This window comes from Blastococcus brunescens (assembly GCF_035320885.1).
Taxonomy (GTDB): domain Bacteria; phylum Actinomycetota; class Actinomycetes; order Mycobacteriales; family Geodermatophilaceae; genus Blastococcus_B; species Blastococcus_B brunescens.
In genome coordinates this window covers 713,288-821,339 of the sequence record NZ_CP141261.1, presented here as the reverse complement: position 1 = coordinate 821,339, position 108,052 = coordinate 713,288, and the positions used below count along the sequence as shown (strand labels likewise).

Annotated in this window: 128 protein-coding genes, 1 tRNA gene and 24 pseudogenes (1 of these 153 only partly in view); 64 read left to right on the top strand and 89 right to left on the bottom strand. The window is 72.5% G+C overall.

Features of this window, described 5'->3' with window-relative positions:
* On the bottom strand, positions 1–231 hold the 5' portion of the coding sequence (locus U6N30_RS05670) for a class I SAM-dependent methyltransferase (protein ID WP_324276488.1). It extends 105 nt beyond the left edge of the window; 231 of the gene's 336 nt are visible here — the first part of the coding sequence; it begins with the start codon at positions 229–231; its stop codon lies beyond the left edge, outside the window.
* Positions 232–303: 72 nt separating this feature from the next.
* On the bottom strand, positions 304–516 hold the full coding sequence (locus U6N30_RS05665) for a hypothetical protein (RefSeq protein ID WP_324276487.1): 213 nt from the start codon (positions 514–516) through the stop codon (positions 304–306).
* Between U6N30_RS05665 and U6N30_RS05660 the strand changes: the two are divergent.
* Positions 515–1,438, top strand: a pseudogene (locus tag U6N30_RS05660) (winged helix DNA-binding domain-containing protein); the annotation flags it as partial. The gene U6N30_RS05665 and the pseudogene U6N30_RS05660 sit on opposite strands and share 2 nt — an antisense overlap.
* A gap of 144 nt (positions 1,439–1,582) precedes the next feature.
* Here the strand turns inward: U6N30_RS05660 and U6N30_RS05655 are convergent.
* The 3 genes and pseudogenes from U6N30_RS05655 to U6N30_RS05645 form a co-directional block, all read right to left on the bottom strand.
* Positions 1,583–1,903, bottom strand: coding sequence for a nitroreductase/quinone reductase family protein (locus tag U6N30_RS05655; RefSeq protein WP_324278177.1), 321 nt, complete (start codon positions 1,901–1,903; stop codon positions 1,583–1,585).
* A gap of 152 nt (positions 1,904–2,055) precedes the next feature.
* A pseudogene (locus U6N30_RS05650) lies at positions 2,056–3,290 on the bottom strand (glutathionylspermidine synthase family protein).
* A gap of 36 nt (positions 3,291–3,326) precedes the next feature.
* Positions 3,327–3,728, bottom strand: coding sequence for a hypothetical protein (locus U6N30_RS05645; RefSeq protein WP_324276486.1), 402 nt, complete (start codon positions 3,726–3,728; stop codon positions 3,327–3,329).
* Positions 3,729–3,855: 127 nt separating this feature from the next.
* Here U6N30_RS05645 and U6N30_RS05640 point away from each other — a divergent pair, with 127 nt between their 5' ends.
* The 7 genes and pseudogenes from U6N30_RS05640 to U6N30_RS05610 all read left to right on the top strand — a co-directional run.
* Entirely contained in the window at positions 3,856–4,296 is a 441-nt protein-coding gene (locus U6N30_RS05640) for an SIMPL domain-containing protein (RefSeq protein WP_324276485.1), read from the top strand.
* Positions 4,293–4,541 (top strand): SIMPL domain-containing protein, encoded by a 249-nt coding sequence (locus U6N30_RS05635; protein ID WP_324276484.1) that lies wholly within the window; start codon positions 4,293–4,295, stop codon positions 4,539–4,541. The genes U6N30_RS05640 and U6N30_RS05635 overlap by 4 nt, the downstream gene beginning before the upstream one ends.
* 25 nt (positions 4,542–4,566) lie before the next feature.
* Positions 4,567–5,487: a KPN_02809 family neutral zinc metallopeptidase gene (gene ypfJ / locus U6N30_RS05630; protein WP_324276483.1), complete on the top strand. Its 921-nt coding sequence runs from the start codon at positions 4,567–4,569 to the stop codon at positions 5,485–5,487.
* A 92-nt stretch (positions 5,488–5,579) separates the two neighbouring features.
* Entirely contained in the window at positions 5,580–6,317 is a 738-nt protein-coding gene (locus tag U6N30_RS05625) for an enoyl-CoA hydratase/isomerase family protein (RefSeq protein WP_324276482.1), read from the top strand.
* A gap of 365 nt (positions 6,318–6,682) precedes the next feature.
* The gene (locus U6N30_RS05620; protein WP_324276481.1) at positions 6,683–7,372 is read left to right on the top strand and encodes a hypothetical protein; all 690 of its coding nucleotides are present in this window, start codon (positions 6,683–6,685) and stop codon (positions 7,370–7,372) included.
* Positions 7,373–7,573: 201 nt separating this feature from the next.
* On the top strand, positions 7,574–7,888 hold the full coding sequence (locus U6N30_RS05615) for a phage holin family protein (RefSeq protein WP_324276480.1): 315 nt from the start codon (positions 7,574–7,576) through the stop codon (positions 7,886–7,888).
* A gap of 23 nt (positions 7,889–7,911) precedes the next feature.
* Positions 7,912–7,995 (top strand): annotated as a pseudogene (locus tag U6N30_RS05610) (DUF3618 domain-containing protein); the annotation flags it as partial.
* Here the strand turns inward: U6N30_RS05610 and U6N30_RS05605 are convergent.
* Positions 7,974–8,249, bottom strand: a complete 276-nt coding sequence (locus U6N30_RS05605) for a hypothetical protein (RefSeq protein WP_324278656.1) — start codon at positions 8,247–8,249, stop codon at positions 7,974–7,976. The pseudogene U6N30_RS05610 and the gene U6N30_RS05605 sit on opposite strands and share 22 nt — an antisense overlap.
* A gap of 42 nt (positions 8,250–8,291) precedes the next feature.
* Here U6N30_RS05605 and U6N30_RS05600 point away from each other — a divergent pair, with 42 nt between their 5' ends.
* The 9 genes from U6N30_RS05600 (at position 8,292) to U6N30_RS05560 (ending at position 14,126) form a co-directional block, all read left to right on the top strand.
* On the top strand, positions 8,292–8,579 hold the full coding sequence (locus U6N30_RS05600) for a hypothetical protein (protein ID WP_324278655.1): 288 nt from the start codon (positions 8,292–8,294) through the stop codon (positions 8,577–8,579).
* A 257-nt stretch (positions 8,580–8,836) separates the two neighbouring features.
* Complete coding sequence (locus U6N30_RS05595) at positions 8,837–9,205, top strand: response regulator transcription factor (protein WP_324276479.1); 369 nt, start codon at positions 8,837–8,839, stop codon at positions 9,203–9,205.
* Positions 9,202–10,518, top strand: a complete 1,317-nt coding sequence (locus U6N30_RS05590; protein ID WP_324276478.1) for a sensor histidine kinase — start codon at positions 9,202–9,204, stop codon at positions 10,516–10,518. Before U6N30_RS05595 ends, U6N30_RS05590 begins: the two co-directional genes overlap by 4 nt.
* A gap of 307 nt (positions 10,519–10,825) precedes the next feature.
* Entirely contained in the window at positions 10,826–11,422 is a 597-nt protein-coding gene (locus U6N30_RS05585) for a TasA family protein (RefSeq protein WP_324276477.1), read from the top strand.
* Between the two features lie 32 nt (positions 11,423–11,454).
* The gene (locus tag U6N30_RS05580; RefSeq protein WP_324276476.1) at positions 11,455–12,084 is read left to right on the top strand and encodes a signal peptidase I; all 630 of its coding nucleotides are present in this window, start codon (positions 11,455–11,457) and stop codon (positions 12,082–12,084) included.
* Positions 12,081–12,683, top strand: a complete 603-nt coding sequence (locus tag U6N30_RS05575) for a hypothetical protein (protein WP_324276475.1) — start codon at positions 12,081–12,083, stop codon at positions 12,681–12,683. Before U6N30_RS05580 ends, U6N30_RS05575 begins: the two co-directional genes overlap by 4 nt.
* On the top strand, positions 12,677–13,354 hold the full coding sequence (locus U6N30_RS05570; protein WP_324276474.1) for a response regulator: 678 nt from the start codon (positions 12,677–12,679) through the stop codon (positions 13,352–13,354). The genes U6N30_RS05575 and U6N30_RS05570 overlap by 7 nt, the downstream gene beginning before the upstream one ends.
* A 45-nt stretch (positions 13,355–13,399) precedes the next feature.
* Positions 13,400–13,915, top strand: a complete 516-nt coding sequence (locus U6N30_RS05565; protein ID WP_324276473.1) for a response regulator — start codon at positions 13,400–13,402, stop codon at positions 13,913–13,915.
* The gene (locus U6N30_RS05560) at positions 13,854–14,126 is read left to right on the top strand and encodes a hypothetical protein (protein WP_324276472.1); all 273 of its coding nucleotides are present in this window, start codon (positions 13,854–13,856) and stop codon (positions 14,124–14,126) included. The genes U6N30_RS05565 and U6N30_RS05560 overlap by 62 nt, the downstream gene beginning before the upstream one ends.
* A 1-nt stretch (position 14,127) precedes the next feature.
* On the opposite strand, the gene U6N30_RS05555 is transcribed toward U6N30_RS05560, so the two are convergent.
* Together U6N30_RS05555 and U6N30_RS05550 are read right to left on the bottom strand one after the other, a co-directional pair.
* Positions 14,128–14,442: a winged helix-turn-helix domain-containing protein gene (locus tag U6N30_RS05555; protein WP_324276471.1), complete on the bottom strand. Its 315-nt coding sequence runs from the start codon at positions 14,440–14,442 to the stop codon at positions 14,128–14,130.
* Complete coding sequence (locus tag U6N30_RS05550; protein ID WP_324276470.1) at positions 14,439–14,837, bottom strand: response regulator transcription factor; 399 nt, start codon at positions 14,835–14,837, stop codon at positions 14,439–14,441. The genes U6N30_RS05555 and U6N30_RS05550 overlap by 4 nt, the downstream gene beginning before the upstream one ends.
* A 299-nt stretch (positions 14,838–15,136) precedes the next feature.
* Here U6N30_RS05550 and U6N30_RS33405 point away from each other — a divergent pair.
* Both U6N30_RS33405 and U6N30_RS05545 read left to right on the top strand, forming a co-directional pair.
* A pseudogene (locus U6N30_RS33405) lies at positions 15,137–15,643 on the top strand (acyltransferase family protein); the annotation flags it as partial.
* Between the two features lie 148 nt (positions 15,644–15,791).
* Positions 15,792–16,394, top strand: a complete 603-nt coding sequence (locus U6N30_RS05545; RefSeq protein ID WP_324276469.1) for an acyltransferase family protein — start codon at positions 15,792–15,794, stop codon at positions 16,392–16,394.
* 206 nt (positions 16,395–16,600) lie between these two features.
* On the opposite strand, the pseudogene U6N30_RS33400 reads toward U6N30_RS05545, so the two are convergent.
* Positions 16,601–17,221: pseudogene (locus tag U6N30_RS33400) on the bottom strand (class I SAM-dependent methyltransferase); the annotation flags it as partial.
* A gap of 83 nt (positions 17,222–17,304) precedes the next feature.
* Positions 17,305–17,696: pseudogene (locus U6N30_RS05535) on the bottom strand (isocitrate lyase/phosphoenolpyruvate mutase family protein); the annotation flags it as partial.
* 142 nt (positions 17,697–17,838) lie between these two features.
* Here U6N30_RS05535 and U6N30_RS33395 point away from each other — a divergent pair.
* Positions 17,839–18,072 (top strand): (2Fe-2S)-binding protein, encoded by a 234-nt coding sequence (locus U6N30_RS33395; protein ID WP_422678035.1) that lies wholly within the window; start codon positions 17,839–17,841, stop codon positions 18,070–18,072.
* The gene (bfr, locus tag U6N30_RS05530) at positions 18,059–18,541 is read left to right on the top strand and encodes a bacterioferritin (RefSeq protein WP_324276468.1); all 483 of its coding nucleotides are present in this window, start codon (positions 18,059–18,061) and stop codon (positions 18,539–18,541) included. Before U6N30_RS33395 ends, bfr begins: the two co-directional genes overlap by 14 nt.
* 73 nt (positions 18,542–18,614) lie before the next feature.
* Here the strand turns inward: bfr and U6N30_RS05525 are convergent, their stop codons facing one another.
* Positions 18,615–18,743, bottom strand: a complete 129-nt coding sequence (locus U6N30_RS05525; RefSeq protein WP_324276467.1) for a hypothetical protein — start codon at positions 18,741–18,743, stop codon at positions 18,615–18,617.
* 29 nt (positions 18,744–18,772) lie between these two features.
* A pseudogene (locus U6N30_RS33390) lies at positions 18,773–19,423 on the bottom strand (ABC transporter substrate-binding protein); the annotation flags it as partial.
* 290 nt (positions 19,424–19,713) lie between these two features.
* Here U6N30_RS33390 and U6N30_RS33385 point away from each other — a divergent pair.
* The 3 genes and pseudogenes from U6N30_RS33385 to U6N30_RS05515 form a co-directional block, all read left to right on the top strand.
* Positions 19,714–20,054 (top strand): annotated as a pseudogene (locus U6N30_RS33385) (siderophore-interacting protein); the annotation flags it as partial.
* Positions 20,055–20,090: 36 nt separating this feature from the next.
* Complete coding sequence (locus U6N30_RS05520; protein ID WP_422678092.1) at positions 20,091–20,540, top strand: siderophore-interacting protein; 450 nt, start codon at positions 20,091–20,093, stop codon at positions 20,538–20,540.
* Entirely contained in the window at positions 20,518–20,649 is a 132-nt protein-coding gene (locus U6N30_RS05515; RefSeq protein ID WP_324276465.1) for an SIP domain-containing protein, read from the top strand. The genes U6N30_RS05520 and U6N30_RS05515 overlap by 23 nt, the downstream gene beginning before the upstream one ends.
* A 118-nt stretch (positions 20,650–20,767) precedes the next feature.
* Here the strand turns inward: U6N30_RS05515 and U6N30_RS05510 are convergent, their stop codons facing one another.
* Positions 20,768–21,319: a MerR family transcriptional regulator gene (locus tag U6N30_RS05510; RefSeq protein WP_324276464.1), complete on the bottom strand. Its 552-nt coding sequence runs from the start codon at positions 21,317–21,319 to the stop codon at positions 20,768–20,770.
* Positions 21,283–21,711, bottom strand: coding sequence for a MerR family transcriptional regulator (locus U6N30_RS05505; protein ID WP_324276463.1), 429 nt, complete (start codon positions 21,709–21,711; stop codon positions 21,283–21,285). Before U6N30_RS05505 ends, U6N30_RS05510 begins: the two co-directional genes overlap by 37 nt.
* A gap of 132 nt (positions 21,712–21,843) precedes the next feature.
* Between U6N30_RS05505 and U6N30_RS05500 the strand changes: the two genes are divergently transcribed.
* The 6 genes from U6N30_RS05500 (at position 21,844) to U6N30_RS05475 (ending at position 26,054) form a co-directional block, all read left to right on the top strand.
* On the top strand, positions 21,844–22,392 hold the full coding sequence (locus tag U6N30_RS05500; RefSeq protein WP_324276462.1) for a hypothetical protein: 549 nt from the start codon (positions 21,844–21,846) through the stop codon (positions 22,390–22,392).
* Positions 22,350–23,687: a hypothetical protein gene (locus U6N30_RS05495; RefSeq protein ID WP_324276461.1), complete on the top strand. Its 1,338-nt coding sequence runs from the start codon at positions 22,350–22,352 to the stop codon at positions 23,685–23,687. The genes U6N30_RS05500 and U6N30_RS05495 overlap by 43 nt, the downstream gene beginning before the upstream one ends.
* 33 nt (positions 23,688–23,720) lie before the next feature.
* On the top strand, positions 23,721–24,170 hold the full coding sequence (locus U6N30_RS05490) for a cupredoxin domain-containing protein (protein ID WP_324276460.1): 450 nt from the start codon (positions 23,721–23,723) through the stop codon (positions 24,168–24,170).
* On the top strand, positions 24,167–24,553 hold the full coding sequence (locus tag U6N30_RS05485) for a hypothetical protein (RefSeq protein ID WP_324276459.1): 387 nt from the start codon (positions 24,167–24,169) through the stop codon (positions 24,551–24,553). Before U6N30_RS05490 ends, U6N30_RS05485 begins: the two co-directional genes overlap by 4 nt.
* A gap of 342 nt (positions 24,554–24,895) precedes the next feature.
* Entirely contained in the window at positions 24,896–25,543 is a 648-nt protein-coding gene (locus tag U6N30_RS05480; RefSeq protein ID WP_324276458.1) for a hypothetical protein, read from the top strand.
* Between the two features lie 145 nt (positions 25,544–25,688).
* Positions 25,689–26,054, top strand: a complete 366-nt coding sequence (locus tag U6N30_RS05475; RefSeq protein WP_324276457.1) for a flagellar FlbD family protein — start codon at positions 25,689–25,691, stop codon at positions 26,052–26,054.
* A 57-nt stretch (positions 26,055–26,111) separates the two neighbouring features.
* Here the strand turns inward: U6N30_RS05475 and U6N30_RS05470 are convergent, their stop codons facing one another.
* Positions 26,112–27,185, bottom strand: a complete 1,074-nt coding sequence (locus U6N30_RS05470) for an IS110 family RNA-guided transposase (RefSeq protein ID WP_324276456.1) — start codon at positions 27,183–27,185, stop codon at positions 26,112–26,114.
* Positions 27,186–27,412: 227 nt separating this feature from the next.
* Entirely contained in the window at positions 27,413–27,976 is a 564-nt protein-coding gene (locus U6N30_RS05465; protein ID WP_324276455.1) for a PASTA domain-containing protein, read from the bottom strand.
* Between the two features lie 72 nt (positions 27,977–28,048).
* Between U6N30_RS05465 and U6N30_RS05460 the strand changes: the two genes are divergently transcribed.
* Positions 28,049–28,318 carry a hypothetical protein gene (locus U6N30_RS05460; RefSeq protein ID WP_324278654.1) on the top strand — a complete coding sequence of 90 codons (270 nt, stop codon included), beginning with the start codon at positions 28,049–28,051 and terminating at the stop codon, positions 28,316–28,318.
* Here U6N30_RS05460 and U6N30_RS05455 read toward each other — a convergent pair.
* A pseudogene (locus U6N30_RS05455) lies at positions 28,216–28,974 on the bottom strand (protein kinase domain-containing protein); the annotation flags it as partial. The gene U6N30_RS05460 and the pseudogene U6N30_RS05455 overlap by 103 nt on opposite strands.
* A gap of 85 nt (positions 28,975–29,059) precedes the next feature.
* Entirely contained in the window at positions 29,060–29,614 is a 555-nt protein-coding gene (locus U6N30_RS05450) for a gluconokinase (protein WP_324276454.1), read from the bottom strand.
* Between the two features lie 103 nt (positions 29,615–29,717).
* Here U6N30_RS05450 and U6N30_RS05445 point away from each other — a divergent pair, with 103 nt between their 5' ends.
* The 3 genes from U6N30_RS05445 to U6N30_RS05435 all read left to right on the top strand — a co-directional run bounded on the left by U6N30_RS05445 (position 29,718) and on the right by U6N30_RS05435 (position 31,444).
* Positions 29,718–30,218 carry a hypothetical protein gene (locus tag U6N30_RS05445; protein ID WP_324276453.1) on the top strand — a complete coding sequence of 167 codons (501 nt, stop codon included), beginning with the start codon at positions 29,718–29,720 and terminating at the stop codon, positions 30,216–30,218.
* Between the two features lie 2 nt (positions 30,219–30,220).
* On the top strand, positions 30,221–30,907 hold the full coding sequence (locus U6N30_RS05440; RefSeq protein WP_324276452.1) for a phosphotransferase: 687 nt from the start codon (positions 30,221–30,223) through the stop codon (positions 30,905–30,907).
* Positions 30,908–31,045: 138 nt separating this feature from the next.
* Positions 31,046–31,444 carry a hypothetical protein gene (locus U6N30_RS05435; protein ID WP_324276451.1) on the top strand — a complete coding sequence of 133 codons (399 nt, stop codon included), beginning with the start codon at positions 31,046–31,048 and terminating at the stop codon, positions 31,442–31,444.
* Between the two features lie 47 nt (positions 31,445–31,491).
* Here U6N30_RS05435 and U6N30_RS05430 read toward each other — a convergent pair whose 3' ends face one another.
* The 3 genes and pseudogenes from U6N30_RS05430 to U6N30_RS05420 all read right to left on the bottom strand — a co-directional run.
* Entirely contained in the window at positions 31,492–32,154 is a 663-nt protein-coding gene (locus U6N30_RS05430; protein WP_324276450.1) for a response regulator transcription factor, read from the bottom strand.
* Positions 32,151–32,276: a hypothetical protein gene (locus U6N30_RS05425; RefSeq protein ID WP_324278653.1), complete on the bottom strand. Its 126-nt coding sequence runs from the start codon at positions 32,274–32,276 to the stop codon at positions 32,151–32,153. The genes U6N30_RS05430 and U6N30_RS05425 overlap by 4 nt, the downstream gene beginning before the upstream one ends.
* 39 nt (positions 32,277–32,315) lie before the next feature.
* Positions 32,316–33,124, bottom strand: a pseudogene (locus U6N30_RS05420) (sensor histidine kinase); the annotation flags it as partial.
* 493 nt (positions 33,125–33,617) lie between these two features.
* On the opposite strand from U6N30_RS05420, the gene U6N30_RS05415 reads away from it, so the two are divergent.
* Positions 33,618–34,028 (top strand): hypothetical protein, encoded by a 411-nt coding sequence (locus U6N30_RS05415; protein ID WP_324276449.1) that lies wholly within the window; start codon positions 33,618–33,620, stop codon positions 34,026–34,028.
* Positions 34,029–34,110: 82 nt separating this feature from the next.
* Here U6N30_RS05415 and U6N30_RS05410 read toward each other — a convergent pair whose 3' ends face one another.
* Together U6N30_RS05410 and U6N30_RS05405 are read right to left on the bottom strand one after the other, a co-directional pair.
* Positions 34,111–34,731 carry a TasA family protein gene (locus U6N30_RS05410; RefSeq protein ID WP_324276448.1) on the bottom strand — a complete coding sequence of 207 codons (621 nt, stop codon included), beginning with the start codon at positions 34,729–34,731 and terminating at the stop codon, positions 34,111–34,113.
* A gap of 79 nt (positions 34,732–34,810) precedes the next feature.
* Positions 34,811–34,945 carry a hypothetical protein gene (locus tag U6N30_RS05405; RefSeq protein ID WP_324276447.1) on the bottom strand — a complete coding sequence of 45 codons (135 nt, stop codon included), beginning with the start codon at positions 34,943–34,945 and terminating at the stop codon, positions 34,811–34,813.
* 28 nt (positions 34,946–34,973) lie between these two features.
* Here U6N30_RS05405 and U6N30_RS05400 point away from each other — a divergent pair, with 28 nt between their 5' ends.
* Positions 34,974–35,219, top strand: coding sequence for a hypothetical protein (locus U6N30_RS05400; protein ID WP_324276446.1), 246 nt, complete (start codon positions 34,974–34,976; stop codon positions 35,217–35,219).
* Positions 35,220–35,339: 120 nt separating this feature from the next.
* Here the strand turns inward: U6N30_RS05400 and argB are convergent.
* The 7 genes and pseudogenes from argB to U6N30_RS05355 form a co-directional block, all read right to left on the bottom strand.
* A pseudogene (gene argB / locus U6N30_RS33380) lies at positions 35,340–37,462 on the bottom strand (acetylglutamate kinase).
* Between the two features lie 161 nt (positions 37,463–37,623).
* On the bottom strand, positions 37,624–38,781 hold the full coding sequence (argJ, locus tag U6N30_RS05380) for a bifunctional glutamate N-acetyltransferase/amino-acid acetyltransferase ArgJ (protein ID WP_324276445.1): 1,158 nt from the start codon (positions 38,779–38,781) through the stop codon (positions 37,624–37,626).
* Positions 38,782–38,813: 32 nt separating this feature from the next.
* Complete coding sequence (gene argC, locus U6N30_RS05375; RefSeq protein WP_324276444.1) at positions 38,814–39,839, bottom strand: N-acetyl-gamma-glutamyl-phosphate reductase; 1,026 nt, start codon at positions 39,837–39,839, stop codon at positions 38,814–38,816.
* 278 nt (positions 39,840–40,117) lie between these two features.
* On the bottom strand, positions 40,118–40,363 hold the full coding sequence (locus tag U6N30_RS05370; RefSeq protein ID WP_324276443.1) for a hypothetical protein: 246 nt from the start codon (positions 40,361–40,363) through the stop codon (positions 40,118–40,120).
* Positions 40,360–40,947 (bottom strand): M1 family aminopeptidase, encoded by a 588-nt coding sequence (locus U6N30_RS05365; RefSeq protein WP_324276442.1) that lies wholly within the window; start codon positions 40,945–40,947, stop codon positions 40,360–40,362. Before U6N30_RS05365 ends, U6N30_RS05370 begins: the two co-directional genes overlap by 4 nt.
* Positions 40,944–41,093 (bottom strand): hypothetical protein, encoded by a 150-nt coding sequence (locus U6N30_RS05360; RefSeq protein WP_324276441.1) that lies wholly within the window; start codon positions 41,091–41,093, stop codon positions 40,944–40,946. Before U6N30_RS05360 ends, U6N30_RS05365 begins: the two co-directional genes overlap by 4 nt.
* An 11-nt stretch (positions 41,094–41,104) precedes the next feature.
* Positions 41,105–41,533, bottom strand: coding sequence for a hypothetical protein (locus U6N30_RS05355; protein ID WP_324276440.1), 429 nt, complete (start codon positions 41,531–41,533; stop codon positions 41,105–41,107).
* Positions 41,534–41,826: 293 nt separating this feature from the next.
* Between U6N30_RS05355 and U6N30_RS05350 the strand changes: the two genes are divergently transcribed.
* Positions 41,827–42,399: a hypothetical protein gene (locus tag U6N30_RS05350; RefSeq protein WP_324276439.1), complete on the top strand. Its 573-nt coding sequence runs from the start codon at positions 41,827–41,829 to the stop codon at positions 42,397–42,399.
* Between the two features lie 103 nt (positions 42,400–42,502).
* Positions 42,503–42,985 carry a hypothetical protein gene (locus tag U6N30_RS05345; RefSeq protein ID WP_324276438.1) on the top strand — a complete coding sequence of 161 codons (483 nt, stop codon included), beginning with the start codon at positions 42,503–42,505 and terminating at the stop codon, positions 42,983–42,985.
* 58 nt (positions 42,986–43,043) lie between these two features.
* Here U6N30_RS05345 and U6N30_RS05340 read toward each other — a convergent pair whose 3' ends face one another.
* From U6N30_RS05340 to U6N30_RS33370, 3 genes and pseudogenes are all read right to left on the bottom strand, one after another.
* Complete coding sequence (locus U6N30_RS05340) at positions 43,044–43,334, bottom strand: hypothetical protein (protein WP_324276437.1); 291 nt, start codon at positions 43,332–43,334, stop codon at positions 43,044–43,046.
* Complete coding sequence (locus U6N30_RS33375; RefSeq protein WP_422678034.1) at positions 43,303–43,752, bottom strand: BPL-N domain-containing protein; 450 nt, start codon at positions 43,750–43,752, stop codon at positions 43,303–43,305. Before U6N30_RS33375 ends, U6N30_RS05340 begins: the two co-directional genes overlap by 32 nt.
* 539 nt (positions 43,753–44,291) lie before the next feature.
* Positions 44,292–45,029: pseudogene (locus U6N30_RS33370) on the bottom strand (heparan-alpha-glucosaminide N-acetyltransferase domain-containing protein); the annotation flags it as partial.
* A 542-nt stretch (positions 45,030–45,571) separates the two neighbouring features.
* Between U6N30_RS33370 and U6N30_RS05330 the strand changes: the two are divergent.
* The gene (locus U6N30_RS05330) at positions 45,572–45,943 is read left to right on the top strand and encodes a hypothetical protein (protein ID WP_324276435.1); all 372 of its coding nucleotides are present in this window, start codon (positions 45,572–45,574) and stop codon (positions 45,941–45,943) included.
* On the opposite strand, the gene U6N30_RS05325 is transcribed toward U6N30_RS05330, so the two are convergent.
* Together U6N30_RS05325 and U6N30_RS05320 are read right to left on the bottom strand one after the other, a co-directional pair.
* Positions 45,906–46,514 (bottom strand): hypothetical protein, encoded by a 609-nt coding sequence (locus tag U6N30_RS05325; protein WP_324276434.1) that lies wholly within the window; start codon positions 46,512–46,514, stop codon positions 45,906–45,908. The two genes, U6N30_RS05330 and U6N30_RS05325, sit on opposite strands and share 38 nt — an antisense overlap.
* Positions 46,418–49,120, bottom strand: a complete 2,703-nt coding sequence (locus U6N30_RS05320) for an amino acid adenylation domain-containing protein (protein ID WP_324276433.1) — start codon at positions 49,118–49,120, stop codon at positions 46,418–46,420. Before U6N30_RS05320 ends, U6N30_RS05325 begins: the two co-directional genes overlap by 97 nt.
* 672 nt (positions 49,121–49,792) lie before the next feature.
* Between U6N30_RS05320 and U6N30_RS05315 the strand changes: the two genes are divergently transcribed.
* The 3 genes from U6N30_RS05315 to U6N30_RS05305 all read left to right on the top strand — a co-directional run bounded on the left by U6N30_RS05315 (position 49,793) and on the right by U6N30_RS05305 (position 51,095).
* Positions 49,793–50,212 carry a 4'-phosphopantetheinyl transferase family protein gene (locus tag U6N30_RS05315; RefSeq protein ID WP_324276432.1) on the top strand — a complete coding sequence of 140 codons (420 nt, stop codon included), beginning with the start codon at positions 49,793–49,795 and terminating at the stop codon, positions 50,210–50,212.
* A gap of 371 nt (positions 50,213–50,583) precedes the next feature.
* A complete protein-coding gene (locus tag U6N30_RS05310) occupies positions 50,584–50,874 on the top strand; it encodes a TPM domain-containing protein (protein ID WP_324276431.1) in 291 nt (96 codons plus the stop codon).
* A complete protein-coding gene (locus U6N30_RS05305) occupies positions 50,871–51,095 on the top strand; it encodes a hypothetical protein (RefSeq protein ID WP_324276430.1) in 225 nt (74 codons plus the stop codon). The genes U6N30_RS05310 and U6N30_RS05305 overlap by 4 nt, the downstream gene beginning before the upstream one ends.
* Positions 51,096–51,608: 513 nt before the next feature.
* On the opposite strand, the pseudogene U6N30_RS33365 reads toward U6N30_RS05305, so the two are convergent.
* The 3 genes and pseudogenes from U6N30_RS33365 to U6N30_RS05290 all read right to left on the bottom strand — a co-directional run.
* Positions 51,609–51,797 (bottom strand): annotated as a pseudogene (locus U6N30_RS33365) (transposase); the annotation flags it as partial.
* Between the two features lie 155 nt (positions 51,798–51,952).
* Entirely contained in the window at positions 51,953–53,239 is a 1,287-nt protein-coding gene (locus U6N30_RS05295; RefSeq protein ID WP_324276428.1) for an alpha-hydroxy acid oxidase, read from the bottom strand.
* Between the two features lie 4 nt (positions 53,240–53,243).
* Positions 53,244–54,323 carry a mandelate racemase/muconate lactonizing enzyme family protein gene (locus tag U6N30_RS05290; protein WP_324276427.1) on the bottom strand — a complete coding sequence of 360 codons (1,080 nt, stop codon included), beginning with the start codon at positions 54,321–54,323 and terminating at the stop codon, positions 53,244–53,246.
* 425 nt (positions 54,324–54,748) lie between these two features.
* On the opposite strand from U6N30_RS05290, the pseudogene U6N30_RS05285 reads away from it, so the two are divergent.
* Positions 54,749–55,395: pseudogene (locus U6N30_RS05285) on the top strand (IclR family transcriptional regulator); the annotation flags it as partial.
* On the opposite strand, the gene U6N30_RS05280 reads toward U6N30_RS05285, so the two are convergent.
* The 12 genes and pseudogenes from U6N30_RS05280 to U6N30_RS33360 form a co-directional block, all read right to left on the bottom strand.
* Positions 55,293–56,789, bottom strand: a complete 1,497-nt coding sequence (locus tag U6N30_RS05280; protein ID WP_422678091.1) for a thiamine pyrophosphate-binding protein — start codon at positions 56,787–56,789, stop codon at positions 55,293–55,295. The pseudogene U6N30_RS05285 and the gene U6N30_RS05280 sit on opposite strands and share 103 nt — an antisense overlap.
* Positions 56,790–56,827: 38 nt before the next feature.
* A complete protein-coding gene (locus U6N30_RS05275; RefSeq protein ID WP_324276424.1) occupies positions 56,828–57,247 on the bottom strand; it encodes a thiamine pyrophosphate-binding protein in 420 nt (139 codons plus the stop codon).
* A gap of 304 nt (positions 57,248–57,551) precedes the next feature.
* Positions 57,552–58,960: pseudogene (locus tag U6N30_RS05270) on the bottom strand (tripartite tricarboxylate transporter permease).
* Between the two features lie 251 nt (positions 58,961–59,211).
* Positions 59,212–59,559, bottom strand: coding sequence for a hypothetical protein (locus U6N30_RS05265; RefSeq protein WP_324276423.1), 348 nt, complete (start codon positions 59,557–59,559; stop codon positions 59,212–59,214).
* A 47-nt stretch (positions 59,560–59,606) separates the two neighbouring features.
* A complete protein-coding gene (locus U6N30_RS05260) occupies positions 59,607–59,978 on the bottom strand; it encodes a type 2 periplasmic-binding domain-containing protein (protein WP_324276422.1) in 372 nt (123 codons plus the stop codon).
* Between the two features lie 7 nt (positions 59,979–59,985).
* Positions 59,986–60,561 (bottom strand): type 2 periplasmic-binding domain-containing protein, encoded by a 576-nt coding sequence (locus U6N30_RS05255; protein WP_324276421.1) that lies wholly within the window; start codon positions 60,559–60,561, stop codon positions 59,986–59,988.
* Between the two features lie 739 nt (positions 60,562–61,300).
* Positions 61,301–61,663 carry an FAD-dependent monooxygenase gene (locus tag U6N30_RS05250; RefSeq protein WP_324278175.1) on the bottom strand — a complete coding sequence of 121 codons (363 nt, stop codon included), beginning with the start codon at positions 61,661–61,663 and terminating at the stop codon, positions 61,301–61,303.
* Positions 61,664–61,793: 130 nt separating this feature from the next.
* Positions 61,794–61,866 (bottom strand) — tRNA-Ala (locus U6N30_RS05245).
* A gap of 103 nt (positions 61,867–61,969) precedes the next feature.
* Positions 61,970–62,383, bottom strand: coding sequence for a VOC family protein (locus tag U6N30_RS05240; RefSeq protein ID WP_324276420.1), 414 nt, complete (start codon positions 62,381–62,383; stop codon positions 61,970–61,972).
* A 20-nt stretch (positions 62,384–62,403) separates the two neighbouring features.
* The gene (locus tag U6N30_RS05235) at positions 62,404–62,586 is read right to left on the bottom strand and encodes a helix-turn-helix domain-containing protein (RefSeq protein ID WP_324276419.1); all 183 of its coding nucleotides are present in this window, start codon (positions 62,584–62,586) and stop codon (positions 62,404–62,406) included.
* Complete coding sequence (locus U6N30_RS05230; protein ID WP_324276418.1) at positions 62,583–62,783, bottom strand: AraC family transcriptional regulator; 201 nt, start codon at positions 62,781–62,783, stop codon at positions 62,583–62,585. Before U6N30_RS05230 ends, U6N30_RS05235 begins: the two co-directional genes overlap by 4 nt.
* Positions 62,784–62,812: 29 nt before the next feature.
* Complete coding sequence (locus U6N30_RS33360) at positions 62,813–63,463, bottom strand: M23 family metallopeptidase (protein ID WP_422678033.1); 651 nt, start codon at positions 63,461–63,463, stop codon at positions 62,813–62,815.
* Between the two features lie 684 nt (positions 63,464–64,147).
* Here U6N30_RS33360 and U6N30_RS05220 point away from each other — a divergent pair.
* A complete protein-coding gene (locus U6N30_RS05220; protein WP_324276417.1) occupies positions 64,148–65,257 on the top strand; it encodes a CDP-glycerol glycerophosphotransferase family protein in 1,110 nt (369 codons plus the stop codon).
* A gap of 110 nt (positions 65,258–65,367) precedes the next feature.
* Positions 65,368–65,637: a hypothetical protein gene (locus tag U6N30_RS05215; RefSeq protein ID WP_324276416.1), complete on the top strand. Its 270-nt coding sequence runs from the start codon at positions 65,368–65,370 to the stop codon at positions 65,635–65,637.
* A 448-nt stretch (positions 65,638–66,085) separates the two neighbouring features.
* Here the strand turns inward: U6N30_RS05215 and U6N30_RS05210 are convergent, their stop codons facing one another.
* The 8 genes from U6N30_RS05210 to U6N30_RS05175 are packed head-to-tail and all read right to left on the bottom strand — an operon-like array spanning position 66,086 to position 71,081.
* Positions 66,086–67,159, bottom strand: coding sequence for a hypothetical protein (locus U6N30_RS05210; RefSeq protein WP_324276415.1), 1,074 nt, complete (start codon positions 67,157–67,159; stop codon positions 66,086–66,088).
* The gene (locus tag U6N30_RS05205) at positions 67,156–67,848 is read right to left on the bottom strand and encodes an SCO family protein (RefSeq protein WP_324276414.1); all 693 of its coding nucleotides are present in this window, start codon (positions 67,846–67,848) and stop codon (positions 67,156–67,158) included. The genes U6N30_RS05210 and U6N30_RS05205 overlap by 4 nt, the downstream gene beginning before the upstream one ends.
* Positions 67,845–68,609, bottom strand: a complete 765-nt coding sequence (locus U6N30_RS05200) for a YcnI family protein (RefSeq protein ID WP_324276413.1) — start codon at positions 68,607–68,609, stop codon at positions 67,845–67,847. Before U6N30_RS05200 ends, U6N30_RS05205 begins: the two co-directional genes overlap by 4 nt.
* Before the next feature lie 40 nt (positions 68,610–68,649).
* Positions 68,650–69,417 (bottom strand): FixH family protein, encoded by a 768-nt coding sequence (locus U6N30_RS05195; RefSeq protein ID WP_324276412.1) that lies wholly within the window; start codon positions 69,415–69,417, stop codon positions 68,650–68,652.
* The gene (locus U6N30_RS05190; protein ID WP_324276411.1) at positions 69,411–70,022 is read right to left on the bottom strand and encodes a hypothetical protein; all 612 of its coding nucleotides are present in this window, start codon (positions 70,020–70,022) and stop codon (positions 69,411–69,413) included. Before U6N30_RS05190 ends, U6N30_RS05195 begins: the two co-directional genes overlap by 7 nt.
* The gene (locus U6N30_RS05185; protein WP_324276410.1) at positions 70,001–70,444 is read right to left on the bottom strand and encodes a copper resistance CopC family protein; all 444 of its coding nucleotides are present in this window, start codon (positions 70,442–70,444) and stop codon (positions 70,001–70,003) included. The genes U6N30_RS05190 and U6N30_RS05185 overlap by 22 nt, the downstream gene beginning before the upstream one ends.
* The gene (locus U6N30_RS05180) at positions 70,441–70,803 is read right to left on the bottom strand and encodes a hypothetical protein (RefSeq protein ID WP_324276409.1); all 363 of its coding nucleotides are present in this window, start codon (positions 70,801–70,803) and stop codon (positions 70,441–70,443) included. The genes U6N30_RS05185 and U6N30_RS05180 overlap by 4 nt, the downstream gene beginning before the upstream one ends.
* Positions 70,758–71,081 carry a zf-HC2 domain-containing protein gene (locus tag U6N30_RS05175; protein ID WP_479690575.1) on the bottom strand — a complete coding sequence of 108 codons (324 nt, stop codon included), beginning with the start codon at positions 71,079–71,081 and terminating at the stop codon, positions 70,758–70,760. The genes U6N30_RS05180 and U6N30_RS05175 overlap by 46 nt, the downstream gene beginning before the upstream one ends.
* A gap of 95 nt (positions 71,082–71,176) precedes the next feature.
* Between U6N30_RS05175 and U6N30_RS05170 the strand changes: the two genes are divergently transcribed.
* The 6 genes and pseudogenes from U6N30_RS05170 to U6N30_RS05140 all read left to right on the top strand — a co-directional run bounded on the left by U6N30_RS05170 (position 71,177) and on the right by U6N30_RS05140 (position 76,155).
* Positions 71,177–71,740: a sigma-70 family RNA polymerase sigma factor gene (locus tag U6N30_RS05170; protein ID WP_324276407.1), complete on the top strand. Its 564-nt coding sequence runs from the start codon at positions 71,177–71,179 to the stop codon at positions 71,738–71,740.
* 106 nt (positions 71,741–71,846) lie between these two features.
* The gene (locus U6N30_RS05165; RefSeq protein ID WP_324276406.1) at positions 71,847–72,464 is read left to right on the top strand and encodes a DUF47 domain-containing protein; all 618 of its coding nucleotides are present in this window, start codon (positions 71,847–71,849) and stop codon (positions 72,462–72,464) included.
* A gap of 32 nt (positions 72,465–72,496) precedes the next feature.
* Positions 72,497–73,497 (top strand): annotated as a pseudogene (locus U6N30_RS33355) (inorganic phosphate transporter).
* Between the two features lie 3 nt (positions 73,498–73,500).
* On the top strand, positions 73,501–74,520 hold the full coding sequence (locus U6N30_RS05150) for an MFS transporter (protein ID WP_324276403.1): 1,020 nt from the start codon (positions 73,501–73,503) through the stop codon (positions 74,518–74,520).
* The gene (locus U6N30_RS05145) at positions 74,517–74,912 is read left to right on the top strand and encodes an MFS transporter (RefSeq protein WP_324276402.1); all 396 of its coding nucleotides are present in this window, start codon (positions 74,517–74,519) and stop codon (positions 74,910–74,912) included. The genes U6N30_RS05150 and U6N30_RS05145 overlap by 4 nt, the downstream gene beginning before the upstream one ends.
* A gap of 238 nt (positions 74,913–75,150) precedes the next feature.
* Positions 75,151–76,155 (top strand): sulfite exporter TauE/SafE family protein, encoded by a 1,005-nt coding sequence (locus tag U6N30_RS05140; protein WP_324276401.1) that lies wholly within the window; start codon positions 75,151–75,153, stop codon positions 76,153–76,155.
* Positions 76,156–76,248: 93 nt separating this feature from the next.
* On the opposite strand, the gene U6N30_RS05135 is transcribed toward U6N30_RS05140, so the two are convergent.
* The 7 genes from U6N30_RS05135 to U6N30_RS35270 all read right to left on the bottom strand — a co-directional run bounded on the left by U6N30_RS05135 (position 76,249) and on the right by U6N30_RS35270 (position 80,066).
* The gene (locus U6N30_RS05135; RefSeq protein ID WP_324276400.1) at positions 76,249–76,668 is read right to left on the bottom strand and encodes a hypothetical protein; all 420 of its coding nucleotides are present in this window, start codon (positions 76,666–76,668) and stop codon (positions 76,249–76,251) included.
* A complete protein-coding gene (locus tag U6N30_RS05130) occupies positions 76,602–76,829 on the bottom strand; it encodes a hypothetical protein (protein WP_324276399.1) in 228 nt (75 codons plus the stop codon). Before U6N30_RS05130 ends, U6N30_RS05135 begins: the two co-directional genes overlap by 67 nt.
* Positions 76,826–77,227, bottom strand: a complete 402-nt coding sequence (locus U6N30_RS05125; RefSeq protein ID WP_324278174.1) for an NAD-dependent epimerase/dehydratase family protein — start codon at positions 77,225–77,227, stop codon at positions 76,826–76,828. The genes U6N30_RS05130 and U6N30_RS05125 overlap by 4 nt, the downstream gene beginning before the upstream one ends.
* A 142-nt stretch (positions 77,228–77,369) precedes the next feature.
* Entirely contained in the window at positions 77,370–77,834 is a 465-nt protein-coding gene (locus U6N30_RS05120) for a DUF5994 family protein (RefSeq protein WP_324276398.1), read from the bottom strand.
* A gap of 329 nt (positions 77,835–78,163) precedes the next feature.
* Complete coding sequence (locus U6N30_RS35280; protein ID WP_479690613.1) at positions 78,164–79,312, bottom strand: EF-Tu/IF-2/RF-3 family GTPase; 1,149 nt, start codon at positions 79,310–79,312, stop codon at positions 78,164–78,166.
* Positions 79,294–79,914: a GTP-binding protein gene (locus tag U6N30_RS35275; RefSeq protein WP_479690612.1), complete on the bottom strand. Its 621-nt coding sequence runs from the start codon at positions 79,912–79,914 to the stop codon at positions 79,294–79,296. Before U6N30_RS35275 ends, U6N30_RS35280 begins: the two co-directional genes overlap by 19 nt.
* Positions 79,914–80,066, bottom strand: coding sequence for a GTP-binding protein (locus U6N30_RS35270; protein ID WP_479690574.1), 153 nt, complete (start codon positions 80,064–80,066; stop codon positions 79,914–79,916). Before U6N30_RS35270 ends, U6N30_RS35275 begins: the two co-directional genes overlap by 1 nt.
* A 592-nt stretch (positions 80,067–80,658) precedes the next feature.
* Here U6N30_RS35270 and U6N30_RS33350 point away from each other — a divergent pair.
* Complete coding sequence (locus U6N30_RS33350; RefSeq protein WP_422678032.1) at positions 80,659–83,316, top strand: L-dopachrome tautomerase-related protein; 2,658 nt, start codon at positions 80,659–80,661, stop codon at positions 83,314–83,316.
* Positions 83,317–83,464: 148 nt separating this feature from the next.
* Here the strand turns inward: U6N30_RS33350 and U6N30_RS05095 are convergent, their stop codons facing one another.
* Positions 83,465–84,028: a YceI family protein gene (locus U6N30_RS05095; protein WP_324276397.1), complete on the bottom strand. Its 564-nt coding sequence runs from the start codon at positions 84,026–84,028 to the stop codon at positions 83,465–83,467.
* An 88-nt stretch (positions 84,029–84,116) separates the two neighbouring features.
* Here U6N30_RS05095 and U6N30_RS05090 point away from each other — a divergent pair, with 88 nt between their 5' ends.
* Positions 84,117–84,626: a MarR family winged helix-turn-helix transcriptional regulator gene (locus U6N30_RS05090; protein ID WP_324276396.1), complete on the top strand. Its 510-nt coding sequence runs from the start codon at positions 84,117–84,119 to the stop codon at positions 84,624–84,626.
* Positions 84,627–84,656: 30 nt separating this feature from the next.
* On the opposite strand, the gene U6N30_RS05085 is transcribed toward U6N30_RS05090, so the two are convergent.
* The 11 genes and pseudogenes from U6N30_RS05085 to U6N30_RS05035 all read right to left on the bottom strand — a co-directional run bounded on the left by U6N30_RS05085 (position 84,657) and on the right by U6N30_RS05035 (position 91,445).
* A complete protein-coding gene (locus U6N30_RS05085) occupies positions 84,657–85,070 on the bottom strand; it encodes a molybdopterin cofactor-binding domain-containing protein (protein WP_324276395.1) in 414 nt (137 codons plus the stop codon).
* Positions 85,001–85,582, bottom strand: coding sequence for a molybdopterin cofactor-binding domain-containing protein (locus U6N30_RS05080; RefSeq protein WP_324278171.1), 582 nt, complete (start codon positions 85,580–85,582; stop codon positions 85,001–85,003). The genes U6N30_RS05085 and U6N30_RS05080 overlap by 70 nt, the downstream gene beginning before the upstream one ends.
* A 111-nt stretch (positions 85,583–85,693) precedes the next feature.
* Positions 85,694–86,763 (bottom strand): annotated as a pseudogene (locus U6N30_RS05075) (xanthine dehydrogenase family protein molybdopterin-binding subunit); the annotation flags it as partial.
* Positions 86,764–86,776: 13 nt separating this feature from the next.
* Complete coding sequence (locus tag U6N30_RS05070; protein WP_324276394.1) at positions 86,777–87,763, bottom strand: FAD binding domain-containing protein; 987 nt, start codon at positions 87,761–87,763, stop codon at positions 86,777–86,779.
* Positions 87,760–88,284, bottom strand: coding sequence for a 2Fe-2S iron-sulfur cluster-binding protein (locus U6N30_RS05065; RefSeq protein WP_324276393.1), 525 nt, complete (start codon positions 88,282–88,284; stop codon positions 87,760–87,762). The genes U6N30_RS05070 and U6N30_RS05065 overlap by 4 nt, the downstream gene beginning before the upstream one ends.
* Positions 88,285–88,537: 253 nt before the next feature.
* Positions 88,538–89,188: pseudogene (locus tag U6N30_RS33345) on the bottom strand (enoyl-CoA hydratase-related protein); the annotation flags it as partial.
* A gap of 53 nt (positions 89,189–89,241) precedes the next feature.
* Entirely contained in the window at positions 89,242–89,664 is a 423-nt protein-coding gene (locus tag U6N30_RS05055; RefSeq protein ID WP_324278170.1) for an acyl-CoA dehydrogenase family protein, read from the bottom strand.
* Positions 89,664–89,828: a hypothetical protein gene (locus U6N30_RS05050; protein WP_324276391.1), complete on the bottom strand. Its 165-nt coding sequence runs from the start codon at positions 89,826–89,828 to the stop codon at positions 89,664–89,666. The genes U6N30_RS05055 and U6N30_RS05050 overlap by 1 nt, the downstream gene beginning before the upstream one ends.
* Positions 89,804–90,232: an acyl-CoA dehydrogenase family protein gene (locus U6N30_RS05045; protein WP_324276390.1), complete on the bottom strand. Its 429-nt coding sequence runs from the start codon at positions 90,230–90,232 to the stop codon at positions 89,804–89,806. Before U6N30_RS05045 ends, U6N30_RS05050 begins: the two co-directional genes overlap by 25 nt.
* Positions 90,229–90,846 carry an acyl-CoA dehydrogenase family protein gene (locus U6N30_RS05040; RefSeq protein WP_324276389.1) on the bottom strand — a complete coding sequence of 206 codons (618 nt, stop codon included), beginning with the start codon at positions 90,844–90,846 and terminating at the stop codon, positions 90,229–90,231. The genes U6N30_RS05045 and U6N30_RS05040 overlap by 4 nt, the downstream gene beginning before the upstream one ends.
* Positions 90,843–91,445, bottom strand: a complete 603-nt coding sequence (locus U6N30_RS05035) for an acyl-CoA dehydrogenase family protein (protein WP_324276388.1) — start codon at positions 91,443–91,445, stop codon at positions 90,843–90,845. Before U6N30_RS05035 ends, U6N30_RS05040 begins: the two co-directional genes overlap by 4 nt.
* A gap of 110 nt (positions 91,446–91,555) precedes the next feature.
* Here U6N30_RS05035 and U6N30_RS05030 point away from each other — a divergent pair, with 110 nt between their 5' ends.
* Both U6N30_RS05030 and U6N30_RS05025 read left to right on the top strand, forming a co-directional pair.
* Positions 91,556–92,071, top strand: a complete 516-nt coding sequence (locus tag U6N30_RS05030; RefSeq protein WP_324276387.1) for a TetR/AcrR family transcriptional regulator — start codon at positions 91,556–91,558, stop codon at positions 92,069–92,071.
* A 161-nt stretch (positions 92,072–92,232) separates the two neighbouring features.
* Positions 92,233–93,786: pseudogene (locus tag U6N30_RS05025) on the top strand (AMP-binding protein); the annotation flags it as partial.
* Between the two features lie 135 nt (positions 93,787–93,921).
* Here U6N30_RS05025 and U6N30_RS33340 read toward each other — a convergent pair.
* The 5 genes and pseudogenes from U6N30_RS33340 to U6N30_RS33325 form a co-directional block, all read right to left on the bottom strand.
* The gene (locus U6N30_RS33340) at positions 93,922–94,047 is read right to left on the bottom strand and encodes a LuxR C-terminal-related transcriptional regulator (protein ID WP_422678090.1); all 126 of its coding nucleotides are present in this window, start codon (positions 94,045–94,047) and stop codon (positions 93,922–93,924) included.
* A 94-nt stretch (positions 94,048–94,141) separates the two neighbouring features.
* Complete coding sequence (locus U6N30_RS33335; RefSeq protein ID WP_422678031.1) at positions 94,142–94,459, bottom strand: response regulator; 318 nt, start codon at positions 94,457–94,459, stop codon at positions 94,142–94,144.
* 121 nt (positions 94,460–94,580) lie between these two features.
* Positions 94,581–94,961, bottom strand: coding sequence for a sensor histidine kinase (locus tag U6N30_RS05015; RefSeq protein ID WP_324276386.1), 381 nt, complete (start codon positions 94,959–94,961; stop codon positions 94,581–94,583).
* A gap of 108 nt (positions 94,962–95,069) precedes the next feature.
* Positions 95,070–95,150: pseudogene (locus tag U6N30_RS33330) on the bottom strand (hypothetical protein); the annotation flags it as partial.
* Between the two features lie 161 nt (positions 95,151–95,311).
* A pseudogene (locus U6N30_RS33325) lies at positions 95,312–95,767 on the bottom strand (DUF7134 domain-containing protein); the annotation flags it as partial.
* Between the two features lie 191 nt (positions 95,768–95,958).
* On the opposite strand from U6N30_RS33325, the gene U6N30_RS05005 reads away from it, so the two are divergent.
* Both U6N30_RS05005 and U6N30_RS05000 read left to right on the top strand, forming a co-directional pair.
* Complete coding sequence (locus tag U6N30_RS05005) at positions 95,959–96,597, top strand: hypothetical protein (protein ID WP_324276384.1); 639 nt, start codon at positions 95,959–95,961, stop codon at positions 96,595–96,597.
* A gap of 138 nt (positions 96,598–96,735) precedes the next feature.
* Complete coding sequence (locus U6N30_RS05000; protein ID WP_324276383.1) at positions 96,736–97,434, top strand: hypothetical protein; 699 nt, start codon at positions 96,736–96,738, stop codon at positions 97,432–97,434.
* A 12-nt stretch (positions 97,435–97,446) separates the two neighbouring features.
* Here the strand turns inward: U6N30_RS05000 and U6N30_RS04995 are convergent, their stop codons facing one another.
* Entirely contained in the window at positions 97,447–98,298 is an 852-nt protein-coding gene (locus U6N30_RS04995) for a patatin-like phospholipase family protein (RefSeq protein WP_324276382.1), read from the bottom strand.
* A gap of 89 nt (positions 98,299–98,387) precedes the next feature.
* On the opposite strand from U6N30_RS04995, the gene U6N30_RS04990 reads away from it, so the two are divergent.
* From U6N30_RS04990 to U6N30_RS04980, 3 genes are all read left to right on the top strand, one after another.
* Complete coding sequence (locus U6N30_RS04990) at positions 98,388–100,136, top strand: class I adenylate-forming enzyme family protein (RefSeq protein WP_324276381.1); 1,749 nt, start codon at positions 98,388–98,390, stop codon at positions 100,134–100,136.
* An 88-nt stretch (positions 100,137–100,224) separates the two neighbouring features.
* Positions 100,225–100,512 (top strand): hypothetical protein, encoded by a 288-nt coding sequence (locus U6N30_RS04985; RefSeq protein ID WP_324278652.1) that lies wholly within the window; start codon positions 100,225–100,227, stop codon positions 100,510–100,512.
* Positions 100,410–101,300, top strand: coding sequence for a potassium channel family protein (locus U6N30_RS04980; RefSeq protein ID WP_324278169.1), 891 nt, complete (start codon positions 100,410–100,412; stop codon positions 101,298–101,300). The genes U6N30_RS04985 and U6N30_RS04980 overlap by 103 nt, the downstream gene beginning before the upstream one ends.
* 6 nt (positions 101,301–101,306) lie before the next feature.
* On the opposite strand, the gene U6N30_RS04975 is transcribed toward U6N30_RS04980, so the two are convergent.
* Both U6N30_RS04975 and U6N30_RS04970 read right to left on the bottom strand, forming a co-directional pair.
* The gene (locus U6N30_RS04975) at positions 101,307–101,957 is read right to left on the bottom strand and encodes an adenylate/guanylate cyclase domain-containing protein (RefSeq protein WP_324278168.1); all 651 of its coding nucleotides are present in this window, start codon (positions 101,955–101,957) and stop codon (positions 101,307–101,309) included.
* Positions 101,958–101,983: 26 nt separating this feature from the next.
* Positions 101,984–102,208 (bottom strand): annotated as a pseudogene (locus tag U6N30_RS04970) (HAMP domain-containing protein); the annotation flags it as partial.
* Between U6N30_RS04970 and U6N30_RS33320 the strand changes: the two are divergent.
* The 4 genes and pseudogenes from U6N30_RS33320 (at position 102,099) to U6N30_RS04965 (ending at position 103,771) form a co-directional block, all read left to right on the top strand.
* On the top strand, positions 102,099–102,341 hold the full coding sequence (locus tag U6N30_RS33320; RefSeq protein ID WP_422678030.1) for a hypothetical protein: 243 nt from the start codon (positions 102,099–102,101) through the stop codon (positions 102,339–102,341). The pseudogene U6N30_RS04970 and the gene U6N30_RS33320 sit on opposite strands and share 110 nt — an antisense overlap.
* 12 nt (positions 102,342–102,353) lie before the next feature.
* Entirely contained in the window at positions 102,354–102,617 is a 264-nt protein-coding gene (locus tag U6N30_RS33315; RefSeq protein ID WP_422678029.1) for a hypothetical protein, read from the top strand.
* 21 nt (positions 102,618–102,638) lie between these two features.
* Positions 102,639–103,166, top strand: a pseudogene (locus tag U6N30_RS33310) (helix-turn-helix domain-containing protein); the annotation flags it as partial.
* 38 nt (positions 103,167–103,204) lie between these two features.
* Positions 103,205–103,771, top strand: a complete 567-nt coding sequence (locus U6N30_RS04965; protein ID WP_324276380.1) for an IclR family transcriptional regulator domain-containing protein — start codon at positions 103,205–103,207, stop codon at positions 103,769–103,771.
* Here the strand turns inward: U6N30_RS04965 and U6N30_RS04960 are convergent.
* The 4 genes and pseudogenes from U6N30_RS04960 to U6N30_RS04945 all read right to left on the bottom strand — a co-directional run bounded on the left by U6N30_RS04960 (position 103,739) and on the right by U6N30_RS04945 (position 107,177).
* The gene (locus tag U6N30_RS04960; protein WP_324276379.1) at positions 103,739–104,215 is read right to left on the bottom strand and encodes an SRPBCC family protein; all 477 of its coding nucleotides are present in this window, start codon (positions 104,213–104,215) and stop codon (positions 103,739–103,741) included. The genes U6N30_RS04965 and U6N30_RS04960 overlap by 33 nt on opposite strands.
* Before the next feature lie 67 nt (positions 104,216–104,282).
* Positions 104,283–105,729 (bottom strand): annotated as a pseudogene (gene argG, locus U6N30_RS04955) (argininosuccinate synthase).
* A 306-nt stretch (positions 105,730–106,035) separates the two neighbouring features.
* Positions 106,036–106,479, bottom strand: coding sequence for a CHAT domain-containing protein (locus U6N30_RS04950; RefSeq protein WP_324276378.1), 444 nt, complete (start codon positions 106,477–106,479; stop codon positions 106,036–106,038).
* On the bottom strand, positions 106,476–107,177 hold the full coding sequence (locus U6N30_RS04945; protein WP_324276377.1) for a hypothetical protein: 702 nt from the start codon (positions 107,175–107,177) through the stop codon (positions 106,476–106,478). Before U6N30_RS04945 ends, U6N30_RS04950 begins: the two co-directional genes overlap by 4 nt.
* Positions 107,178–108,052 lie beyond the last annotated feature (875 nt).

The window sequence follows — 108,052 nt, the reverse complement described above, 5'->3', positions numbered from 1 at the left end:
CGCCAGGCCGGCGACGCTGTGCAGGATGGCCGGCTCCTGCGGTCCGCCCACGCCGGCTTCGATGTTCGCCACGTCGTGGCCCAGGACGAGCAGCCGGCCACCGGGCCGCAGCCATCCGACGGCGCGGGTGAGGACGGCGAGGGCGTCGTCCTCGCGCAGGTGCAGGTACGCCACGAGCACGAGGTCCAGGCTCGCCCGGGGAGCGGTCCAGGTGGTGACGTCGTCGGTCACCCAGGTGACCCGTTCGGCTCCCGGGCTGCTGCTCGCCCCGCTGGAGACCGACGGCGGAGAAGTCGACCGCCGTCACCCGCCAGCCGCGTCCGGCCAGCCAGAGCGCGTGCCGGCCCTCCCCGCGGCGAGGTCCACCGCGTCGCCGGGCGGCAGGTCGGCCAACAGCTCGGCGATCAACGCGTTCGGCTCGGCCGACCACTGCTGCCGTTCGGCGTACCGCTCGTCCCAGTCCTCCGCCCGCACGTGCTGGAGTCTGTCGCACCCACCTGCCACGGTGGGGCCCATGACGTCCACGTCCGAGATCGGGCTGCTGCGACTGGCGGCCCTCGGCCTGGTCGGCCCCCGCGAACCGACCGCGGCCGACGCCGTCCGGCGACTCGGCGCACTGCAGGCGCAGGACTATCCCGGCGCGCTCACCTCGGTCGCCCTGCGGACGGCGGGCCGGGTCCGGAAGGACGTCGAGGCCTCACTCGACGCCGGTGAGGTCGTCCGGTCGTGGCCGATGCGCGGGACGTTGCACCTGGTCGCGGCCGAGGACCTGCGCTGGTTCCTCGAGACCGTGGGCGTCCGCGCCCTGACCGGGATCGGCAAGCGATGGCAGAACCTCGAACTCGACGAGCGCCAGGCCGAGTGCGCCCGCGAGCTCGTCGTCCAGTCGCTGACAGGCGGCCGGCGGGCCTCCCGTGCGGAGCTCCTCGCGGTCATGGACGAGGGTGGGGTCGCCGTGACCGGTCAGCGCGGCTACCACCTGCTCTGGTACCTCTCCCAGACCGGGACCCTGTGCCTGGGCCCGACGGACGGCGCCGGTGAGCAGCTGTTCGTGCTGGTCGACGACTGGATCCCCACCCCGAGCCGGCTGCGCCGCGACGAGGCGCTGGCGGAGCTCGTGCTGCGCTTCTTCACCGGGCACGGGCCCGCGACCGTCGCCGACCTCGTGCGCTGGGCGGGGAGCACCGCCCGCGACGTCCGTGCCGGCCTCGCCGAGGTGCGGGACCGGCTCGAGACGGTGACCGTCGACGGGACGGAGTACCTCATGGACCCGGGCACGCCGGAGCGGTTGGCCGCCGCCCGGGCCGAGGCCGAGGGGGTGCTGCTCCTGCCGGGATTCGACGAGTTCGTGCTCGGCTACGGCGACCGCACGGCCGTCGTCCCCGCGGAGTACGCCGAGCGGCTGGTTCCGGGGAGGAACGGCATGTTCCGGTCGACCGTCGTGCACCGCGGGATGGTGGTCGCCGTCTGGCGGTGGGACGGGCGGGGGCGAAGCGCGTCCCCGCCGTCGAGCCCTTCACGGAGCTGCCGGCCGACGTCGCCGACGCCGTTCCCGTGCTGGCCGCTGCCCTGCCCTGACCGCTCAGTCGCGGCGCTCGAAGAGGAACACCGGGATCTCCCGGTCGGTCTTCTCCTGGTAGTCGGCGTAGGACGGGTAGGCGGCCACCGACCGCTCCCACCAGACCGCCCGCTCCTCGCCGGTGATCTCGCGCGCGACGCCGTCCCACGGCTCCGACCCGTCCTGGAGGGTGACCTGGTCGGGGTGCGCCCGGAGGTTGCCGACCCACGCCGGGTCGCTGGGTGCCCCGCCCTGCGAGCCGACCATCGCGTACACCCCGTCGTGCTCGACCCGCATGAGCCCCAGCTTGCGGACCTTCTCGCTCTTCGCCCCGCGCGTGCTCACGATGACGATCGGCAGCCCGGTGTCGCGGAGGGTGTTGGCCTCCCGCCCCCGGTCGCCTCGTAGCGCTCGACCTGGTCGCGGACCCAGCCGGCGGCGCTCGGCTCGTACTCACCCTGCAACGGCATGGCCCGAACCTAGAGCGGCCGGCCCCGTCACGCCCGGGGAGGCGTGTAGTCGACGGTGTGCGGCACGAAGTAGCTGAGGTTGTCGGTGATGAGGCCGTCGCTCTCGCGGATGCCCAGCCCCGCCGGCTCGCCGTCCACCACCCAGGCACCGAGCACCGGATGGTGCGACCCGTCTACGCCCGGGAAGTCCGGCAACGGAGCGAGCTCCTGCACCACGAAGCCCTCGGTCCCGTACCGGCCGGGGAGCTCGGTGGCGACGGTTCCACCGCGGACGATCGCCACGTTCGCCCCTCCCGGCCCCACAGCGGCTTGCGCACGTAGTCCCGCCACGACGACGGCATCTCGTCGGCGAAGTACGAAGGGAGGAGGTACTGCCCCAGCACCGGGTCGCTGCCGAACATCTGCCAGAGGACGGGGAGCAGCGCCTTGGTGCTCCACAGCATCTTGTAGGCCGGCTCCACCCACGTCGTCCCGCCGGGGCGCATCCCGTCGGCGAGGACGGCCGGGCCGAACTCGTCCTCGATCAGCCACTCCCAGGGATAGAGCTTGAAGACGACGTCGAGGTGGCGGCCCTGCGGGTCGTAGAAGCGGCCGTCCCCGTCGTCGAGCACGATGTCCTCGACCACGAGCTCGATCGCCTCGTAGCCGGCCTGGACGACGGTGTCCATCAGGTAGGCGACGGTCATCCGGTCCTCGCCGGACTTCTCCTCGGTGGTCCACGCCAGGTGCACGCGCGGCCGGACGCCGGTGCGCCGCTCCCACTTGAGCAGGTTGCGCTGCCAGGCGGCGACGAGCTTGTCGTGCAGCGCGTTCCACTGGTCGGTGCCCTGCCCCGTGAACAGGTGCCAGTTCCACTGGGTGACGGCGGACTCGACCAGGCCGGTGGGTGTGTCGGCGTTGAACTCCAGCAGCTTCGGCGGTCCCTCGCCGTCGAAGCGCAGGTCGAACCGGCCGTACACGCTCGGCGGCTCGGCCTCCCATGTGCGGCGGATCGGCGGGCGCGCCATCGGCGGGATGCGCATCCGGTCGAAGAGCTCGTTCTCGACGATGTGGTCGCCGGCGGCCACGCACATCTGGAACAGCTGGGAGACGGCGCCCTCGAGCCGCTGGATCTCGGCCATGGAGAAGTCGTAGAACGGACCCTCCCGCCAGTAGCTGCGCACCTCGCCGCCGGGCAGGTCGGTCCGGTTGTAGACCAGCCCCTGGGCCTCGATCTCGGCCTCCCAGCCGGGCCGGACGACCCCGCTCTCGATCCGTCTCATGGCGATGCTCGCTCGCTGTCGTGCCGCGGTCGCACGTCAGCTACCGGCGCCGGTACCGACCCTGTTGCCGACGCCGCTGCCGATCCCGCCGCTCACCCGCTGGCCGGCGCTCACCTTGCCCGTCGCCGGTAGCCCGGCGCGCTGGCGGGCCGCGCTGTCGCCCGGATTGATGCGGGTGCCGCCGGACGGCAGCACGGTCCCGACCGGCAGGCCGGAGCGGAAGCCACCGAGGTAGAGGAAGAACAGCCCGCCGCCGCCCCCGACGCGGTCGTCGTCGCAGAGGTCCTCGTCGACGATCTCGCCGTTCTCGTCGGTGCAGTAGGCGACCTGCTCCTCGTCCTCCCCGCCCCCGGCCGCGCACCCGGCCATGAACCCGGTGGCAGCGGTGGTGAGCACGGTCGTCGTCAAGGCGGCACGGATGCGGTTGGAGACCGCCACGACCACTCCCCTTCATCGGTTGGAACCGACCCTAGGACGTCGCGACGTCCTCGTGCGCACTCCACCCCGCCCGGCGTCCCCGGCGGTCTGTCAGAGTCCCTGGGCCGAGCCGTCCCGGGAGGTCGTCGTGAGCAGCTCCGTCCCGCAGTTCCCCGCCATCGAGGCGGGCAGTCCCCAGGTCGTCGTCCGCGGCGAGGCGGTGCTCCAGGTCGAGCCGGAGCTCGCCGACGTCTGGGTCACCGTCCGTGTCCGCGCCCGCGACCGGCAGACCGCGCTGGAACGCTGCCAGGCGGCGCAGGAGCGGGTGTCGGCCGCCGCCCGGGCGGCCGGCGACGCGGTGGAGAGCGTCGAGACGACAGCCGTCTCGGTGCACCTGGAGATCCGTGACCGGCGCGCGCCGGGTGAGCCGGTCGCCACGGTGTCGACCCGGCTGACCGTCGTCCGGCTCGACGCCGTGGGCGACCTGGTGGTGACCCTCGGACGGCTCGACGACGTCGACGTGTCCGGCCCTCCTGGCGGCTGCGGCCCGACAGCCCCGCCGTGGAACGGGCCCGGCTCGACGCCGTGACCGACGCGGTGCGCCGGGCCCGCCAGTACGCGGCGGCGTTCGGCGGCCGCCTCACCGGACTGCTCGAGGTCAGCGACACGGGGCTCGGCGGCGGTCTCCGAGTCGCGGCCTCCATGGCCTCGATGGCACGGTTCGAGAGCAGCGACCTGCAGCTGGACCTGACCCCACCCCGCCAGGAGGTGCAGGGCGCGGTCGAGGTGCGGTTCGCGATGTCGGCACCGGACAGCGGTCTGTGGAGCACGTGAGTCGTCGAGGAAGGGCCGTCGGAGGATGCGGTATCGCGAAGGCGGGAGCCTCGACACGTCGGCGGTCCAGGACCGCCGCGGGAGCGGGCGCGGGTTCGGCGGAGGCCGCGGTGTCGCCGTCGGGGGCGGCGGGCTCGGCATCGCCGGCCTGGTCGTCTTCGTCCTCATCCAGCTGCTCGGCGGTGGCGGTGGCGAGGCCGGCTCCGCGCTGAGCGGCCTCCAGGGACTCGGCCAGGGCGAGCAGGCCGACAACAGCGCCCTCGAGCAGGCCTGTGACGACAGCGGCGACGCCAACACGTCGGTCGACTGCGCCATGGTCGCCAACATCGAGTCGATCCAGGACTTCTGGGGAACGGCGCTCGGCGCGGACTACGTGCCCACCCAGACCGTCTTCTTCTCCGGTCAGGTGCAGACCAGCTGTGGCGGGGCCACCAGCGGGTCCGGGCCCTTCTACTGCCCGGCCGACCAGGAGGTCTACATCGACCTGAGCTTCTTCGACCAGCTCCAGCAGCAGTTCGGCGCCGAGGGCGGCCTGTTCGTCAACGCCTACGTGGTCGCGCACGAGTACGGCCACCACGTGCAGAACCTGCTGGGTACCAACCGGCTGGTGACCCCGGGCGAGTCCGGCCCGGCCAGCGGCACGGTCCGGCTCGAGCTGCAGGCCGACTGCTACGCCGGCGCGTGGGCCAACCACGCCGAGACGGTCCCGGACGACTCCGGCCGGCCGCTCATCGCCGAGATCACCCAGGACGACATCGACCGCGCGCTGGACGCCGCCGCGCGCATCGGCGACGACTTCATCCAGCAGAACCTGGGCAGCGGCACGGTGGACCAGGACGCGTTCACCCACGGCTCGTCCGAGCAGCGGCAGAAGTGGTTCATGACCGGCTACGAGACGGGCGACCCGCGCCGGTGCGACACGTTCGCCACGGACGACCTCGGCTGAGAAAGGACCCCCGTGCCCCCACCGCTCGCGAGCTCACCTCGGGCCCCTGCACGGAGGCCGCGCTCGCGGTCACCCGGGACGGCCACGTCGCCGTGCTGACGATCGACCGTCCGGAGAAGCGCAACGCCATGACGGCCGCCATGTGGGCGGCGCTGCCCGGGGTCCTCGAGCCCCTGGCCGACGACGCGGGGGTGCGCGTCCTGGTCGTCACCGGGTCCGGGCCGGCTTTCTGCGCCGGGGCCGACATCTCCGACCTGCTGAGCGGCCCCGATCCCGACGACCCCATGGCCGAGGTCCGCCGCGACAACCTCGCCGCCCAAGAGGCCCTCCGCCGATTCCCGAAGCCGACCGTCGCGATGATCCGCGGCCACTGCATCGGTGGAGGTGTGGAGATCGCGGCGTGCTGCGACCTGCGCTTCGCCGATCCCACCGCCGTCTTCGGGGTCACACCCGCGAAGGTCGGCATCGTCTACACGCCGTCGTCGACGAAGGCGCTGATCGACCTGATCGGCCCGTCCATGGCCAAGTACCTGCTCTTCAGCGGCGAGCTCATCGACGCGCCGACGGCACTGCGCGCCGGCCTGGTCGACCGCGTCGTGGAGGCCGAGCACCTGGAGGCGGAGGTAGGCCGCTTCGCGGACGTGCTGGCGAGCCGCTCGGCGCTGACCCAGCGGTCCACGAAGGAGGTCATCGCCGCGCTCGCCTCGGGGGACGACGGCGAGGCGGTCGCCGGACGGTTCTACCGGGAGACGGTCAGGGCAGGAGAGCTGGCGGAGGGCGTGTCGGCGTTCGCCGAGCGCCGACCACCGCGGTTCCGCTGGTCAGGCTGAACAGTCGATCCCGTTTCGATCACCACCGCCGGGGGTACCGGGGTGCTGCGGCGCTCCTCTCCGGAGACCGGGATCGACGCGGCCCACAGCCACGCCGCCGACGGCCTCCCCGCCCGCCCGTGACGCATGGATGCGCCGGGTGGAAGGCCCCGGATCCACGCCATCCTGCCGCTGCGGCAGGTGTCGCGGAACGGCGTGGGGTAGCGCCTATCCGACCACGAACACTGCCGAGGAGGACCGATGACTCACAGCATCGACGCCCCGTTCCCGCCCCCACCACGACGGGGGCCACGACCCCGCCGACGACACCCTCGACCGATCAGTCGAGCACCTCCGGCAAGGCCAAGGAGACCAAGGACGTCGCGATGGGCGAGGCCAAGAACGTCGGCCAGACCGCCCAGCAGGCCGGTAGCCAGGTCGCGTCCGTCGCGACCGACGAGGCCAAGAACGTCGCCCAGGAGACCCAGCGCCAGGCCAAGGACCTCCTCGACCAGGGCCGCACCCAGGTCAAGGACCAGGTCGTCACCCAGCAGCAGAAGGCGGGGCAGAGCCTCAACTCCCTCGCCCAGGAGCTGCGCAGCCTCGCCGACGGCACGAGCGAGGGCGCCCCGGGCCCGGCCCGCGACCTGCTCCAGCAGGCCTCGACCCAGGTCGAGAACTTCGCCTCCATGCTGCAGAACCGCGAGCCGGCACAGCTGCTCGACGACGTCCGCAGCTTCGCCCGCCGCAAGCCCGGTCTCTTCCTGCTGGGCGCCGCTGCCGCCGGGGTGCTCGCCGGTCGGCTGACCAGCGGCGTCAAGGCGGCGCACAGCGACACCGGCTCGGCCGGCGGCTACACCGCCCAGACGAACTACGTCGACCCCGCGCCGACCTACTCCGACTACTCGGCGCCCACCACCGACGCCTACGCCACCACGGGTGCGGCGACGGGTGGCGCTCCGCTGCCGCCGCCGCCGTACGGCACCGTTCCCCCGAGGGCAGCATGGTTCCCCCGGCGAGCCCGGCCGGTTGGGACGACCCGGCCCGGCGCACCGGCGGGGTGGGCTGAGCGATGAGCACCCCTACTCCGGGGCGACCCCGGCGGGGCGACCCGCAGGGCTATGCCGATCCAGATGCGGCCGACCCGAACCCGCAGAACTACGCGGCCGACTACAGCGGCGGGATGGGCACGCCGACCACCGACTCGGGTCACCCCGACGTCGAGGGCGTGTCCGTCGGCCAGCTGATCGGCGAGGTCAGCAGGACCTCCGACGCTGATGCGTCAGGAGCTCGAGCTGGCCAAGGTCGAGCTGAAGGCCGAGGCGAAGAAGGCCGGTACCGGCGCCGGTCTCTTCGGTGTCGCCGGCTTCGCCGGCTACATGGTGGCCCTGTTCCTCTCCCTGGCACTCATGTGGGCGCTGGCGAGTGCGATCCCCACCGGCTGGGCCGGACTGATCGTGGCCGTGCTCTGGGCCATCGTCGGCGCCGTCGCCGGACTGATGGGCAAGAAGAAGTTCCAGCAGGTCAACCCCAAGCCCGAGCGCACCGTGGAGACCCTCCAGCAGGTCCCCGGCGCCCTGAAGCCCAACTGACCCCCGAATCCCGAGGAGTACCGATGACCACCAGTGACCCGGACGTCATCCGGCGGCAGATCGAGGACACCCGACGCGAGCTCAGCTACGACGTCGACGCCCTCAACGAGAAGGTCAACCCGGCTCGCGTCGTCGACCGTCGCGTCACCGCGGCCAAGGGACGCATGAGCACGCTGAAGGAGAAGGTCATGGGTTCGGCCCAGGACACGTCCGCGACCGCCCAGCACCGGGCGTCGAACATGGCCGGCTCCGTGCAGGACTCCGCGTCCAGCGCGGCCGGCACCGTGCAGGACGCGGCGTCGTCCGCGGTCGGCGCGGTCCAGCAGGCACCGGACACGGTGATCCGCCAGACCCAGGGCAACCCCTGGCGGCGGGCCTCATCGCCTTCGGTGTCGGTTGGCTCGTGTCGAGTCTCCTGCCGGCCTCGGAGAAGGAGAAGCAGCTGGCTCAGCAGGCCGAGTCGGCCGTCAAGGAGCACAAGGACACGCTCCTCGAGCCGGCCAAGCAGGCTGCCCAGGACATCGGCGAGCAGCTCAAGCCCGCCGCTCAGGACGCGATGGAGTCGGTGAAGGCGACGGCTCAGGACGCCGCCGCGACCGTCACCGACGAGGGCAAGTCCGCTGCCGCGGACGTGCAGGGCCAGGCCCAGCAGTCCAAGGACAAGGTGCAGAGCCAGGCACCGACGTCCTGACCTGCGGGTCCGTGCGACCCGCCCCAACGCCTGCGCCCCGCCCGGTTCTCCCGGCGGGGCGCAGTGCTGTCCGCCCAATCCCTCACCCCACGGGGTGAGGCCCCGCCACAGCACCCTGCAGGCCCCTGTTCGGAACGCCGAAGTCCTGAGTGACGACGCCGTTCGGCTCCCCGGAGCCACTGACCGACAGGGAGTCACCGTGGGCGAGGCCGTGCCCGTTCTCGTCCCCCGACGGCTCCTGCCCCTCCCCCGCCCGCGTGCTCGTCGCGGACGACGAGGAGGACATCCGCGGCCTCGTCTGCCTGGCCGTCACCAGGTCCGGGTGCACGGTGATGGGCTCGGTCGCCGACGGGGGCGCCGCGCTGGCCGTGGCCCGTGCCGACGTCCCGGACCTGGCCGTCCTCGACGTGTCCATGCCCGGCGCCACCGGCCTCGAGGTCTGCGCCGCGCTGCGGGCCGCCCCGGCCACCGCAGGCATCCGCATCCTGCTGCTGTCGGCAGGCGCCACCTCCGACGACGTCGCGTCCGGGCTGGCTGCCGGAGCGGACGCGTACCTCGCCAAGCCCTTCGGCGTGGCCGCCCTCGTCCACCAGATCCGCGCCCTCACCGCCGGGCAGCCGGCATGACGACCGTCGAACCACGGTCGGCCGTGGCACGGCCGGGACGGATACCGCGGCCCAGGGCCGGCCGCCCGGACGAGCGGGATGCCGAACTGGAACGGCTCCGCGGGGAGAACGCCGCCCTGCGGGCGCAGGTGCAGAGCCGTGCGGACGAGCTGGACGTCGCGACCCGGATGCTCGCCGCCCGCGCCCAGACCATGACCAGCGTCATCGACGCCGTCACCGAGCAGTCGATCATCGGCACCGACCGCGACGGCGTGATCCGCGTCTGGAACCCCGGCGCGGAGAAGATGCTGGGGCTCCCGCGTACCGAGGTCGTCCGCAAGCGGTCGATCGTCGAGTTCCACGTCCCCGACGAGCTCGAGGCGGAAGCAGCGGCGTGCGGCTCGGCGGCGGGGCTGGCCGCACTCGTCCACGCGGCGCAGGAGCACGGCAGCGACGTCCGCGACTGGACCTACGTGGCCGCAGACGGGCAGGAGCGCACGGTCTCGGTCGCCGTCACGCCGCGCAGCGACGACCGTGGTGTGCACGCCGGCTGGAACTTCGTGGGCACCGACATGACCGAAGCCCGCGCCACCGAGCGCATGAAGGACCAGTTCGTCAGCCTGATCAGCCACGAGCTGCGCACCCCGCTGACCTCGATCCTCGGCTACCTCGAGCTGGTCCTCGACGAGGACGGCGAGCCGCTCACCGACGAACAGCGCACGTACCTGACGACGGTCGAGCGCAACGCCGACCGGCTCCTGCGGCTCGTCGGAGACCTGCTCTTCACCGCGCAGGTGGACGCCGGACGCTTCAGCCTCGACCCGCGGGACGTGGAGCTGGCCGGGGTGGTGCGGGCGGCGGAGGAGACCGCCCGGGTCACCGCCGACACAGCGGGCGTCGAGATCGTCGTGGAGCTCCCGGAGCAGGGCGTCGTCGTCCCGGGGGACGCGGTCCGTCTCGGGCAGGCCTGCGACAACCTCGTGTCCAACGCCGTCAAGTTCACGCCGGCGGGTGGCCGCGTCACCCTGTCGGTGCGCAGCGGCTGGGCGGCCCCTGACGGCACGGTCAGCGCCGAGCCGCGTCCGGGTGCCGACCCCGTCGCCCAGCTGGCGGTCACCGACACCGGCATGGGCATCCCCAGCGGAGAGCAGACCAAGCTCTTCACCCGTTTCTTCCGGTCCTCGACGGCCCGGCGCAACGCCGTCCCGGGCGTCGGGCTCGGCCTGGCCATCACCAAGGCCATCACCACCGCGCACGGCGGCACGCTCGACGTCGTGAGCGCCGAGGGCGAGGGCACCACCTTCACCCTCACCCTTCCCCGCGCCACGGCCTGACGCGCCGTGCGGCCCCCGGCCCAGGACGGCGCCCTCGCCCCTGTTGATCAGGGTTCCTGATCAACAGGGGTCCCCTCACGGTCGACCGCGAGGGAGGACCCCATGCGGTGAGGTAGGACGCCGACGGAGGTTCGGCCGCGCCACCGGAAAGCCCCCACGGGCGGGCAGAACCGCCGATTGCGGCTGATTCCCCGATTCCTTGCGGATTCCTTGCGGAACGCTGGCGGGAGCCCTGCGGTACGGGCCTCAGAGTTCTCCTTGTCGCCGGAACGCCGGTCGACGAACCGGACACAGGGAGACACAGGACATGAGCACCAAGACCATCGCCGCCAGCTCCACCGCCCGCAAGGTCGTCGGCTCGCTCGGCGTCATCGGCGCCGCTGCCGCGGTCGCCGGCATGGGCACCTTCGGTACCTTCACCGACAGCACCACGCCGGTCACCAGCACCATCGCGTCGGGCAAGGTCGACATCGACGTCTCCGGCCCGGCCGTGACCGTCCCCGTGAACCGCACCGCGTTCGTCCCGGGCGACTCGGTCACCGGCGTCGTGAACCTCGTGAACAAGGGCACCGCCGAGCTGGGCTCGGTCTCGCTCGTCACGAGCGCCGGCGCCTCGAACCTGCTCGCGACGAACCCGCTCCACGGCCTGCAGCTCACGCTGCAGTCCTGCCCCGTCGCCTGGGCGGCCGACAACACCTGCGCCAGCGGCGCGACCGTGCTGAGCACGGGTGCCGCGGTCGGCACCCGGACGCTGAGCAACCCGGCGTCGCTGGCCGTGAACGGCACCGACTACCTCGCGTTCACCATCTCGCTGCCGGTCGATGCCGGGAACGAGTACCAGGGCCTCAGCAACACGCTGAGCCTGAAGTTCGACGCCACGCAGCGCACCGGCACCGTCCGCTGATCACGGCCTGACGACCACACGGAGATCTCGCCATGACCGCCGTCCTCCCCGTCCGTCGCCCGGGGGCAGCCGCTGCGCTGCCCCCGGCCGAGGACACGCGCTCCACCGCCGGCCCTCACGCCGGCCGGGCCGCCCACGTCCTGGGCCTCGTGGCCCCGTGGCTGATCCGCGGAGTCATGGGCCTGGCCGTCCTGGTGTTCCTCGTCCTGGCCGTCGGTCCGCACCTGCTCGGCTACCGCACCATGACCATGCTGACCGCCAGCATGGCCCCGGAGATCGACCCGGGTGACGTCACCATCGTCACGCCGATCGCGCTCTCGGAGGTCACCGAGGGCATGGTCATCACGTACCACAAGCCCATCGACGACCGCAGCCTCGTGACCCACCGCGTCGTCTCGGTCGAGGCCGGCCCCGACGGCACGGTCCAGGTCCAGACCAAGGGCGACGCGAACCCCGACGTCGACCCGTGGACGGCCACCCTCCAGGGCGACACCGCCTACGAGGTCCGCGCGGTCATCCCCGAGCTCGGCCACCTGATCCAGGCCCTGCGCGCCCCCGTGGTCACGCAGGTGCTGCTCTACGGCGCCCCGGCACTGCTCGCCGGCTGGCTGCTGCTGACCATCTGGCGCCCCACCCGTACGGAAGAGGAGGACCTGGCATGACCGGCATCCGTCGAGTCCTGATCCTGATCGGCCTCACCCTGCTCGTCACGGTCGGCGCCGCCATCCCCGCCTCGGCCACCTTCACCGAGAGCGCGACCGTTCCGCCGGCCTCCATCGCCACCGGCACCGTCGCCGCACCGGGCTGGGTGAGCGTCGACGACTACTGCATCACGAGGACGACGACCACGAAGCGGACCGTCTACACCGACCCGGTGACCGGCGTCCAGACGCAGACCGCCTACAGCTCGACCTGGAGCGAGGCTCGCAACACGTACAACGAGCAGAGCAGCGTCCCGACGACGGTTGCCGGCCCCGGCGCCTACGAGACGACGACGACCACCGTCACCAAGGCGACCGACCTGGTCGTGAACCTCTCGTGGGGAGCCAGCGGGTCCCGGGGCGTCAGCGGCTACGTCGTGTCGGCACACCCGTACGGCGGGGCCGGTACCGCGATGGCGCAGACCCCGGCGACCCAGACCTGGATGGGTGCCCGCGTGACCGCGTACTACCTCGACTACGCAGCGACCCTGTCCGTCACGACCCTGACGAGCTACGGCTGGACGAAGCAGAGCGCTCAGACGGCGAGGCTGTCGTGCTGACCGCCCTGGTCGTCGACGAGGACGCCCTCGCCCGCCGCCGGGTCGCCGGCCTCCTCCGGCTCGGTGGCTGGCAGGTCCGCGAGGCCGCCGACGTCGACACCGCCCACCGCATCACCACCGCCGACGACGTCGACCTGGTCGTCACCGACAGCTCGGTGTCCGGCGAGAACGGTCCGGCGATGCTCCGCCGGATGCGGCACGACGGATCCCGCGCCCGCTTCCTCGTGGTCACCGCCGAGCCGACGGACGAGGTCCGGGCCGACGCGATCACCGCCGGCGCCGTCGCCTGCCTGGCCAAGCCGGTCCAGGCGCGGATCCTCCTCGACTTCCTGCGCAGCCGGACCACGGGGCCGGCTGCGCAGGCCGACCTTCCCGAGCTCCGCGAATGGTCCGACCTGCACGACGACGACGTCGACGCGGAACTGATGGACCGGCTGCACCAGATGTACCGCGAGGCACTGCCGGAGCGGCTCCGCGCCATCGCGACCGGCACGTCGGCGGGGAACGCTCCGGCCGTCGTGTCGGCCGCGCACACCCTGGCCGGCACCAGCGGCCAGTTCGGCCACGCCGAGGTCGCCTCGATCTGCCAGGCCATCGCCGCCGATGCCCGCCGCGGGGTCATGGCCCACGCCCGGGTGGTCGAACTGCAGGAACTCGCCCGGGTCTCCTGACCCACCCGACACCGCACCCACTGACCAGAGACGGAGGACCGGACCTTGTCCCAGCCCGACCCGACCGACGCTCCCGTCGTCCGCACCGCCTTGGTCGTCGACGACTCCGCCGCCGCACGCCACCGCGCCGCCACCCTGCTCCGCCTCGGCGGATGGCAGGTCGTGGAGGCCGTCGGCACCGACGCCGCCCTGCGCATGGCCGCGATCGTCGAGTTCGACCTCGTCGTCACCGAGATGGCGATGCGCAACGGTCACGGCGCGACCCTGATGCGCAAGCTGCGCGAGAACGGCACCCGCGCCCGCCTCCTGGTGACGGCCACCCGCCGCACCCACCAGGTCCGGTCCATGGCCGCCTCTGCCGGCGCGGTCGCCTGCCTGGCCAAGCCGGTGGACCCGCGGCTGTTCGTCGACGTCCTGCGCGGGCTCGCTCCGGTCGTCCGCCGGCCCGCCGAGGCCCCTGCCCCCAGCCCCCACCGGCGCGCAGGGGCGCGCCGAGGAGATGTACGCCAGCGCGCTGCCGCACCGGCTCGCTGCGATCGCGAGCGGCGCGCGCGAGGGTGACGCCGTCACGGTCGCCTACCTCGCCGACCTGCTGGCCGTGGCCAGCGACCGGATGGGCTACACCGAGGTCGCGGTGGTCGCCCACGCCGTCGCGGACGACGCCCGTCGCGGCGTCGTGCCGCAGTTGCGGCTCATGGAGTTGGTGCGCGCCTGCTCGCGCGTCGAGCGCACTCGCTGGCAGCCCGCCGGCCGGGCGACGCTCCCGGTCTGAGTCAGGCGGCGACGAGCCGGTAGCCCACTCCGCGGACCGTCCGGATCTCGGGGCTGCTGAGCCCCGCGGCCACGAGCTTGCGGCGCAGGTTGGACATGTGCGCCTCGACCAGCCGGAGGTTGCCCTCCCAGTCGGTCTGCCACACCTCGCGCAACAGCGTCTCGCGCTGCAGCACCCGGCCCGGCCGGGAGGCCAGGGCGGCGAGCAGGTCGAACTCGGTACGGGTGAGGTCGACGACGGAACCGTCGACGCGGACCTCGCGGGTCTCCTCGTCCACCTCCAGCTCGGCGAGCCGGCGCACCGTCTCCGCGGTCACGGCGGCGGTCTCGACCGGAGCCGGCGCGGTCCGGGGAAGCGCAGCATCGCCTGGACGCGGGCGACGAGTTCGCGCGGGGAGAACGGCTTGGCCATGTACCCGTCGGCACCGACGGCCAGCCCGATGAGCAGGTCGACCTCCTCGGCGCGCGCGGTGAGCATGAGGACGTAGCACTGGGTCTCGGCGCGGATCTGCCGGCACACCTCGGTGCCGTCGGCGTCCGGGAGGCCGAGGTCGAGCACGATCAGATCGGGGGCGTCGCGGCGGACCTCCTCGAGGCACGCGGCCCCGGAGGCGGCCTCGCGGACGTCGAACCCGGCCCGGCGCAGCACCGTGGTGACGAGCTCGCGGATCTCGTCGGTGTCCTCCACGACGAGCACGGACTGTGCGGGCACGACCTCTCCTCCTCGCCGGCGACGGCGGTGCGGAGGCAGGGACCTCCGTTCACCTGACCGGGTGATCGGCAGCCGGGCCCTCCGGCTTGAGCCGAGCACTGCCGACCGCGCGCGACTCACCCGGACGGGGTGGGGTCCGCCGCGCCGGGGCGCCTGCCGGGAACCGTCACCCGGGCCACGGCGGCCGGCCTGCCTGTGAGCCGGGACACACGGCTCGTCACCCACCAGCGCTGATTGCGGAGAGCTCCCCGCCCGTCACGGCTCCACCGGGCGGATTTGGTAACGAACTCATAACGTCGATGTCGATGAGCTCGCCCCCGACCTCCTCCCCGCGAGCCGGCGAGAGCAGCCACACCCGGGGCGCACGGCGGCTGGACCTGGACGTCGTCCGCGGGTTGGCGATCGTCCTCGCGCTGGGCTGGCACTTCAGCGGAGAGACCAGCGGCAACGTGGTGCTCGACGCCCTCACGTGGCCGGGCCGCGCGTTCGGCTGGGCCGGGGTGGACCTCTTCTTCGTGCTCAGCGGGTTCCTCCTCGGCCGGCTCGTCCTGACCGAGCAGGCGCGCACCGGCCGCTTCGACGGGCGGCGCTTCACGGCGCGGCGGCTGCTGAAGCTCTGGCCGGTGCTCTACGTCTTCCTCGCCGTGCAGGCGCTGGCCGGCCCGGAACCGACCGGGTCCTACCTGTGGCAGAACGCGCTGCACGTGCAGAACTACGCAGGCACGTCACTGACGCACCTGTGGTCTCTCGCCGTCGAGGAACACTTCTATCTCGCGCTGGCGGTGCTCTTCCCCGTGTTCGCCCGCCGGCGGGGCTCCCCCGGCTGCTCGCCGCCATCCTGGTCGGCGTCCTCGTGGCCGCCCTGGCGCTGCGGATCTGGGGGCCACCCAGGGCTACAGCGACGTCCGGCTCCAGTGGCGCACCCACTTCCGCGTCGACTCCATCGCCGCCGGCGTGCTGCTGGCCCTGGTCAGCGTGCACTGGCCCGAGCGGTTCGAGCGGTTGCGCCGTCGCCGCTGGGTGCTGCTCGCCGTGCTCGCTGCCGGCGTCGTCCACCTCGTGCTGATCGGCAAGCTGGGCGTGGTCGGGAGCACGGTCGGGTTCACCGTCGCGTACTTGACGGCGTCGGCGCTGCTGCTCCTGCTCTACCGCGCCGCCTGGGTGCCCCGCGCTCGCTGGGTCAGCGTCCCGATGGCCCTGCTCGGCCGGTACTCGTACGGCATCTACATCTGGCACGTGTTCGCGGCCGCGGTCGCCCTCGACCTGCTCTCCGGCGCCGGGCCGGAGCCGTCCTCGGTCACGGGCCAGCTCGTGCGGTACGGCGCGGCGATGGCCGTCGGCATGGCGGCGACCGCCGCCGTGGAGAAGCCGGTGCTGCGACTGCGCGAGCGACTTCTCCCGGCCCGGCGCCCGGTTCCGGGACGGGCCGCCCCGGTGTCGGCCGCCCCGCTGACCGTGCCGATCACCCTCGCCGCGCCGCCGACCGTGCCGATCCCGCTGCCCGTCCGCCGACACGAGCCCACCCCGTCGGCGCAGGCCGCCCCAGCCGTCGCCTGACTCCGCCGGCGCAGCTCCACCGCCACCGACGGCATGGGTGACGTCGATCCGCGGTGCACGGCGGTCGGCAGCAGGCCCCGGTCGCCGGCCAGCCTGGTCACCGCCTCCACGATCGGCACCTCCGCGTCCGGGCCCATCACGGAGAAGGCGACGAACACCCGACCGCTCGGCGCCAGCACACGGTCGACCGCGTCCCACTCCGGCGCCGGCGGCGTCCAGAAGGCCCGGACGTTGAAGGAGACGACGACGTCGAACTGATCCCCGCCCAGATCCGCGTCGCCCAGGGACGCGGCCACGAGCCGTACCCGGCCGGCGTCGATCGCCGCCCTGTTCCGCCGGCCGGCCGCCGCGACCATCGTCGGGGAGCGGTCGACGCCGACGACGTGGCCGGTGGTCGACCGTTCCGCCAGCAGCGACACCAGCACGCCGTGCCCACAGCCGACCTCGAGGATCCGGTCGTCCGGGGCAGGTGCGACGACGTCCGTCGTCCAGGCGAGCCGTTCCGACGCAGGCATGTCCGGCTCAGCTGAGGCCGCGGGTCCCGGCGGGCAGCACGCCCCCGCGACGAGCTCGGCGGTCGCGTCCTGCAGCGCCGTGAGCGCGACCCGCTGGGTGAAGGGACCCGTGGACAGGCGGGCGATACCCATCTCCTGGAGCTCCCGAGCCGGCGGGGTCGCACCCGGGACGGCCATGAGCGACACCGTGCCGCGTCCCAGCCCGTCGACCAGGGCAGCGATCTCCTCCCGGTCGACGACGCCCGGCACGAACACCACCGGTGCACCCGCGTCGAGGAACGCCCGTCCACGGCGGACCGCCTCGGCGACCAGCGCGCTCCGCCCGCGTCCGCGGCGGCGTGGAGGAACGCGTCGGTGCGGGCGTTGAGGACGAAGTCGACACCGGTGTCCCGTCCGGCGCGGAGGACGGCCTCGACGGCGGCGACGGCGTCGTCCAGCGGCGCCATCCGGTCCTCGAGGTTCCCGCCGACGACGCCGGCCCCGATCGCCCGGCGGGCCGTCTCCCCTGCGTCGCCGTAGCCGGCCTCGAAGTCCATCGTCACCGGCAGGTCCACGGCCGCGGTGATGCGACCGACCATGTCGAGGTGCACGTCCAGGGGATGTTCTCGCCGTCCTCGTACCCGAAGGTGGCGGCGATGGCGTGGCTCGCCGTCGCCACGGCCCGGACGCCGTCGGTCGCCGCGACCACGCGGGCGGAGACCACGTCCCAGACGTTGGCCAGCACGAGGATCTCCGGTGCGGTGTGCAGGTCGAGGAGGGTGCGTGCGCGGGCGGTCAGATCGGTCATGGTCGCAACCTAGGACCCCGGTCCGACGATCTGACCAGCACACTTGACGCCGACCAGTCAGGTAAGGCTAACCTGCATCCAGTGCCCAGGGTCGAGCCTCTGGGAGGCAGACCCTGTTCGCGCGACCGGTGAGGCGGCCGTCATGTACGTGTGCCACTGCAACGTGGTGACCGACCGCGACGTCCTCGAGTCCATCGCCAACGGCGCCCGCTGCGTCGCCGACGTGGCTCGGGAGACCGGCGCCGGCCGCACCTGCGGGAACTGCATCAGTTCACTCCGCGATCTCGTGTGTCAGCATTGCCCGGTCCGAGCCGAGCGCCGTACCGAGCAATTCGCGGCAGAACGAGAAGTGGGAGTGGCTGGTGCAGCCCGTTAGCCCCCGTGTGGTCGAACTGCTCAATGACGCGCTCACCTTCGAGCTGACCGTCACCAACACGTACTTCCTGAACGCCCGCATGCTCGACGCCTGGGGCCTCCCCAAGCTCGGCAAGGTCTTCTACGACCTCTCGATCGACGAGATGCGCGACGCCGACGAGCTGATCCAGCGGGTCCTGCTCTTCGACGGACACCCCAACGTGCAGCGTCTGGGCGCGATCCGCGTCGGCGAGACGGCCGAGGAGATGCTCGTCCTGGCCCTCGACGGCGAGAAGGCCGCCGTCGCGCAGTTCAACGCCTCCGCCAAGGAGTGCCACGAGCTCGGGGACCACGGCACGGCCGCCGTCTTCGAGGAGATGGTCCGCGACGAGGAGAAGCACGCCGACTGGTTCGAGGCGCAGCTGGGCGCCATCGAGCGGGTGGGTGCGCCGCAGTACCTGGCCGCGCAGATCGCCACCGAGACGCCCTGACGGGTCCTGCCCGTACGCCACGAGGGCCCTCTCCCGATCCGGGAGAGGGCCCTCGCCGTCGTCATGACCCTGCTCAGCCGGCGAGCAGCTCGCGCAGGGCCTCGAGCTGGAGCGTGGCCGCGCGCAGGCCGATCCCGGTGTAGAAGACGTCGTCCTCGACGGCGAAGGCCCGCCCTCCGCGACGGCGGCAAGCCTCGGCCACAGCGGGCCGGCCACGACAGCCGCCTCACCCGAGTCGTCCGCCCCTCCGTACGACGAGTACAGGACGATCTCCGCGTCCGCCTGGGTGACCTCCTCCGCACTCAGCTCGGCGAACGTGGCGACGTCCTGCGTGGGCAGCTGCAGGTGGTCCAGCCCGATGTCGGCCATGACCGTGCCGATGAAGGACTCCGCGGTGTAGACCCGGATCGCTCCCTCGACGAAGCGCATCGTGCTGACCGTCGTCCCGGCCGGGTCGCCGATGTCCTCCCCGAGCGCGGCAGCATCGGACTCGTAGGCGGCCAGGAGCTCCGCCGCCTCGCTCTCGAGCCCGAGCGCCTCGGCGTCGAGCCGGAAGTTCTCCTTCCAGGTGTCCCCCAGGTCCGCGGCGAACACCGTGGGAGCGATCTGCGACAGCTCCTCGTAGATGTCCTCGTGCCGGACCACGTTCGACAGGATGAGGTCCGGCTGCACGGCCGCGATCGCCTCCAGGTTCGGTTCGGCGATCGTGCCGACCACCTCCACCTCAGCGGCGTCGTCGGCCAGGTAGCTGAGGAAGCCGTCGGAGACGGCCGTGGTCACCGCGCCGACCGGGGTGACGCCGAGGGAGAGGACGGAGTCGAGCTCGCCGGTGTCCAGGACGACGACGCGCTCGGGGCGCTCCGGGATCTCCGTGCTCCCCATGGCGTGCTCGACGGTGCGCGGAAAGGCTGCGTCCGCGGTCGTGGTCGACGCCGGGTCGGCGTCGGCGTCCTCCGTGCCTCCGCAGGCGGGGAGGGACAGGACGGCGACCAGGGCGAGACCGGTCGCTGACAGGGCTGGACGTCTCATCGTTCTCCTCGTGGGTGGGCACGCACACCGGTACGACGTGCCACTGGATCCGTCCGCGACCGTGTGCAAGACTCGGTCGCGAAGCCAGGTGAGGCTAGCCTAAGTAGATTCGGCCTCATCCGCCGGTGACCGGGAGAGGGCACATGACCATCGAGACAGTGCAGGTCCCGGTCTACCGACCGTTCCCGGTCCACGTCTCCCGAGTGCAGCGGCTGAGCCCGAGCTTCCTGCGGGTCACCTTCACCGGTCCGGACATGGCCGACTTCTCGACCAACGGCTACGACCAGCGGATCAAGGTCATGCTGCCGCTCCCCGGCCGCGGCATCGACGACTGCCCGGTCGATCCCGACTGGTACGGCGCGTGGCGCGCCCTTCCCCCGAGCGCCAGATGCCGCTCCGCACCTACACGATCCGCGCGCTGCGACCGGAACGCGGCGAGGTCGACGTCGACTTCGTCCTGCACGGCGCGACCGGTCCGGCCTCGGCATGGGCGGAGACCGCCGGGATCGGCGACGAGGTCGTGCTCATCGCCCCGAACGCCCGCTTCCCCGGCCCGACCGGCGGGTTCGAGTGGCACCCGCCGGCGGACGCATCCTGCCTGCTCATCGCCGGCGACGAGACCGCGGTGCCGGCCATCTGCGCCATCGTCGAGACGCTGCCCGCGGGGCGACGAGCACACGTCCTGCTCGAGGTCCCCACCCCCGCCGACGCGCTGAACGTCGCGGCCCCGTCGGGCGTGCACATCACCTGGCTCCCCGCTGGCCGGACGACGGCACCGCCCCCGCCGCGCGCGGTGCCCTGCTCACGGCAGCCGTCATCGCAACGGTCGACGAACTGGGCGACGACGTCGCCCCCACTCCGGTGGCCGACCTCGACGACGTCGACGTGGACGCCGGCATCCTCTGGGAGGTGCCCGAGGAGGACGCCCTCCCCGCCGCTCCTCCGGCGTGTACGCCTGGCTCGCCGGTGAGGCCGGCGTGGTGAAGGGCCTGCGGCGGCACCTGGTGCAGGAGCGTGGCGTCGACCGTCGCTCGGTGGCCTTCATGGGCTACTGGCGGGACGGCAAGACCTCCGACTGATCGGGCCGGCTGCCAGCACCCCGATCCCGCGCGGTCGCCGACGTCCCGGCGGTCCGACGACGGCTGACGAGCGAGACCGTCAGACCGCTTGCGTTTGACACCTCGACATCGATCGGTGTCACATGGAGGGATGACCGGAGCCGTGGACCTGCTGACGATGGACGGCCTGAGCATCATCGGGACGGTGGGGTTCTTCGTGCCCGCGGCGATCCTCGTCGCCCTCGTCGTCGGGGCCGTCGTGCGCGACCGCAGGATCAGTGCGCGCGAGGACGCCGCCGAGGCCGACCGCGCCGCGATGCAGCGCGAGGAGATCCCTACTCCCCGCCAGCTGACTGAGGACCTCCTCCAGTGCCGCGCCCACCGCAGCGGCCATCTCCGTGCGGAACGCGGCGAGGACGGCCTGCGCCGCCGCCGGCTGGAGCCGGGTGACGGTGTCCCGCACCGCCTCCAGCTGGTCCTTCGGCGCCCCCGCGTCCACGAACGCCTGCCAGCCCGTCCGCACGAACATCTGCACGTAGGTCTGGGCGATCTCCCGGACGTGCTCGTTGACCCGGGCCTGGGTGTCGATGAGCTCCTCGGGCGGGACCCCCAGCCGGACGACCTGCAGCCCCGCCGCCAGCAGCGCCGGGTCCATCACCCGCAGGGCGCCCTCGTCGTCGAGCCGTCGCACCAGCCCGAGCGCGACCAGCCGGTCGACGAGCGCGGAGTCCTCGGGGACGCCGGCTCGGGCGGCCAGCTCCGCCCCGGTGATCGTCTCGGGCTCCGGGGCAGCCAGGGCGCCAGCAGCGCACGGTGCAACGCGAGGGTCGTGGTGCTCGCGTTCGCCGGCGCCGAAGCCAGCGTCCGCTCGATCATGGCCAGCGAGTAGCCCTCGGCGAGCATCTCCCGGACCAGCATCAGCCGGGCCACGTGCTCGCGGCCGTAGTAGCCGGTCCGCCCGACCATGCGAGGCGGCGGGAGCAGCCCGCGGGCGGAGTAGGCGCGGACGTTGCGCACGGTGACGCCGACGCGCGCCGCCAGCTCGTCGACCGTGAGCTCGCGAGTCAGTTCGCCCCCGGGCACGGGGAATCCGCCGGCGTGGTCACGGACACATCCTCGTCATCGTGACCCCACGGTAAACGACTCGTTCTATGTATCAGTTGTCGATGTCACCGTGATGGGTGTTCCATAGCCCACATGGCCTCAGGAGGTTCCGTGCTGCTCGCCGCTGACACACGTCCCGCCGGGGGCGCCGCGATCGGCGAGGTGATCCTGGCAACCGGGATCGGCCTCGGCCTGACCGCGGTGCTGCTCGGGCTGGTGTTCCTGCACCGCACCCGGAGGTCGACCGTCCTCACCCGGGTCGGCGACCGGCTGGGGACGGCGACCGGTGTCCCGGCCTGGGTGGCCCTGCCCACCATCCTCACGACGGTCTCCCTGCTGGTCGCCCTGCTCGGGATGCTCTGGGACATCGCCCTGCACATCGGCGTGGGCCGGGACGAGGGACCGCTGGCCAACCCCGCGCACTTCCTGATCCTGTTCGGTCTCTTCGGCGTCTTCGCCGGTGGTGTCCTCGCGTGCACCATGCCGCTGGAGGAGAAGCCCGGGCCCTCCTCCGTCCGGTTCCTGCGCGGCTGGGACGTCCCGGTCGGCGGCGTCATCCTCACCGCGGCCGGCTTCTACGCGCTGCTCGGCTTCCCCTGGACGACGTCTGGCACCGGATGTTCGGTCAGGACGTCACGCTCTGGGGCCCCACCCATCTGATGCTCATCGGCGGCGCCGGGTTGTCGATCGTCGGGCTGCTGCTCCTGGAGCAGGAGGGCCACGGCGGGCTCTCCACCGACGACGGCGACCGCAAGGTCGGCCAGCGGGCCCGGTTCATCCGGCAGGCGTCGGCGATGGGCGGGCTCCTGCTCGGCATGTCGGTCTTCCAGGGCGAGTACGACTTCGACGTCCCGCAGTTCCGGCTGGTGCTGGAGCCGCTGATGATCGCCGGCGCCGCCGGCATCGCGCTGGTCGCCGCCCGGCTGTTCATGGGCCGCGGCGGCGCGCTGGCCGCCGCCGTGTTCTTCGTGGTCATCCGCGGCGCGATCGCGCTGATCGTCGGGCCGGCGTTCGGCGAGATCGTGCCGAGCTTCCCGCTCTACCTGGGGTCGGCGATCGTCGTCGAACTGCTCGCCCTGTCGATCCCGCTGGCCCGCAGCCCGCTGGTCTTCGGCGCCGTCGCCGGTGTCGGGATCGGCACGGTCGGCCACGCCACCGAATGGGGCTGGACGCAGTTCACCCAGACCTTGTCCTGGCGCAGCGACATCCTCGTCGAGGGCACGCTCATGGCGATCGCGGGGGTGTGGCCGGCGGTCTGCTCGGCGCCCTCCTGGCGTCGGGCCTGCGCCGTCGCCTCCCCGCCCGGCCGTCGCCCGGACCGTCCTGGTCGGCTCCCTCGTCGTGCTCGCCGCCGCCGTCACCAACGGTCTGCTGGCGACCGTGCCCGAGGACCTGGAGGCCACCTTCGGCATCGAGGACGTCCAGGCGGACCCGCGGACGGCGAACGTGACCGTCCAGCTCGACCCGGCCGACTTTGCCGACGAGCCCGCCTGGGTGCAGATCACCTCGTGGCAGGGCGACGGTCTGGTCGTCACCCCGCTCGAGCGGACCGGCGAGGGCGCCTACCGGACGACGGAGCCGGTTCCCTGCACGGCACCTGGAAGACGCTGCTGCGCGTGCACGACGGCCGCGTCCTCACGGCCATGCCGATCTACCTGCCCGCCGACGAGGCGCTCGGCGAGCCGGAGATCCCGGCGGAGGACGGGATGACCCGCGAGGCCATCCCGGAGGTCGACATCCTCCAGCGGGAGCTCAAGGACGCCGAGGGCAGCCTGTGGACCATCTCCAACCTCGTCGTGCTGTTCTGCACCCTGGCACTCATCGGCGTGATCTCGTGGGGCGTCGGGCGGTACTCGCGGCGGGCCGGGGATCGGGAGCCCTTCCCCGACACCCCGGCCGATCCACCGGCCGACGACGAGACCGCCCGTCCGGCCAGCGAGCTCGGCAGCCGCTGACCGCCCGCCCCTCCCAGCCCCGGAGATCCAGTCGTGCTCGTTCGTCCTGCCCTCCTGTCCGCGACCATGTCCGGAGCCGTGCTGGTCGCCGTCCTGACCGGCTGCGCCGGCACCGACGCCGATTCCGACGCCGCCGCGGAGTCCACCTCCGCTGCCTCGCCGAGCAGCACCGCGTCCTCCTCGGCGCCCACCTCCGCACCCGCACCGACGAGTGCGGAGGCGGCGCAGCGGATCGAGGTCACCGTGACCGGTGGCCAGGCGAGCGGGGACACCGGCCGGGTACCCGTCGCGGCCGGGGAGGAGGTCACGCTGGTCATCACCTCCGACGTCGCCGACGAGGCGCACGTGCACGGCTACGACCTGACGGCGCCGCTCACCCCGGGGCAGCCGGCCGAGCTCACCTTCGCCGCCACCATCCCCGGGGTGTTCGAGGTGGAGCTGCACGACGCGGGGACGGTGCTCCTCTCGCTGCAGGTCCAGTGACCGAACTGCCGAGGTCACCGGGGGCGGAGCACCCGACGCCACGGGGACGACGTGCCCCGGCGAGGAGCTCCCGTGACGACTCCGCGCACGGCGTCGGCTCCCGGACCGACCTGCCGATCCCGCTCGGGCTCGCGCTCTACGGGGCCGGTGCCGCGATCCTGATCAGCTTCGTCGTCCTGCTGCTCTTCTGGCGGACGCCGAAGCTGGGCGGCGCCGAGTCCGGCCGGCCTCTTCCCGCAGCGGTCCAGCGGGTCGTCGACAGCCCCGGGGCCCGGACCGCGCTGCAGGTGCTGAGCCTGGCCACCGCCGCGCTCGTGACCGTCGTGGCATTCGCCGGCCCCGGGGAGACGTCGCGGAACCTCGCCCCTGGGTGCTGTACGTGACGTTCTGGGTGGGCCTGGTGCCGGCCAGCCTGCTGCTCGGGGCGGTCTGGCGGGCGGCGAACCCGCTCCGCCTGCTGCACCGGGTCCTCCGCCCGCTCGCCCCCACCCCCACCGGCGCGGCCCGTCTTCCGGCCCTCGGGCTGTGGCCGGCCGCGGCGTTCCTCGTCGTGTTCCTGTGGCTGGAGCTGGTCTACCCCGGCCGGGCCGAGCCGACGACGGTCGCGGTCTTCCTCGTGGGCTACGCCGTCGTCCAGGTCGGGCTGGCGCTCCGGTTCGGCGAGGCGTGGTTCGCCCACGGCGACGGCTTCGAGGTGTACTCGACGCTCGTCGCCCGGCTCTCCCGTGGGGTCGCCGTCCGGACGGTCGGCTGGTGGTGCGCAATCCCTGGCCAACGCGACGGCGACCCCGGCGGTGCCGGGGTTGGCGGCGGTCGTCGTCGTCCTGCTCGGGTCGACGGCGTTCGACGGCCTGTCGCGCACGGTGTTCTGGCAGACCGGCCCGGGCGCCGCGAACGACACCCTGTCCGGGACCGTGGGCCTGGTCGCGTCGATCGCGCTGGTCGCTGCCCTGTACGTGGTCGGCGCCCGGCTGTCGGGACGCCTGGCCGGCCAGCGGGAGGCGGACCAGCCGCGGCGCTACGCGGCCACGGTCATCCCGATCGCGCTCGGCTACACCGTGGCGCACTACTTCAGCCTGCTCGTGCTCGACGGCCAGACGACGTGGATCCTGGCCAGCAACCCGTTCGGGCTGGCCGGTGTCGACCTGTTCGGGACCTACGACAACCGTGTCGACCTCACCGCGGTCGGCTCCGACGCGATCGCCCTCGTCCAGGTGGGTGCCGTGGTGGTGGGACACGTCCTCGGCGTCACGCTGGCCCACGAGCGGGCGCTGCTGTCGGCGCGGCGCGCCCGAGCGTCGGACCAGCTGCCGCTGGTGATCGTGATGGTCCTCTTCACCGTCGGCGGCCTGGGGCTGCTGTTCGGCTTCTGAGGCCATGACCAGCGGATCTCCCCACCGCAGGGGTGAGACTCCCGCGGTTCGGCTTGAGCTGCGCCCCGGCCGGGCCGATGCAGAGGATGCCGCCCGACGGCGCCATCGGGGTCCGCTGCCCCGCCCGAGCGGAAGGACCGCTCCCGTGATCGCTGTCACCTGCCGCAACGGCGAGTACTACAACGTCGACCCGACGCACGTCGAGCGGGTCGAGACCGACCCCGACACGGTCCTCCACCTGGTCGACGGCACCAAGTACGTCGTCCGGGAGAGCTTCGACGAGGTGCTCCGCATGATCCGGGATCACCACTCCGCACTGACGGTCGTGAAGAAGCGGCTGGCGGGTGGCACCGCGGAGATCGCCGACCAGGCAGAGGCGGTTCGCACCTCCCCGCTGTTCGTCGAGCGCCGGCAGTACAGCCGCGACGGCGACTCCGAGCGCTCGGCCGCCGACCGGCGTCCGGTGGCCGACCCGGACGACGTCGAGCCCCTGGGCCTCGACCGGGACTGACCCGCCCGGCAGGAGGACGCCGGTCGGGTGCCATCGACGGGATGCTCCTATGGACTGTCAAGCGGCCAGACCAAGATCGTTGGCGTGTGGGTTGGTCGGTAGGGCGGCGTAGATCTCTCGAGCGATGTAGCGCTTGAGGCAGCGGATGATCTCGGTCTTGCTCAGCCCTTGTCTGGTGCGGCGTTCGACGTAGAGGCGGGTGCGCGGGTCGTAGCGCAGCCGGCAGAGGACGACGGTGTGCAGAGCATGGTTGGCCGCCCGGTCACCGCCGCGGTTGAGTCGGTGTCGGTGGGTGCGGCCGCTACTTGCCGGGATCGGGGCGACTCCGCACAGGTGAGCGAAGGACGACTCGCAGCGCAACCGGTCGGCGTTGTCCCCGGCGGTGGTCAGCAGCTGCCCGGCGACATCGATCCCGACGCCCTGCAGGGCCAGCAGGTCAGGCGCGGCGGCGGTGACCAGGACGCGCAGGTCAGCGTCGGCGTCGGCGATCTCCTCGCTGAGCTGCCGGTGACGGCGGGCCAGGCGGCGAAGCGCTGTCTTGACCGCCTGCTCAGGATCGACCAGGTCACTGCCTGGGCGCAGGGCTGCACACGTGGTGACCAGGACGGTAGGGCTCAGGTGCCGCAGCTGCTCGCGCAGCCCGGCGGGGCCGGTGAGCAGCAGCGCCCGTAGTTGGTTCATCGCCTGGGTGCGGGCCTTGACCGCGCTGCGCCGGGCGACCCGCAGGGCCCGGATGGCCTCGACCTGACCATCGCGCTGCTTGGGGACCCCTGTGGCGGCACCGGACAGCGCCGCCCGGGCCGCGGCGTAGGCATCCAGCGGGTCGGACTTGCCGTGCGCGCGGCGGGCCTTGCGGTCGGGCCGGTCGACCTCGACCACCCTGATCGCCTGGGTGTGCAGGTGCCGGGCGAGCGCTGCACCGTAGGCGCCGGTGCCCTCCACCCCGACCCGCTCCAGCTCGCCGTGGCCCCGCAACCAGCCGGTCAACTCGCGATAGCCCGCTGGTGTGGTCGGGAACTCGCGGTCCCCGAGCTGGCGGCCCACCGAGTCGATCACCGCCGCGTGATGGGTCTGCCCGTGGGTGTCGACGCCGCCCGTGACAGGGCCGCCGATTCTCGTCATGCTGGTCATGGCCGTCCTCGTCGCTCGCACCGATGGGATGGCACGCGCCGGCCGGGCGAGGCGGACAAGACAGTGGCGGGGCCTCTCGCACAGGCTCCTATGAGGTCACAGCCGCCCGTCCGGTCGCGTGCGTGTGGCATCACCGGTCAGGCCGACGAATCCAGTTCAGGACAGCAGAGCGCGTCGGTCAGTCGGAGGGTCAGACCCCGCCGGTGATGCCACGTCCATCCTCACTGTCAGTCGTCGTCCTCGCCCTCGCCGTCACTGTCGCCCCGGCGCTCGTCGCCGTCGCCCCGGCCCTCGTCGCCGTCGCCCCGGCCCCTGTCGCCGTCCCCGTTGCCACGGCCCCTGTCGCCGTCCCCGTTGCCGTCGCCGCGGCCCCGTCGCCGTCCCCGTCGCCCTGCTGCTCGGGGGTGCAGGAGGAGCGGGGGTGCGGGAGGAGCGGGAGGAGGCTGGACGGCGTAGCTCACGGTGACCACCGTGCCGGGCTGCAGGTCGCCCGTGGGGCTCACCTCGGTGACCTGGTCCGCGGGGACCTCGCCGGTCTCGACCGGCACCGCCAGCACCTGCAGGTCCTGGGCCTCCAGTTCCGCCCGCACCTCGCCCACCGGTCGCCCCACCAGGTCCTCGGCGACGACCGCGACCACCGCCGGCGGCGCTGTCGTGCTGGAGGTCTCCGCGGCCGGCGACTCTTCACCGCTCCCTGCCGGTGATCCCAGCTGGAGCAGGGCCACGACGACCGCCACGACGACGACGGCGCCGAGTGCTCCCAGGAGCAGTGGCCACCGCACGCGGGACACCCGCCGGCCGTCCGGGACGCCCGGGGCTCCGCCGGCGCCCGGGTCGACGCGGCGACCACCGGCAGGACGGCGGTGCCGTGCGGTCCGGCGGCGCCGTGGGACGCGGGGATGGCGATGGGGGCGGTCGAGCGGCCGTCGGCGGCACGGTCGGCCGCCGAGCGCAACGCCGCGCCGTCGGGGAACCGCACCGTCGGATCCTTGGCCATCGCGCGTTCGACGAGCGCCCGGACGGCCGGTGGCACGTCCGGCGGCAGCGGCTTCGGCTGGTCCCGGATCTGCATGAGTGCGACCTGCACGGGGCTCTCCCCGTCGAACGCCCGCCGGCCGGCGAGGCATTCGTAGGCCACCGCGCCCAGCGCGTAGACGTCGCTGGCGGGTGTCGCCTTCCCGCCCTCGGCCTGCTCCGGGGAGAGGTAGTGCGCGGTGCCGATGACCTGTCCGGTGCCGGTGAGCGGCACGCTGGACGCCGACCAGGCGATCCCGAAGTCGGTGATCTTGACGACCCCGTCGGTGCGGACGAGGACGTTCCCCGGCTTGACGTCGCGGTGGACGACACCGCCCGCGTGGGCGGCGGCCAGCGCGGCGGAGGCCTGCCGGACGACGTCCAGCGTGCGCGCGGCGTCCAGCCGCCCTTCCCGCTCCAGCAGCGCCGAGAGCGTCTCCCCTCGACGAGCTCCATCACGAGGTAGGCGAGGTTCTCGCCGTCCTCCTGCAGCTCGCCGTAGTCGAAGACGGAGGCGATGTTGGGATGGTGCAGGGCCGCCGTGTGCTGCGCCTCCGCACGGAAGCGGGCGCGGAAGGTGGCGTCCCCGGTGAACTCGCTCCGGAGGACCTTCACGGCCACGGGTCGCTCGAGCAGGGTGTCGCGAGCCCGCCACACCCGGCCCATCCCGCCGCTGGCCAGCGGGACGAGGAGCTCGTACCGGTCGCCGAGCAGGCGGCTGCGCGGCTCCACACGTCCCCCTCCGTCGGCATGCCCCGGCCGGACCCGATCCCATCAGGTTGCCAGCCGCTCGCCGTGCAACCGCGTGCGGGCGCGTACAGGGCCCGAACGGGTGAGGGCCGGGACCGCCGAGGGCGGGCCTACCCGGGCGGATCTCCCGCCCCGAGGTCCCGCTCGACCCTGAGCACGGAGAGCACCTCGTCGACGACGGCATCCGGCGCGCCCGCACCGGAGATGCTCGTCCCCGGCTCGTCCTCCTGGAGCGGCTGCAACGTGGCCAGCTGGCTCTCCACCAGGGACGACGGCATGAAGTGACCGGTGCGGTTCTCCACCCGCTCCCGCAACAGCTCGGCGTCGACGGTGACGTGCGCGAACCAGACCGAGGGATGCCCGTCGCGCAGCAGGTCCCGGTAGCTGCGCTTGAGCGCCGAGCAGGTGACGACGACCGACGTCCCGGCCGCTTCGTGCTCGCCGATCCAGGCGGCCAGCGTGCGCAGCCAGGGCCACCGGTCGTCGTCGTCGAGCGGCTGCCCGCTGCGCATCTTCTCGACGTTGGCCTCCGGGTGGAACTCGTCGCCCTCGGCGAACTTCCAGCCCAGCCGCTCGACGAGGCCGAGGGCGACGGTCGACTTCCCCGACCCCGACACCCCCATGACGACGACGGACGTGGGCGCCACCTGCGCGTTCGGCTCCATGGGCCGACCGTAGGCCCCCGGGCCAGGGAGGCACGCCGGTGCATGAGAGCGGCCTCATCGACATCTCATCCCACCCGTCGCCCGGGCAGAGCATCGTGCTGAGGTGACCTCGTCCTCGCATCTCTCCGCCGACCTGGCCGAACACTGGCCGCCGTCGATCCGGCTCCTGCTCGGCGAGTCCGCCTCCCAGCTGTGGTCGGCAGTGCTGGCACCGCTCGGCGGCAGCCTGCGGGGTCTGCGCGCGACAAACGTCTCCCTGCAACCCGACGGCGCCTCGACCGTGCAGTTCTCCGCCGTCGTCACGTGGTCCGACGGGCGGGAGACCCGGGAGTCGCTGGCCGCGACCACCGGGGCGCGGATCCCGGACGGCGCCGCGGTCCTCGAGGGCGGATCGGGGAGGAGACCGTCCGGGTCGGTCTCTGGCGGTGGCCGCTGGACCCGGCGCTCCCCGGGCTGGCGTGGGGCGCCTCCGCGCTCGCGGTCGGCGACCGGCTGGTCGAGCTCGGGCTGGCATCCGGCACGCCGCGGCTGCGGCTCCGCTCGTACCGCCCCGGCCGGCGGGCAGTCGTCGAGGCGCAGTACCCCGACGGACCGCGGTACCTGAAGGTGGTCCGGCCGTCGGCCGTCGACCAGCTCGTCGCGCGGCACGAGGTGCTTGCCGGCCCGGTGCCGGCGCCACCCGTCCTGGCGGCCACGGCCGACGGCGTCGTCGTCCTCCCCGGGCTGCCCGGCACGCCGCTGCGCGCTCTCCTGTCCGGCGGCGCCGGCCGGCTCCCGCACGCCGACGAGCTGGAACGGGTGCTCGACGCACTCCCCGACGCGGTGGCCACCCTGTCGCGCCAGGGACGCCGGGCGCCCGCCGACGGTCTCGCCCGGGCGGGCACCTACGCCGCTGTCCTCGGCCTGGTGCTGCCGGCGCTCCGCCCGCGGCTGGACGCCCTCACCTCGACGCTCGACGCCGCCGACGCCGGGGCGCACGACCCGGTGCCCGTCCACGGCGACTTCTACGAGTCCCAGCTGCTCGTGGACGACGGCGCGGTCGTCGGGCTGCTCGACGTCGACACGGCCGGGTGCGGTTCCCGGATCGACGACTGGGCCAACCTGCTGGCTCACCTCGCCGTCCTGGAGCAGGTGCTCCCCGGCCCGGCACCTCCGTGCGCTACCGCCGGGAGATCGAGGCCGCCGTCCTCCGCCGGTGGCCGGCCGCGCAGGTGCGGCCACGGGTGTCCGCGGTGCTCCTCGGGCTGGCCACCGGCCCCTTCCGGGTCCAGCAGCAGGGCTGGCCGGCGCTGACGTCGGCCCGGCTGGCACTCGCCGAGGAGTGGGCCGCTCCCGCGTGAGAGGGCCCTCACCGAACTCTCCCCGGGGTCTCACACGGGGCGGGCAACCTCAGAACTGACGGAGCACGACACCACGACGAGAGGAACCGCCATGACCCACCGCCCCGCCACCTGGAAGATCGTCACGTTCGGCGCCGCCCTCACCGGGCTGGGCGTCGCCGGCGCCGGTCTCGCCGCCGCCGACGACGACCGCGGCGGGTCGCTGCCAGCCGGCGTGAGCGTCGCCGCGGCCGCCGCCGACGGTTCCGCACAGAGCGCCGACGACTCCCCGACGCCGTTACCACCGATGCCGCGCCGGTGGACGCCTCGCCGGAGTCCGCCGACTCCCCACCGAGAGCGTCAGCGACAGCCCCGACGTCGCCGCCGGGGCGCCTGCCGACGCCTCGCCGGAGTCCGCCGACTCGCCCGCCGAGAGCGCCTGGGACTCCCCGCCGACGCCAGCCCCGACACCGCCAGCCCCGACAGCGGGAGCGCCGACAGCCCGTCCTGATCCACGCCCTCACGGCCCCCGGCACCTGTGCCGGGGCCGTCGCGCGCTCAGGCCTCCAGCAGCCGGTAGCCCATGCCGCGCACCGTCTCGATGCGCTCGGCGCCGAGTTTCTTGCGCAGGTACCGGACGTACACGTCGACGACGTTGGAGCCGGGGTCGAAGTCGTAGCCCCACACGTGGCTGAGCAGCTGCTCGCGGGCGAGGACTTGGCCGGGGTGCCGGAGGAAGGTCTCGGCCAGGGCGAACTCGCGGGCGGAGAGGTCGACGGTCCGGCCCTCGACCTGGGCCCGCCGGGTCCGGAGGTCCAGGGACAGGTCACCGCAGCGGAGCACCGTGACCTCGGTCTGGCGGTTGCCGACCAGCCGCAGGCGGACCCGGGCCAGCAGCTCCTCGAACCGGAACGGCTTGGGCATGTAGTCGTCGGCGCCACCCTCGAGCCCGGCGACGGTGTCCTGGACGCTGTCGCGGGCGGTCAGCACGATCACCGGGATGGTGCAGCGCTCGGCGCGCAGCGACCGGAGCACCTCGAAGCCGTCCATCCCCGGCAGCCCGATGTCGAGCACCATCAGGTCGAACTCGCCGCTGAGCGCCGCCGCGCGCGCCGTGCGCCCGTCCCCGGCCACCCCGGTGGTGAAGCCGTGCGCCTTGAGGCCCTTCTCGATGAACGACGCGATCCGCGGCTCGTCCTCGGCGATCAGCACGCGGCTCACGGCCGGCCTCCTCGGGGTGCGGTGGTGGTCGAATCCAGTTCCGGGGTGGCGGAATCGTCGTCCACGGTGTCGGTGGCCGCCTCCTCGGGAGGCGCGACGTGCGCGGGGAGGACCACGGTCACCGTCGTGCCGCGGCCCGGCACGCTGTCGAGCACCGCCGCCCCACCGTGCGCCTGGGCGATCGCCTGCACGATCGACAGCCCGAGCCCGGCGCCGTCCGAGCGCCGTGCCCCGCGGCGCCGCGGGCGAACCGCTCGAAGACCCGGGCCTGGTCCTCCGCCGCGACGCCGGGGCCGGTGTCCGACACCCAGAACCGCAGCTCTCCACCGCTCAGCTGGCTGCCGAGGGAGATCCGGTCGCCGGCGACGGTGTAGCGGACGGCGTTGTCGGCGAGGGCGACCAGCGCCTGCGTCACGCGCTGCGGGTCGAGCAGCGCGTCCATCCGCGCGCTGGTCTCGAGCACCCACTCCCGGTCGCCGAGCGGCCGGATCTTGTCGAAGACCTCCGCGGTGAGAGCCTCGACGTCGACGGGCTGCGGTCGCACGAACCGAGGTTGCTCCGCCTTCGCCAGGAGCAGGAGGTCGGACACGATGCGGTTCATCCGGTCCAGCTCGTCGTCCACGAGCGCCACCGTGTCCCGGACGTCGACCTGGTCGGTCGGGTCCAGGACCTCCAGGTGCCCGCGGACGATGGTGATCGGCGTCCTGAGCTCGTGCCCGGCGTCGTCGAGGAAGCGGCGCTGTGCGGCCGCCCCGGCCTCGAGCCGGTCGAGCATCGCGTTCACCGACACCGCCAGGTCGGTGAGCTCGTCGTCGGGGCGTCCGTCGACGGGGATGCGGCCGGACAGGTCCTGCTCCGTGATGCCCTGCGCCGTCGCGGCCACGTCGCGCACGGGACGGAGCACCCGGCCCGCCACCACCCACGCACCGGCGGCGGCGAGCAGCACCGTCCCGCTCCCCACGCCCAGCATCAGCCGCGCGGTGTGGTGGGCGGACTCCCGCTCCTGGTCGGCGAAGTAGGCCACGACCGCCACCGCGGACCTCGGATCCCCGGCCAGGGTCACCGGCACGGCGAGGTACCGCACCTCGCCTGCCCCGCTGTCGTAGCTGCCGCGGGCGGTGTCCTCGACGCCGCCGACCAGGCGCGTGAACGCGGCGTCCTCGCTGAGCAGCACGGGGGCCTCGATCCGGCTCTGGAACCGGTAGGCGCCCTCGACGTACCCGAGGAACTTCTCGTTCGGCCGGGCGAGGTTGTAGGTGATCACCGTCTCGAGGACGTCCTCGACGGTGGCGAACGGCTCCCCGGTCCGCGGATCGTTCCCCGACTCCACGATCTGCCGGAACTCGAAGACCTCCGCGTCGAGGGTCACGTCCATCCGCTCATCGGTCTCGCGGAGGAGCAGCCGCCAGGTGACGAAGGTGAGGATGGCGAGGGCGACCAGCACCAGGAGCAGGACCCAGCCGATGATCCGGGTCCGCGCCGCCCGCACCATCCACCGCCGGCGGGGAGCGCGCCCGGCCTCAGTCGTCGTCGTCATCACCGTCATCACCGTCATCAACGTCGTCGCCGTCGTCGTCGTCCCCGTCGTCGTCGGGCAGCGGGGGCGGGGGACGACGTCCGTGGGCGACGGCTCGGGCGTGGGGGTCGGCAGCGGCGCGGTGGGCAGAGGCGAGGTGGGTGCGGGTGCGGGCGACGGGACGGCCGGGGTGCTGATCCGGATGGGGTCCGGCAGCGGCTGCTGCCGGCTCGCCGTCGGCCCCAGCGCGAGCCACCCGACGACGACCGCCGCGAGGACGAGCCCCCGAGGGCGACGAGCAGGATCGGGCGGGGGCGCACCCCGGCAGCATCCTCGCCGACGCCGGGCACCGAGATGAGAGCCGGATGAGAAGGGCCTCATCCGCGACGGGCCGCAGGCCTCCCTGATCCAGGGGCGCCCTGCGGACTCGGGGCCGTGGGTCAGCCGGCGGCGCCGGCGCGCTGCACGGCGGTGAACCGGAAGGCCAGGTCGCTGATCTTGTCGGTGTGCGTCTGGCCGGCCGTGTCGGGGAAGGCGATCGTCGCCAGCAGGTGCTCGACACCGCCGGGCGCGTGGGTGGCGGTGCCGGTCAGCACGGCCTGGGTGACGATCGGGCCGGTGTAGAAGGGCGTGACCTCGCCGCCGCAGGCGTAGTCGCTGCCGGCCACGGTCCAGGCCGTGGAGCACGACTCGAGGGTCAGCTGCAGGCCGTGGACCGGGTCGCTGTCCAGCACGCTGGACCTGGTCGCCCAGGACGAGAAGGTGAGCGACTCCCAGGCGACGTCCCCGTCGTTCCGGACGTCGAAGGGGGTGGCGGTGGAGTCGCCCGGCAGCAGCCCGCCCGGGGTCATCTGGACCGTCCGGTAATTGGCCGCCGGCGAGAGGTTGATGGAGACCGTGCCCGCGGCCACGTCGGCGTTCACCGGAGTGGTGCTGTCGGTGAACGAACCGAAGGTGCCCAGGCCTGCGACGGCACCCGCGGCGGCGAGGACGCCCACGGAGGCGACGGCCTTGGTGATCGTGGAACGACGGGCCGACGAGCCGTCGGTGCGGATCGACACGGGAACCTCCCTGCTGCGAGCCGGGCGAGGTCTCGTCCGGCGACAGGGACGACCCTGCCGGGCCACCCGCACGGTCTCCTCAGCCCTTCCGCAACGAAACCGCAAGGAATCCGTCAGACATCGACCCCTTCAGCTCGCCGGCGCCCGTGCCGATGGAGGAAAGAAGAACACGTTCGTCCGGATCGGGGGCAGTACCAGTGATCATCAGCAGCAAGGCGTCCCTGCACGCCGGGGACCTCGCGGTGGCCGCTGAGGTTTCCGACGTGCTCATGCGCCGCGGGGAACTCCAGCACCCGCCCATCTCCCTGGCGGTGTCCGACGCCGTCGCCCTCGGCATCGCCGGCCTCTTCCGCAGCGACAGCGATTCCGGTCGGGTGATGCAGCGCTTCTACCGGAGCGGAACCGCCGACAGCGACGAGCTCATCGAGGCGGCGCGCGTGGAGCAGGTCTTCGCCTCCCCGAGGGGCACGCCGCGCTCTACTGCCTGATCGGCTGGGTGAAGAGCCGCCTCCAGCAGGACCAGATGGTCTGACCCGCAGACGAGAGCAGGGCGCCCCTCCGGTGGAGGAACGCCCTGCTCTGCGGGGTAGCCGACAGAGGCGCCCCGCTCATCGAGACGCGTCCTCCAGCGCCGCATCGAGAGCGGCGGGCAGGGCGGCGGCGAAGGCGTCGACCTGAGCATCGGTGACCACGAGAGATGGCGCCAGGCGCAGCACGCCGGAGGCCACGGCGTTGGTGAGGAAGCCCGCGGCGCGCAATCGTGCCTCCAGGGCAGGGGCGACGTCGGCGGTGAGGACGACGCCGAGCAGCGCACCCCTACCGCGGACCCCGCTGATCCCCTGGTGACCGAGGCCCTCGATGCCGGCGGTGAACCGGAGCTCGAGTTCCTTCGCCCGTTCCAGCAGCCCCTCGTCGCGGATCGTGTCGAGGACGGCGAGCGCGGCCGCCGCGGCGATCGGGTTGCCGCCGAAGGTGGAGCCGTGGCTGCCCGCGCCCATCAGGTCGGCGGCCTCGCCGAAGGCCAGCATCGCGCCCAGCGGCAGACCACCGCCGATCGACTTCGCCAGCGTGATCACGTCGGGAGCGACGCCGTCGGCCTGGTGGGCGAACCAGTGCCCCGTGCGCCCGGTGCCGGTCTGCACCTCGTCCACACCGAACAGCGCCCGCGCGGTCCGCGCGGTCGCCTGGGCGGCGGCGAGGTAGCCCGTCGGTGCGGGGAGCACCCCGCCCTCCCCAGCATCGGCTCCAGCAGCACCATCGCCGTCCGCTCCCCGACCGCGGCGGCCAGTGCGGCAGGGTCGCCGTACGGGACGTGGGACACCCCGCCGGGCAGCGGGGCGAACGCGTCGGCCTTGCCCGGCTGCCCGGTCAGCGCCAGCGCACCCATGGTGCGGCCGTGGAAAGAGCCGTCGGCCGTGACCACCCCGGTCCGACCGGTCAGCCGGGACAGTTTGAACGCGGCCTCGTTGGCCTCCGCACCGGAGTTGCAGAAGAACACCCGCCCTGGCCGCCCGGCCAGCTCCAGCAGCCGCTCGGCCAGCGTCACCCCGGCTCGTGCATCGCCAGGTTCGACACGTGCCCCAGCCGCGCCGCTTGGGTGCTGATCGCCTCGACCACCCGCGGATGGGCATGGCCCAGGATCGTGGTGGCGATGCCACCCAGCAGGTCGACGTACTCCCGCCCGTCGACGTCCCACACCGTCGCCCCCACGCCACGTGCGAGCGCCACCGGAGGGGTCCGGTAGTTGTTCATCATCACAGCCGACCAGCGGAGGGCCAGCTCCGCGGTCTGCGGACCGGTCACCGCGGGGGTCCTCGTTGCCGACCGGCGCCGGACGGTCGGCGTCGACGGCGGGCAGGACCATCGTCCCGGTGCCCTCGGTGGTGAACGTCTCCAGCAGCAGGGCGTGCGGCAGCCGGCCGTCGATCACGGTCGCCCGGGACACCCCGCCATCGACCGCCTCCAGGCAGGCGGCCATCTTGGGGAGCATTCCGGAGTGCAGGGTCGGCAGGACCTCGGCCAGCTCACGGGTGTCGATCTTCTGGACCAGCGACGCACGGTCGGGCCAGTCGGCGTAGAGGCCTTCGACGTCGGTGAGGACGACGAGCTTCACCGCGCCCAGGGCCACGGCGAGGGCCGCCGCCGCGGTGTCGGCGTTGAGGTTGTGCACCTCTCCGCTGGGATCGGAGGCGACCGTGGACACCACGGGGATCCGGCCGGCCTGGATGAGTGCCTCGACCGTCGTCGGGTCCACGTCGACCACCTCACCGACCAGGCCCACGTCGACCTTCTCGCCGTTCACCACCGCAGAGGTGCGCTGGGCGGTGAACAGGCCACCGTCCTCCCCGGAGAGCCCGACGGCGAAATGGCCGTGCTGGTTGATCAGGCCGACGATGTCGGGCCCGACCTGACCGGTCAGCACCATCCGGACGACCTCGATGCTCTCCTCGGTCGTCACCCGCAGGCCGCCGCGGAACTCGCTGTCGATGCCGAGCCGGCCGAGCATCTGGCTGATCTGCGGGCCACCGCCGTGCACGACGACCGGGAGGATGCCGCAGGTCCGCAGGAACACCATGTCCTCGGCGAAGGCCCGGCGGCACTCGTCGTCGACCATCGCGTGGCCGCCGTACTTGATCACGATGACCCGGCCGTGGAACTCCTTGAGCCACGGCAGCGCCCCGGTGAGCACGGAGGCCCTGAGCTGGTCGCCCTCGGGGTCGTGGGTGCGCATCACGCGGCTGCTGCCGATCCGGCGGGGCGTGGCGCGGGGCGGCGCCTCGTCGACCCACCGGTCGAGTGCCACCTCCTCGACCAGCCCGCGGGGTCCGCGGACGTCGGGCGGCGTGGGGTCCTGGGACGCAGTGGTGGTGCGTGCGGGTGCGTGATCGATGCTCATGTGGAATAGGCCGAGTTCTCGTGGACGTAGGTGATGGACAGGTCGTTGGTCCAGATGGTGGCCTCGTCGGTGCCGGCCTTGAGGTCGACGTCGATGGTGATCGCCCGGCCGGTGAGGTCGACGCCCTCGCGCGGGTCGCCGATCGCGCCGCCCCGGCAGACGGTGACCCCGTTGATCGTGACGTCGACCTGGTCGGCCTCGAACGCGGCGTCGGTGGTCCCGATCGCGGCCAGCACCCGGCCCCAGTTGGGGTCGTTGCCGAACAGCGCCGTCTTGAGCAGGTTGTTACGCGCGCAGGCCCGGCCGGCGGTGAGCGCGTCCGCCACGCCGGCGGCGTTGCGGACGGTGATCGCGATGTCCTTGGTCGAACCCTCCGCGTCGGCCAGCAGCTGCATCGCCAGATCGGTCGCCGCGGCGGTCAGGGCCTCGGTGAACTCCTCGACGCTGGGCGCGACCCCGCTGGCACCGCTGGCCATCACCAGCACCGTGTCGTTGGTCGACAGGCAGCCGTCGGAGTCGACCCGCTCAAAGCTGACGCTGGTCGCCTGCTTCAGCGCCGTCGACAGGACCGCCGGGTCGACCACCGCGTCGGTGGTGAGCACGACCAGCATCGTGGCCAGCGACGGGGCGAGCATGCCCGCGCCCTTGGCCATCCCGCCGACCGACCAGCCCTCCCGCTGCTGGACGGTCGTCTTCGGCACGCTGTCGGTGGTCATGATCGCCCGGGCGGCGTCCGGCCCGCCGTCCTCGGACAGGGCCTTCACCGCATCGGTGACCCCGGCGGTCAGCTTGTCCATCGGCAGCCGCATGCCGATCAGGCCGGTGCTGGCCACGGCGACGTCGATCGCGCCCATGCCGAGCTCGGCCGCGGCCTGCTCGGCGGTGGCATGGGTGTCGGCGAAGCCCTCCGGCCCGGTGCACGCGTTGGCGCCGCCGGAGTTCAGCACGACGGCCCGCGCCCGCCCGTCGACCAGCACCTGCCGGCTCCACAGCACCGGCGCCGCCGGGAAACGGTTGGTGGTGAACACGGCCGCGGCCGCGTCATCGGGCCCGTGATTGACCACGACGGCGACGTCGGGGTCGCCGGAGGACTTCAGCCCGGCGGCGACGCCGGCAGCGGAGAAGCCCTCGGTGCGGTGACTGTCACTGGGCATCCTCTGGTGCGAAGAGGGTCATGGCGCTACTCCTACGAGGGGAAGACCGGTGGTCTCGGGCAGGCCCAGGGCGAGGTTGGCGCACTGCAGCGCCGCTCCCCGGTGCCCTTGGTCAGGTTGTCGACGGCGGCCACGACCACCAGCCGGCCGGCGTCCGGGTCCACCGCGACCTGCAGCGCGACGGTGTTGGCGCCCAGCACCTGCGCGGTGGTGGGCCACTGACCCTCCGGCAGCAGGTGCACGAACGGCTCGTCGGCGTAGGCCTTCGCGTACGCCGCCCGGGCGGCGTCGGCGTCCACGCCCGGCAGCAGCCTCGCCGAGCAGGTGGCCAGGATGCCCCGGCTCATCGGCACCAGCGTCGGCGTGAAGCTCACGCCCACCGGCGCGCCCGCCGCCTGCGACAGGTTCTGGATCATCTCCGGTGTGTGCCGGTGCACCCCACCCACGCCGTAGACGCTCACGTTGCCCATGACCTCGCTGCCCAGCAGGTGCGGCTTGGCCGACTTGCCCGCGCCGGAGGTGCCGGACGCCGCGACCACCACCACCTCGGACTCCACCAGCCCGGCCGCCAGGGCCGGGGCCATCGCCAGAGTCACCGACGTCGGATAGCAGCCCGGCACGGCGATCCGCCGGGCACCGGCCAGCTGCTCCCGCTGCCCGGGCAGCTCCGGCAGCCCGTACGGCCACGAGCCCGCATGCACGCCGCCGTACCAGCGCGCCCACGCCTCGGGATCGTTCAGCCGGTGGTCCGCGCCGCAATCGATGACCAGCGTGTCCGCAGGCAGCTGCGCGGCGATCGCCGCGGACTCCCCGTGCGGCAGCGCCAGCACCACCACGTCGTAACCGGCCAGATCCGCCGCGCCGCTCGGCGCGACCTCCAGGTCGGCGAAGGGCAGCAGATGCGGCTGCAGCTCACCCAGCCGCCGGCCGGCGCTCGCATTGGCGTGCACCCCGCCCAGGCGGAGGTTCGGATGCCCGGCCAGCAGCCGGCACACCTCCCCGCCCGCATACCCGGTGGCGCCGGTGACCCCGACCGTCCACGTCTGCCCTGTACTCACACTGAGTCACAGTACTCGGGTGTGTGCAACCAATTTCGCACGACGGACGTGCGGCTTTCGCGCCCCATCTCACTGGCCGACCACACCCAGAACCGCCAGGATTCCCGTGTTTTAGGGAGCGTCCGCCTCTGGTGGGCGGCTTTTCTACGCACTCCATGAACCGTCAACAGCCTGAGTGCGACACGCCGTGTCGATTACTCAGAGCGATGCCCCGGTCTCCACCCGGCGCGGAGAACGCAGGCAAACTCACTCTTTCGTGCGCCGGACGAGCCGGACGCTCAGGACAACGCGCCGACCTCACGGAGCACCTCCAGGACCTCCGGCAGGTCAGCGAACGCCTCCTCGACGTCGTCGGGGGTGGCGATCGAGTAGGCGTTGGCCGCCATGTAGTCGGCCAGTGCGGCGTCGAACTCCTCGCGACCGGCTCGGTCGCGGGCCTCCGCGAGCGCGGCGCCGCCGAACGTGTAGACGGTGTCGTAGTACACGCTGTTGGAGCGTCGGAACTCCGTCGCCCAGTACGTCATCGACCCACCCACCGGCGGGGGTCCTCGAGGGACGGGTGCGCGAAGGGCTGGTCGTCGCCGTCGGCCACCGACTGGGCGAACGTCGCGAACGACTCGTCCAGCCACGGGTGCTGGCCCTGGTCGTTGCCCACCAAGCCGTAGAACCACATGTGCGCGAGCTCGTGCGTCACCAGTCCACGACGCTCTCCTGGATCCACGTCGCCGAACTGGATCGCGCCGGGGAACTCTATGCCGCTGGTCTGGCTGGAGAGCACCACGACCCACAGGTCGTCGTAGGGGAAGGGGCCGAGCAGGTCGACGAGGTCGGCGGTGGACTCCGCGATCTGGTCCAGCCACTCCTCCGCGTAGGCCTCGCCCACCTCCTGGTCGAACCCCACGTGCAGGCGGACGCCGTCGATCGTCCGCTCGACCACGCCGAGATTCCCCACCGCGACGGCCACGTCGCGCACCGCCGGGGCGGTGAAGCGGTGCACGGTGGTCCCGTCCAGCCCTTCCTCCGCGCCGACCGCCTCGCCGGTGCCGAGGACCTCGTAGCCGGACGGCGCGACGACCTCCAGCGAGTCCAGCAGGAAGTCCTCGCTCACCGCTGTCTCGCCGTTGACCGGGACGGCGGGACCGCGCTCCCAGCCGCGGCCGCGCTCCCACGCCAGCAGGGGAAGGCCGTGGCGAACCAGGCGACCTCCGCGTCGGAGGAGGTCCCGACCCGCTCGTTCACCTCCTCGCCGAGCACCAGGTCGAACGTCAGCTCGGCGGTGACGGTCTCCCCGCCGACAGGCAGTCGGTCAGCGGGACCTCGACCAGAGTGCCGGCGGGTGCGTCCTCGGGAGCGCCGGCCCGGATGTCGAGGAAGGCCTCGTCCCGGCCGTCGACCTGGACCTCCGACACCGTCAGGGAGCTGCCGGCGCGCGAGGTGGCCGGCTTGTTCGGCCAGGACCGGAAGACCAGCTCGCAGGTATCGAGATCAGGAGTGAACTCGACGACCTCGCGACCGGCCACCGAGCCGAGATCCGGAGCCACCTCGAAGCGCAGGTCCACCACCGGGCGGTCGGGCCACGGCTCGGCAGCGTCGATCTCCGCCCTGTCGATCCCCGCCCTGTCGGGCTCCGGCTGCGCGTCCGGGGTCGCGGAGGTGCACCCGCTCACCAGCACTGCCGCACACGCCAGAGCCACCGTGGACGACCGTCGACCTCTGCGCATCCCTGTCCTCGCGAGCCGGACGACCGGGAGAGTCCGACCGTGACTGCCCCTTCTGACGTGCGCCGACGTCCCCGCGTTCCCCTCGTGGCCAGACATGGGCCAGCTCTCATCGGCAGGCGTGCCGGTGACCGTGGGACTGGTGAGCACGGATGGGACAACTGTGACTGGTCGTTACCTGGCAGATGCGCAGAGCATGTGTCAGCCTCGACGAGTCACAGCGCAATCACAGTCCGTCGCCACGGCGAGCGGGCCTCGGAGGATCACTCGTGCGCAGTTCCCTTTCCACCGCCGGCCGTCGGGCTGGCGTGTTCGCGGCCGCGGCTCTCGTCACCCTGACGACCGCCGCCTGCGGGCCCGCCGATCTCGGCATCGGTGCAGCCGGCCAGACCGAACCGACCAGCCGCACCGAGTCCGGCCGGCCGTCCTCGATCGGCGACGCGGCCACCGCTTCGAGCAGCGCTGTCCCCACCCCGGTGCCGACCCCCACGACGCCGGCCCCGACCGAGGCCGAGACTCCGGTCGAGGGCGAGACTCCGGTCGAGGGCGAGACCACCGAGCCGCAGGCCGGGGACGGAAACGAGCCGGCGACGGCAGCCGGTCCTGCCGAGGTGGCGCCCGAGGCGCCGCAGGAAGCCCCGCCGCGGAGCCGGGGCAACGGAAGCACGACTCCGGCCGGCCGGCGCCCGCAGCCGCACCGGCCGCCGGCGGTCCCTCCAGCGGCGGGTCGGGTGGGGCGTTCACCGACCAGCCGCGCCAGACCTTCACCGCCGGCAACGGCCACACCGGCAAGTACCTGCTCTACGCGGGCGGCATCGACCCCGCCAAGCCCGTCGGGCTGATCGTCTACCTCGACGGCACCGGCGAGTACGGCGTGAACAACCCGAGCTCCTCGTACGCGCTGGGGGCTCGTCCGGGCTGGTCGCCACCGGTAAGGCCCGCAACATGATCACCCTCGCCGTGGAGAGCCCCAACCAGTCCTGCGAGTGCTGGCACACCGGTGACACCAGCGGCTACGCCGACTTCCTCGCCGCACTCATCGAGCAGCAGCTCGGCACGTACCCCGTCGGCGAGGTCTGGCTCTCCGGCTTCTCCTCCGGCGCGCAGGAGATCACCCGCTTCCTGGTGCCGCGGCACCCGGAGCTGATGCGCCTGGGTGGCGGCTGGGTCGTGTTCGGCGGCGGTGGCCCACCGGCCGGCAGCTCGTCCGCCGTGACCGCCGCGAGCATGGCCGGGGTCCGCGGCCACTGGTTCACCGGCACCGCCGACACCGCCGTCCCGCTGACCGCCTCCTGGGGCGCGCAGGCCGGGGAGCGCTTCTACGCCGGCCGCGGCGTCGTCACGTCGGGCGATTACCCGTCCGGTGTCGGCCACGCGCTGGACGGCCGGCTGGGCCCGACCGTCGGGCGGCTGATCGACCAATCCTGAGACGACGGAGCCTGACCACGAGGGGAGGCGCTCCTCGCGGGGCGCCTCCCTCGTCGGTTCAGCCGGCGCGGCCGGCCTGCATCACCCGGTCGACCAGGTCCTGGGTCAGGTCGGCACGGACGTCGGCGGGCACCGGCAGGCCGGAGTCGCTGTACCAGTCGGGTGAGGCCTCGGGGTGCGGCCCCACGACGCCGACCGCACCGCGGCCGAACGGCGCCACGACCGCGGCGGGCAGCCCGTTGTCGTAGGTCGCCAGCACCTCCGCCGGGCCCCGGTCCGGCGCCAGGTCGAACCAGGGTCCGTCCTGGAAGTACATCTCACGGCGGCGGCCGTTCCAGGTCAGCGTCACCAGGCTGTCGCCGTCGTGGTCCGGCCGGGCGCCGGGTGAGGAGATGAAGCGGTCGGTGTCCCCGGGAGGAGCCCGAAGCCGGGGGTCTCCCCGCCAGGTAGCCGCCCAGGCAGAAGCCGAGGTAGCCGCCGCCGGACCGGACGAACTCCCGGATGGCGTCGCCCGAACGCTTCATCTTCCGGTGCGCCCGCCGCAGCTCGCCGCCGCCGGGCTGGGCGTACAGCCGGGCGCCGGCGAGCACGTCGGGTTCCAGGGAGAGCGCCTCCCGGGGTCCGACGAAGCGGACCTCGAGTCCCCACCGGCTGCGCTGCAGTGCGGCCGCGACGGCCTCCGCACAGCCCGGGGTCGACGCCGGACCGCGGTAGACCAGCGCCAGGTCACGACCACCGGGCCGGTTCGTGTCAGGCCCGGGGAGCACCGGCCCCTCCGAAGCTCCTGTCGCCGACTGCACCCCGCGGCGAACCGCACCGGTCGACCGGGCGACGATCTCCTCCAGCGGCCCACGCGCGTAGAAACGGCTCCACACCAACGCGAACGTGACGACGATCGCGAGATGGAGGAGCAGCCCCGGGCGTTTCCCGGAAGCACGCTCAGCATCAGCAGGTGCAGGGAGTACAGCGTGAGCGTCATGCTCCCCGCGGCGGCCAGCGGCCGCAGGAACGTGGTGGTCGTGCGGCCGACGAGGATCGCGCAGCCGAGGACGACCAGCGAGAGGCCGATGGTGAAGGCCAGGTCCAGCGGCGTGGTGGAGTGCGGCGCCAGGGTCGCCAGCCACCAGCCGGTGTCGGTCGGCGTCGTCCCGGCCCACCCGACCGACAGGATCCCGGCCAGCTCACCCGAGGACATGGTTGCCCGGAGCTCGGTACGGCCGCCGACGATATCGAGCAGGACCCACGAGATGATCTGCGCGGCCACGATCAGCCCGGCACCGGTCAGGACGATGAGCGAGACCGTGCGTCGCGACGTCAGCAGCGCGCGCCCGACGGCCAGACCGGCGCAGAGATAGGCCATCCAGGGCAGGGCCGGGTACACGCCGGTCAGCGCCAGCTCCCGCAGCACCTGGCCCGGGTCGCTGAACAGGGCGCCGAAGGTCAGGTTCGGCACGGTGCTCGGCACCTCCATGCCGGCCCGCAGCACGTGGCTGAGGATCGGCATGCCCACGGCGATCGTCGCGGCCAGCGCAACGAGCGCCCGGATGGAGAGGCCGAGCAGCGGGACGGCGAACACGAAGAGCAGGGCGTAGTAGGGCAGGATCACCGAGGCGAAGTCGGCGGGCACCACGGAGCCGAGCAGCAGGCCGACCGCACCGATGATCAGTGCCCGGACCACGAGTGCGGCCGCGTACCCCGGCCAGGTCCGGGCGGTCGGTCGCTGCCGACGGCCGGTGGCGAACGCGACGCCCACGCCGGCCAGGAGCGCGAACAGCGCCGCCGACTTGCCCGCGGCCAGCGTCCACGCCAGCGAGGTGTTGCCCTCGTCGTCGACGGCGTTGATGGTGTGCACGGCCATCATGCCGAACAGCGCGATCCCGCGGGCGGCGTCGATGCCCACCAGGCGCGAGCTCTTCCGCTGCACCGGGGTGGTGCTGGACGGCGTGCCCGAGACGTCCCCGGCCTGCGCGGGCGCGCAGGCGTGGGCCAGGGACGCGACGTCCGCCGGGGCACCGCCGGGCGCCGCCGGCGTGCCGGCGGTCATCGCCGGCCCGCCGCGGTCGCACCGGACGAGACGCGGCGCCGGTCGCGCGCCGGGGGCGCCGTCGGCGCCCGACCGACCTTCTGGGCCGGGATGCCGCACCAGGTGGTCTCCTCGGCAGCATCTCGCCCTTCATCGCCAGGGACAGAGCGGCCAGCGTGGCGTCCTCCTCGACGACGGAGCCGTACAGGACGACGGCCTTGTCGCCGACGGTGGCGCGGTCGCGGAGCACGACGTGGTCCATCTTCATGACGCGGTCCTCGAACAGGTGGGTCTGCAACGAGGCGTTCGCGCCCACCGAGGCGTCGTTCCCGATGGTCACGAGGTCGAACTCGGTGACGTAGGTCGTGTCGATCAGCGTCCGGCGGCCGACCCGGGCGCCGAACAGCCGCAGTGCCGGGCCGAGCAGCGGCGTGCCGGTGAGGAACGTGAGCAGGGCCGGGACCGCCGCCGCCTCGTAGATGCCGGTGACGAACTCGGTCCGGCGGACGAAGCCGCTCCACAGGGGCCGCACCCGCGGCCGGTACCGGCCGACGACGGCCCACTTGAGGGCCGCCACCAGGAACACCACCAGCACGCTGGAGGTCAGCGCGACCAGAGGGGCGAGCAGCACCGTGGCCACCGTGCTCCAGGACAGCGCGATCGAGGCGAGCCCGTACAGGGTGGCGAACGTCGCCACCGCCAGCAGGGAACTCGGCAGCACGATGCGGAGGGCCTCGATCGCGTACCGGGCACGGACCTGCCGCTTCGACGGCTCGTACGTGTCGGCCTCGGTGAACTCCTCGAACACCTCCCGGCGGGGCAGGAAGAACGGCGGCGAGCCGAGCCAAGACGTGCCGGGCTCGGTGCCGGCGGTCGGGGGCACGGAGCGGACGCCGATCAGCGAGCCCTCCCCAGGTGCGAGCCCGAGGGGATGAGAGCCGCGTTCCCGACGAAGGCCCGCGCGCCGACCACGGTCCGCCGGAAGGCGACATGGCCGTTGGCGTAGGTCGCACTGCCCACGCTGGCCATGTCCGCGACGAAGCTGCCTTCGCCGAGGGTGAGCAGGTCGGGGTCGATGTTGGAGATCGTGGAGACCTCGGCGCCCTTGCCCACCTTGGTGCCCAGCGCCCGCAGCCACATCGGCGTGTAGAGCGTCGAGTACATCGTGTTGTTGAACAGGAGGCTCTGCTCGAGCAGCTTGTCCCCGAGCCACTTCTCCACGCCCAGCTGCGACCGCAGATGGTGCATGCCCTCCGGGGTCGCCGGCAGCACGAGGCGGCGGGCACCCAGGATGAGGGCGCAGGAGACGACCACGAAGACCGGTCCGGTCAGCGCGGTGACCAGGAGCCCGGCCGCCGTCCCGTAGGTGAGCAGCGTCCACCACACGACCGCCACGATCGGCAGCAGGATCAGGAACGGCAGCAGCTCGAGCAGCAGGATGCCGCCGGCGAAGCCGGCCAGCAGGGAGCTGGACCAGGTGCGCGGAGCGTCCGAGCAGGCGGCCATGAGCTCGACGACCGGGTCGACGGCCTCGGGCGCCGACTGCGCCGGCGACCCGGCCCAGGACTCCCCGCGGGAACGGTCCGTCCCGACGTGAGCAGCGAGGAGTCGCCGAGGATGGCGTTCTCGCCGACCTCGGAGCCGCACTCCAGCACGCTCTCGGACCCGATGACCGCACCGGCACCGATGGTGACGGGGGCGATGGTCAGCACGCCCTCGGCGACGCGGTGGGCGTGCAGCTGGGTGCCGTAGCCGATCGTCGCGCCCCGGCCCACCCGCAGGAGCGAGGGGAGGGAGACGTCCGCCGTCCCGATGTGGACCTCGTCGTCGATCTGCGCACCGGCCAGCCGCAGGTACGTCACCGCCCACGGCGACCCGCTGAGCACGGTGAGCGGCGAGATGGACATCAGCTTCTGCAGGGTCCACACGCGCAGGTGCATACCGCCCCAGAGCGGGTGCTCCCCGGCGCGCAGGCCGCGCGCCAGCAGACGCGCACCGACGACCGGGACGACCCAGCGGCCGAGCAGGTAGACCGACGGCAGCGCGACCGCGAGCTGGAGGATCAGCGCGACGGAGGGCTGCCCGTCGTTGAGCCCGTACAGGATCCCGACCGGGAACAGGAAGAGCAGGATGATGGCGTACAGGACCGACACCTGCGCCGTCCCGAACGCGACCACCCGCTCGCGGGACGGCGGCTCGGGACGGGGCTCGCGCGGCTCGAGGACGACGGTGTCGTCCGCCTGGGCGCCGGCGCCGTCCTCGAGGAAGGTCGCGAGGTCACGGACCGTGGGGTGCTTGTAGAAGTCCAGGATGGACAGCCCCGAGCCGAGCTCGCTCTCGCGCATCGCGGACACGACGTTCGCCGCGACCAGGGAGTGGCCGCCCAGCGCCTCGAAGAAGTTGGCCTCCACGGACACCGCGCCGGCCGGCAGCTGGAGCGTCTCCTCCCACAGGCCGGCGATCCAGGCCTCGGCCGTGGTCGACGGGGGCTCGAAGTCCCGGTTCCCGCGGATGAGGCGGGGGCGGGTGGGGGCCGGGAGCCGGCCCCGGTCGGCCTTGCCGCTGGGCAGCATCGGGATCGACGTGACCACGTCCAGGAAGGACGGGACCATGTAGGGCGGCATCTGCGCCACCGCCTGCTCGTGCAGCTCGGCGATGAGCGCGTCGGCCGCGCCGGCGGCGAGGGCCTCCGGGCGCATCTCGCCGGCCGGGCCGTCGCCCCGGAGGATGACGTAGCCGGCGAGGTCGCCGCCGGTGTCGGTGGCCAGCAGGGTGACGACGGCGCCGGTCACCTGGGGGTGCTCGAGCAGCACGCTCTCGATCTCCTGCAGGTCCACGCGGTGGCCGCGGACCTTGACCTCGCTGTCGGCGCGGCCGAGGTACTCCAGCTCGCCGTCGGGGAGGAACCGGCCGAGGTCACCGGTGCGGTAGATGCGCTCGCCCGGGATGCCCCGCGGGTCGGCGATGAAGCGGTCGGCGGTCAGGTCGGGCCGGTTCACGTAGCCGCGCGCCACACCCGGGCCGCCGACGCAGATCTCGCCCACGTTCCCCGGGGCGACCGGCTGGCGGTCCTCGTCGAGGAGGGTGACCCGGTACGTGGGCAACGGGCGACCGATGGTGACCGGCTTGCCCGGCCGCAGCTCGGCCATCGTGCAGGTCACGGTCGTCTCGGTGGGCCCGTACGTGTTGAGGATGCGGCGGTTCGGGGCGGCCCAGCGGTCGACGAGCTCACGCGGGCAGGCCTCGCCTCCGACGTTCACCGTGGTGATGAGCGGAAGGATGCGGTCGAGGGTCGCCAGCACCGTCGGGACGCAGTAGATCATCGTGATCTCGTTGTCCTCGAGGAAGTCGGCCAGTCCCGAGCCGACCCGGCGGCCGTCCGTGGGCCCGGCGACGAGCGTCGCGCCGACCGCCCAGGTGGGCCAGATCTCCTCGATGGAGAAGTCGAAGGCGATCGTCATGCCCTGGTAGACGCGGTCGGAGGGCTCGACCCCGTACAGGGACGGCACGATGCCGATGAAGTTGCAGATGCTCGACTGGCTGATCTCGACGCCCTTGGGGCGACCGCTCGAACCCGACGTGTAGATGATGTAGCAGACCGGGTCACCGTCGAACTGGATCCCGGGTCGGGCGCTGGACTGGACGGCGAGCTCGCCGCCGAGCTCGTCGAGGTACAGGCTCTCGCAGGGCAGCTCGGCACACGACGCCGCGAACGACGTGTTGGTCACCAGCAGGCTCAGCGCGGAGTCCTGGGCGATGTACTCCAGCCGGTCCGCGGGCGCCTCGGGGTCGATCGGGACGAACGTCGCCTCGGTCTTCGTGACCGCCAGCAGCGTGACGTAGGTGTCCACCGAACGGTGCAGCAGGATCCCCACCCGGACGCCGGCGCGCGCGCCCCGGGCCATCAGCAGGTTCGCCAGCCGGTTCGCGCGCTGGTCGAGGTCCGCGTAGGACAGCCGTTCGCCCGCGCACTCGACCGCGGTGGCCGACGGCCGCTCGTCGCAGGTGCGCTCGAAGAACCGGCTCAGCCGGGTGGAGTCCGAGCGCTGGCCGGTGAGCTCGGCCACGAAGTTGTCATGCAGCCGGTAGGACGTGGTGCTGTTGTCGCGCATCTCGTACGCGGAAGTAGTGGCGGTCGCGGACTTCTGCTCGATGTCTCCCCGAAAGTCGAGAAGAGGTCCCGGTCGTCGCTATGCGTTGTCATCCATACACTCTCTGCAGCCTTCTATTCTCCGAACTACCCGAGGTTAGGCATGGATTCAGAAGTCCTGCATGAAGCTTTCGCATCGCCCTGGGCAACCGGATGTGAACGGCCCACACGATGAATTGGGAAGTTATCGTCACGCAAAATGAGCAACACATTTCATCGAGTGACGGCATTACGAGGAAATGTCCGGCAACTACATATCGTTACGCTTTACTCACGCAGAGGACGCATCGATGTGGCCCTGAGACACCGGCAGACCCCGCTCGGTCACGGAGGTTTAGCGCTGAATGAATTGTGAATCACCCGATGGTGCACCGCTGATTCTGGTCGCCCACCCCGCGGACGTGCTGTGTGCCGGGGACGAGCACCTCCTGACCTCCCGCGAACGGGGGCGCGCCGACGCCCTGCCTCCCGGAGACGACCGCGACGCGCACGTCGCGGCACACCTGCTGGTTCGACACTGCGCCGCTGCGCTGACCGGTCGCCCGGCACACGAACTGACCCTCGTGCAGCAGTGCGGGAGTGCGGCTCGACCGAGCACGGCAAGCCATCGATCGAGGGGCTGCCAGGCCTGCACGTGAGCCTCGCGCACACCCGTGGTGCCGTGGCGGCGGGCGCGGACCGGCAGCCGATCGGTGTCGACGTCGAGCGGTCGCCGGTGGGGGATCTCGACCCGGCCCTCCTGAGCCTCACCCTCACGCCCGCCGAGACGACCCGGCTCCGATCGGCGGACGACCCGCCGGCCGCCTTTCTCCGCTCCTGGGTGCGCAAGGAGTGCCTGGTGAAGGTCGGCGCGGTCACCCTGGACGAACTGTCGCGGGTAGAACTCGACCCCACGACGGAGCACGCCGCAGAGGGGGCGCACGCGTGGCCGGTTCGGTCCCCTGCACCTGCTCGACTGGTTCGACCCCGCGCTGGGCGTCGGCGTCGCGGCCGCCGCCGCCCGGCCGCCCGTCGTCGGCTCGTCCGAGATCTGGGCCCACCCCGCACGACGTGACGACGGCCGTCCACCCATCCGGGAAAGCGCCACTCCGCGAAGGTCCGTCGTGCGCTCTCACGAGGGAGCGCGATCACCGTTCCCGGAAGATGAGAGGGTCCACATGGCTGTCGGTGTCGACGATGGCTCCCGCGATGGCGGACAGAGGTGCCGACGAGGGTGGATGCCCTCCGGAACTGCCCGACCGCGTAGCCCGATGGGGCGATCACCGGCCGTCGTCGCGCATCCCTGCGTATCGTCCGCTCCCGTATGAGCCCATCCCAGTTTCTCTCCAGAGGAGGTCCAGTCGTGCGCAGGCCCGTGATCGTCCTCGGTGCCATGGCCCTCGTGCTGTCCGGTGCCGGGGCGGCGGCGGCCGCTCCCCGCTGGAGGTGACCAACCAGATCACCGACCCGGCCGTCCTTCTCGGAGACGGGATACCGGCGGCTCGGGAGGCCGTGGCGGAGCTGGCGGCGGAGGACGGCCTCGATCTGTACGCCGTCTTCGTCTCCTCGTTCGACAACACGAACCCCGGCGAGTGGGCGCGGGACACCGCGCGGATGTCGGACCTGGACGAGAACGACCTCCTGCTCGCCGTCGCGGTGGGCGGGACGACCTACGAGTACGGCTACTGGGTCAACGAGGAGTTCCCCTCTCCGAGGTGGACCTCGAGCGCGCGATGACCGCCGAGGTGGAGCCCCGGCTCACCGCCGGCGACCGGTCCGGTGCGGTGGTGGCGCTGACCTCGCAGCTTCGGGACCTCGTGGAGATCGAGGAAGAGGCAGCGCAACAGGCGGCCCCATGGTCGGCCCGCACCACTATCCTCATCGTCGGCGGCGTCGCGGTCGTCCTCCTCGCCGCCCACCTGCTCTCCCGTCGGAGGTCCTCGGCAACCGCGGCCTGACAGGCTGACCACGCTCACGGCGTCCGTGGCCGGACCTGACAGGGACTCCACACGTCGATCACGGGGAAGGGCAGGCGCTCCGTCCACGCTTTCCGGCATGACGTCCTCGAGTGTGATCGCCCGTGAGCCGACGCCCGTCAGCACAGCAGCCCCGCAGCCGCCGTCGCACGGCGCCGGCGACCGGTCCTCCGTCGTCCCGGCGCCCACGGCCCGCTCGTCCGCCGGCTCGGGAGGCGTGGGGGACATGAGCCTCGCCGCGCCGCACGACCCCGCGCTCTGCGCGGGGCGGGGTGCTCACGGCACCACCCGAGCGAGCACCACATGCGGACCTGGCCGAAGGTGTGGCGGGCCCTCTACGGCTACTCCGACCGGATGTGCCCGCACGGCGTGGGACACCCCGATCCGGACGACGTCGTCCATCACCAGGCGCTGGGCGGGGTCAGCGCCGCCCACGCATGCGACGGGTGCTGCATCTCCCCCTCGCCCACGGCGCCTGAGTTCTCCCCGAGGGTCTTCGCGGGTGCGGTTGCGCTGCGTCGTGCGGCTCTCGGAGCGCTCGTGCGGCTCCGCGCCGATCTGCACGGCGCCTCCGCGTCGAACAACGCCTGCGGCATCGTGAGCAGCAGACGGCGCATCACCTCGCCGCCATCCGCGCTGCGCAGTGCGTCGACCATCTCGAGCAGGGCAGAAATCCAGGGCCATCGTGTGAGTTCTCTTCTGGGAGTTCCTCGCCGGGCTGCTCACAGAAACTCACGGGGTGGCCCCTCGACCTCGGTGACCGACACGATCAACGAGGCGAGGAGCCCGATCTACCCACTCCATGGGACTCACCCACGCCGCATGGACAACCTGCCCGTTCATGACAGCCAGGTGCCGTCGGGTGGCGCAGGAGGTGAGGGCCCACGTCGGCCACCGAACCAACCCCCAGGAGGGCCAGGGTGCGGGTGAAACCCTGCTGGAAGAGGTCGTACACCCGCTGTACGCCGCGCTCCCCCGGCCATGAGTCCGTAGAGGTACGGGCGGCCGATCATGACCGCGTCCGCCCCTAGCGCAACAGCCGCCGCGACGTCAGTACCGGACCGGACTCCGCCGTCCAGGTAGATCTCGGCGTCTCGCTGCAGTGCGGATCGCATGTCCGGCAGGACGTCCAGTGGTGCCACCGCCCGGTCGAGCTGCCGGCCCCCGTGGTTGGAGACCACGATGGCATCGACTCCGCGGTCGACGATGTCCCTGGCGCCCTCCACGCTCAGGACGCCCTTCACGACGATCCGCCCGCGCCACGTCTGGCGGAGCCAGTCCAGGTCGCGAGAGGTGACGCTCGGGTCGAGGATCCGGTCCGTCAACTCCATGAACTGCCCCGCACCACCCTCGAGGGCAGCGAACTTCAGCGGATCACGGGTCAGCACGTTGATCCACCAGTGGGGATGGCGCGCGATCCCCGCGAAGGACCGGGCGTTGAGACTGGGCGGGAGCGTCATCCCGCTCCTCAGGTCCCGGAGCCTCGCGCCGGCGACCGGCACGTCCACCGTCAGGACCAGGGTGGTGTACCCGGCGTCCTCAGCACGGGCCATGAGCTCCTGCGACGCCGATCGGTCGCGCCACATGTACAACTGGAACCAGCGGTCCGATCCGGGCGCCGCGGCCGCCACGTCCTCCGGAGACGTCGTGCCCATCGTCGAGATGGCGTACGGGACCCCGACCCGCTCCGCCACGCGGGCGACCGCGATCTCGCCCTCGTGGTGCATCATCCGGGTGAACCCCGTCGGCGCGAAGATCAGCGGCATCGCCGCCGGCTTCCCCAGGATTCGCACGCTCGGGTCGACCGAACTGACGTCCCGCAAGACCTGGGGCACGAACTCGACCCGGCCGAAGGCGTCCACGTTCCGGCGGTCAGCGCTCTCGGTCTCCGCCGCTCCGTCCACGTAGTCGAAGACGGACGCCGGGGTGCGTCGGCGAGCGATCCGTCGAAGGTCCTCGACGTCGTGCGCCGCGGCAAGTCGTCGCGCCGTCGCATCGAGCTCCGGAGGACCGGAGAAGACCATCGGGGCGATCTCGCCCCAGCGCGGCAGACGGCGCTTGATCCGCCGCCGCGGCTGCTGCGCACCGGCCGCGTCGCCAGCACCGGCTGTCGGCACCACGGTCATGTCCTCAGGCAATTCGGTACCGGTCCCAGGTGTTGTCCGTGAACCGCAGTCCGTGGCCCGGCCCGTCGGGGACGACCAGCTCACCGCCCTTGACCTGGAGCGGTTCCTCGACGTAGGCGTCGATCCACGGGAAGTACTCGACGTACGACGTGGTGCGCGGCAGAGCCGCCGCCACGTGAACGTGGAACTCGCTGAACACGTGGGGCGCGAAGGCCCGCCCGTGCGCCGCCGCAAGATGACCGATGCGCATGATCTCCGTGATGCCGCCGACCATGCACACGTTGGGCTGGAGGACATCCAGCGCTCCGGCGTTGAGGTAGGACACGAACTCGGGGATCCCACAGAGGTGCTCCCCTGCTGCGATCGGCATGGGCAGCGCCTGGGCCAGCCGGACGTGGGCCTCGACGTCGTCGCTTCTGACCGGCTCCTCGAACCAGTAGATCCCGAAGTCGGCGAGGCGCCGGCCCAGCCACAGTGCGGTCGCCACGTCCAGCCGCTCGTTGGCGTCACACATGATCTTGACGTCGTCGCCCAGTTCCGCGCGGAGCCGGGCGACGCGCTTGACGTCATTGGCAGGAGACAGACCGACCCGGATCTTCACGGCATCGAAGCCCTGTTCGACATAACCGGCGGACAGCTCGACCAGTTCGTCGAGGCTGAGGGTCGGAGAGCCCTTCCCCGACCCGTACGCCGGAACGCTGGAGACGACCTGTCCGAGTTCCCTGGCCAGGGAGTGACCATTGCTCCGTGACTTCAGGTCCCAGAGCGCGATGTCGATGGCCGCGATGCCGAACGAGCTGATGCCGTACCCGAGGCGGTGCGTGACCGCTCGGAGGTCGTGCCAGACCTTGCTGACGTCCAGGGCCGATTGTCCGACGACCCTCGGGATCAGGAAGTCATCCAACAACGCCTTGACGCTCGATCCGGCGGGGTAGTCCGCGCACCATGTGAAGCCGAGCCCGGTCTCCCCTGTGTCCGAGTGCAGGGTGACGCCCACGATCTCGTGGTGGGCGTCTTCGGTGTCGCGGCTCTCGCGCACGAACGGGAGGCGGAGGATCCAGGTCTCGCCACTGACGACATTCATGGAGGGAACAGCCTTTCAAAGCGTGTCGAAGAATGGACTTCGGGGATGGTCCGCGGGAATGCGCGGGAGCCGGCATCAGCGACCGGAGCAGCGGCCACGGTCGGCGGCGGGACCGTTCCGATGGACAGGTGGCGCGAATCGCGCGGGCTGATGCGCCGAGGGCTGCGCCGCGGGCGATTTCCACGCTGACCCGGCTCGACTGATCGAACTTCGACTCGTCCGCCGGTTGCGGGTGGCTGTCGAGCAGAACTCGTCACCCCTGGACAACAGCCGTCCGACCGCCGTGGGGGACGAGAAGCTTCGAACCACGCTCACTCCTTTGTGCCACAATGCGGAACGGTTTGCTATGGTGTGGCACGGAGCCTGCGTGATGCGGGCCACTACTGTCAAGGCGTGATCCGCCGTTTCTTTCGGAGTGATGTGTTATGACGGCCGTGTCGACGGCTCTCCGGGTCCTGGAGCACGTGGCCGTGCACCAGCCCATCGGCGTGAGCGACCTGGCGCGTGCCCTGGAACTCCCCAAGAGCACCGTTCAGCGGACGCTGAAGGAGCTTTCCGACGCGCACTGGGTCGAGCAGGAGAGCGACGGGTCGAGGCGTTGGGTGCAGACGGTGAAGCTGCTCAACCTCGCCCGCGAGGACGGCGGGCGCAGCATCCGCGCCAGGGCCCTGCCGGTCATGCGCAGCCTTCTGCGCCAGGTGGACGAGAACATCCACCTCGCGTTGCGGAGCGGGTCCACCGCCGCTCTCATCGAGAAGCTCGAGAGCAGCAGATCCGTCCGCCCGGTCGACCCCTCGGGGTGTCCTATCCCCTCCACGTGTCCTCCACCGGGAAGGCCATGCTCGCGTGGGCGTCGGCGGACGACATCGACTTCTACCTCTCCACGGCACACCGAAACGTTCCGCCCAACACCCCGCTCATCGACCCTGCTCAGCTCGCCGACGAGCTCCAGGAGATCCGGGCCTGCGGCTACGCCCTGAATCGAGGCGACCTGAGACCGGAGATCCGCGCCGCTGCCGCGCCCTTCTTCGTCACCGGCCCGCATCCCATCGCCGCCATCAGCGTCGCCCTGCCCACCCACCGGATCTCGGTCGACGAGCTGCCGGCCCTCGGCGAGCTGGTGGCCCGGACGGTCAACCCGACGACGTCGCCCTCCGGCTCCGAGGCGGTGTAGCCACCCGCCGTTCTCGGGAGGGCCGGCGCCGCCAGGTCACCGTCGCCCGGGGGCCGATCCGCCGACGACTCACTCGTGCTCGGCGAAGCTGTGCGCGAGCACCCAGGACGGGAACTTCGCGATCTTGGCGTCGATGACGATGGGGCGGGTCTTCGGCCCTCGAGCCAGTCGCGCAGCGGCTCGAGGTCCTCGACCGAGCGCACGACGATGCCCTCGCAGCCGAATCCGCGGGCGATCGCGGCGAGATCGGTGTCGGGGAAGACGACGGTCTCCAGCCGATCGGTCTCGTGCACGAAGTGGTGGACCTCGGCGCTGTAGGCGTTGTCGTCGTAGACCACCACGACGAGCGGCAGGCTCAGCCGCACCGCCGTGTCGAGTTCTACGAGGGACATCATGAAGCCACCGTCGCCGATGCCCGCGACAACGACCCGCCCCGGCGTCGCGACGGCCGAGCCGACCGCGCTGGCCAGAGCGAGACCGATGGACTGGAACGCGAGCGGGAGGCAGTAGCCGCGGTTGTCGGGCACCCGCAGGTGCATCGCCGGGTACGCGTTGAAGTTCCCGCCGTCCGGGACGACGACGCGGTCCATCGGCACGAGAGCATCGATGGCGTTCGTCAGCGCCCGCGGGTCGATCCGGCCGCTGCCCGGCTGCGCCGGGTCCACCGGCTCCGAGCGGTCGTCGAACTCCTGATCGCTCCAGTTGAGCGAGGCCGCCACCTTCTCGGCGACGTCGTCGGTGCGGTAGCCGACCCTGCGGGCCGTCCCGCGTTCCTCCAGCAGGTCGGCGACCGCCTTCGCCGTCAGGGCCGAGTCGCCGAGCACTTCGAGGTCGACGGGGTAGTGGAAGCCGAACGCGGCGGGCGTGTCGTCGACCTGGGCGACCGTGGGGTTCCGCAGGAACGTGCCGTCACGCGTCGTCCAGCGGTTGAGCGCGGCGCCGAACGCGACGAGGACGTCCGCCCCGGAGATGAGCTCGGCTGCGCCGTCGGTGGAGAAGCCACCCATCACGTCGAGATGCCACGGGTCGTCGTGGAAGAGGCCGCGCCCGACGGCGCTCGTGGTCAACAGCGCGCCGGTCAGCTCGGCCAGGCGGCGGATCTCCGGTACCGCGCCCGCAGCTCCCCGCCCACCGACGATGACCGGCCGCTCGGCACGCTCCAGCAGATCGGCGAGCTGCGCCACCGCGCTGGGCGCAGCCGCCGGCAGCGCCGGCACCGACGGCGGCTCCAGGCGCTCCAGTTCGGCAAGCTGACGCGCACCCACCTCGGCCCGCTGGAAATCGAGCGGCATGGAGAAGACGACGGTTCGCCGCTGGGTGACGGCGATCGTCACGGCCCGCGCGATGTCGCGCACCGCGGTCTCCGGTGAGTGGATCCGCTCCGCGACGGCTCCCATGCCGGAGACGACACGGTCCTGATCAATCCAGAAGTTGCTGCCGTAGTCACCCCCGGGGTATCGCCGGCGACCACGAGGACAGGCGTGCGGGACTTCGCGGCCTCGCCGATGCCGGTGAGCGCGTTCGAGAGCCCGCAGCCCTGGTGCACGCTCAGGACGGCCAGGCGCCCCGTAGCGCGCGCGTGGGCGTCCGCCATGCACGCCGCCCCCATCTCGTGACGCGCCGAGACGAATGGAACGCCCTCGTCGATCATCGCGCCGGTGGTGCGGAAGTTCCCGCTCCCGACGATCCCGAAGATCTGCGCCGCTCCCATGCGTGCGATCGCCCGGCCGATGGCCTCGTCAACCTTCATGCTCACCTTCCGTCAGTCCAATCTTCGCTGTCTCCGCGACCTCTCGTGCCGCAGCGCTCAGTCGTTCGCGTTCGGCGTCGTCGCCGGGCCGGTGCCCCCGCAGCCACCGCGCAACCGTCTGCGTCTTCGGGGCAGACGGGTGAAAGACACCCACGGTGCTCTACCACGTCGCGGGACCGCCCTCGAACGCAAGCCGCTGAGCCCGGTCGGGCCCGAACGCTGGTCGTTCACCGTGATCCGGGTTGCGACGCCGCTGGCCATGAATCCCAGCGCGCCCGCCGCGCGATGGTGGTCACGGCGCTCATCAATCGGAGACCTCGGCCGGGATCGGGGTCTTGCGCGAGCCCCGCGCTCTCCTCACTACGACCGGCACGAGGACGAGGAGCAGGCCCAGGCCCAGGATCAGGAGCGCGACCGGCCGGTCGGCGAATATCGCGAACGAGCCCTCTCCGATGGCGAGCGATCGGCGCAGCTCCGCTTCGAGCATTCCGCCCAGGACCAGGCCGAGCACGAGAGGCGCGACGGGGTAGCCCTGGTGCTTCATGAACAGCCCGAAGACGGCCAAGCCGAGCGCGAGCCATGCATCGAACGTCAGCCCCGAGACGGCGTACGCCGCAACGACCGAGACAGCACACACCACCGGATAGAGATAGGCGTAGCGAATGCGCAGCAGCGAGGCGAAGACCGGCGCGAGCGGCAGGTTCAGCAGGAGCAGCAGCACGTTACCGATGTAGAAGGAGGCGATCAGACCCCACACGAGGTCCGGCTGCTGCTCGAAGAGCAAGGGCCCTGGACGGATGTCGAAGAGGATGAAGGCGCCCAGGAGAATCGCGGTCGTCGCCGAACCCGGGATGCCCATCGTGAGGGTCGGGATGAACGCGCCGTTGACAGCGGCGTTGTTCGCCGCCTCCGGCCCCGCGACGCCACGGATGTCGCCGCGACCGAACATCGACTTGTCCTTCGCGACGCGCCGCTCGACGTCGTAGGCGAAGAACGAGGCGAGTGTGGGGCCGGCGCCCGGCAGAACTCCGATGACGAAACCGAGGAGACCGCCGCGCGTGATGCTGCCCCGCACGCGCCGCAGTTCTTTGCGGGTCAGCAGCATGTCCTGGAAGCGCGTCCGGATCGGCTGCACCGCCCCGCTCGCACCCTGCGCCGCCAGCTCCGCCAGGGCAACGATGCCGACGACCACCGCCACGAGACTCACCCCCGAGTACAGCTCGGAGAAGTCGTAGATGTACCGAAGCGTGTTCGTCTGGGTGTCGATCCCGACCATCGCGATCAACGCGCCCACGACCGCCATGAGAATCCCCTTGAGCGGGTTCCTGCCGACGATCCCGCCCACGGTGAGCAACCCGAGCACCATGAGCGCGAACATCTCGGGTGGTCCGAAATTCAGCGCCATCGCCGCGAAGGCGGGCGCCAGCACGCTCATCAGCACGATCGTGAGCGTTCCCGCCAAGAACGACGCGACCGCAGCGATCGCCAGCGCCTTGCCGGCCTCCCCTTCAGGGCCATCTGATAGCCGTCGATCACCGTGACCAGCGAAGCACCGTCACCGGGTGTGCTGATCAGCACCGCACTGATCGTCGCGCCGTACTCGGTCCCGTAGTAGATGCCGGCGAGCATGATGAGCGCCGTGACCGGGTCGAGCGTGAGGGTCAGCGGGAGCATGACCGCCACGCCGGACGCCGAGCCGAGGCCCGGCAGCATCCCGATGAACGTGCCGAGGACCACGCCGAGGAGGCAGAACAGCACATTCTCGAGCTGGAGTGCGACGGAGAACCCACCGAGGATGCCCTGCAGCACATCCACGTCAGAGTCCGATCAGACTGCGCGGGAAGTTCACGTCGAGCAGCAGCCCGAACACGAGCCACAGCAGTACCGCTGTGATCCCCCGATCAGCAGGACGCGAGAGGGCGGGAGCCGTTCGATGAGGAACGCGATCGCCATGACGGCGAGAGTCAGCCCCGCCACCATGCCGACGACCCCGCGAGGGCCAGGCCGACGCCGAGAAGAGCGATGACCGCGAGCGCGCGGAGCAGGTCGCGGCCCGGATGCTCGGGCTTCGTCACCGCCACCGGGCCGGCGGCTCGATCGGCACGGGCACGCGTGAAGCCACGTACCTCGCCGACGAGCAGCACGCCGGCGCCGACCACCAGCATCACGCCCAGCCCGGCCGGTACGGCGCCCGGGCCGATCGGCGTTCCTTCGGCGGTGACGCCGAAGCCGAAGGCGGTCAAGGCGAAGTACGCGCCGACGAGCATGAGGAACACGAGGAAGCCCATGCCGACGGCGTGCTGGAACGCCACGCCCGCTGGAGCAGCCTCCTCCGCCTCTCCCTGAGAGACCGCGTCAGTCATTCGCCGGCCAGGGTCTCGACAGACTCGCTGATGTACGTGTCCAGCTCATCACCCGTGATGAGCTGCGGGGTCAGCGCGTTCTCCTCGATGTAGGCGGCGTACCCGTCGGACTCGGACCACTGCGTCAGCACGTCGACCCAGTACTGCTCCTGCGCCTCGGAGAGGTCCGGTGCGCCGAAGAAGAGGCGGACCTGCGTGACGAACGGCTCCTCGGCGCCGAGGTCGCTGGCGAGCGGGACGTCGGCGAGCGCCTCGTGCAGGGCGGGCTTGTTGCCGGTGCTCAGCAACACGTCGATCTCACCGGCCTCGACCTGCGGAAGGAACTCCGTCGGCTCCAGCACCGCGAGGTCGATGTCACCTGCGATCACCCTCGGATCACATCGCCACCCCCTCGTAGACCACCGGCTGGAAGGTGATCCCGAAGGCGTCGGCGACCTGGTCGGCGACAACTGTGTCGCCGGCGCCGCTGCCGACCTGCCCGACCGTCACGCCGCCGGCCTTGGCTGCCTCGATCATGTCCTCGGCAGACTCGAACGCCCCCGCCTGCGAGACCAGGTAGGACACGTCCTCGGCGACGATCGCCAGCTGCGTGAAGTCCTCCCACGTGTAGCCCAGGTCCTGCTCGATCGGACGCACGATCATGTTCGAGGTGTTGCCGACGCCGATGATCTCGCCGAGGCCCGGTTCCTCCTTGAGCAGGAGCACACCGGCAACCGTGTCGTAGTTCTCGACGACCGCCGTCACGCCCGACATCTCTTCGTAGGCGGCCGCGAACTCGCGACCGAGGATGTCACTGCCACCACCGGGCTGAGCACCGACAGCGACCTCGACGTCGCCGTCGGGCTGCCACTCGCCGTTCGCTGATTCCGTGCTACTGCCTTCCTCCCCGCCGCACCCCGCCAGAGCGACGGCGCCCGTCACCAGCACCACTGCGATACCACGCTTGCGCATAGTTCCTCCTCAGTTCTCGGGTACGAGCCAGAACTTCGCGACCGCTTCGTCGCGCAACGAGTCCCAGATCGGGCTTGTCTGTCAGCTGCACTTCACCGACCACCGGCACGGGCCGCCCGGGGTGAAGCCTTTGCGAACTCCCAGTGTCGGAGGTGGTACCCCACCGTTCATGGATGGCGAGGGCCGTAGTCGCCAATCGGCTGCGGCGGCGGGCAACCACGCCGACGTCAGCCTTCGGTGACACCAGGACGTTCGACACAGCCGGCGGCCTGTTGTTGCTGCCGCTCGTCCGAGCCTCGTGAACGTCCCGGTACATCAACTCCGCCACTTTCTGTGCCACACTGCGGAACAGCTTGCTAACCTGTGGCACGGAGCTTGCGTGATGCAGGCCACTACTGTCAAGGCGTGGTCCGCCGTTTCTTTAGGGCTGTCGTGCGTCGGCGGCCCGGCGGGATCTAGAGGAACGCGGTCGTGCCCCCACTCATCGGCGTGAGAGACCTGGCGCCGCCGCGCAAGACTCGTGGGCGCGGTGCAACAGGCGCTGACGGAGCTCTGGGACGCGGACCGCGTCGGGCAGGAAAAGACGGGTCGAGGCGTTGGACCAGCCGGTGCAGGCCGCTCGGCCACGCTCAGGCGGACGGAAGGCGCGGCACCCGCGCCACGGTCTCACCAGTCATGCGCACACCGCCACGCTGCACCCCTGGCGCATCCGCACGCCCGTCACAGGTCCCGGACGGATTCAGCGCCGGCGGGCTCGTCGCCCCCAGCTCCAACTTCTCGCTGGCGTGGCCGCGGGATCAGCTCGTTCCGACATCGCGTCGTCACTCCCGCCCACGCCGCCCTGGCACGACGCGGCGCTACTTCCCTGCACCCCGTTGGGGCCGCCCGCCGGTGGAGGGCCGGCGCCGGGGCCCTCGAAGGGCAGGTCCCGGTGCGTAGCGAACTGGCTGCGGGCGCCGTCGGCCCCGATCACGTACTTCGACCGGATGGTGTACTCCGCGCCGCTGAGCCGGTCGCGGACGCTGGTGGTGGCGCCCTCGTCGTCCTGCACGTGACCGAGGCACTCGGTGTCGAACCGCACGCGGGCGCCCTCGGCCGCGATGCGGCACAGCGCATGGGCGACGCACTGTGGGACTGACCTGGCACCACCACATGGAGGCCAGTGGCCACCACGCCGGCACCAGATACGACTCAGGCCGCTCCCCGGAAGGGGAACGGCCTGGTCATCGGGGTGGAGCTGAGGGGACTCGAACCCCTGACCCCCACACTGCCAGTGTGGTGCGCTACCAGCTGCGCCACAGCCCCGTGCCCGGCTCGACCTGGTGTCCGAGCCGGGGGCAACTGTACAGGGCCGGGACGGCGCGACCGCGTAGGGGTGCGGTCGCGCCGCGGTCGCCGAGCTGCCTGCTCAGCCCTCCTTGAGCTGGGCGATCCGGACGTGGTTGCCGAACGGGTCGCGGAGGCCGAAGTCGATGCCGTAGTCGCGGTCCTCGGGCTCCTCGGTGAGCTCGACGCCCTTGGCCTTGAGCTCGGCATGGGTCTTGTAGGCGTCCTCGCAGGCGAAGAAGAGGTGCCCACCGGCGGCCCCCTTCGTCATCAGGGCGCGCACCTCGGCCGCGGTCTCCTCGCTCATCGCGGGCGGACCGGGCCGCTCCAGCAGGATCTTGCGCTCCGGGTCGCCGGGGACGCGGAGCGTCAGCCACCTCATGAAGCCGAGGTCGGCGTCGGTGTCGACCTCCAGACCCAGCTTGCCGACGTAGAAGTCGAGCGCCTGGTCCTGGTCGAGGACGTAGATACCGGAGATGTTCAGTCGGGTCAGCATGGGCGCAACGCTAGGAGCGCTCACTCTCCCGGCGCTTCTCCGAAACTGCTCGGTCGCAGCCAGGCCATCGCGAAGCACGACGGCACCGGGGGCAACGGTCCCCGACGGCGGTAGGCACTCGGCGGCTCCCCCACGATGTCGCGGAAGACCCGGCTGAACGTGCCGAGGCTGCTGAAGCCGACGTCCATGCAGATGTCGGTCACACTCCGCTCCCCGAGCGCAGCAGGAACATGGCCCGCTCCACCCGCCGCCGCTGCAGGTAGCGGTTGGGCGTCTCGCCGAACGTGGTGCGGAACGTCCGGATGAAGTGGGCCTCGGAGACGTGCGCGATGCGGGCGAGGGTCGGCACGTCCAGCGGCTCGGCGTACCGGCGGTCCATGGCGTCGCGGGCCCGCAGCATCCGCCGGTTCGAGTCCTCCGAGGCCCCGCTCACGGCCGGATCAGATCACGCCGCCGGCGCACGGGGTCAGACGTCGACGCCGCGCTCGGCCAGCCAGGTGACGGGATTGATCCGGGGGCCGTCCTCGCCACCCTCGTGCACCTCGAAGTGCAGGTGGGGGCCGGTCGACTGACCGCGGTTGCCGAGGAGCGCGATGGTCTGACCGGCGTCCACGTACTCCCCGGCTCGACCAGGATGGAGTCCATGTGGCCGTAGACGGTGACGTCGCCGTTCTCGTGCAGGATGTACACGGCCAGCCCGAAGCCACTGGCGGCGCCGGCCCGCAGCACGACGCCGTCACCTGCCGCGTATTCCGGGGTGCGCATCGGGGCCGCGAGGTCGATGCCGTAGTGGAAGGTGCCCCAGCGGCTGCCGTAGCCGCTGGTGAGCCGGGCGCCGTTCACCGGCAGGACGAACTTGGGCCGGGCGGCCTCCCGCGCGGCGGCCTCGGCCTCGGCGCGGGCGGCCCGGGAGGCGGCGACCTCCTGCAGCCGCGCCTGCGCCTCCGCGACGGTGACCGACGCCTGCGGCTTGACCTCCAGGTCCTCGTCGCTGCTCAGCAGCGCCTGCTGCGCGGCCAGCACCGAGGTGGGCTCCGCGGACGCCGCCGGGGCACCGTGGAGTCCCAGGACCGCGGCCACCACCCCACCGGTCAGGAGAGCACCGAGGAGCAGGGCCGGCCGGCGGGTGGTTCCCGTGGCCTGGCGGGTGTGCCGCGACCGTCCGGAGCGGGCAGGGGGCGAACCGTCGTCAGGAGGTCGGTGGAGCTCTCCTGGCCGAAACGTGCGTGCATGCACCTGCCCGATCGTCTGTGCGCGAGAAGCCGAAGGGGAGTTCGGCTGCTCGTCATCCAAACACTCCGTGACCCTCCCGTGACCAGGCGTACGGCGCGTCATCCAGGACACGCCGAGCGACCTGCCTCACACGTCCCACGAGTCCCACCGCGAAGTTCCATCGTTGTCATTCGCAACCCGAGGCCGCAGGAGTCGTTCCCAGTCATGGAGCCGGCTGTGGACCTCGCCACAGCCCGGCGCTCGGGTACACCCGAGCGGGTGGCGTGGACGTTTTCCGACCCGGCCGGCAGGGCATGGTGGACCTCCGGGCGTGAAAGGTCCCGCGCCGCTCCCGCGCCTAACGATTGAGCGTCCGTGGAGCGATCGGGAGCTCGAACCATTGCGCGGCAGGCTGCCGCACCCGTGTACTGCTGCTCAGGGTCGGACCGCCACCGGGACGGCCGCAACCAGCCGTGCCCGGACGACACCGAGAGAGCGTGATGCGTTGACCCGAGCTGCAGCCGGCGACTCCTGTCCAGAAGGTCTGCCGAGGTGAAGGCGGTCTACTTCACCTACCGGGGCCTCTACGCCGACAATCCACGCGCCATCTACCGGGCTCTGCGCAGCCGCGGACCGGCCGACCTGACCCACACCTGGCTGTGCACGGAGAAGACCCGCGCCGCCTTCCCGCCCGGGGTGGACACCGTCCTCTACGGCTCGTCCGAGGCGGCCGACGCCTTGGCGACCGCTGACATCGTGGTCGCCAACGACTGCATGTCGATGCACTGGGAGAAGCGCCCCGGGGCGACGTACCTGCAGACGTGGCACGGCACCCCGCTCAAGCGGATCCACCACGACGCCCCCGTGCGCCCGGGGTGGCTCGACAAGCCGGACCGCGACGTCGCCCGCTGGGACGCCCTGCTCTCGCCGAACGCCGCGAGCACCGACCGGCTCCGGCACGCATTCCGCTACGGCGGCCCGATCCACGAGACCGGGTACCCGCGCAACGACGTGCTGATGAGTCCGGACCGGGACGACGTCCGTCGGCGGGTCCGCGGGCAACTGGGCCTCTCGGACGACACGACGGCCGTCCTCTACGCCCCGACCTGGCGCGACGACCTCGTCTTCGACTCGGCCGGCGCACGGGACTTCGAGGTCCCGGTCGACCTCGACGCCTTCGCCGACCGGCTGGGCGGGGACCACGTCCTCCTCCTGCGTCTGCACAGCATGGTGTCCGGCCGGATCACCGTCCCGCCCGGCGCGCCGGTCATCGACGTGTCCGACGTCCCGGAGCCCGCGGAGCTGTACCTGGCGGCCGATGTACTGGTGACCGACTACTCCTCGGCCATGTTCGACTTTGCCGTGACGGGCAAGCCCATGGTCTTCTACACCTACGACCTCGAGCACTACCGCGACGACCTGCGGGGCTTCTACTTCGATCTCACCGACGTGGCCCCCGGGCCGATCGTGCGCAGCAGCGAGGAACTGCTGGAGGCGATCGCCGACAGCGACGTCGCCGCCCCCGGCTTCGCAGACCGGTACGCCCGATTCCGGGACACCTTCTGCTCGCTCGAGGACGGGCACGCGACCGATCGTGTGCTCGACCTGCTCCTCCCACCGTCCGGCCGGCCCGGCCGACGATCGACCAGTGAAAGGGGATGAACGTGCGGACCACCGACCGAGCCCTGACGAGCTCTCCGCGAGATCTGGCCCGCACTGCGGCGCCACGGCGACTCCATTCCCCTGTCCAGGCCGTGATCCTGGCTGCCGGCATGGGCACCCGCCTCGGGCGGTCGACGCCCAAGCCGCTCACCCGGCTCCGCGACGGGCGAACCATCCAGCGGCGACAGCTGGACGCGCTGCGCGAGGCGTTCGGGGCCGGCACGGACATCACCGTCGTCGTCGGCTTCGGCAGCGACCTCGTGATGGCCGCCTCCCCGACGTGCGCTTCGCCTACAACCCGCACTACGCCACCACCAACACCTCGAAGAGCCTCCTGCGTGGGCTGGCCACCAGCCGGGAGGGCGGCGTTCTCTGGATGAACGGCGACGTGGTGTTCGACCCGACCGTCCTGGACCACGTGCTCGGCGCGGTCCGTGCCGACGAGAGCTTCATCTGCGTCGACACCGCGACGGTCGCCGAGGAGGAGATCAAGTACACCCTGGACGACGAGGGGTGCATCCGGGAGCTCTCCAAGACCGTCATCGGTGGGCTCGGCGAGGCCGTGGGCATCAACTACGTCTCCAGCGACGACAAGCCCGCCCTGATCGAGCACCTGGTCGCCTGCGCCGACCAGGACTACTTCGAGCGGGCGATCGAGACGGCCATCCAGTGTGGTGACGTGCGGTTCCGCCCCTGGACATCTCTGCCTTCTCCGCCGTCGAGGTGGACTTCGAGCAGGACCTGGAACGCGCCAATTCGCTGTTCTGGGACGCCCCCGCACTCCGACCCATGGCGGCCGAGGCGGGGTGACCGCCCGGCCGGTCCCGGTCAGCCGACCGGGACCGGCCGGTCCGGCGCGGGCCCGTCGAGCGGGGCGGCCTCGCGGAAGCGGCGCACGGCCGCGATGCCGCCGCCGACGGATCCGGCGCCGAGCGCTACCAGCAGCGCCACGGCCACGCGGGCGGCCACCTGCGGTCCGTCGGTCAGCACGTTCGCCGACCACAGGACGTCGACGTCGGGCAGGCCCTGCACGAGCATCAGCCAGCCCAGCACGACGGCCAGCAGCCCGGTCATCGCTCCCCGGCCGCGGCGGGACGCCCGGAAGCCGAGGCAGGCCACCAGAGCGGCGGTCAGCGCCGGCAGGAGCGCCGAGACGACGGCGCCCGCGTGCGAGGAGATGCTGGCCGGAGGCTCGGGGGTGGCCGCGGCGTGCCAGACCGCCGCCGCCGCACCGACGAGCAGCAGGACACCGAGCGGCCGTGGCGTCCGGGCCAGCAGCCCCGCGACGAGCGGCAGCAGGAGCAGCGCCAGGTGGGCCGGCCACACCAGCCAGGGGGACGGCGGCGGGCTCCAGGTGAGCAGTCCGGTCACCTCCACCGGGGTGTCGCCGTGGACCATCGGCACCGTCCACTCGAAGACGGTGTGCGAGCTGTCCGGGTCGGCGGCGACCGCGGGCGGCAGCACGTCCTCGCTCATCCAGTGCGTCCGGTGGTCGTGCCAGACGTAGTGCGGCTCGGTCGAGACCTGCACCCAGTCGGGCTCGGCCCCGCGCTCGGCGTGATCGGGCAGGTCGACCTGCGCGTACCGGTCGAGGTTGATGTAGGTGGCCGGGCTGTTGGCGTTGCGCCACACGCCGTCCGGCCCGATGCGGAGGTACGGGTCGTCGTCGTAGCCCGGGACGGTCACCTCGGTGCCGGTCTCGTTGACCAGCTCCAGCTCGTCCCCGAACTGCAGGACGCGGACGCTCAGACCGGGGATCTCCGGGGTCGTCGCCAGCACCCGCGCGTCGAAGTCGCTGCCGGCCGCGTCGCCACCCACGTGCGCCGCGGCGGGCCCGGTCACTGCGAGGGCGGCCAGCACGCCGAGCACGACCACCAGGAGCCGCGCCACCGGCCGGGTCACGTGTCCTCCGCGACCCGACGCAGGTCCGCAGCGATGTCCCGGGACGTGTTGCCGGCGTCGAAGGCCACCTGTGCCTCGTCGTCGGCTCCGTACAGCAGCAGCAACGACGAGTGCAGGCGGCCCTGGTCCTCGGCCAGCGGCACGCCGGTGGACAGCTGCGCCTGGTCGATCGTCTCCTGGTCACCGGTCAGCCCGACGAAGTCCACGGGAAGATCGGCGTCGAAGCGGCCGAGGTACTCGCCGAGGACCTCGGGGGTGTCGGTCGCCGGATCGGTGGTGACGAAGACCATCTGCAGGTCCTCGACCAGCGCCGCGTCCAGCCCGCGCAGGGCGACCGCCACGTCGGCCATCGTCGTCGGGCAGATGTCCGGGCACTCCGTGTAGCCGAAGAACAGCAGGGTCGGCCGGCCCGCGGTCTGGGCCCGGAAGTCGAACGGCGCCCCCGTGGTGTCGGTGAGGGTGAACGACGGCCGGCGGTAGGGCTCGGCGAGGTCCAGCCCGGCGAACCGGTCCTCCGGCCCCTCGACCGCGGCGGGGGCCCCCGAGTGGTCGTGACCGCCGTCGGCCCCGTCGTCCGGCGTCCCCTCGGCGCCGCAGCCGGTCAGGACCACGAGCAGGGAGAGGAGCAGGGCGACCAGGGGTGCGACCGCCGGCGTCGGACGCTGGCGGCCGCCGACGGCGGAACTCACGCCGACACGGTACGTCGGTTCGCCCGCCAGCCGAGGACGACGCCGCCGAGGCCGGCGAGCAGGGCCAGGATCGAGAGGAACAGCGCCAGTCCGGCCGGCTCGTTCTCCGCCTCGCCGTGGGCGTGGCCGGCCTCCTCCGCGCCCGGGGTGGCGGTGGCCGCGCCGTCGGCGGTGTCGGCGGGGTCAGCGGCGAGGTCGAGCACCGGGGCGGGGCGCTCGGGCTCCGCACCGTCGACCGACGGCTCGATCCAGGCCGCTTCGCTGCCGTCGCTGTAGAGCTGCACCGCCGGGAACGACAGCTGCTCGGCGTCCGGGAAGGGACCGCCGGAGAGGGCGAACTCCTGGAACTCGCCGGGGGCGATCCCGCTGCCGGCCTCGGCGCGGAACTCGACCACCGAGACGTAGGAGCTGATCTCCTGCCCGTGGTTGTCCAGCGGCTCGTCGAGGTCGGAGGTGGTCAGCGTGGCCGTCCAGCCGGGCACCGGCTGGGTGCGCAGGGAGGCGAGGGCCGCCTCCTCCGGGATCTGGATGCGCAGGCCAATGGTGCTGGCCGTGTCGCTCTCGTTCGGCACCCGGAAGACCAGCTTGCCGTAGCCGCCCGGGGTGGCGTCCTCGCTCGCAACGGTCACGTGCGCCGACGCGGTGCCCGCGACGACGACCGACGCGACGAGCGCCGCCAGGACGGCCGCCAGCAGGACGAGAGGACGGGCGAGGTAGCGGGGCAGGGCTGTGGAACTCGACGGCATGGCATTCGACGACATGGAACTCCTCTGGATCGGGGTGGGAAGTCGCTGGTAGGAGTCAGCGGACGGGGAAATCGGTGCGGGCGGTGGTGGCGGTGAACTCGTCGAGGCGGACGCTGACGGCGAGCGTCCAGGTGCCGGCTCCGGGGATGGCCATCCCGTCGCTCACGTAGTGGCCGGGCCCCGCGGCCGCCAGCTCGACGTCGATCGGGCCGATGTCCTGCGTCGGCTCGGTCAGGCTCACCGTGATCCCGGCCGGCTGGGTGAGCCGGCCGGTGTCGTCGAAGAGGTAGACGTGCAGCGTGTTGGCGCCCGGGCGCGCCGGGTCGACGGACAGCTGGACGCTGCCGGACGGACCGCTCGCGCCCTGGAGGGGCAGCAGGACGTCGACCGGCTGGGCGACGGCGGAGCGGGCGGGCGGGGTGCCGACGAGGACGGCGGTGAGCGCGAGGACGACGGCGGCGACCGCGACCTCCACGAGCACCGACCGGCGCAGGGCCGGCACGTGCTCGGTCGCTGCCTCCGACTGCAACCGGCCGCGCAGCCCCGCGGCACGCGCGGTCTCGTCGGCGGCGGTGGGATCGAGGGCCCCGGGAGGGCCGGAGGCGCCAGCGGCGAAGGCGTGCGCCGTCAGCGTGCGGCGTCCGCCCGGCCGGGGGCGACGCACACCGAGACGCTGCTGGACCCAGACCCGGGAGACCCCGGCCGCCGCGAGGATCACCAGGACGAGCCCGATCTTGGCGACGAGCACCCAGCCGTAGGTGGTGGCGAACAGGGCCGTCGGCGACTCCACCTCGCGCACGGCCTGGACCGTGCCGGTCACCACCAGCGCGGCGACGGCGCCGAACGCGATCCGCGACCAGGGGTGAGCACCCCGGCCAGGTCCGTCGCCGGGGTACCCGGCCGCAGCACCACCACCAGCAGCGCGGCCAGACCGCCCAGCCAGACGGCCATCGCCGCCCCGTGCACCGCCGCCACGGGCACGGCGAGGCCGGGCCACGGTCCGGCGACCGGGTGCCCGATGGCCGCGGTGCTCACCACGACCCCGACCGCCAGCGCGCCGGCTGCCACGGTGCGCGCGACCGTCGGCGGCGAGCCCGCGCGCCAGACGGGCCGGAGGACCAGCGCCAGGCCCACGGCGAAGAATGCCCGGGCGAGCAGCGTCCAGCCGGCCACGGAGGACGCGGTGGCCGACAGGAGTGACCGGTCGAGGACCGACCCGAGCCCGGTGGCCGCCGCGTAGGGCCCCTGCAGCAGGAAGGTCAGGAGGGCCGAGACCGCGACGGCGCCCGCACCCCACGTGGCCAGCCGCCGCAGGCGCGACGATCCCCAGCCACCGGGCCAGCAGAGCAGGGCCAGCACCGGGACGCCCACCGCGAGGGCCAGACCCGCGAAGCCCAGCCAGCGGCTCACCGGGAGCGCGGCGGCCACGACCGGGTCGGTGGTGTCCTCCCCGCTCCTCCGGCGGCCGACACCAGCTCCCCGTCGCCGACGACGAAGGAGTACGCCCCGGAGATGGGGTGCGAGTCGGCCGACACGACCCGGTAGGTGACGAGGTACCCGTCGTCGGGCAGGTCCGCCCGGAGCGGGATGGTCAGCACCCGGCCGTCCACGGCTGCGGCGCCGGTGTCCACCCGCTCGCCGTCGGCGCCCAGGACCCGGGCGTACCCGGCGCCCAGCGACACGCCCTCGCTGAATTCCAGCGTCACCTCGGAGGGAACGGCGTCCAGGCGCGCTCCCTCACCCGGATCGGTGGAGACCAGGGTGGCGTGCGCGGCCGCCGGGGCGGCCGTGGCCACGCTCCCGAGCCAGACGGCGACGAGAGCGACGAGCAGGAACCAGGAACGCCTCACGCGGGCACCCGCCGGCCGGCGAAGGCGCCGACGGCACGGCGGCGCCGCGCCCGCCAGGCCACGGAGCACACCAGGACCGTCCCGGCCAGCAGCAGGTGGGCGACCGCCCGCTCGGCGTGCACGTGCCCGGCCGCGAGGTCGACCAGGGTCACCGGCAGGAGCAGCGCGGCGAAGGACCCGAGGAACGGCAGTGCGCCCGCGGCCAGTCGCGGTCCCGCCGCGACCGCCAGGAACGCGGCCGCCAGCGCCAGGTTCCACGCCCCCGTCTCCCGCGCCATGTGCACAGGTGCGCTCATGGCGCCTGCCCCCGTCGTCAGCACCGGCCAGGCGAGGACCGCCTGGGCGACCCCGACGGCCACGAGCGCCAGGCGCAGTGCGGAGTCCGCGAGACCGGCACGGGCGGCGGCGGCCGCCCCGGCAGCTCGCGGGGCAGGGCGCCGAGCACCGCCGCGGTGAGGTCGGGCACCGCGGGCGCGGACGCCAGCCGCGCGCGGCGGGTCACGCGCGCTGCCTCGCCCGCCCACTCCGCGCAGCCGGCGCAGGCGGCGAGGTGGTCGTCGAGCACGGGGACGGGCATCTCGAGGTCCTCCCCGTCGAGACGCGCGGAGACTGCCTCGCGGAACTGAGCACACGGCATGGTTCATTAGTCGTCGGCGGAACCCCTACGGTTCCCGACCGGGTGACATTTCTCCGGCGGACATCGGCGACGGCGACACGGGACGAAGACGGGGCATGGACGAGCTGGAGCGCACCGCGGTCGACGCCGCCGCCGGCGACCCGCTGGCCGCCGCGGCGCTCGTGCGGGCCACCCAGTCCGACGTCTGGCGGCTGTGCGCCGCCCTCGGCGACGGGCAGAGCGCCGACGACCTCACCCAGGAGACCTACCTGCGGGCCTTCGGCTCGCTCCACCGGTTCCAGCACCGCTCCTCGGTGCGGACCTGGCTGCTCTCCATCGCCCGCCGGGTCTGTGCCGACGCCGTCCGCTCGCGCCGTCGCCGTCGGCTCACGCTGGTCCGGGACGACGCGGATCTGGAGACGCTCGCCCGCGCGCCCGGGAGCGACCCGGTGGCCGACGGCGTGGCGGTTGGCGACCTGCTCCACCGCCTCGACCGGGACCGCCGCGAAGCGTTCGTGCTCACCCAGCTGCTGGGCCTGTCCTACGCCGAGGCCGCGGACGTGGCCGGCTGCCCCGTCGGAACCATCCGTTCCCGGGTCGCGCGGGCGCGCGCCGACCTCGTCGACTCGCTCGGCAACGTGCACGCGGACGACGCCGACGGCGACGCGGCTCACGCCTGAGACGTTCGCCCCCGCCCGGCCCCGGACCGCCGCCTATGCTGCCGGACGGCCGTGCGCCGTCCCGTGGACGACGCCGTCCGCTTCCCTCCCGATTCGGAGCCGACGCGTGCCCTTCAGTCTCACCCCCAAGGACTCGAGCTTCTACCCGCTGTTCACCGCCTCGGCGGAGAACCTGGTGGCGGCGACGGACGTCCTGAGCGAGTTCATCCACGACCACGCTCGCCGGGCCGAGCTCGCCGACCGGCTGCGCGACCTCGAGCACACGGGTGACCAGTCGACGCACGCGATCTTCCGGCAGCTCAACACCAGCTTCGTCACCCCGTTCGACCGGGAGGACATCTACCGGCTCGCCAGCAACCTGGACGACGTCATGGACTTCGTCGAGGCCGCCGCCGACCTGGTCGTCCTGACCGGCCTGGGCACCCTGCCGGCCGAGATGAGCCAGCAGGTCGCGCTGCTCCAGCGCGCAGCACAGACGACGGCCGAGGCCATGCCGCGGCTGCGGTCGCTGAAGGGCCTCTCCGACTACTGGATCGAGGTCAACAGCATCGAGAACGAGGCGGACAAGCTCTACCGCCGACTGCTGTCGCGGCTGTACAGCGGCGAGTTCGACGCGCTGGAGATCCTCAAGCTCAAGGAGGTCGCCGACCAGTTGGAGGAGGCGGCCGACGCGTTCGAGCACGTCGCCAACGTGGTCGAGACCATCAGCGTCAAGGAGTCCTGACCCCTTGGACCACTGCTGATGGATGTCTGCTGATGGATCCGGCCTTCATCGGTCTGGTCGTCATCGTCCTGGTCGCGCTGGCGTTCGACTACACCAACGGCTTCCACGACGCCGCCAACGCGATCGCGGTCGCGGTCTCCACCAAGGCGCTCACCCCACGGGTGGCGCTCGCGCTGGCGGCGGTGATGAACCTGGTCGGGGCGCTGATCTCGACCGAGGTCGCCAAGACGGTCGGCGCGGGGATCATCGACCCACCCGAGGGCAACAACGGGCTCGAGATCGTGTTCGCGGCCCTCATCGGGGCGATCACCTGGAACATGATCACCTGGTGGTACGGCATCCCGTCGTCGTCCTCCCACGCCCTGATCGGCGGCCTGGTGGGCGCGGCGCTGGCCGCGGCGCACTCGGTTCAGTGGATGGGGTCTTCGAGAAGGTCATCGTCCCGATGATCGTCTCGCCCCTCGTCGGCTTCGGCCTCGGTTACCTGTTCATGCTGGTCCTGCTCTGGACGTTCCGGCGGGCGCACATCAGCAAGGCCAACCGCAACTTCCGGTACGCGCAGATCGTCAGCTCGGCGACCATGGCCCTGGGCCACGGCATGCAGGACGCGCAGAAGACGATGGGCATCATCACGCTGGCCCTGTTCACCGCCGGGGAGATCGACACCTTCGAGGTGCCCTTCTGGGTCGTGCTGGCCGCCGCCTTCGCGATCAGCGCCGGCACCTACGCCGGTGGCTTCCGCATCATGAGGACCATGGGCCGGCGGATCATCCAGCTGACGCCGACCGGCGGGTTCGCCGCGCAGACGGTGGCGTCGAGCGTCATGGTCACCACCGCCACCGTGTTCGCCGTCCCGGTGTCGACGACGCACATCACGACCACCTCGATCATGGGCGTGGGATCGACGCGGCGGCTGTCGGCCGTACGCTGGGGCGTGGCCGGCAACATCGTCGTCGCCTGGGTGGTCACCCTGCCCGCGGCCGCCGCGGTCGCCGCGGTCGCGTTCTTCCTCACCGACCTCGCCGTCGGCTGACCCATGACCGGGGGCCGGAGCGGGGCGCCGATCGCCCTGGGCACGGCCCCCGGCCGCTGGGTGGTGGTCGTCACCGTCCTGGCCTCGGGCATGGCCTTCCTCGACGCCACCGCGGTCCAGGTCGCGCTGCCGGCCATCGGGGCCGAGTTCGACGCCTCGCTGTCCGGGCTGCAGTGGACGGTCACCGGCTACACGCTGACCCTGGCGGCGCTGATCCTGCTCGGCGGCTCCCTGGGCGACCGCTACGGACGACGCCGCGTCTTCCTGGTCGGCGTCGTGTGGTTCGCCATCGCCTCCCTGATCTGCGGACTGGCACAGAGCACCGGTCAGCTGGTGGCCGCACGGGCGCTGCAGGGCATCGGCGGGGCGCTGCTCACCCCGGGGAGCCTGGCGCTCATCCAGTCGTCGTTCCGGCCCGGTGACCGGGCGCGGGCCATCGGCCTGTGGTCGGCGCTCAGCGGTATCGCGGGGCTGATCGGCCCCTTCCTCGGCGGCGTGCTCGTCGACTCGGTGAGCTGGCGCCTGGTCTTCCTGATCAACGTGCCCGTCGCCGTCCTGATCGTCCTCGTGGCCGGCCGGCACGTGCCCGAGAGCCGCGACCCCGGGCACCACGGGCGGTTCGACTACCCCGGAGCGACCCTGGGCGCCCTCGCCCTGGGCGGGCTGACGTACGCCCTCATCGCCGCCGGCGAGGACCCGGCGCGGCCCGACGTCCTGACCTCGGCCGCCGTGGGGATCGCCACGGGTGTCGCCTTCGTCGTCCGCGAGCGGTGGGCCGCCGAACCGATGCTGCCGCCACGGCTGTTCCGCGACCGCCAGTTCACCGGCGCCAACCTGGCCACCCTGGCCGTGTACGGCGCGCTGGGCGGCAGCGGCCTCTTCCTCGTGCTGCAGCTGCAGACCGTGCTCGGCTACGAGGCGACCGGCGCCGGAGCGGCGATGCTGCCCTCGATCGCGCTCATCACGCTGCTCGCCCCCGGTTCGGCGCCTTGGCGCAGCGGATCGGGCCCCGGTGGCCGATGACGGCCGGGCCGCTGATCGTCGCCGTCGGCACGCTCCTGCTCGCCGGCGTCGACGGCAGCGGCCCCTACGTGATCGAGGTGCTGCCGGGGTCGCTCCTGCAGGGGCTGGGCATGGCGGTGGTGGTCGCTCCCTTGACCGCCACCGTTCTCGCCGCCGCGCCGGACGCCCTGACCGGCATCGCCAGCGGGGTCAACAACGCGGTGGCGCGGGCCGCGCAGCTCCTCGCCGTCGCCGCGTTGCCGGTCGCCGTCGGTCTCGGCGGCGCCGACTACGCCGATCCGGGCGCCTTCACCGACGGCTACCGCCTGGCGATGCTCGCCTGCGCGGCGCTCTTCGCGCTCGGGGGCGCGCTGTCCTGGGCGACGATCCGCAACGACGTCCTCAGATCCTGACGTCGATCGGGTGAGAAGCCCTTGACATGTAAGTTCATCAACCTGGTAGACATACGGCCGTGAACAGGCCGACTTCGCTGCTCCTCGTGAGCCGATGCCACGTCGACCTGCTGCGCGTCTGTGCCGCCGCCTGTCCGGGCCGCCCTCCTCGCCGCGCCACCACGGCGCGCCTCATCCCTTCCACCGCCGGGCGCCACCCGATCGCTGCCCGCGGACCTGTGAGACTCGGAGACACCCGGTGAAGACCCTCGTCCTACTGGCCCTCGTCGGCCTGGGCGCCCAACTGGTGGACGGCAGCCTCGGCATGGCCTACGGCGTCACGTCGACCACCCTGCTGCTGGCCATCGGCACCAACCCGGCCCTGGCCTCGGCCACCATCCACCTCGCCGAGATCGGCACGACGCTCGCGTCCGGGGTCGCGCACTGGAAGTTCGGCAACGTCGACTGGAAGGTCGTCGCGAAGATCGGCGTGCCGGGCGCGCTCGGCGCCTTCGCCGGGGCGACGTTCCTCTCCTCCCTCTCCACCGAGCTCGCCGCCCCCGTGATGTCCCTGATCCTGCTCACCCTGGGCGCCTACATCCTGGTGCGCTTCACCCTGCGCGGGATCGACCGGCGCAACCTCGGCAAGCCGATGCGCTCGCGCTTCCTCGGCCCGCTGGGGCTGGTCGCCGGGTTCGTCGACGCCACCGGCGGCGGCGGGTGGGGTCCGGTCGGCACGCCGGCCATCCTCGCCAGCGGCCGCATGGAGCCGCGCAAGGTGATCGGCTCGATCGACACCTCGGAGTTCCTCGTCGCGCTGGCCGCGAGCCTCGGGTTCCTCGTGGCGCTCGGCTCGCAGGGCATCAACTTCTCCTGGGTCGCCGTCCTCCTCGTCGGTGGCCTCATCGCGGCACCGATCGCCGCCTGGCTGGTGCGGCACATCCCGCCGCGGCTCCTCGGCTCGCTCGTCGGCGGCATGATCCTGCTCACCAACGCCCGCACCCTGCTCAGGAGTGACTGGATCGACGCCGCGGACGGCACCCGTTCCCTCGTCTACGCGGCGCTCTGCCTGATCTGGGCGGCGGCAGTCGCGTGGTCGGTGCTCGAGTACCGCAAGGACCGGGCCGCGGAGTCCGCCGACGCCGTGGCTGCCGAGGCGGCCCGCAACGCGGAGGCGGCCGAGCGCAACGTCGTCGCGGACCTCCGGGACGAGGCCGTCGTCGGAACGCAGGCCCCCGGCCGGCCCAGCGCCCCGACCGCCTGACCCTCCCAGCGTGATCAGGTTCCCTGATCGTTCGAGGTCCTCCCTCGCGGTCGACCGTGCGGGAGGACCCTTGATGATCAGGGACCCTGATCATCAAGGGCCCAGGAGCGTGGCCTCCAGATCAGCGGGGAGCCCGGGCCGGGGCAGGCCGTTCGGGGAGTCGAACGGCCGCCGGTCGGTCTGCTGCCACGCCCAGGTGTCCCGGACCGTCTCGACCAGGGGACGGACGGGCAGCCCCAGTTCCCGCGCCCGGCTCGTGTCGACGTCCCACGCGGTGCGCGCGTCCGCGGCCGGCAGCCACAGGGGCAGGTGGATCCACGGCTCGACCCCGGCAGCGAGCAGGTCCTCCTCCGGCACCGGCACCCACTCGGCATCGCCGCCGGTGACCTCGCGGCAGGTCCCGAGCAGTTCCCCGAGCGTCGTCATGCCCGTCGGCCCCGTGGCGTTCACCGCCCCCGAGCGGCCCTGCTCCGCCATCTCGACCAGCCAGCCGGCCAGGTCACGGGCGTCCACGACGGCGATCGGCTGGTCCACCCCTCCGCCGGGACGACGACCCGCCCGCCGCGGGCGATCCGGTCCAGCCACCAGCCGAGCCGGTACACGTAGTCGTACGGGCCGAGGATCAGCCCGGCGCGCACGGTCAGGAAGTCCTCGCCGACCGCCGCACCGATCACCCGCTCCGCGAAGGCCTTGTTCGGCCCGTACTCGTCGTCGTCGGACTCCCACGTCGGCTCGTCGTCCTCGGGGCCGAGGGGCCGGGTGGCCAGCTGCGGTAGGCGTTGAGGCTGCTCACGAAGGCGTAGCCGTGCGCGCCACCGAGGGCAGCGGCGGCGTTGCGGGCCGCGGCCCGGGTCCGGCACGACGTGTCGACGACGAGCTCGGGCGACCATCCGCGCAGCGCCACCGGCAGGGCGCCGGGGTCGTCCCGGTCGCCGTGCAGCGCGTGGGCACCGGTGGGTGGCTCGCCCGAGAGGCCGCGGGTGAAGGTGGCGACGTCGTGCCCGCGCTCGAGGGCCGCCGTCGCCACGTGCCGGCCGAGGAAGCGGGTGCCACCGAGCACGAGGAGCCGCATCACCGCAGTCCAGCCGACCCGCTCCCCGCCGTCCAGCCGGTTCGCGGCGGGCGTAAGCGCGGTGACAGCGGCGGTCCGGGCGTCCTACCTCGCCGTTCTGGGTCCTACCTCGGCGTCGACCGTGAGGTAGGACCCGGAACGATCAGGTCACCTGATCGTTCCGGGGGTGCGGCGCTTCACACCGCGCGGCGGTACTCCGGGACCTGAGGAAGCGGGGTGGAACGTGCGGCGGCCAGCACCATCTGCGGCGAGCGCGGCAGGCCGCGGCGCGTGCAGAGCCGGAGCGCACGGGCGCCGGTGAGGACGTCGGTCTCCGGCGGCACGACCAGCAGGTCTGCGCGACGGGTGCCCCGGCCCAGGTCAGGCAGACGACGCCGGCGTCCATGCTCCGGAACCCGCCGGTGCGCACGATGCGGCCCTGCACCTCCACCTTGCGCGCCACCGGCGACCAGGCATCGAGTGCGTAGGTGAACCGCTCGACCCGCAGGCCGCGCCGGTCCAGCTCGGCGATCAGCTCGGGCAGCTCGACGGCGAGATCGCGGCCCCGCGGGAACCAGGCCCCGTCGAAGGCCGACGCCCCGTCACCGGCGTTGTCCCGCAGACTCACCCGGACATCTATCCCGCCCCGGAACCCTGCATCCGGAACCGTTCGGGTGATCGTCGCCATCAGCGCTCGGCCGCCTCTCGTCGCTCGCCGTGGATCCGCGGCACACGAACCCATCGGCAACGTACGTCCAGGTCAGGGCGTGTCCCGGTCAGGCGGAGACGGGCGGGTCGGCGCCCTCCGGCCCGTCGTCACGACCCGTGCGCGCCCGGCCACACGAGCGCGGCGGGCCCCGATGAACCACCCCCGACGGCACTCTGCCGCTGAGTGCAGATGCACTCAGCGGCAGAGCGTCGCGCCGACACCGGGCGGGGCATCCCGGGACGGGTGGCTCAGGTGGGCTTGGGCTTGCGGTTCTTGGCCTTGCCGCGCTCGGTCTGGTCCAGCACCACCTTGCGGATGCGCACGGTGGCCGGGGTGACCTCGACGCACTCGTCCTCGGCGCAGAACTCCAGCGCCTGCTCCAGGTTCAGGATGCGCGGCGGGATCAGCCGCTCCAGCTCCTCGGAGGTGGACTTGCGCATGTTGGTGAGCTTCTTCTCCTTGGTGATGTTCACGTCCATGTCGTCCGGACGGGAGTTCTCACCGACGATCATGCCCTCGTACACCTCGGTCCCGGGCTGCACCATCATCGAGCCGCGCTCCTGGAGCGAGAACATCGAGTACGTCGTCGCCACGCCCTGGCGGTCGGCGACCAGTGAGCCGGTCGGCCGGGCGCGCATGTCGCCCAGCCACGGCTCGTAACCCTCGAGGTTGTGGTTGAGGACGCCGGTGCCGCGGGTCTCGGTCAGGAACTCGGTGCGGAACCCGATCAGGCCACGGGACGGGACGATGTACTCCATCCGCGCCCAGCCGGTGTCGTGGTGCACCAGGTTCTCCAGACGGGCCCGCCGGACGGCCAGGGCCTGGGTCAGGGTGCCCACGTACTCGCCGGGGACGTCGATGGTGACCCGCTCGACCGGCTCGTGCAGCTTGCCGTCGACTTCCTTGGTCACCACGGTCGGGCGGCCCACGGTGAGCTCGAACTCCTCGCGGCGCAGCTGCTCGACCAGGATCGCCAGCGCCAGCTCGCCGCGGCCCTGCATCTCCCAGGTGTCGGGACGGTCGGTGGGCAGCATGCGCACCGACACGTTGCCGACCAGCTCCTGGTCGAGGCGGTTCTTGATCAGGCGGGCGGTGAGCTTCTTGCCCGACTTGCCGGCCAGCGGCGCCGTGTTGATGCCGATGGTGATCGAGATCGACGGCTCGTCGACGGTGAGCGGCGGCAGCGGGCGCGGGTCGTTCGGGTCGGCGAGGGTGTCGCCGATCATGATGTCCTCGATGCCGGCTATGGCGACGAGCTCACCCGGACCGGCACTGTCGGCCGGAGTCCGGGTCAGGCCCTCGGTCACGAGCAGCTCGGTGATCTTGACGTTCTTGATCGTGCCGTCGACCTTGCACCAGGCGACCTGCTGGCCGTTCTTCATCGTGCCGGAGTGGATGCGCAGCAGGGCCAGGCGTCCGAGGTAGGGCGAGGCGTCGAGGTTGGTGACCTGCGCGCGCAGCGCTCCTCGGCGTCGTAGACCGGCGCCGGGATCGTGTCGAGCAGCGTCTTCACCAGCGGCCCGAGGTCGGGGCTGTCGGGCGAGGTGCCGTTCTCCGGGCGCGTCAGCGAGGCCTGCCCGGTCTTGCCGTTGCTGTAGACGATCGGGAAGTCGAGGTTGCGATCAACGGCATCAGCGTCCATACCGTTGTCGTCCAGCAGCTCCATGAACAGCTCGTAGGTCTCGTCGACGACCTCGGCGATGCGGGCGTCGGAACGGTCGGTCTTGTTGACCACGAGGATGACCGGCAGCTTCTTCGCCAGCGCCTTGCGCAGCACGAAGCGGGTCTGCGGGAGCGGGCCCTCGGAGGAGTCGACGAGCAGGACGACGCCGTCGACCATCGACAGGCCGCGCTCGACCTCGCCACCGAAGTCGGCGTGACCGGGGGTGTCGACGATGTTGACGACGACGGGGTTGCCGTTCTCGTCGGCGAGGTGGATTGCGGTGTTCTTGGCGAGGATGGTGATCCCGCGCTCGCGCTCGAGGTCCATCGAGTCCATCACGCGGTCCTGCGTGGAGTCGTTGTCCGTCCCTCGCCCTTGGCGCGCCCGAGGGCACCGGCCTGGCGGAGGAGGGCGTCGACCAGGGTGGTCTTGCCGTGGTCGACGTGGGCGATGATCGCCACGTTGCGCAGGTCGTCGCGGGTGGGCATGCGGAAGGGCACCTCAGGGGGATTCGGGGACGCCGCTGCGTCGGCGCGCGGCATCTCGTGTAACGGCCGCCGGCCCGGCGACCTTCCCATGGTAGTCGCTCAGCCGGCGCGGTCCCCGCCTGCGCGGTATCTGCCACCAGGAACGTCACCCCTGCGGTCGACAGGGTGACCAGACTCACGGCCAGCCAGGCCGGCATCCCGAGGCCGATCGCCAGCACGTGGGCCAGGACGAAGGCGCCGACGTAGAGAGCAGCGAGCGCCACCGCGGTCGCTGCGCCCCGCCGCCGCAGCCACAGGACGCCGGCGGCCAGGCCGGCGGCGGCGAAGACGGCACCGCCCAGCGCCCGGATCCCGGTGCCCTGCGCGATACCGAAGCCGGCGGCCAGTCCGATGGCCACGAGGACGGCGGAGGGGAACCGGGTGCGGACGAGCGTGGCTGTCGACATGCCGACCAGTCTCCTCGTCGACGGACCGGGCCACCGGGGCGGTCCGGCGGATCGGTTGCACCGCGCACCGCCGGGTAGGAGCCGATCGATCGTGCTCCGGTCGAGAGCCCGGCCGGCGCACGACGGGATTCGAAAGGAGCTCCCGCGTGCCTCTGTCCTACGAGACCCTGCCCGGTGACATCGACCACCTGATCGCCGACGACCACGCGATCGTCGAGCGCCAGTTCCAGCACCTGGAGGCCGGCCGCGGCAACCGCCGCGTCCTCGTCGACCAGATCTCCCTCGAGCTCGCGCTGCACGCCTTCGCCGAGGAGACCGTCCTCTACCCGATCTGGACCGAGATCGGGATGACCGACGAGCACGACGACGCCGAGCACGAGCACCAGGAGATCAAGGAGCTGCTGGTCACGCTGGGCCGCACGGAGCCGCGCGAAGCCGAGTTCGAGCAGGCGCTGACGGAGCTCATCCGGGTCGTCCGCCACCACGTCCACGACGAGGAGGACGAGGAGCTGCCCGAGTTCCGGCAGAAGGCCGGACCGGCGCGGATGGCGCAGCTGGGCAAGGAGTTCCTCGCCGCCAAGCGCCAGGCGCCGACCCGGCCGCACCCGCACGCGCCGGACGAGGGGCTCGCCGAGCGGATCGCCGGCTGGCTGGCCAAGCCGCTGGACCAGGTGCGCGACCTGCTGTCCGGGAAGCAGAAGGAGGCGGCCACGGACGCGTCCGGGCTGCTCGACCCGCAGGCGCAGGCCATCGTCGACGCCCACTCCTCGCTGGGCCCGCTGCCGTTCGAGATCCTCACGCCCGAGCAGGCCCGCAAGCAGCCCGGCCCGAGGGCCGCGGTCGAGAAGGTCATGGCCGAGCGCGGCATCGAGGGGCCCGAACCGGTCGGCTCGGTGGAGGACGTCGAGATCCCCGATGGCGCCGGCGGCGTCCAGCGGCTGCGCGTCTACACGCCGGCCGGCGCCGGCACGGCTCCGCTGCCGGTGATCGTGTGGATCCACGGCGGCGGCTGGGTGCTGTTCGACATCGACGACCACTACGACGCGTCGTGCCGGGGCCTGACCAACAAGACCGGCGCGATCGTCGTCACCCCGGACTACCGACGGGCGCCCGAGGCGGTGTTCCCGGCGTCCCACGACGACGTGCTGACCGCGTACCACTACGTGCTCCAGAACGCCGCGTCGTTCGGCGGGGACGCCTCGCGGGTGGCGATCGGCGGCGAGTCGGTCGGCGGCACCATGGCCGCCGCCACCTGCCTCCAGCTGGCGGCCAACGGCCAGCCGGTCCCGGCGGCCCAGGTGTGCGTGTATCCCCTGACGACGGGCGAGCAGTTCGGCGAGTCGATGGCCGACGCCGCCGACGGCCGGCCGCTCAACCGGGCGCTGCTGAGCTGGATGGCGATGCACGCCTTGGAGGAAGCCGGACGCCGCCGAGGACCCGCGGATCGACCTGCTCGGCTGGACGACGGAGCAGCGGGCGAGCATGCCTCCCACGCTGGTCATCACCGACGAGCGCGACGTGCTGCGCAGCCAGGGCCAGCAGTTCGCGCAGGATCTCGAGGCGGCGGGGGTGCCCACCACGCACGAGTACCACGCGGGCGTCATGCACGAGTTCTTCGGCGCCGCTGCGGTGCTGGACAAGGCGGAGCAGGCGCAGCAGCAGGCCGCCGACCACTTCACCCGCGCCTTCGGGACGGTGCGGGCATGACCGACCTGGCGCGCGAGGAGCCGATCGGCGAGCTCGAACTCGTGCACTCCTTCACCGGCCCCATGCCGACCGGCGTGAGCGTGTCGCACACCGGCCGGGTGTTCGTGAACTTCCCGCAGTGGGGCGACGACCCGCCGGCCACCGTGGTGGAGCTCCGCGACGGGAAGGAGGTGCCGTTCCCCGACGAGGCGTGGAACTCGCCCTCGGGCAAGGACGACGCCGGTTCCTTCGTCTCGGTGCAGAGCATCGTCGTCGACCCCGCGGACCGGCTGTGGGTGCTCGACACGGGCAGCCCGCTGTTCGAGCCGACCGTGCCGGGCGGGCCGAAGCTGGTGCGGGTCGATCTCGACACCGACTCCGTGGCGCAGGTGATCGCGTTCGACCCGTCGGTCGCCCTGGAGACGACGTACCTCAACGACGTGCGGTTCGACCTGCGGCGCGGCGAGGCCGGGGTCGCCTACATCACCGACTCCTCCGACCAGGGGCCCAACGGCATCATCGTCGTGGACCTGGCGACCGGGGAGGCGTGGCGCCGGTTGCACGACCACCCGTCCACGAAGGCGCTCCAGCCACCCGACCTGCGCATGGTCGTGGAGGGCCGGGAGTTCCTGGAGCGCGACGAGGACGGCGGCACGTCGCCGGTGACGATGGGCGCCGACGGCATCGCCATCTCCTCCGACGGTGCCCGGCTGTTCTACTGCCCGCTGGCCTCACGGCGCTGGTACAGCGTGGCCACCGAGGCCCTGGCCGACCGGTCGGTCAGCGACGACGACGTGGCCGCCACGGTCGTCGACGAAGGTGACAAGGGGTCGGCCGGCGACGGGATGGAGACCGACGACGCCGGCCGGCTGTACGTGACCGACGGCGAGCACGACGCGATCCACCGCCGGCTCCCGGACGGCTCCTGGGAGACCGTGCTGCACGACGACCGGCTGCTGTGGCCGGACACGATGTCCGTGGCGGCGGACGGGAACCTCTACGTGACGGCCAACCAGCTGTACCGGCAGGCCAAGTACCAGGGCGGGGAGGACCTGCGCCGCAAGCCCTACGCCCTGTTCCGCACCCCGATCGACGCCGGCCCGGTCCGGCTGCGCTGAGAAGCCGCCCTACGCGCGAGGGCCCCGGGAGCGAACTCCCGGGGCCCTGCCTGGTGATCAGGTCTCCTGGTCACCAGGGGTCCTCCCTCACGACCGGTGGTGAGGGAGGACCCCGAACGATCAGGTCACCTGATCACGACGTTCGTGCTCAGGCGGTGCGGAGCACGGCCTCGATCTCGAGCTCGACGCTGATCTTGTCGCCGACGACCACGCCGCCGCCGTCCATCGGCATGTCGATGTCGACGCCGTAGGCCTTGCGGGAGATCTCGGTCTTGGCGGAGAAGCCGGCGCGCGTGCCGCCGTAGGCGTCGGGGCCGAAACCGTTGAGCTCGAGCTCCAGGGTGACGGGCAAGGTGGCGCCCTTGATGGTCAGGTCGCCCTCGACCGTCCAGTCGGCACCGTCGGTGCGGACGGAGGTGGAGCGGAACGTCATCTCGGTGTGGTTGCCCACGTCGAAGAAGTCAGCGGAGCGGATGTGCGCATCGCGCTGCTCCTGACGGGTGTCGATCGAGTCCATGTTCACCGTGGCGACGACGGTCGACTCGGCGGGGTCGGCGGCGGTGATGATCTCGCCGGAGAACTCGCGGAAGTAGCCACGGACCTTGCTGACCATCATGTGCCGGACGGAGAAGCCGACGGTCGAGTGGCTGGCGTCGATGTCCCAGGTGCCGACGACGTAGCCGGGGATCTGGGTGGTGGTGGCGCTGGTCATGATGTCCTCCAAGATTGTTGAGCCTTTGACCTTCTGCTCGACCGTAGCGTAGTTGAAGGCGCAACTATTCCGCTAGTACGCTGTGCACATGACCGTGCACGTGTCGTCCGCAGCGCCGGGCGCGTCCGACGAGGACCCCATGGGCGATGTCCGCTGGCTCGACGTCGACGAGCAGCGCGCCTGGCGCGCCTGGCTCTACAGCAGCCTGCTCCTCCAGGACCGGCTCGACCGCGACCTGACCCACGAGACCGGCATCTCGCACGCCTACTACGAGATCCTCGTCCAGCTGTCCGAGACCGAGGGCCGGATGCTGCGCATGAGCCAACTCGCCGATCGCTGCCTGTCCTCCCGCAGCCGCCTGTCGCACGCGGTCTCCCGGCTGGAGGAGCGGGGCTGGGTCCGCCGCCAGGTCTGCCCCGACGACGGCCGCGGCCAGCTCGCCGTCCTCACCGACGAGGGTTTCGCCGCGCTCGAGGCCGCGGCGCCCATCCACGTCGAGAGCGTGCGCACCCACCTGTTCGACCAGCTCAGCCCGCAGCAGGTGGAGAACATGCGCGACCTCGGCGAGACCCTCCTCCGCCACCTCGACCGGCCCTGAGGCGGTGGGACGTCCGACGCGGCCGTCCCCTCATGCCAGGCCGAGCGCCCGGAAGTACTTGTCCGGGGTGATCGGCAGGTCGCGGATGCGCAGCCCCGTCGCGTGCCAGTAGGCGTTCGCGACGGCGGCCGCGGCGCCGGTGATCCCGATCTCGCCGATCCCCTTGAGCCCGATCGGGTTGGCCAGCTGGTCGTCGACCTCGAGCCAGGAGATGTCGATCTCGCCGATGTCGGCGTTGGTCGCCACGTGGTACCCGGCCAGGTCGTGGTTGACGTAGTGCCCGTAGCGCGCGTCGATCACCGACTCCTCGTGCAGGGCCATCGAGACGCCCATGCAGAAGCCCCCGAGCAGCTGGGACCGGGCGGTCTTGGCGTTCACGATCGTCCCGGCGTCGTAGACGCTGGCCGCGCGAGGCACGCGCACCTCTCCGGTGTCGCGGTCCACCCGCACCTCGACGAAGTGCGCCCCGTAGGCGTGCAGGGAGTGCGTCTTCGCCGCGGGTGACTCCCCGGCAGCTCTCCCTCGACCGTCACGCCGTCGGCCGGCAGCTGCCCTCCGTACTGCTCGTCCAGCCGGGTCCGCAGGTCGCGGGCGGTGAACACGATCGCCGTCCCCCACGAGGCCAGCCCGGTCGACCCGCCCGCCCCGCCGGCGAACGGCAGCCGGCTGTCGCCGATCCGCAGCTCGACGGAGCCGAGGTCGGTGCGCAGGGCGTCGGCCGCGATCTGGGTGAGCGCCGTCCACGCGCCCGTGCCGATGTCGGAGCCGTCGATCTCGACGGTGTACCGCCCGGAGCCGTCGACCGAGATCCGGCACTGCGCCTTGCGGCGGCGGGTCGGGTAGGTCGCCGAGGCCACGCCGGTGCCGATCAACCAGCGGCCGTCGGTCCGGATCCCGGGGGTCAGGTCGCGGCCGGACCAGCCGAACCGCTCGGCCCCGGTGCGCAGGCACTCCACGAGGTGGCGGGTTGACCACGGCACGTCCCGCTCGGGGTCACGCTCGGGCTCGTTGCGGATGCGCAGCTCGACCGGGTCCAGCCCCAGGGAGACGGCGAGCTCGTCCATCGCCGACTCGAGCGCGAACATGCCCGGCGTCTCCCCGGCGCGCGCATGATCGTCGGCGGCGGGACGTCGAGCCGCGCCAGCCGGTGCGTCGTCCGCCGGTGCGGGGCGGCGTAGAGCACCCGGGTGGGGGTGGCCGTCTGCTCGGCGAACTCGCTGATCCGCGAGGTGTGCTCCACGACCTCGTGGCTGATCGCCGACAGCCGGCCTTCCGGGTCCGCCCCCAGCCGCAGCCGCTGGATGGTCGGCGTCCGGTGGCCGACGAGGGAGAACATCTGCTGCCGGGTCAGCTCGAACACCACGGTGCGGCCCACGACCCGGGCGGCCATCGCGGCGAGCATCTGGTTGGGATGGGTGAACGCCTTCGATCCGAACGCCCCACCGACGTAGGGCGAGATGACCCGCACCTGCCCGGCGTCGATGCCGAAGCCCGTCACCAGGTCCTTGACGATGGTGTGCGGCCCCTGGTTCGCGTCCCAGAGCGTCAGCGAGTCGCCGTCCCAGCGCGCCATCGAGGTGTGCATCTCGATGGGATTGTTGTGCTGGGTCGGCGTCTCGTAGGTGGCGTCGATCGTCACAGCCGCCGCGGCCAGGGCGCCGTCGACGTCCCCGATGACCGAGTCCGTCGCGAACCCGGCCATGAGCTGGTCCGGCGCGTACAGGTCGCTGCGATCGGCGCTCAACGTGACGTCCGGCGGCTCCGCCGCGTACTCCACGACGACGGCACCCACGGCGGCCCTGGCGATCTCCGACGTCTCCGCGACGACGGCGGCGACCACCTGCCCCTGGTAGTGCACGTCGAGGGACTGCAGGACCGGCAGGTCGGACGTCAGCCCGTCCCCCAGCCTCGGTGCGTTCTCCGGCGTGAGGACGGCGATCACGCCGGTCATGCCCTCGGCGGCGGTGGCGTCCAGCCGGCTGATCCGGCCGCGGTTGACTGTGCTCTGGACGGCGGCCAGGTGGGTGATGGGCTCGTCCGGGTCGTGCTCGTAGGCGTAGGGCGCGGTGCCGCGCACCTTCGCGGGGCCGTCGATCCGGTCGATGCCCGCGCCGACGAGGCGGTCCACGGTCGTCATCGCGGCACCTCCGTCAGGTCCAGCAGGGTTCGGACGACGAGGTTGCGGGCCAGCGGGACCTTGAAGCCGTTGTCCGCCAGCGGCGTGGCTCCCTCGAGCTCCGACTCCGCCGCACGCGCGAACGACGCCTCGGTCGCCGGCAGGCCGCGCAGCACGTACTCCGCGGTGGTGGCCCGCCAGGGCTTGTGCGCCACTCCCCGAGAGCCAGACGGACGTCCTGGACGACGCCGTCCTCGACGCGGAGCGCCGCCGCGATGCTCACCAGGGCGAAGGCGAAGGAGGCCCGGTCGCGCACCTTGCGGTAGCGCGAGGGCATGGCCAGTCCGGGCAGGTCGATCGCGGTGATCAGCTCGCCGTGCCGCAGCGTGGTGTCCCGCGACGGGTCGTCGCCGGGCAGCCGGTGCAGGTCCGCGATCGGGACGGCGCGCTCGCCGTCGGGCCCGAGCACCCGGACGACGGCGTCCAGCGCGAGCATCGCGACCGCCATGTCGGAGGGGTGGGTGGCGACGCAGGTCGCCGCATCCTCGGGGCCGGCGATCGTCTGCCCGAGGATCGCGTGGTTGCGGTGCACACCCTCCAGTGCGGCGCAGCCGCTGCCGGGCGACCGCTTGTTGCACGGCCTGGTGACGTCGGTGAAGTAGCTGCACCGGGTCCGCTGGAGGAGGTTGCCGCCGGTGGTGGCCCGGTTGCGCAGCTGCCCGGAGGCACCGGCGAGCAGGGCCTGGGCCAGCACGGGAAAACGCTCGCGCACCCGCCGGTCGGCGGCGAGGTCGGCATTGGGGACGCCCGCCCCGATCCGCAGGCCGCCGTCGGGCAGCTCGGTGACCTCGCGGGAGGTCAGCTCCCGGACGTCGACGAGCACGTCGGGCGTGGCCACGCCGAGCTTCATGAGGTCGACCAGGTTGGTGCCACCGCCGAGGAACGCGCCCTCCGGCGCGTCGGCCAGCAGCGCCACGGCACCGGCGACGTCGGTCGCGCGCTCGTAGCGGAACTCCCTCACGACCGCACCCTGCTCGCGCGCGCCACGTCGGCGACCGCCGGGACGATGTTGGCGTAGGCGGCGCAGCGGCAGAGGTTGCCGCTCATCCGCTCACGGATCTCGTCGTCGGTGAGGTCGACCTCGTCGGCGGCGAGGTCCGCGGTCACCGCGCTGGGCCACCCCGCCCGGGCCTCCTCGATCACCCCTGCGGCCGAGCAGACCTGCCCCGGTGTGCAGTACCCGCACTGGAAGGCGTCGCGCGCGACGAAGGAGCGGTGCAGCGCGTGCGGCTGGTCGCCCTCGGCCAGCCCGTCCGAGGTCGTCACCTCCGCGTTCCCGACCGTGACGGCCAGGACCAGGCAGCTGTTCACCCGGCGGCCGTCGAGCAGCACCGTGCAGGCGCCGCACTGGCCGTGGTCGCAGCCCTTCTTCGGGCTGGTGTTGCGCAGCCGCTCCCGCAGCGCGTCGAGGAGCGTCGTCCGGGTGTCGACGGTGAGCGGATGCGCCGCGCCATCCACCCGTAGCGTGATCTGGATGTCCACGCGGCGGTCCTGCCCCGGTCGCGGGTGTGGACAAACGGTGCAGCGCGCAACCGATCAGGGCCGGGCTGGCGTCACGTCGTCCGGCGGCGCGGGCCAGCGCGGCACCCCGGCGACGGGGCCGGGCCCCAGTCGCGCGGGGAACCGCGGCGGGCGCTTCTCCAGGAAGGCGGCGACCCCTCGGCCGGATCGGGCCCCTCCCCAGCTCGACCAGCGCACGGGACTCGGCGCGGTGCGCGTCCCACGGCGAGGCGGCGCCGAGCATCGACCACAGCAGCTGCCGCGCCGCGGCCACGGCGACCCCGCTGGTGGTGGTCACGATCTCGCGGGCCATCGCGTACGCGGCCGGCAGCAGCTCGGCGTCGGGCACCACCCGGGAGACCAGCCGCCCGCGCAGGGCCTCCGCCGCGTCGAACACCCGCCCGGTCGCCACCCACTCCATCGCCTGGCTGATGCCGACGACCCGGGGCAGGAACCACGACGACGCCGCCTCGGGCACGATGCCGACCCGGCCGAAGACGAACCCGAAGCGGGCGGACTCCGCGGCGATGCGGATGTCCATCGGCAGGGTCAGCGTCGCCCCGATGCCGACCGCGGGACCGTTGATCGCGGCGATCACCGGCTTGCGCAGCGCGGCGAACGGCAGCGACGCCACCCCACCGGCGTCCCGGGGCAGACCGCCGATGTCCTGGCTCAGCGGACCGGGCGGCCGCACCCGTGTGCGCCGGTCGCCGAAGGTGCCCGGCCAACCACCGAGGTCGGCCCCGGCGCAGAACGCCCGTCCGGATCCGGTCACCACCACGACCCGGACGGCGTCGTCGGCGTCCGCGGCGGCCGCGACGGCGGCCAGTTCGTCGGCCATGGTCGAGGTGAAGGCGTTCAGCCGGTCCGGGCGGTGCAGCCACACGGTCGCGACGCCGTCGGCCACCTCGTAGCGCAGCTCGGTGAGATCCGTGGCCGTCACCCACCCAGGGCGCCGGCGACGGCCAGCCGCGCGACGGCGTCGAGGTGCTCGGCCTCGTCACCCAGCAGCAGCCGGTCCACCTTCGCCCGGCGCCAGAACAGGTGCGCGTCGTGCTCCCAGGTGAAGCCGACGCCGCCGTGCACCTGCACCAGCGTTCCGGCGGCCTGCTCGAACACGCTCGCGGCGCACGCCTTCGCGGCCGAGGCGGCCAGCGGCAGCTCGGCGGGGTTCGCGTCCGCGGCCCAGGCGGCCCACCAGACCAGGGAGCGCAGCTGCTCGACGCCGACCCAGGCGTCGACCAGCATGTGCTTCACGGCCTGGTAGGAGCCGATCCGCCGGCCGAACGCCTCCCGCTCCTGGGCGTAGGTGACGCCCAGCTGCACGCACCGGTCGGCGCCACCGAGGTCCTCCGCCGCCATCACCACCGCGGCCACCTGCCGGGCGCGGGCCCACAGCTCCCCGCGTCGGAGGCCAGCACGCGGCGCGAGGTCAGCCGCACCGAGGCCAGCCCGCGGGTCGCGTCCAGCGGCCGCCCGGGAACCGCCTCGCCCTGCCCCGTCACCAAATCGCCGCCGTCCAGCACCAGGAACGTGGTGGCGTCGGCGGCGTCCACCGACGCCGCCGACCCGTCGGGAGACCCGTCGAGCACGGCGAAGGCGGTCGACCCGTCGGAGAGCTGCGCGGCCAGCTCCGGTTCCCCGGCCAGCAGCACCGCCGCCCGTGCGGCGGTGACCAGGAAGGCGCCGCGAGGACGGCCCCGCCCTGCTCGGCGACCACCGCCAGGTCGAGCACCGTCCGCCCCGCCCCACCGGCCGCCTCGGCCACGGTGATGCCGAGGAACCCCATGTCGGCCAGCGCCTTCCGCCCGGGCTCGAGGCGGCCGCCCTCCAGGCCGGCGCGCGCCGCGGCCGGGGACGCCGAGCCACGGAAGAAGTCCCGGGCGCCGGCGGCGATGTCGCGCTGGTCGTCGTCGAGGTCGAAGTTCACCGCTGCCCTCCCGCGAACGGGACCGTCTTGTCGTTCCGCGGTTCCGGCGGCAGGCCCAGCACCCGCTCGCCGATGATGTTGCGCAGTACCTGATCGGTCCCGCCGGCGATGGCGATGCCCGGGATCCAGGACTGGGTGCGCTGCCAGCGGTCGTCGCCGTCGCCCGTCGCCGCGTAGACGGCATCGTCCCCGAGCAGCCGGACGCCGGCGTCGGCGACCAGGCGGCCGGCCTCGGTGCCGGCGAGCTTGCCGGCGCTGGCCTCCGGACCCGGGAGACCTCCCTGGCTCAGCACTGTCAGCCGCCGGTAGCCGGTGTAGCGGGCGCCGAGTGCCGCGACCACCGCGCGGCCGACCGCCTGCCGGGCGAGCACCTGGCGCTCGGGGGCGAGCGGGCAGCCGCTCGCGGGCGTGCTGGACGAACGCCTCGACCGGCAGACCGATCGTGCCCCCGCGCCGCCGATGGCGACGCGTTCGTTCATGAGCGTGGTGAGGGCGACCCGCCAGCCCTCGCCGGGCTCGCCCAGCCGCTCGCTGTCGGGGATGCGGACGTCGTCGAAGAACACCTCGTTGAAGTCCGATTGCCCGCCCATCTGGCGCAGCGGACGGACCGTCACCCCGGGGCGTGCATGTCGACGACGAACATCGTCAGGCCGGCGTGCTTGGGCCGGTGGGGATCGGTGCGCGTCAGCAGGATGCCGTGGTCGGCGACGTGGGCGAGCGTGGTCCAGACCTTCTGCCCGTTCACCACCCAGTCCTCGCCGTCGCGCACCGCGGTCGTGCGCAGGGCGGCCAGGTCCGATCCCGATGCCGGCTCGCTGAACAGCTGGCACCAGACGTCGTCGGCGCGCAGCAGCCGGGCCAGGTACCGGTCGCGCTGGTCCTGGGTGCCGTGGGCGATCACGGTCGGGCCGCACATGCCGATGCCGATGTGGTTGATCAGCGCCGGGACGCGGGCCCGGGCCAGCTCCTGGGAGACGATCGCCTGCTGCATGAGCGTGCCGCCCTGGCCGCCGACCTCTTTCGGCCAGGGAACGCCGACCAGACCGGCGTCCGCCAGCACCCGCTGGGTGCGCCGCAGCTCCGCCTCGGAGCTGCGCGCGTCCACGCCCTCCTGGCCGGGCCGCAGACGCAGCAGGTCGTCCGCGTGCTGCTCGAGCAGGTCCCGGACCCGTGCCCGGTAGGCCGCCTCGTCGGGGCTGTCGTCGAAGTCCACGGGCGGGGCACCTCTCGTCGATGAGCGGGACGCGCGCAGCGTGACAGCCGTCACCCATAACGGTCAACGGTGACTGTTCCCCGCCGTCCAGGCGGCCTACGCTTCGCCCGGTGACCGCCGAGCCCCTTCAGCAGGACGCCGCGCCGGGGCCGCGCTCGCGGTCCGAGCGGACCGCCGACAGCCGGCTGCTCATCCTCGACGCCGCGGTCGCGTGCCTGGTCGAGGACGGCTACGTCGGCGCCTCGACGCTCGCCGTCCAGGCCCGCGCGGGGATCTCCCGCGGGCGCCTGCTGCACCACTTCCCGTCCCGGGCCGAGCTGCTGGTCGCCGCCGCCGAGCACGTGGCGACGACGCAGCTCGAGGAGGTCCGCCGCCGGGCGGCCGCCCTCATGGACGACGAACCCACCGGCCGGGAGCGGGTGGACCGCGCCATCGACCTGATGTGGACGACCTTCCAGGAGCCACCGTTCTGGGCCGCGATGGAGCTGTGGACGGCGGCGCGCACGGACCCGGCCCTGCGCGGGGCGCTGCGCGGGGAGGAGCGCCGGCTGCGTGCGGCCATCGCGGCCGTGGCCGACGGCATCTGGGGACCGGAGATCGCCCGGGCGCCCTCTACGCCGACCTGACCGAGCTGCTGTTCACGAGCATGCGGGGCGTCGCGCTCGTCTACGCCTTCGAGGACCGGCCGGCCGCCACCGATCCGCACCTCGCGCTCTGGAAGCGGCTCGCCGCGCGCATGCTCGGGCTCGACAGTCAGGGTTGACCGCCCGCTCCTCGCACCGAGAGCATGACGCGGGTCACCCCGCGTCGGACGCCGAGGAGATCTCGTGAGCGAGCCTGCGAGCTCAGCAGAGGGAACAGCACCGTCGGGCACGCGACCGACGAGCGCCAGCGAGGAGAGTGCGTGAGCGTTCAGATCCCCGCCCTGAGGGGCCGGGGCATGACCATGAGCGACCAGCTCGCCCGGCACGCCCGGAAGAACCCCGACGTCCCGGCCCTGCGGTTCGAGGGCACCGGGCGCAGCTACGGCGAGCTCGACGACCGGGTCACCCGGCTGGCGCGGGTCCTGCGGCAGCGCGGCGTCGGGGCCGGCGACCGGGTGGCGGTGCTGGCGCTCAACGGCATGGAGACCTGGAAGGCCTACCTCGCGGGCGTGCGGCTGGGCGCGATCGTCGTCCCGGTCAACTTCCGGCTCGTCGCCGACGAGGTGGCCTACGTGCTCACCGACTCCGGGGCGGTCGCACTCGTCGTGGACACCGCGCTGGCCGAGGTCGCCGCGAAGGCCCGGGAGCAGGTCCCGTCGATCACGACCACGCTGGTGATCGGCGAGGACTTCGAGCAGGCGCTCGCTGCGGCCGGGGACGAGCCGCTCGACGTCGTCGTCGACGAGGACGAGCCGGCGTTCATCATGTACACCTCCGGGACGACCGGCCGCCCCAAGGGTGCGGTGCTCACCCACCACAACCTCCTGATGCACGCCTTCAGCCAGATCACCACGCTGGGCTGGGACCCCGACGACCGGGTCGGCGTGCCGGGGGCGCCGCTGTTCCACATCGCCGGCCTGGCGGGAGGGCTGCCGCCGCTGCTGCTCGGCGGGACCAACGTGATCCTGCGGTCGGGCGCCTTCGACCCGGCCGCGACCCTCGACATGATGGAGCGGGAGCAGGTCTCCAGCATCTTCCTCGTGCCGGCGATGTGGGCCGCGGTGCTCGCGGTCCCAGGCCTCGCCGACCGCGACCTGTCGCACCTGCGCCGGGTCTCCTGGGGTGCCGCGCCCGCGTCGACCACCCTGCTGCGCTCGCTGATCGACGCGTTCCCGCAGGCGGAAGTGGTCACCGCATTCGGGCAGACCGAGTGCAGCCCGGTCACCTGCCTCCTGCGCGGGGAGGACTCGGTGCGCAAGATCGGCTCCGTCGGCACTCCGATCCTGAACGTGGAGGTCCGGGTCGTCGACGACGCGATGCAGGACGTCCCGCGGGGCGAGGTGGGCGAGATCGTCTACCGCAGCCCGATGGTGATGGCGGAGTACTGGAACAAGCCGGATGCGACGGCGGAGGCATTCGCCGGCGGCTGGTTCCACTCCGGGGACCTCGTGCGCGAGGACGAGGACGGCTACTTCTACGTCGTCGACCGCAAGAAGGACATGATCATCTCCGGCGGGGAGAACATCTACTGCGCCGAGGTGGAGAACGTGCTCGCCGCACATCCCAAGGTCGGCGAGGTGGCGCTGATCGGGGTTCCCGACAGCCGGTACGTGGAGGCGCCGCTCGCGGTGATCGCGCCACGCGACGCGGCCGACCCGCCGACGCCCGAGGAGCTGGCGGCCTGGTGCCGGGAGAAGCTGGCACGCTACAAGCACCCGCGGGAGTACTCCGTCGTGAGCGAGCTCCCCGCAACCCCAGCGGCAAGGTGCTCAAGACCGTGCTGCGCCAGGAGCACTCGGCAGGGTCGCTGGTGGCCGAGCCCGCGGTGTGACTCAGCCGGCCCCAGGGCGGACGAGCCCGGACTCATAGGCGACGACGACGGCCTGCACACGGTCCCGGACGCCGAGCTTGGCGAGCACGCGAGCGACGTGCGTCTTCACGGTGCCCTCGCCGAGCACCAGCTGCGCGGCGATCTCGGCGTTGGAGAGACCCCGCGCGACCAGGCGCAGCACCCCTCCTCCCGTGGGGTCAGCTGATCGAGCCCCGGCGCGCTCACCAGCGGTGTCCCGGCGCGACCCACGAAGTCGTCGAGGAGGCGACGCAGCAGCGTGGGCGCCAGCAGCGAGTCGCCGCTGACGGCGGCCCGGACGGCGGTGACCAGCTGCTCCCGCGGCATCGACTTGAGCAGGAACCCGGAGGCTCCGCCCGCAGTGCCTCGACGACGTGCTCGTCGGCGTCGAACGTCGTGAGCATGACGACGGCGGTGCGGTTTTCTGCGTCCCCGGTGATCCGCCGGGCGGCCTGGATGCCGTCCAGCCGGGGCATGCGGATGTCGACGAGCGCGACGTCAGGCCGCAGCTGCCGGCACATGCCCAGCGCGTCAGCGCCGTCGGACGCCTCCCCACCACCTCCAGGTCGGCCTCGGCCTCGAGGATCATCCGCAGGCCGGCCCGCACGAGTGCCTCGTCGTCGGCCAGCAGGATCCGGACGGTCACACCGAAGCCGGTTCGGGTGCCGGGACCGGGAGCTGCGCGTGGACCCGCCAGCCCGGTCCGTCGTCGCGCGGTCCCGCGCTCACCCGGCCGTCGAAGAGTGCGACCCGTTCCCGGATCCCGACCAGCCCGTGGCCGCCGGGGCGGGCTGGACCGACGTTCCCCGCGGCACCGTCGTCCTCCACCACGACCTCGAGCTCCCGCTCGGCGTAGCGCAGCAGCACGCGAGCCGGGGCACCGGGCGCGTGCTTCAGGGCGTTGGTCAGCGACTCCTGCACGATGCGGTAGGCGCTGGCCTCCACGGCGGTCGGCAGCGGGCGCACCGGGCCGTCCACGGTCAGCTCGACCCGCGATCCCGCAAGCTCCACCAGGGACGCCACGCCGGCCAGCGTGCCGGGATCCTCGGTCGCGTGCGCCTCCTCGGTCGCCGCCTCGCGCAACACTCGCAGCAGCCGGTGCAGGTCGTCGAGCGCCGTGCGGCCCGACGACAGGACGACGTCCAGGTTGGCGGCTGTCTCCGGGTCGCGAGCGGCCAGCCGCGCCTGGACGGCGTCGGTGTGCAGCAGCATGAGCGTGACCCCGTGGCCGACGACGTCGTGCATCTCGCGGGCGATCCGGCGCCGCTCGGCCGCGACGGCGCCGGCCCGCGCCCGCTCCTCCTCGCGCGCCGCCTCCCGAGCGGCCAGCGCCCCCGTTCGGCCGTGACCGCGCGGTCCAGCCGCTCGCGGGCCAGCCGGGCGAAGACCCAGACGACGGTCGGGATGGCCAGGTTCGCGATCTCGTCCCCGATCTTCACCTCGTCGGCGACGAACGCGTACGACTCGATCGCGGCGAGCACCGCGAGCAGGCCGAGTACGGCATCGCGACGGCGGTCGACGTACTGGGCTACCGAGTAGGTGAGGATCAGGACCGCCGCGAACGCAGCCGCCGCCGGCGCATCGCCGATCAACGTCTGGAACGTCAGCCCCACGGCCCCGGCAACCGCGGCGATCAGCGGCGTCGTTCGCCGAGCGACCAGCGCACCCGTCGTGATGGCGAAGGCGGCGTGCTGCAGCGGCCGGGAACCGACGACCTCGTCGGCCAGCAGCACGAGTTCGACCTGGCCGACGGCGGTGAGCGCCAGCGCCAGCAGGCCGTCGCGCACCCACAGCGACAGCCCATGCCATCGGGCCGCGATCCCTGACATGGCCGGGAGCGTAAGGCGGTTCTCGCTCTGGGGGTCTCCCGCACGGGTGACATCGGGTCTGCCGTCCGGGTGAGCCCGACTCGTCGGGTTCGCCGCAGGATCGGCCGGAGGAGGGAGGAGCGCCGGACGTCGGCGGACCAGCGTGGACGGCACCGGGCGCGAGAGTCGCACCGCACGAGGAGGCACCGACCATGACCACCACCACCGCCCACCAGTCGGCCGACACCCGCACCCGCCGCCGGGGATCGCCGCTGCACGCCCTTGCCGGCCTCGGCGCACTCACCGCCTTCGCCGCTGCCGCCGTCGTCTTCGGCGACCCGATCGGCGGTGCCGACACCGCCCAAGAGGCCGCGCGCGCGCTCCACGGCTCGTCGGCCGAGCTCGCCGCGGTCCTGCTCGGCGCCTACGCGCTGCTGGCGATGGCCGTCACCGGCGGGCTGGCCGCTCGGCTGGGACGGGAACGGGACAGCGGCGCCATCCGGATCATGCCCGTCATGGCTGCCGCGCACGTGCTGCTGCTGGCCACCGCGTTCGTCGCGTTCGCCGGCGCCGTCGTCGTCGGCCGGCAGGTGCTCGGCGGCGGTGTCTCGCCGGGTGCGGCCGAGAGCGCCCTGCTGATCACCAACGTCGCGCACCCCATGTCGGCGTGGCTCGGCGCCGGGTTCCTCGTCGCCGTCGCACTGGCCGCCCGCAGCACGTCCCGGGTGCTCGCGATCGTCAGCGCCGTGTTCGCCGTCGGGCTGCTCCTGCCGCCGGTCGGGTGGGCGGTCACCTACCTGATGGCGTTCTGGTTCGCCGGCGTCGGCAGCTGGCTCTGGCGCCAGGGCTGAGCCGGTTCGCCACCAGCCTCCCGCGCCGATTCGAGGAGATCCGATGAACCTCCGCAGAGCGACACAGCGTTCCGACCAGCCGGCCGCGCCCGCCCTCGCGCCGGGGCACGACCAGTTGGCCTGTCTCGCCGACCGTCCGTGGACCCGGCGCCTTCAGGCGACGGCGCTGGTAGCCGCACCCTCGCCGGCCTGGCCACCACCCTCGTGTGGCCCCAGACACCGCTCGACGTCGCCGAGCGCCTCGAGGTGCTCGCCGGTACGACAGCCCGCACCCACCTCGCACACCTGCTCAACCTCGTGACCATCCTGCTCTTCGTTCCCGCGGTCGCCGGTATGCACCGATTGCTGCAGCCGCACCGGGCACGCGCCGCAGCCATCGGCACCGGGCTCGTCGCCGCGGGCCTGGTCGGATGGAGCGGAGTGCTCGCCCTGGGCGCCGCCGAGTTGCAGCTCGCCGGCACTCTCTCGGGCGGCACTGCCGTCTCAGCCGTCGAGTCACTTCCGAGCAGCCCCGTTGCGATCGCCATGACGGCCGGCTTCCTGCTCGGTACCTTCAGCGGTCTCGTCGTCCTCACCGTGGGGCTGTGGCGCGCTCAGGTCGTCCCCGCCTGGGTATCCGCGGCCGTCGGTCTCGCGGTCGTCGGCGACGTGGTCGGCAGCACGATCACCGCAGTCGTCATCGCGGTGTGGGTCCTCTTCGCGGTCGCGTTGACGGCGGTCGCCCGTGCACGAGCCACCGCGCCGGAACAACGACTCACGGCACAGCCGTCCGGAGCCGGAGGCGGTCACATCACACCGGGCGGCGTGGGAGGACGCGTCGCCCCGCCGACGTCATGATCGCCTCGCGGGTCAGCCCTTCCAGACCTCGGCGATGAGTTCCGCGACCGTCGCCGCCTGCGCGCGACCTGCCTTCGCCGAGCCCGCCCGGGAGGCCGGGTCGAGGACGTTGGGACCGATCGCCGTGCGGCTCTCGGCGTCGGGTGAGACCACCGCGACCCGCGACACCATGCCGGTCACCTGGGCGTCGACGCTCGCGATCGGCCCGATGCCGCGCGGGAGGGGCGCCATGACGACGAGCCGGTCGTACCCCTGGGCGAGGTCGGCGTTGGCGGCCGACCGGATGCCGCCGTCCACGTACCGGCGGCCGTCGATGGTCACCGGCGGGTACACACCGGGGACGGCGCAGCTGGCCGCCACCGCGTGCAGCAGCGGCACCCCGGAGTCGCGCTCGAACGTCCGGAACTCGCCGGTCGCCGCGTCCACCGCGGTGATCACCAGCTTCCGGTCCGGCCACTCCACACCGGCCAGGCGCGCGCCGATGATGTCGAGGCGCTCCTGCTCGGTCGGGGTCACGCCCGCCTTCTCCGCCGCCAGCGCGAGCGTGCCGATGCGACGGCGGAAATCGACGTCGCGTCCGCGGCTGCGCAGCATCGCCCAGGCGAACCGCGCGAACGTGGCCCGGTCGAGGCGGGCGGCCCGCTCGGACGCCGGCGGCTCGAGCTGGCGCCCGTACATCGCCTCGAGGCCGGCCCCGGCCGTCAGCTGCGCGCCGACCACCGAACCGGCCGAGGTACCGACGACGAGGTCGGCCCCGCTCAGGTCCGTCCCGGCCTCGGCCAGCCCCGCCAGCACGCCGATCTCCCACGCGATGCCGGTGATGCCCCCGCCGCCGAGCACCAGGGCGGTGCGCTGATCGCTCATCGGCCCATCCTCACAGACCGTCAAGATCTCGACAGCGCGTGTGAGCTGAGCCACGCTACGTCCCGATGCTCGTCGAGGAGAGGACACGCATGACCGCCACGCAGTCGGAGCCGACCATCACCTCCAGCTGGCCGCCGGGACTCCCGCGCTCGCTGGACTACCCGGAGGTGCCGGTCGGGTCGATCCTGCGCGCCGCCGTCCGGCGGTGGGGCGGGATGACCGCCTTCATCGACCACGACGTCGAGCTGACGTTCGAGGAGATGGGCCGTCGTGCGCACGCCGTGGCCGGCTGGCTGGCCGACCACGGCATCGGGCGCGGAGACGTCGTGGCGGTGCACATCCCGAACTGCCGGCAGTACCCGCCGCTCTACTACGGGATCATGCTGGCCGGCGCCACCTTCTCCCCCACCAACCCGCTGCTCCCCGCCGCCGACCTCGCCGCGCAGCTCACCGACGCCGGCGCGAAGCTGCTCGTCACCTGGGACCAGGTCCTCCCGTTCGTCCGCGGCGCCCTGGCCCAGACCTCGGTGCAGACCGTGGTGGTCACCGGCGAGGCGCACATCCACGACTTCGCCGCCCGGCTGGAGCTCGAGGACGGCGACGTCGACCTGGCCGACCTGCTGGCCGGCGACCCGACCGACCGGCACCTCGACGCCGAGGTCGACGTCGCGAGCGACCTCGCCCACCTCGCGTACACCGGTGGCACGACCGGCGTGAGCAAGGGCGTGGAGCTGCCGCACCGCAACGTCGTCACCAACGTCCTGCAGTCGGCCTGCTGGACGTCCGGCTCCCTGCCCGGGCTGGACGAGGACGGCAACGTGACGCTGCGCCAGGTGCTGGGCGAGGAGGAGATCGCCACCCGGCTCGGCGAGGCCCGCATCATCAACCTCACCCCGTGGTTCCACGCGATGGGCGCGATCGGCTACCTCAGCGGCCTGGTCATGGCCGGCACCACCACCGTGATCCACATGCGCTTCGACCCGGTCAAGTACGTCGAGGACATGGCGAAGTACCAGGTCACGGCCATCGGTGGCGCGCCGCCGATCTTCGTGGCGCTGCTCCAGGTGCCGGGGTTCGCCGACGTCGACCTGTCCTCCGTCCGCGGCGTCAGCAGCGGGGCGGCCCCGTTGCCGACGACGCTGATCGACACGATGGCCGGCCTCATGCCGAACGCGACGATCGGCGAGGGCTACGGCCTCACCGAGGTCACCATGCAGGCCACCGGCGCCCCGTCCTTCCGCTCCGGCACCCGCAAGCCCGGCACCGTCGGCGTCCCGGTCTTCGACACCGAGATCAGCATCCGGCCCCTCGGCGGTGGCGCCCCGCTGCCGGCCGGCGAGCGCGGCGAGGTCTGCATCCGCGGCCCGCAGGTGATGCGCGGGTACGCCCACCGCCCGGAAGCCACGGCCGAGTCGATCGACGCCGACGGCTGGTTCCACACCGGCGACGTCGGGATCCTCGACGAGGACGGCTACCTGTCGATCGTCGACCGGACCAAGGACATGCTGCTCTACAAGGGCTACAACGTCTTCCCTCGCGAGCTCGAGGAGATCCTGTTCGGCGTGCCCGGGGTGGCCGGCGCCGCCGTCGTCGGCCGACCCGACGAGGAGGCCGGGGAGCTGCCGGTGGCCTACGTCGTCCGCAAGGGCGACGACGCCGGCAGCGCGCTCACCGCCGAGTCGGTGATGGCCGCCGTCAACGACAGGGTGACCCCTACAAGCGGCTGCGCGACGTCGTCTTCATCGACGCCATCCCGGTCTCGGCCGCCGGCAAGGTGCTCAAGCGCGAACTGGCGGCCAAGGAGCGCGAGAAGGTCGGCGGTTAGCCGCTCGCGGTGATCCCCGCCGCCGCACCCCGACCGGGTTCCCTGACCCGAACGGGTGCGGCGGCGGGCACCGGGCCATTCCCGTCACTACTGTCCGCTGCGTGGAGAACGAGCGGCTCGGGACGGAGACCGAGCACACCGGTGTCCGGATCGCCCACGAGGAGGCCTCGCCCGTCCGGCAGGTGCTGCGGCGCGTCCTGATCGCCGCGATCGTGCTCGTCGTCGTCGTGCTCGTCGTCTACATCGACCGCGACGGCTACGAGGACAGCAAGGGCGGGGAGATCTCCTGCTCGACGCCACCTACTACGCCACGGTCACCCTCTCGACGACCGGCTACGGCGACATCACCCCGGTCACCGCCGAGGCCCGGCTCATCAACATCCTGCTGATCACGCCACTGCGGATCATGTTCCTCATCGTCCTCATCGGGACGACCCTCGAAGCCCTCACCGCGCGCTCGCGGGAGGAGTTCCGCATCCGACGCTGGAGGTCCCGCGTGCGCCAGCACGTCATCGTGTGCGGCTACGGCACCAAGGGCCGCAGCGCCATCCGCTCGCTCATCGCCAACGGGACGCCGCCGGACAAGATCGTCGTCGTCGACCCGGAACCGCGCGCCATCGACGAGGCCAACTCGGTCGGCCTCACCGGGATCGTCGGCGACGCCGGACGCACCGAGGTCCTCCGCCGCGCCTCCGTGGAGCGGGCCCGCGCCGTCATCGTCGCGGCCAACCGGGACGACGCCGCGGTCCTCATCACCCTGACCGTGCGCCAGCTCAACCCGAGCGTGCCTATCACGACCAGTGTCCGGGAGGAGGAGAACGCCAACCTGCTGCGCCAGTCGGGAGCGGACACGGTCATCACGACCTCCGCGACCTCCGGCCGGCTGCTCGGCCTCTCGACCGACGCGCCGCGGGTGGTCGCGGTGGTCGAGGACCTCGTCACCGGCGGCCAGGGCCTGGACCTGCACCAGCGCACGGTGACGTCGAGCGAGACCGGCCTGGGGCCGCGCGACCTGCGCGACATCGTCCTGTCGGTCACCCGGGGCGGGCGCACCCTGCGGTTCGACGACCCGCTCATCGGCACCCTGCAGCCGGAGGACGTGCTCGTCGTGGTCAAGGCCCACGACGCGGCCAAGCCGAACCGGCCGCCGACGCAGCCCTCGTCGATGCAGGCCTGACCTCGCTCAGCCGGTTCCGCGCACCCAGGTCGTCGTCGGCTCACCGCGTCCGCGCAGCTCGATCTCGGCGTCCCGGCACCAGGACGCCCGCTCCTCCGGCGGCGCCGCGAGCACTGTGGCCTCGCTCGCCACGACCCGTCCGGGGTGCTCCTTGGCCACCTCGGTGAGCCGGGCCGCCTCGTTCACCGGATCGCCGATCACGGTGTACTCCAGCCGGCTGGCCGCGCCCACCTGCCCGGCCCAGACCCGCCCGCAGGCCACGCCCACCCCGACGTCCACCTCGCCGGCCTCCCGGACGGCGTCGCTGATCCGGCGGGCCGCCCGCAGCGCGGCACCGGCCGGGTCGGGGTGATCGGTGGGCGCGCCGAAGACGCACAGCGCGGCGTCGCCCTCGAACTTGTTGACCAGCCCGCCGTCGCTCTCGATGGTCTCCACGACCACCTCGAAGAAGCGGTTGAGCACGCCGACCATCTCGCCGGGGCCGGTGCGCCGCACCAGCGAGGTGCTGCCCGCGATGTCGACGAACAGCGCGGCGACGGTGCGCTCCTCGCCCCCGAGGGAGACGCCCGTGGCCAGCGCGCGGTCGGCCACCGTCGTCCCGACGTGCCGGCCGAACAGGTCGCGCAGGCGCTCCCGCTCCGCCAGGCCCGCGGCCATGGTGTTGACCCCTCCTGCAGGAGTCCGATCTCACCGGCGTCGTCCACCACGACGCTGACGTCGTACTCGCCGCGGCCCACCTCCTGGACCGCCTGCCGGAGGTCGCGCAGCGGCTGGCCCACCGCGCGGGCCGTGAGCAGGGTGGCCAGCGCCCCCACCAGCAGCGCCACCACGACGAGGAACACCACCGCGCCCCGACCGGGGCCGCCGGGGTTGCTCGGATCCAGGAAGAGGAGCACCACGCCGAGCATGGGCACGCCGCTGGTGAGCCCCCACGTGAGCAGCAGCCGTGGCCGCACACCGAGCGCGAGCGCACCTGCCGGCGGGTGCGCGGCCAGCGCGATCGCGGTCACCGTCCGTGCGGCCCGCGCGACCAGGAGATAGGTGACACCGGCGGTGGCCATCCCGCCCAGCACGGTGGCGACGCCGGTGCGCAGACCGACGAGAGGGTCGGGGAAGGCCGCCGCGGAGACGGCGGCGACGAGGACGGCCCCGACCAGCCAGATCAGGCCGGCGATCAGCGCGGTGTCGACCGGCAGCCGCAGCGCCTGGCCGGCCTCCTCACCGGTCGGCGTGCGTCCGGCCATGAGCCAGCGGTTGGTGACCCGCTGCCGCCGGAACCCGGCCACCGTGCCCACGGGGAACGCGACGAGGAGGTAGGCGGCCACCGCCCACAGCACGGTGCTCCGGGCGTCGCTGCCGCTACCGTCCTCGACGCCGATCAGGAGCACGATCACCGTGGCCACCCCGACGAGGTTCGCGACGATCACCAGCAGCACGATCGCCGGGACGGCGGCCCGGCCGCTGGGCGCCCAGGAGGCCCACACCCCTCCCGACGCACGGGTTCGGCGCCGCTGCCCGTCGTCATGCCCGGCGCAACGACGGGCGCCGTCGCCGGGTCACGGCCGGGCACCTGATCGTGGTCACGCCGGTCATGATCGCGTGTCGGCGTCGCCTGCGCCGCCCCCGGCCCGCCGACGTCCCCCGGTCGAGGTGTTCGCGGAGCGCACGCGCCGGGCTACGCTCGCCGTCGTGGAGGACCCGTCGGCACGCTCCGACCACCTGCAGTCACTGGAGCGTGGCCTGGCCGTGCTGCAGGTCTTCTCGAACGAGAACCCCCGGTTGACGCTCAGCGACGTCGCCCGCCTCACCGGCGTGACCCGTGCCACCGCCCGACGCATCCTGCTCACCCTCCAGAACCTGGGCTACGTCCGCGCCGACGGCCGGCTGTTCTCCCTCACCCCCGGGTGCTGTCGCTGGGGTTCGGCTACCTGTCCTCGCTCGACCTCTGGGACATCGCCCAGCCGTTCATGGAGGAACTGGTCGAGCAGACCCACGAGTCGTGTTCGGCGGCGACGCTGGACCTGCCCGAGATCGTCTACGTCGCCCGCGTCCCCACCCGGCGGATCATGACGATCGCCCTGGGCATCGGCTCCCGCCTGCCGGCCCACGCCACGTCCATGGGCCGCGTCCTGCTGGCCGACCTGCCCGACGACGCCCTCGAGGCCTACCTGGCCGGCCCTCCGTTCGTGACGTTCACCGAGCGCACCGTGGTGGATCCCTGCGAGCTGCGCACCTCGCTGCGCCAGGTGCGCGACCAGGGCTGGTCGATCGTCGACCAGGAGCTGGAGATGGGGCTGCGCTCGATCTCGGCACCCATCCGTGGCGCCGACGGCCGGGCCCTCGCCGCACTCAACGTCGCCGCCGCCGCGCCGCGGGTGGGGCTCGACGACCTGCGCAACCGGATCCTGCCGCGGGTGCTCGAGACGGCCGAGCAGATCTCAGTGGCCTTCCGCCGCACCGGGAGGCACTGACCTGCCCTCCAGCCGCCCCTTGAGCGCGGCGAGGTCCTTGCGGTTCGCCCGGCGCATCGCCGCCGCCATCACCGGGGCGGCCATCCCGGCGAAGCCCGACGGCCGGCCCGTGTTGCGCAGGGTCATCCGGGTCGCGCCGTCGTCCACGGCCTGCCAGGTGTAGGTGGTCTCCATGGGGAAGGGACCCTGCGCCGTCCGCATGACCAACCGCTCACCCGGGACGAGCTCGACCACCTCGTAGGTGTAGGCGAGCCGGCGGCCGAGGAAGCGGGCGACGAACGCCATGCGCGAACCGACGCCCACCGGCGGCGGCGTCTCCCACTCGACGGAGGCGATGTTGACGTACCACTCGGGCGCATTCGTGGGGTCGCCGGCGTACGCGGCCACCTCCGCGACCGGACGCCGGATCACCGTCTCGGTCAGCACGTCGACGTCGCTCACCATGTCGCCCTCCTCCTCCGGCTGGGATCAGCCCACCCGATCCCGGCGCGGGCGTCGAGGGGGCCGGCGATCAGTCGGTGCCGGCCTCCATCGCGGCGCGGTCGAGCATCTGGTCCTCGTCGGAGACCTCGCCGCGGGAGGCGATCACCTCGGCGCCCCCTCGGTCATGGCGCCGATGAGCCCGGTCGAGGCCGCCTGCGCCGCGCCGATCGACGCCTGGGTCGCGCCGCCGACCATGCCCATCGCCGCGTACTGCTCCAGCTTGGCGCGGGAGTCGGCGATGTCGAGGTTGCGCATGGTCAGCTGGCCGATCCGGTCCACCGGCCCGAAGGCGGAATCCTCGGTGCGCTCCATGGAGAGCTTGTCCGGGTGGTAGCTGAAGGCCGGGCCTGCGGTGTCCAGGATCGAGAAGTCCTCGCCCCGCCGCAGCCGCAGGGTGACCTCGCCGGTGACCGCCATGCCGACCCAGCGCTGCAGGGACTCCCTGAGCATGAGCGCCTGCGGGTCCAGCCAGCGCCCTCGTACATCAGCCGGCCGAGTCGCCGCCCCTCGCTGTGGTAGTTGGCGAGCGTGTCCTCGTTGTGGATCGCGTTGACCAGCCGCTCGTAGCCGATGTGCAGCAGCGCCATCCCCGGCGCCTCGTAGATGCCGCGGCTCTTCGCCTCGATGATGCGGTTCTCGATCTGGTCGGACATGCCCAGGCCGTGCCGCCCGCCGATGGCGTTGGCCTCCAGCACCAGGTCGACGGCCGAGTCGAACTCCTTGCCGTTGATGCTGACCGGCCGGCCCTGCGCGAACCCGATCGTGACGTCCTCGGTGGGGATCGACACCTCCGGGTCCCAGAACCGCACGCCCATGATCGGCACGACGGTCTCGATGCCGGTGTCGAGGTGCTCCAGGGTCTTGGCCTCGTGGGTGGCGCCCCAGATGTTGGCGTCGGTCGAGTAGGCCTTCTCGGTGCTGTCCCGGTAGGGCAGGTCGTGGGCGACCAGCCACTCCGACATCTCCTTGCGGCCGCCGAGCTCGGTGACGAAGTCGGCGTCCAGCCACGGCTTGTAGATGCGCAGCGACGGGTTGGCCAGCAGGCCGTAGCGGTAGAACCGCTCGATGTCGTTGCCCTTGAAGGTCGAACCGTCGCCCCAGATCTGGACGTCGTCCTCGAGCATGGCGCGCACCAGCAGGGTGCCGGTGACCGCGCGGCCCAGCGGGGTGGTGTTGAAATAGCTGCGGCCGCCGGAGCGGATGTGGAAGGCGCCGCAGGTCAGGGCTGCCAGTCCCTCCTCGACGAGCGCCGCCCGGCAGTCCACCAGCCGGGCGAGCTCCGCCCCGTACGCGGTGGCCCGGCCGGGAACCGAGGCGATGTCGGGCTCGTCGTACTGGCCGATGTCGGCGGTGTAGGTGCAGGGCACCGCGCCCTTGTCCCGCATCCAGGCGACCGCCACCGAGGTGTCGAGGCCGCCGGAGAAGGCGATGCCGACGCGTTCGCCGACGGGCAGTGAGGTGAGGACCTTGGACACGAGAACGATTATGCATGCTTGTGCATGACCATGCGGCGGCAGGGTTCGTACCGCCGGGAGAGCCGGTCGCCGGGACACCCATGAGTGGCTTGCGGCCGATCTCGGGTCGACCATCGGCCACGACGCACGAGAGCCCCGGTCGGTGACCCGACCGGGGCTCTCGTACAGGGGTGGTGGGGTGTTCGTAGATCCACAAACGGCGAGGTCCCGGCATCTGTTTCTGCGAACGGCGCCGGCGGCTTGCACCCTTCAGCTCCGAAATCAGCACCCGTGGTGAGCGGGCTCGTCCCCACCGCGCATCGGAAGCTAGTCGGTTGGCGGAATGACCAGCGGTGTCGCCGCTGGGTCCACCGTGTCCTGTGCGCGGAGGACCGGCAGATCCGCGTCAGACATGCCGTCCATCTCCATCTGGATGCGCGCCGCCTCGTAGGCACTCCTGATGGACTGGCCATCGGCGATGGCGGTGTAGAACCTCGCCGCGAAGGACATCGCGTCCGGGTCGCCGATCTCGTCGGACATGCCGATCGCCATCGGAACGACGGTCAGCAGTTCGTCCAGGTGCCCGATGGAGTGACAGGCGTTGAGGACGACCAGGACGGGCGGGTTGTCGACCGCTCCCATCGCGCGGGCGAACACCGACTTCGTGATCACCTGGCCGGGGTTGTCACCGTCGGCCTCGGTGTCGAACACCAACACGTCTTCGTCAGCGTGCCCGGCGAAGTGGACCACATGGGGCTTGAAGCCGCTCATGCCGTCCAGAAGGTCGGGCCCAGTCGCGGCAAGCAGGGGCTCGATCTCCACGAGGTCCCGGAGCGTTGCCGCCTTGACCCCTTCTTGACCCTGCGGATCTCCTTGTCCACGCGCAGGTCCCCGTCGGAAGCGGCAGTCACATAAAGGATGCGAAGGCGCTCCACCTTCGGAGGGCGGATCTCCGCGATGTGCTGCTGCAGTCGGCTTTCGGTCGCCGCCATCAGAGCCTGTGTCCGTGCTCGTTCCGCCTGCTGCTCACGTTCCCTGGCTCGCCGCTCGGCCAACTGCAGCCGTTCGCGGGCGCGCTTCTCGTCAGCTTCTCGCTGCTTCTGCGCCCGCTGGTCGGCGAGCTGCCGCTGCTTCTGGACGCGCTGCTCATCGCTGCGCTGCTTGCCCAACGCCGTTGACAGTGCCCGGCTGAGGTCGGCTTCCTTCTTCGAGAACTGGGCGCTCTTGGTGCTGTAGTCCGCAGCTTTGGCTCCCAGCGTCAGCGCTTCCTTCTGCGCCGATTCCGCTTGCCGCAAGTAGGAACGTGCCATTGACTGCGAAGTGGCGCGGTCCGCCCTGGACCGGTAGGAGGCCGCGTCCGCTTCCTTCTTCGCCTGCTTGACGCGTGCGTCTGCCGCTTGCTTGTCCGCCTCGGCGCGCTTCTTGACGGCTTCGTCGATCTGGCGGCGAATCTGCTCTGGATTGCTCATCGTGCCTCCCCGCTGCGGTACCAGCCCCTTGCTGGCAAGGCGATCACTGGGAGACTACGAACGGGTACTGACAGTTTCGGTCGACCTTTGACTCAGTCACGAGCCGGCCAGCACGACGACGGCAGTCAGAGCGCGCCAACCTCGTCAGGCGGCCTGCAGTCCGTCCAGGACCGGACCCGGGCGTCTGAGCTCGCTCGCGCCGGCAGCGGCGGACGCTTGCGTGGAAGTGCAGGGACCTCGGGGCTGAGGGCATGCGCGCCACGGTCGACGCCTCAACGACCACCCTCGGGGCATGCTCAGCACCTGGCCCTGGTCGACCCCTTCACTTTCGCGACGAGTTCATGGGGCGCGGACCGGAGGCACCGTGGGAGGCGGCCGACTGGGACGCCCCCTGGGACGGGCGCTCGGCCGCCGACTACGGCCGCGAGGAGCTGCGAGCGCTGTAGACCGTCGCCGTCCACCGGCCCCGGGTGATCGACGAGGCGGCGCTGGTCCTGAACGGGCTCGACCAGCCGAGCCGGGTCACCGACGACGCCGGTGAGGCCCTGAGCCTGTCGGTACCGCCCGCTACCGTCCCATCCCCGAGGCGGCCCGGAGGTGGTTCGTGCGCTCCAGACCCCGCTCGCACACCGAGATGCTGGCGCTCGTCGCGAGTTGGGACCTCGTCCCGCTCGAGCCCTACCCCGGTGCGCACAAACCGTGGCGGTGCCGGTGCCGGCGCTGCGGCACCGACGTCACCCCCACCTACGCCGCGATGTCGGATGCCCGCAAGAAGAACGCCTGCAGGGAGTGCGACAAGCGGCACCGGCGCGCGCTCTTCCTGGCCTCGCACGAGGAGATGTTCCAGCTCTACCTCTCCCACGGGTTCGAGCCGC

Coding starts and splice junctions, on each gene's coding strand:
- U6N30_RS05665 (WP_324276487.1), bottom strand. CDS start 516: ATGGGCCCCACCGTGGCAGGTGGGTGCGACAGACTCCAGCACGTGCGG.
- ypfJ (WP_324276483.1), top strand. CDS start 4,567: ATGCGGTATCGCGAAGGCGGGAGCCTCGACACGTCGGCGGTCCAGGAC.
- U6N30_RS05620 (WP_324276481.1), top strand. CDS start 6,683: ATGGGCGAGGCCAAGAACGTCGGCCAGACCGCCCAGCAGGCCGGTAGC.
- U6N30_RS05615 (WP_324276480.1), top strand. CDS start 7,574: ATGCGTCAGGAGCTCGAGCTGGCCAAGGTCGAGCTGAAGGCCGAGGCG.
- U6N30_RS05590 (WP_324276478.1), top strand. CDS start 9,202: ATGACGACCGTCGAACCACGGTCGGCCGTGGCACGGCCGGGACGGATA.
- U6N30_RS05585 (WP_324276477.1), top strand. CDS start 10,826: ATGAGCACCAAGACCATCGCCGCCAGCTCCACCGCCCGCAAGGTCGTC.
- U6N30_RS05580 (WP_324276476.1), top strand. CDS start 11,455: ATGACCGCCGTCCTCCCCGTCCGTCGCCCGGGGGCAGCCGCTGCGCTG.
- U6N30_RS05575 (WP_324276475.1), top strand. CDS start 12,081: ATGACCGGCATCCGTCGAGTCCTGATCCTGATCGGCCTCACCCTGCTC.
- U6N30_RS05560 (WP_324276472.1), top strand. CDS start 13,854: ATGTACGCCAGCGCGCTGCCGCACCGGCTCGCTGCGATCGCGAGCGGC.
- U6N30_RS33395 (WP_422678035.1), top strand. CDS start 17,839: ATGTACGTGTGCCACTGCAACGTGGTGACCGACCGCGACGTCCTCGAG.
- U6N30_RS05495 (WP_324276461.1), top strand. CDS start 22,350: ATGTTCGGTCAGGACGTCACGCTCTGGGGCCCCACCCATCTGATGCTC.
- U6N30_RS05470 (WP_324276456.1), bottom strand. CDS start 27,185: ATGACCAGCATGACGAGAATCGGCGGCCCTGTCACGGGCGGCGTCGAC.
- U6N30_RS05450 (WP_324276454.1), bottom strand. CDS start 29,614: ATGGAGCCGAACGCGCAGGTGGCGCCCACGTCCGTCGTCGTCATGGGG.
- U6N30_RS05435 (WP_324276451.1), top strand. CDS start 31,046: ATGACCCACCGCCCCGCCACCTGGAAGATCGTCACGTTCGGCGCCGCC.
- U6N30_RS05415 (WP_324276449.1), top strand. CDS start 33,618: ATGATCCGGGTCCGCGCCGCCCGCACCATCCACCGCCGGCGGGGAGCG.
- argJ (WP_324276445.1), bottom strand. CDS start 38,781: ATGCCCAGTGACAGTCACCGCACCGAGGGCTTCTCCGCTGCCGGCGTC.
- U6N30_RS05370 (WP_324276443.1), bottom strand. CDS start 40,363: ATGACGTACTGGGCGACGGAGTTCCGACGCTCCAACAGCGTGTACTAC.
- U6N30_RS05345 (WP_324276438.1), top strand. CDS start 42,503: ATGATCACCCTCGCCGTGGAGAGCCCCAACCAGTCCTGCGAGTGCTGG.
- U6N30_RS05325 (WP_324276434.1), bottom strand. CDS start 46,514: ATGGCCGCCTGCTCGGACGCTCCGCGCACCTGGTCCAGCTCCCTGCTG.
- U6N30_RS05320 (WP_324276433.1), bottom strand. CDS start 49,120: ATGCGCGACAACAGCACCACGTCCTACCGGCTGCATGACAACTTCGTG.
- U6N30_RS05305 (WP_324276430.1), top strand. CDS start 50,871: ATGACCGCCGAGGTGGAGCCCCGGCTCACCGCCGGCGACCGGTCCGGT.
- U6N30_RS05295 (WP_324276428.1), bottom strand. CDS start 53,239: ATGACCGTGGTGCCGACAGCCGGTGCTGGCGACGCGGCCGGTGCGCAG.
- U6N30_RS05290 (WP_324276427.1), bottom strand. CDS start 54,323: ATGAATGTCGTCAGTGGCGAGACCTGGATCCTCCGCCTCCCGTTCGTG.
- U6N30_RS05280 (WP_422678091.1), bottom strand. CDS start 56,789: ATGCCGCTCGATTTCCAGCGGGCCGAGGTGGGTGCGCGTCAGCTTGCC.
- U6N30_RS05275 (WP_324276424.1), bottom strand. CDS start 57,247: ATGAAGGTTGACGAGGCCATCGGCCGGGCGATCGCACGCATGGGAGCG.
- U6N30_RS05255 (WP_324276421.1), bottom strand. CDS start 60,561: ATGCGCAAGCGTGGTATCGCAGTGGTGCTGGTGACGGGCGCCGTCGCT.
- U6N30_RS05240 (WP_324276420.1), bottom strand. CDS start 62,383: ATGCTGACCCGACTGAACATCTCCGGTATCTACGTCCTCGACCAGGAC.
- U6N30_RS05230 (WP_324276418.1), bottom strand. CDS start 62,783: ATGCTGCGGGCCCGCGACGCCATGGACCGCCGGTACGCCGAGCCGCTG.
- U6N30_RS05215 (WP_324276416.1), top strand. CDS start 65,368: ATGGGCACCCGCCTCGGGCGGTCGACGCCCAAGCCGCTCACCCGGCTC.
- U6N30_RS05200 (WP_324276413.1), bottom strand. CDS start 68,609: ATGTCGTCGAATGCCATGCCGTCGAGTTCCACAGCCCTGCCCCGCTAC.
- U6N30_RS05175 (WP_479690575.1), bottom strand. CDS start 71,081: ATGCCGTGTGCTCAGTTCCGCGAGGCAGTCTCCGCGCGTCTCGACGGG.
- U6N30_RS05170 (WP_324276407.1), top strand. CDS start 71,177: ATGGACGAGCTGGAGCGCACCGCGGTCGACGCCGCCGCCGGCGACCCG.
- U6N30_RS05150 (WP_324276403.1), top strand. CDS start 73,501: ATGACCGGGGGCCGGAGCGGGGCGCCGATCGCCCTGGGCACGGCCCCC.
- U6N30_RS05145 (WP_324276402.1), top strand. CDS start 74,517: ATGACGGCCGGGCCGCTGATCGTCGCCGTCGGCACGCTCCTGCTCGCC.
- U6N30_RS05125 (WP_324278174.1), bottom strand. CDS start 77,227: ATGCGGCTCCTCGTGCTCGGTGGCACCCGCTTCCTCGGCCGGCACGTG.
- U6N30_RS35275 (WP_479690612.1), bottom strand. CDS start 79,914: ATGGACTCGATGGACCTCGAGCGCGAGCGCGGGATCACCATCCTCGCC.
- U6N30_RS35270 (WP_479690574.1), bottom strand. CDS start 80,066: ATGCCCACCCGCGACGACCTGCGCAACGTGGCGATCATCGCCCACGTC.
- U6N30_RS05095 (WP_324276397.1), bottom strand. CDS start 84,028: ATGACCAGCGCCACCACCACCCAGATCCCCGGCTACGTCGTCGGCACC.
- U6N30_RS05090 (WP_324276396.1), top strand. CDS start 84,117: ATGACCGTGCACGTGTCGTCCGCAGCGCCGGGCGCGTCCGACGAGGAC.
- U6N30_RS05055 (WP_324278170.1), bottom strand. CDS start 89,664: ATGGCGGCGGAGGACCTCGGTGGCGCCGACCGGTGCGTGCAGCTGGGC.
- U6N30_RS33335 (WP_422678031.1), bottom strand. CDS start 94,459: ATGTGCCGGCAGCTGCGGCCTGACGTCGCGCTCGTCGACATCCGCATG.
- U6N30_RS05005 (WP_324276384.1), top strand. CDS start 95,959: ATGACCACCACCACCGCCCACCAGTCGGCCGACACCCGCACCCGCCGC.
- U6N30_RS04995 (WP_324276382.1), bottom strand. CDS start 98,298: ATGAGCGATCAGCGCACCGCCCTGGTGCTCGGCGGCGGGGGCATCACC.
- U6N30_RS04990 (WP_324276381.1), top strand. CDS start 98,388: ATGACCGCCACGCAGTCGGAGCCGACCATCACCTCCAGCTGGCCGCCG.
- U6N30_RS04975 (WP_324278168.1), bottom strand. CDS start 101,957: ATGGCCGCGGGCCTGGCGGAGCGGGAGCGCCTGCGCGACCTGTTCGGC.
- U6N30_RS04960 (WP_324276379.1), bottom strand. CDS start 104,215: ATGGTGAGCGACGTCGACGTGCTGACCGAGACGGTGATCCGGCGTCCG.
- U6N30_RS04950 (WP_324276378.1), bottom strand. CDS start 106,479: ATGAGCGGCTTCAAGCCCCATGTGGTCCACTTCGCCGGGCACGCTGAC.
- U6N30_RS04945 (WP_324276377.1), bottom strand. CDS start 107,177: ATGAGCAATCCAGAGCAGATTCGCCGCCAGATCGACGAAGCCGTCAAG.